General features: G+C 71.0%; 67 protein-coding genes, 2 pseudogenes and 1 riboswitch (1 of these 70 cut by a window edge). Of the genes and pseudogenes, 48 read left to right on the plus strand and 21 right to left on the minus strand.

The features are described 5' to 3' along the window. The 3 genes in view from ACIGYR_RS35055 to ACIGYR_RS35065 are tightly spaced (at most 46 nt apart) and all read left to right on the plus strand, a layout consistent with a single transcriptional unit that may run on beyond the window. Positions 1-329, plus strand: partial view of an ABC transporter ATP-binding protein gene (locus tag ACIGYR_RS35055; RefSeq protein ID WP_399607757.1) — the end only. The gene continues 487 nt to the left of window position 1, outside the view; the window shows 329 of its 816 coding nt (coding positions 488-816); the start codon falls outside the window, past its left edge; its stop codon occupies positions 327-329. Further along, positions 319-1,182, plus strand: a complete 864-nt coding sequence (locus ACIGYR_RS35060; RefSeq protein WP_399607760.1) for an ABC transporter permease — start codon at positions 319-321, stop codon at positions 1,180-1,182. Before ACIGYR_RS35055 ends, ACIGYR_RS35060 begins: the two co-directional genes overlap by 11 nt. 46 nt (positions 1,183-1,228) lie before the next feature. After that, on the plus strand, positions 1,229-2,281 hold the full coding sequence (locus tag ACIGYR_RS35065) for an ABC transporter substrate-binding protein (RefSeq protein ID WP_399607763.1): 1,053 nt from the start codon (positions 1,229-1,231) through the stop codon (positions 2,279-2,281). 28 nt (positions 2,282-2,309) lie between these two features. On the opposite strand, the pseudogene ACIGYR_RS35070 reads toward ACIGYR_RS35065, so the two are convergent. From ACIGYR_RS35070 to ACIGYR_RS35085, 4 genes and pseudogenes are all read right to left on the minus strand, one after another. Beyond that, positions 2,310-2,989, minus strand: a pseudogene (locus ACIGYR_RS35070) (response regulator). Next, positions 2,989-4,683, minus strand: coding sequence for an ATP-binding protein (locus tag ACIGYR_RS35075; RefSeq protein WP_399607765.1), 1,695 nt, complete (start codon positions 4,681-4,683; stop codon positions 2,989-2,991). Before ACIGYR_RS35075 ends, ACIGYR_RS35070 begins: the two are co-directional and overlap by 1 nt. A gap of 199 nt (positions 4,684-4,882) precedes the next feature. After that, positions 4,883-5,824 carry a sucrase ferredoxin gene (locus tag ACIGYR_RS35080; protein ID WP_399607768.1) on the minus strand — a complete coding sequence of 314 codons (942 nt, stop codon included), beginning with the start codon at positions 5,822-5,824 and terminating at the stop codon, positions 4,883-4,885. 53 nt (positions 5,825-5,877) lie between these two features. Continuing rightward, the gene (locus ACIGYR_RS35085) at positions 5,878-7,134 is read right to left on the minus strand and encodes a citrate synthase (RefSeq protein ID WP_399607771.1); all 1,257 of its coding nucleotides are present in this window, start codon (positions 7,132-7,134) and stop codon (positions 5,878-5,880) included. 111 nt (positions 7,135-7,245) lie between these two features. On the opposite strand from ACIGYR_RS35085, the gene ACIGYR_RS35090 reads away from it, so the two are divergent. Both ACIGYR_RS35090 and ACIGYR_RS35095 read left to right on the plus strand, forming a co-directional pair. After that, complete coding sequence (locus ACIGYR_RS35090; protein ID WP_399607773.1) at positions 7,246-8,412, plus strand: citrate synthase/methylcitrate synthase; 1,167 nt, start codon at positions 7,246-7,248, stop codon at positions 8,410-8,412. A 78-nt stretch (positions 8,413-8,490) separates the two neighbouring features. After that, positions 8,491-9,570, plus strand: coding sequence for a CobW family GTP-binding protein (locus ACIGYR_RS35095; protein WP_399607775.1), 1,080 nt, complete (start codon positions 8,491-8,493; stop codon positions 9,568-9,570). Here the strand turns inward: ACIGYR_RS35095 and ACIGYR_RS35100 are convergent. Next, positions 9,567-12,026 carry a DNA topoisomerase (ATP-hydrolyzing) subunit A gene (locus ACIGYR_RS35100; protein WP_391847494.1) on the minus strand — a complete coding sequence of 820 codons (2,460 nt, stop codon included), beginning with the start codon at positions 12,024-12,026 and terminating at the stop codon, positions 9,567-9,569. The genes ACIGYR_RS35095 and ACIGYR_RS35100 overlap by 4 nt on opposite strands. Before the next feature lie 316 nt (positions 12,027-12,342). Here ACIGYR_RS35100 and ACIGYR_RS35105 point away from each other — a divergent pair, with 316 nt between their 5' ends. The 4 genes from ACIGYR_RS35105 to ACIGYR_RS35120 all read left to right on the plus strand — a co-directional run bounded on the left by ACIGYR_RS35105 (position 12,343) and on the right by ACIGYR_RS35120 (position 17,151). Further along, a complete protein-coding gene (locus ACIGYR_RS35105) occupies positions 12,343-13,740 on the plus strand; it encodes a M16 family metallopeptidase (RefSeq protein WP_399607778.1) in 1,398 nt (465 codons plus the stop codon). Then, a complete protein-coding gene (locus ACIGYR_RS35110) occupies positions 13,737-15,125 on the plus strand; it encodes a M16 family metallopeptidase (RefSeq protein ID WP_399607780.1) in 1,389 nt (462 codons plus the stop codon). Before ACIGYR_RS35105 ends, ACIGYR_RS35110 begins: the two co-directional genes overlap by 4 nt. 212 nt (positions 15,126-15,337) lie before the next feature. Continuing rightward, positions 15,338-15,498: riboswitch (cyclic di-AMP (ydaO/yuaA leader) on the plus strand. Between the two features lie 12 nt (positions 15,499-15,510). Continuing rightward, positions 15,511-16,266: a M23 family metallopeptidase gene (locus ACIGYR_RS35115; protein WP_391847497.1), complete on the plus strand. Its 756-nt coding sequence runs from the start codon at positions 15,511-15,513 to the stop codon at positions 16,264-16,266. Positions 16,267-16,464: 198 nt separating this feature from the next. Next, positions 16,465-17,151 (plus strand): GntR family transcriptional regulator, encoded by a 687-nt coding sequence (locus tag ACIGYR_RS35120; RefSeq protein WP_391847498.1) that lies wholly within the window; start codon positions 16,465-16,467, stop codon positions 17,149-17,151. Positions 17,152-17,330: 179 nt separating this feature from the next. Here ACIGYR_RS35120 and ACIGYR_RS35125 read toward each other — a convergent pair whose 3' ends face one another. Further along, positions 17,331-17,612, minus strand: coding sequence for an HPr family phosphocarrier protein (locus tag ACIGYR_RS35125; RefSeq protein WP_391847499.1), 282 nt, complete (start codon positions 17,610-17,612; stop codon positions 17,331-17,333). Positions 17,613-17,790: 178 nt separating this feature from the next. On the opposite strand from ACIGYR_RS35125, the gene ACIGYR_RS35130 reads away from it, so the two are divergent. The 4 genes from ACIGYR_RS35130 to ACIGYR_RS35145 all read left to right on the plus strand — a co-directional run bounded on the left by ACIGYR_RS35130 (position 17,791) and on the right by ACIGYR_RS35145 (position 23,544). Further along, entirely contained in the window at positions 17,791-20,607 is a 2,817-nt protein-coding gene (locus ACIGYR_RS35130; RefSeq protein WP_391847500.1) for a GNAT family N-acetyltransferase, read from the plus strand. 431 nt (positions 20,608-21,038) lie between these two features. Continuing rightward, on the plus strand, positions 21,039-21,635 hold the full coding sequence (locus ACIGYR_RS35135) for a DUF5998 family protein (RefSeq protein ID WP_391847593.1): 597 nt from the start codon (positions 21,039-21,041) through the stop codon (positions 21,633-21,635). Further along, positions 21,635-22,825, plus strand: coding sequence for an alkaline phosphatase family protein (locus tag ACIGYR_RS35140; RefSeq protein WP_399607785.1), 1,191 nt, complete (start codon positions 21,635-21,637; stop codon positions 22,823-22,825). The genes ACIGYR_RS35135 and ACIGYR_RS35140 overlap by 1 nt, the downstream gene beginning before the upstream one ends. Before the next feature lie 68 nt (positions 22,826-22,893). Continuing rightward, positions 22,894-23,544, plus strand: coding sequence for a thymidine kinase (locus ACIGYR_RS35145; RefSeq protein ID WP_391847502.1), 651 nt, complete (start codon positions 22,894-22,896; stop codon positions 23,542-23,544). 4 nt (positions 23,545-23,548) lie between these two features. Here the strand turns inward: ACIGYR_RS35145 and ACIGYR_RS35150 are convergent, their stop codons facing one another. After that, positions 23,549-24,340: a VOC family protein gene (locus tag ACIGYR_RS35150; RefSeq protein WP_399607788.1), complete on the minus strand. Its 792-nt coding sequence runs from the start codon at positions 24,338-24,340 to the stop codon at positions 23,549-23,551. Positions 24,341-24,659: 319 nt separating this feature from the next. Here ACIGYR_RS35150 and ACIGYR_RS35155 point away from each other — a divergent pair, with 319 nt between their 5' ends. After that, positions 24,660-25,511 (plus strand): sulfurtransferase, encoded by an 852-nt coding sequence (locus ACIGYR_RS35155; protein WP_391847504.1) that lies wholly within the window; start codon positions 24,660-24,662, stop codon positions 25,509-25,511. A 56-nt stretch (positions 25,512-25,567) separates the two neighbouring features. Here the strand turns inward: ACIGYR_RS35155 and sepH are convergent, their stop codons facing one another. Continuing rightward, on the minus strand, positions 25,568-26,608 hold the full coding sequence (gene sepH / locus ACIGYR_RS35160) for a septation protein SepH (RefSeq protein ID WP_399607790.1): 1,041 nt from the start codon (positions 26,606-26,608) through the stop codon (positions 25,568-25,570). A 480-nt stretch (positions 26,609-27,088) separates the two neighbouring features. Between sepH and ACIGYR_RS35165 the strand changes: the two genes are divergently transcribed. Continuing rightward, complete coding sequence (locus ACIGYR_RS35165; RefSeq protein WP_399607793.1) at positions 27,089-27,841, plus strand: hypothetical protein; 753 nt, start codon at positions 27,089-27,091, stop codon at positions 27,839-27,841. Here the strand turns inward: ACIGYR_RS35165 and ACIGYR_RS35170 are convergent. Both ACIGYR_RS35170 and ACIGYR_RS35175 read right to left on the minus strand, forming a co-directional pair. Beyond that, positions 27,765-29,084 (minus strand): D-arabinono-1,4-lactone oxidase, encoded by a 1,320-nt coding sequence (locus ACIGYR_RS35170; protein WP_399607795.1) that lies wholly within the window; start codon positions 29,082-29,084, stop codon positions 27,765-27,767. The genes ACIGYR_RS35165 and ACIGYR_RS35170 overlap by 77 nt on opposite strands. Next, positions 29,044-30,282: an MFS transporter gene (locus tag ACIGYR_RS35175; RefSeq protein ID WP_399607798.1), complete on the minus strand. Its 1,239-nt coding sequence runs from the start codon at positions 30,280-30,282 to the stop codon at positions 29,044-29,046. The genes ACIGYR_RS35170 and ACIGYR_RS35175 overlap by 41 nt, the downstream gene beginning before the upstream one ends. A gap of 182 nt (positions 30,283-30,464) precedes the next feature. On the opposite strand from ACIGYR_RS35175, the gene ACIGYR_RS35180 reads away from it, so the two are divergent. Both ACIGYR_RS35180 and ACIGYR_RS35185 read left to right on the plus strand, forming a co-directional pair. Continuing rightward, positions 30,465-31,592, plus strand: a complete 1,128-nt coding sequence (locus ACIGYR_RS35180; RefSeq protein WP_399607801.1) for a ferrochelatase — start codon at positions 30,465-30,467, stop codon at positions 31,590-31,592. An 8-nt stretch (positions 31,593-31,600) separates the two neighbouring features. Further along, a complete protein-coding gene (locus ACIGYR_RS35185) occupies positions 31,601-32,416 on the plus strand; it encodes an inositol monophosphatase family protein (protein WP_391847510.1) in 816 nt (271 codons plus the stop codon). A gap of 79 nt (positions 32,417-32,495) precedes the next feature. On the opposite strand, the gene ACIGYR_RS35190 is transcribed toward ACIGYR_RS35185, so the two are convergent. After that, complete coding sequence (locus ACIGYR_RS35190; protein ID WP_391847511.1) at positions 32,496-32,669, minus strand: hypothetical protein; 174 nt, start codon at positions 32,667-32,669, stop codon at positions 32,496-32,498. A 415-nt stretch (positions 32,670-33,084) separates the two neighbouring features. On the opposite strand from ACIGYR_RS35190, the gene ACIGYR_RS35195 reads away from it, so the two are divergent. The 4 genes from ACIGYR_RS35195 to ACIGYR_RS35210 all read left to right on the plus strand — a co-directional run bounded on the left by ACIGYR_RS35195 (position 33,085) and on the right by ACIGYR_RS35210 (position 36,619). After that, complete coding sequence (locus tag ACIGYR_RS35195; RefSeq protein WP_003993508.1) at positions 33,085-33,738, plus strand: response regulator transcription factor; 654 nt, start codon at positions 33,085-33,087, stop codon at positions 33,736-33,738. A gap of 5 nt (positions 33,739-33,743) precedes the next feature. Beyond that, a complete protein-coding gene (locus ACIGYR_RS35200) occupies positions 33,744-35,000 on the plus strand; it encodes a sensor histidine kinase (protein WP_391847512.1) in 1,257 nt (418 codons plus the stop codon). 394 nt (positions 35,001-35,394) lie between these two features. Next, positions 35,395-35,691: a DUF4193 domain-containing protein gene (locus ACIGYR_RS35205; RefSeq protein ID WP_005481602.1), complete on the plus strand. Its 297-nt coding sequence runs from the start codon at positions 35,395-35,397 to the stop codon at positions 35,689-35,691. A 13-nt stretch (positions 35,692-35,704) separates the two neighbouring features. Next, positions 35,705-36,619: a hypothetical protein gene (locus ACIGYR_RS35210; protein WP_399607808.1), complete on the plus strand. Its 915-nt coding sequence runs from the start codon at positions 35,705-35,707 to the stop codon at positions 36,617-36,619. A 51-nt stretch (positions 36,620-36,670) separates the two neighbouring features. On the opposite strand, the gene ACIGYR_RS35215 is transcribed toward ACIGYR_RS35210, so the two are convergent. Next, positions 36,671-37,135, minus strand: a complete 465-nt coding sequence (locus tag ACIGYR_RS35215; RefSeq protein WP_391847514.1) for a DUF3093 domain-containing protein — start codon at positions 37,133-37,135, stop codon at positions 36,671-36,673. Between the two features lie 112 nt (positions 37,136-37,247). Here ACIGYR_RS35215 and ACIGYR_RS35220 point away from each other — a divergent pair, with 112 nt between their 5' ends. The 7 genes from ACIGYR_RS35220 (at position 37,248) to ACIGYR_RS35250 (ending at position 44,204) form a co-directional block, all read left to right on the plus strand. Then, positions 37,248-37,832, plus strand: a complete 585-nt coding sequence (locus ACIGYR_RS35220; RefSeq protein WP_399607812.1) for a PaaI family thioesterase — start codon at positions 37,248-37,250, stop codon at positions 37,830-37,832. Further along, a complete protein-coding gene (gene dut, locus ACIGYR_RS35225; protein ID WP_391847516.1) occupies positions 37,829-38,398 on the plus strand; it encodes a dUTP diphosphatase in 570 nt (189 codons plus the stop codon). Before ACIGYR_RS35220 ends, dut begins: the two co-directional genes overlap by 4 nt. Before the next feature lies 1 nt (position 38,399). Then, positions 38,400-39,170, plus strand: coding sequence for a DUF3710 domain-containing protein (locus ACIGYR_RS35230; RefSeq protein ID WP_391847517.1), 771 nt, complete (start codon positions 38,400-38,402; stop codon positions 39,168-39,170). 393 nt (positions 39,171-39,563) lie between these two features. Continuing rightward, the gene (locus ACIGYR_RS35235) at positions 39,564-42,149 is read left to right on the plus strand and encodes an ATP-binding protein (protein WP_399607816.1); all 2,586 of its coding nucleotides are present in this window, start codon (positions 39,564-39,566) and stop codon (positions 42,147-42,149) included. Continuing rightward, a complete protein-coding gene (locus ACIGYR_RS35240; RefSeq protein ID WP_399607819.1) occupies positions 42,143-42,862 on the plus strand; it encodes a response regulator in 720 nt (239 codons plus the stop codon). The genes ACIGYR_RS35235 and ACIGYR_RS35240 overlap by 7 nt, the downstream gene beginning before the upstream one ends. Positions 42,863-43,022: 160 nt before the next feature. Then, entirely contained in the window at positions 43,023-43,421 is a 399-nt protein-coding gene (locus ACIGYR_RS35245) for an OB-fold nucleic acid binding domain-containing protein (RefSeq protein ID WP_391847520.1), read from the plus strand. Between the two features lie 3 nt (positions 43,422-43,424). After that, positions 43,425-44,204, plus strand: a complete 780-nt coding sequence (locus tag ACIGYR_RS35250; RefSeq protein ID WP_391847521.1) for a DUF3159 domain-containing protein — start codon at positions 43,425-43,427, stop codon at positions 44,202-44,204. Between the two features lie 205 nt (positions 44,205-44,409). Here ACIGYR_RS35250 and ACIGYR_RS35255 read toward each other — a convergent pair whose 3' ends face one another. Continuing rightward, entirely contained in the window at positions 44,410-45,081 is a 672-nt protein-coding gene (locus ACIGYR_RS35255; protein WP_391847522.1) for a potassium channel family protein, read from the minus strand. After that, the gene (locus ACIGYR_RS35260) at positions 45,081-45,752 is read right to left on the minus strand and encodes an NAD-binding protein (RefSeq protein ID WP_399607824.1); all 672 of its coding nucleotides are present in this window, start codon (positions 45,750-45,752) and stop codon (positions 45,081-45,083) included. The genes ACIGYR_RS35255 and ACIGYR_RS35260 overlap by 1 nt, the downstream gene beginning before the upstream one ends. A gap of 374 nt (positions 45,753-46,126) precedes the next feature. On the opposite strand from ACIGYR_RS35260, the gene ACIGYR_RS35265 reads away from it, so the two are divergent. From ACIGYR_RS35265 to ACIGYR_RS35290, 6 genes are all read left to right on the plus strand, one after another. Then, the gene (locus ACIGYR_RS35265) at positions 46,127-48,175 is read left to right on the plus strand and encodes an APC family permease (RefSeq protein WP_399607826.1); all 2,049 of its coding nucleotides are present in this window, start codon (positions 46,127-46,129) and stop codon (positions 48,173-48,175) included. A gap of 227 nt (positions 48,176-48,402) precedes the next feature. Next, on the plus strand, positions 48,403-49,731 hold the full coding sequence (locus tag ACIGYR_RS35270; RefSeq protein WP_399607829.1) for a class I SAM-dependent RNA methyltransferase: 1,329 nt from the start codon (positions 48,403-48,405) through the stop codon (positions 49,729-49,731). A gap of 474 nt (positions 49,732-50,205) precedes the next feature. Further along, positions 50,206-50,814, plus strand: coding sequence for an ABC transporter ATP-binding protein (locus tag ACIGYR_RS35275; RefSeq protein WP_399607833.1), 609 nt, complete (start codon positions 50,206-50,208; stop codon positions 50,812-50,814). Beyond that, positions 50,811-51,677 (plus strand): ABC transporter permease, encoded by an 867-nt coding sequence (locus ACIGYR_RS35280; RefSeq protein WP_399607835.1) that lies wholly within the window; start codon positions 50,811-50,813, stop codon positions 51,675-51,677. The genes ACIGYR_RS35275 and ACIGYR_RS35280 overlap by 4 nt, the downstream gene beginning before the upstream one ends. 16 nt (positions 51,678-51,693) lie before the next feature. Further along, positions 51,694-53,496: a polyprenyl diphosphate synthase gene (gene uppS, locus ACIGYR_RS35285; protein ID WP_399607838.1), complete on the plus strand. Its 1,803-nt coding sequence runs from the start codon at positions 51,694-51,696 to the stop codon at positions 53,494-53,496. 408 nt (positions 53,497-53,904) lie between these two features. Next, positions 53,905-54,183, plus strand: coding sequence for a hypothetical protein (locus ACIGYR_RS35290; RefSeq protein WP_399607841.1), 279 nt, complete (start codon positions 53,905-53,907; stop codon positions 54,181-54,183). Positions 54,184-54,452: 269 nt separating this feature from the next. On the opposite strand, the gene ACIGYR_RS35295 is transcribed toward ACIGYR_RS35290, so the two are convergent. Together ACIGYR_RS35295 and ACIGYR_RS35300 are read right to left on the minus strand one after the other, a co-directional pair. Next, positions 54,453-55,121 carry a nucleotidyl transferase AbiEii/AbiGii toxin family protein gene (locus ACIGYR_RS35295; RefSeq protein WP_399607897.1) on the minus strand — a complete coding sequence of 223 codons (669 nt, stop codon included), beginning with the start codon at positions 55,119-55,121 and terminating at the stop codon, positions 54,453-54,455. Positions 55,122-55,126: 5 nt separating this feature from the next. After that, complete coding sequence (locus tag ACIGYR_RS35300) at positions 55,127-55,519, minus strand: hypothetical protein (protein WP_399607843.1); 393 nt, start codon at positions 55,517-55,519, stop codon at positions 55,127-55,129. A gap of 292 nt (positions 55,520-55,811) precedes the next feature. Here ACIGYR_RS35300 and ACIGYR_RS35305 point away from each other — a divergent pair. The 4 genes and pseudogenes from ACIGYR_RS35305 to ACIGYR_RS35320 form a co-directional block, all read left to right on the plus strand. Next, positions 55,812-55,975, plus strand: a pseudogene (locus ACIGYR_RS35305) (IS5/IS1182 family transposase); the annotation flags it as partial. A gap of 383 nt (positions 55,976-56,358) precedes the next feature. Then, entirely contained in the window at positions 56,359-56,784 is a 426-nt protein-coding gene (locus ACIGYR_RS35310) for a hypothetical protein (protein ID WP_399607845.1), read from the plus strand. Positions 56,785-56,804: 20 nt separating this feature from the next. Continuing rightward, on the plus strand, positions 56,805-59,147 hold the full coding sequence (locus tag ACIGYR_RS35315) for a hypothetical protein (RefSeq protein WP_399607848.1): 2,343 nt from the start codon (positions 56,805-56,807) through the stop codon (positions 59,145-59,147). A 197-nt stretch (positions 59,148-59,344) separates the two neighbouring features. Further along, complete coding sequence (locus ACIGYR_RS35320; protein WP_399607851.1) at positions 59,345-59,866, plus strand: hypothetical protein; 522 nt, start codon at positions 59,345-59,347, stop codon at positions 59,864-59,866. A gap of 546 nt (positions 59,867-60,412) precedes the next feature. Here the strand turns inward: ACIGYR_RS35320 and ACIGYR_RS35325 are convergent. After that, on the minus strand, positions 60,413-61,996 hold the full coding sequence (locus ACIGYR_RS35325; RefSeq protein WP_399607853.1) for a SpoIIE family protein phosphatase: 1,584 nt from the start codon (positions 61,994-61,996) through the stop codon (positions 60,413-60,415). Continuing rightward, positions 61,993-62,523 (minus strand): methanogen output domain 1-containing protein, encoded by a 531-nt coding sequence (locus ACIGYR_RS35330; RefSeq protein WP_399607855.1) that lies wholly within the window; start codon positions 62,521-62,523, stop codon positions 61,993-61,995. The genes ACIGYR_RS35325 and ACIGYR_RS35330 overlap by 4 nt, the downstream gene beginning before the upstream one ends. Positions 62,524-62,792: 269 nt before the next feature. Between ACIGYR_RS35330 and ACIGYR_RS35335 the strand changes: the two genes are divergently transcribed. The 4 genes from ACIGYR_RS35335 to ACIGYR_RS35350 all read left to right on the plus strand — a co-directional run bounded on the left by ACIGYR_RS35335 (position 62,793) and on the right by ACIGYR_RS35350 (position 65,667). Beyond that, positions 62,793-63,197: an ATP-binding protein gene (locus ACIGYR_RS35335; RefSeq protein WP_391847533.1), complete on the plus strand. Its 405-nt coding sequence runs from the start codon at positions 62,793-62,795 to the stop codon at positions 63,195-63,197. Between the two features lie 148 nt (positions 63,198-63,345). Further along, positions 63,346-63,684 carry an STAS domain-containing protein gene (locus tag ACIGYR_RS35340; protein WP_391847534.1) on the plus strand — a complete coding sequence of 113 codons (339 nt, stop codon included), beginning with the start codon at positions 63,346-63,348 and terminating at the stop codon, positions 63,682-63,684. Continuing rightward, positions 63,684-64,616 (plus strand): anti-sigma factor RsbA family regulatory protein, encoded by a 933-nt coding sequence (locus tag ACIGYR_RS35345; protein WP_399607859.1) that lies wholly within the window; start codon positions 63,684-63,686, stop codon positions 64,614-64,616. Before ACIGYR_RS35340 ends, ACIGYR_RS35345 begins: the two co-directional genes overlap by 1 nt. 211 nt (positions 64,617-64,827) lie before the next feature. Further along, a complete protein-coding gene (locus ACIGYR_RS35350) occupies positions 64,828-65,667 on the plus strand; it encodes an RNA polymerase sigma factor SigF (protein ID WP_400014394.1) in 840 nt (279 codons plus the stop codon). A 56-nt stretch (positions 65,668-65,723) separates the two neighbouring features. Here the strand turns inward: ACIGYR_RS35350 and ACIGYR_RS35355 are convergent, their stop codons facing one another. Next, a complete protein-coding gene (locus ACIGYR_RS35355) occupies positions 65,724-66,371 on the minus strand; it encodes a 4'-phosphopantetheinyl transferase (protein ID WP_399607863.1) in 648 nt (215 codons plus the stop codon). Continuing rightward, positions 66,368-67,246, minus strand: coding sequence for a metallophosphoesterase family protein (locus tag ACIGYR_RS35360; RefSeq protein ID WP_399607864.1), 879 nt, complete (start codon positions 67,244-67,246; stop codon positions 66,368-66,370). The genes ACIGYR_RS35355 and ACIGYR_RS35360 overlap by 4 nt, the downstream gene beginning before the upstream one ends. 313 nt (positions 67,247-67,559) lie before the next feature. Here ACIGYR_RS35360 and ACIGYR_RS35365 point away from each other — a divergent pair, with 313 nt between their 5' ends. The 3 genes from ACIGYR_RS35365 (at position 67,560) to ACIGYR_RS35375 (ending at position 71,120) form a co-directional block, all read left to right on the plus strand. Continuing rightward, positions 67,560-68,543, plus strand: coding sequence for a HEAT repeat domain-containing protein (locus tag ACIGYR_RS35365; RefSeq protein ID WP_399607866.1), 984 nt, complete (start codon positions 67,560-67,562; stop codon positions 68,541-68,543). Beyond that, positions 68,537-69,574, plus strand: a complete 1,038-nt coding sequence (locus ACIGYR_RS35370) for a MerR family transcriptional regulator (RefSeq protein WP_399607869.1) — start codon at positions 68,537-68,539, stop codon at positions 69,572-69,574. The genes ACIGYR_RS35365 and ACIGYR_RS35370 overlap by 7 nt, the downstream gene beginning before the upstream one ends. A 466-nt stretch (positions 69,575-70,040) precedes the next feature. After that, positions 70,041-71,120, plus strand: a complete 1,080-nt coding sequence (locus ACIGYR_RS35375; protein WP_399607872.1) for a polyprenyl synthetase family protein — start codon at positions 70,041-70,043, stop codon at positions 71,118-71,120. Positions 71,121-71,453: 333 nt separating this feature from the next. On the opposite strand, the gene lpdA is transcribed toward ACIGYR_RS35375, so the two are convergent. Continuing rightward, entirely contained in the window at positions 71,454-72,854 is a 1,401-nt protein-coding gene (gene lpdA, locus ACIGYR_RS35380) for a dihydrolipoyl dehydrogenase (RefSeq protein WP_399607875.1), read from the minus strand. Between the two features lie 252 nt (positions 72,855-73,106). On the opposite strand from lpdA, the gene ACIGYR_RS35385 reads away from it, so the two are divergent. From ACIGYR_RS35385 to ACIGYR_RS35395, 3 genes are all read left to right on the plus strand, one after another. Further along, a complete protein-coding gene (locus tag ACIGYR_RS35385; protein WP_399607878.1) occupies positions 73,107-73,406 on the plus strand; it encodes a hypothetical protein in 300 nt (99 codons plus the stop codon). A 242-nt stretch (positions 73,407-73,648) separates the two neighbouring features. After that, positions 73,649-75,466: an acyl-CoA dehydrogenase gene (locus ACIGYR_RS35390; RefSeq protein ID WP_399607880.1), complete on the plus strand. Its 1,818-nt coding sequence runs from the start codon at positions 73,649-73,651 to the stop codon at positions 75,464-75,466. A gap of 60 nt (positions 75,467-75,526) precedes the next feature. Next, positions 75,527-85,598, plus strand: a 10,072-nt coding sequence (locus tag ACIGYR_RS35395) for a type I polyketide synthase (protein ID WP_399607883.1), incomplete at its 3' end; no start/stop codon positions are given.

Here is an 85,598-nt window from a genome sequence, read left to right on the forward strand (position 1 = left end):
TGATGGACGAGCCGTTCTCGGCGCTCGACGTGCAGACCCGGGCGCTGATGTCGGACGAGTTGCTGGAACTGTGGGAGGGCACCGGCGCCTCCGTCGTCTTCGTCACCCACGACCTGGAGGAGTCCATCGCGCTGGCCGACAGAGTCGTCGTGATGACCGCCGGACCCGCGACCGTGAAACAGGTCTTCGACATCGACCTGCCCCGCCCGCGGAAGGTCGAGTCGGTGCGCCTGCAGTCCCGGTTCATCGAGATCTACCGCGAGATCTGGGAGTCCCTCGGCGAAGAGGTCCGCATCACCCGCGAGCGAGGTGCCGCCCATGTCGCCTGAGGTTCTCAGCACCCCGGTCGTCGGCACCGCCAAGACGCCCGGTCGCGCGCAGACCCGCGCCCGGGCCGCGCGCCGGCGCAGGCTCCTCGTCAATGCCGCGCGCGTGGTGCTCCTGGGTGCCGTCCTCGGACTGTGGGAGGCGCTGTCCCGCGCCGAGATCATCGATCCGTTCAACTTCTCGATGCCCTCTAAGGTCTGGGACCAGATCTACACCTGGGTGGCCCACGGGACAGCGCTCGGCTCCCTGGGGGAGCAGATCTGGTACACGTTGTACGAGGCGCTGCTCGGCTGGGGGCTGGGGGTGGTTGCCGGTGTACTCCTCGGCATTGCGTTCGGGCGGATCAGATTGCTCGCCGAGGTCCTTGGTCCGTACATCAAGGTGCTCAACTCGATCCCCAGGATCGTCCTGGCGCCCATCTTCCTGATCTGGTTCGGCCTCGGACCGTCGTCCAAAGTGGCCTCCGCCGTGGTGCTCGTCTTCTTCCCGGTGTTCTTCAACGCCTTCCAGGGTGCCCGTGAAGTGGACCGCAACCTCGTGGCCAACGCCCGCATCCTGGGCGCGAGCGACCGCCGGGTGACCCTCCAGGTGGTCATCCCGTCGGCCACCTCCTGGATCTTCACCAGCCTTCACGTCAGCTTCGGCTTCGCGCTCATCGGCGCCATCGTCGGCGAGTACATCGGCGCGACCAAGGGCATCGGACTGCTCGTCGCGCAGTCGCAGAACACCTTCAACGCGGCCGGCGTGTACGCCGCGATGGTCATCCTCGCCGTCGTCGCCCTCGTCGCGGAGGGCCTGCTGACCTTCGCCGAGCGCCGCATCTTCCGCTGGAAGCCGGCCGGCTCGGACAGCTGAACCGGTCCCCCTCTTCGCACCGCCTTCCCACAAGGACGTGAACCGCATGCGCAAGTCCGCCAGATACGTCTCCCTGGCCGCCGCCGGACTGCTCGCCCTCTCCTCGCTCACCGCCTGCGCCAACGACGCGGCGAGCTCCACCGCCGATACCGGTGGAGGCGGCGGCAAGGGCGAGACCGTCAAGATCATGGTCGGTGGCCTGGACAAGGTCATCTACCTGCCCGCGATGCTCACCCAGCGCCTCGGTCACTTCTCGGCCGAGGGCCTGAACGTCCAGCTCCTCAGCGAACCCGCCGGCGTCCAGGCCGAGACCGCGCTCGTCTCCGGCCAGGTGCAGGGAGCGGTCGGGTTCTACGACCACACGCTCGACCTTCAGGTGAAGGGCAAGGCGGTGGAGTCGGTCGTGCAGTTCTCGCACGCGCCCGGCGAGGTGGAGATCGTGTCGGACAAGGCGGCCGGCGACCTCACCTCGCCCAAGGACTTCAAGGGCCGCAAACTGGGCGTGACCGGGCTCGGCTCCTCGACCGACTTCCTCACCAAGTACCTCGCGGTCAAGAACGGCGTGCGGGTCAGCGACTTCACGCCGGTCGCGGTGGGGGCCGGCCCGACGTTCATCGCGGCGCTCCAGAAGGGCGCGATCGACGGCGGCATGACCACCGACCCGACCGTCGCGACACTCCTGGACAAGAAGGCCGGGAAGATCCTCATCGACATGCGCACCCCCGAGGGCTCGCAGGAAGCGCTCGGCGGGCCGTACCCGTCGTCAAGTCTGTACATGCAGACGGACTGGGTGAACGGACACAAGGACACCGTCCAGAAGTTGGTCAACGCATTCGTCAAGACGCTCAAGTGGATGTCCACGCATAGTGCCGACGAGATCGCCGCCAAGATGCCCGCCGACTTCTCCCAGGGGAACAAGACCCTGTACGCCCAGGCCATCAAGAACACCCTTCCGATGTTCACCGACGACGGTGTGATGCCACAGCGCGGCCCCGAGACCGTGGAGAAGGTGCTCAAGGCGTTCAACCCCAACATCAAGAACGCGAAGGTCGACTTGAGCAGGACCTACACGACGGAGTTCGTCATGGCGGTCAAGTGACCGCCGGCTGACCACCGCATGAACCCGCTCAGGCGCGGGTCGCCCACACGTAGCGGTGTTCCGGGCGGCCCGCGTCGCCGTACTTGAGGGTCAGCCGGGCCCGGCCGGTGCGCTCCAGGAGCTTCAGGTACCGCTGCGCGGTCTGCCGGCTCACCCCCGTCCGCTCGGCGATCTCCTGGGCGGACAACGGGCGTTCGGCGTTCAGCAGCGCCTGGCGCACCAGCTCGGCCGTCGTGGGGGAGTGCCCCTTGGGCAGCCCGGGCTCCGAAGGAGCGGACAGGGCGCCGAAGATACGGTCCACCTGCGCCTGCTCGGCCTCGCCCCGCCGTCCAGGGTGCGCCGCAGCTCGGCGTACGCCTCCAGCTTGGCCCGCAGACCGGCGAAGGCGAACGGCTTCACCAGGTACTGCAACGCCCCCTGCCGCATGGCGGCCTGCACCGTCGACACGTCCCGCGCCGCCGTCACCATGATCACGTCGGTCTGGTGGCCGCGGCGGCGCATCTCCTGGACGACCGCGAGACCGGTGTCGTCGGGCAGGTAGTGGTCCAGCAGGACGAGATCGAGCTGTGGCAGGGTCTCCACCTGGCGCAGCGCGTCAGCGGCGTTGTGCGCCTCGCCGGCCACATGGAAGCCCGGCACCTTCTCCACGTAGGCGGCGTTCACCCGGGCCACCCGGGTGTCGTCGTCCACGACCAGCACCTCGATCATCACGCCTCCTCCTCGGCGGTGACGGAGACGTTCGCCGTCCGCGCGCCGGGCTCCGCGGACCCGGTGAGCGCCGGCTCCGGTGCCGGCTCGGTCAGCGCCTCGGGCAGGACCACGGTGAACTCCGCACCACCGCCGGCCGCCGTGCCCACGGCCGCGCTCCCACCCTGCCGTTCGGCGAGCCGGCGCACCAGGGAGAGCCCGATGCCCCGCTTGCCGTGCGCGGGAGGCTTCTTGGTGGACCAGCCCTCCGTGAAGATCAACGCGCGTTGACCCTCCGGGACACCGGGACCTGTGTCGCGCACCCGGAGGACGACGGTACGGCCCTCGGCGCGCAACTCGGTCTCCACACGCGCGTGCGGCGTGCCCGCGACCGCGTCGAGGGCGTTGTCCACGAGGTTGCCCACGATGGTGACCAGCCCACGCGGATCGATCAGCCGGTCCGGGAGCCGGGTGCGTTCCGACACCCACAGGGCGACCCCGCGCTCGGCCGCCACGGTCGCCTTGCCGACCAGCAGCGCGGCCAGCAGCGGGTCCTGGATCTTCTCCGTGACCTGCTCGGCGGTGGCCCGGTGGTCCCCGACCACCTCACCGACGAACTCCACGGCGTCGTCGTACATCTCCAGCTCCAGCAACCCCAACAGGGTGTGCATGCGGTTGGCGTGCTCGTGGTCCTGGGCGCGCAGGGCGTCGATCAGCCCGCGGGTGGAGTCGAGCTCGCGCCCCAGCTGTTCCAGTTCGGTGCGGTCGCGCAGGGTGGCCACGGCGCCGCCGTCGTCGGTGGGCATGCGGTTGGCGACCAGGACGCGCTGGCCGCGCACGGTGAGCAGATCGGTGCCGGTGACCCGGCCGGCCAGCACGTCCGTCGTACGGCTGGCGCCGAGCGCCTCGTCCGGGGTCCGCCCGACGGCCTCGTCCCCGATGCCCAGCAGCCGCCGTGCCTCGTCGTTGAGCAGGCGGACGCGCCCGCTCCGGTCCAGCGCGACCACGCCCTCCCGGATGCCGTGCAGCATCGCCTCGCGCTCCGCGAGCAGCGCCGAGATGTCCGAGAAGGCCAGGTCCCTGGTCTGCCGCTGAACCCGGCGCGAGATCAGCCAGGCGGCCAGCGCGCCCACCGCGAGGGCACCGCCGGCGTATGCGAACAGCCCCGGGATCGCGCTGATCAGCCGCGCCCGCACACTGTCGTAGGCGATGCCGACCGAGACCGCGCCGACGATGCGGTGGCCGGCGTCGTACAGCGGCACCTTGCCGCGGGCCGAGCGCCCCAGGGTGCCCTTGTCGATCTCCATGACCTCCTCACCGCCCAGGGCGTCGGAGGGGTTGGTGGAGACGATCCGGCCGATCTGCGAGGGCGTGGGGTGCGACCAGCGCACCCAGTGCCGGTCGAGCACCACGATGTACTCGGCGTGCGTGGCCTTCCGGATTCGCTCGGCCTCCTGCTGGACGGGGCCGTCGCTGGTCGGCGCCGTGTTCAGGACGCCCTCGGAGATCTGCGGGTCCTGTGCCGTGGTCTCGGCGATGGCCAGTGCGCGGCGCATCGCCTCCTGGTCCAGCTGCTTGCTCAGCGGTGCCAGGAAGAGCCCGGTCGCGAGCACCGCCACGCCCGCGGCGATCGCCACCTGCATCAGCAGCACCTGGGAGAACATCCGCCGGGGCAGACCGAGGCGCAGACGAGGTGCGGGTGGAGTGGGGCTCATACCCACGACGGTACGGGGGGTGGCCGTGGGCACCCCACAGGATGTGGCGTGGATCGCTTGATCCATCGCGTGACTCGGCGATCAACCATTGACGAATGCCGTCGGGACGGACAAGGAGAGCGTCGACCGCTGACCTGTTGACCGGTCACGTTGACCGGTCACGGCAGCGATCATGGGCGGCGGTCACACCGGCCGCCGCCTAGCTCGCCAGCGCCGTCGGCCTCAGTTCACGCACCTCGATCACGTCCATCCGCGCGGGCGCACCCAGCACGGCCGCGCCACAGCTCTCCGGGCGGGGCGGCAGCGACGCCGCCTGCGCCACGGTGACCCGCCACCGGCGGCCGTCGGTGTGGGTGACGGTGACATGCCGGCGCGCGGCCGTGCCCTCGGTCCGTACGACGCTCAGCACGCCCGCCCGGTACTCGCCCGCGGCCGACCGCACGGCCAGCTCCGCCGCCTGGCCCGGCCGTTCCCACGCGGAACACCCCCGGCACCCCTCGACCACCACACGCCCCTCCTGGACGCCGTGCAGGGCCTCCTTGACGGTGTGTGCCTCGGCGCGGCCGTAGGCGTAGCCGTACGGCAGGACGAGCACCGTGGGCGCGAACCGATGTCCACCCAGATGGGTGACCTCCCAGACACCACGCACCCCCGACGCGACCAGCTCCGTGGCGAGGGGGCGGCCCAGGAGGGCGCAGCAGCGGTCGCGCTTGCCGTTGGTGCACACGAGCGCCAGCGGGTCACCCCGGTGGGGCCGTCCGCCGAGCGCCGCGCCGAAGGAACGGTGGTCACCTGCCCCGAGGGCGGCGAAGTCGAGGCCGAGCAGCCGCTGCGGATCCCTGGTGGTGGCGCTGTGCAGCCACACGCGCCCGGGAACGGTGTGCGCGGCGTACACCTGCCGGACCGGGGGCGTGCCGGGGTCGGCATGGCGTCCGGGGCGCCGGATGAGCGCGATGCGGACGCCGGTCCCCTCGGCCGCGGCTTCCAGCGCCCGGCCCAGCGTGGGGTCCAGGTGGCTGGAGGCGAGCGCCTTGGCACCCCACGGGCCGGGCTGTTCCAGCAGCAGCCACGTCGTCGCCGTGGCAGCCGTACCGGACACCGGCTCGTCGAGGCTCCGGGAGACGGTCGCACACCTACTCACAGAGGTGAGCCTAACCTGACTCTCCGCGCGGGGACTTCCGGCCCGGGTGTGTCCTACTCCGGGAGGGGCTGCGGCGGGCGCGGACCGACATAGTGGCCGCTGGGCCGCATGCGCAGCGGACGCTCGCCGTACTCCTCCAGGGCGTGGGCGATCCAGCCCGCCGTCCGAGCGACGGCGAAGATCGTCTCGCCTGCCGTGGACGGCATGCCGCAGGACGCGGTGAACACCGCAAGCGCCAGGTCCACGTTGGCGTACAGCGGGGTGTGCCGGGCGGTCGTGGCGACGACGTCCCGGGCCGCGAGCAGCGCGGACTCCGCGCGCGGGACCTGCTCCAGCAGGCCGAACAGCGCACGCGCGCGGGGGTCCTCGCCCGTGTACAGCCGGTGGCCGAGGCCGGGTACACGGCGGCCGGCGCGCAGTTCCTCGGCGATCACCGGAACCGCCGTGCCCTGGTCGAGCACGTCCAGGAGCATCCGGTGGGCCAGGCCGCTGGCCGCGCCGTGCAGCGGGCCCTCCAGTACGCCGAGGCCGGCCGAGACGGCCGCGTAGGCGTGCGCCCGGGCCGATGCGGCGACCCGGACCGCGAGCGTGGACGCCGCCAGGTCGTGGTCGGCGAGCAGGGCCAGTGCGGTGTCCAGCACGCGCAGGGACGCCTCGTCGGCCGGGCGGCCGGTCAGCCGGCCCCACAGGCGGTGGGCGAGCGGCCCGTCGTCCTTGTGGTCGTGCCGGGCCGGCGGCAGCGCGGCGACGAGGGTGGGGATGAGGATGCGCGCGGTGTTCAGCACGGCCTCCTCGGACAGGTCGAAGCGCAGCGGATCCTCGGCCGCCGCGGCGACCGCCGCCACCCGCAGCCGGTCGACGGGTGAGGCGTGTTCGGACAGGGCGTCCACCGCCCGGCGGGCGACCTTGACGGTGTCGTCGGGCGCCGTGAACGTCACCCCCGGCGTCAGCAGGCCGGTCCACAGCCACTCCGCGACCTCCTCGTAGGAGCGCCGGGTGGCCAGTTCGACCGCGTCCACGCCCCGGAAGAAGTACCGGTCCCGCTCGATGAGCGTGATCCGGGTGCGGACGGACAGGTCACCGCCGGAGCCCGGACTCCCGGCCGCCTCACGCCGGTTGCGGCGGGCGAGGGCCTCCACCTCCTTGGCCTCGAAGGTGCTGGCCCGGCCGCCGGGTTCGCGTCTGCTGCTGAGCAGGCCGCGGCTCACGTACGCGTAGACCGTCTCGGACTTCACGCCGAGCAGTTCGGCGGTCTCCTTGGTGGTCAGCCGGCGCCCGGGATGGTGGGGAGCGGTGTCGTGATCGCGCATGGGGGTCACCGTAGTCGCCTCTGCACACCTTGATTGCGATGCATTGATTCAATCAATATTGACAGAATCGGAGTCAAGCATGGACAGTCGGATCAAGTTCAGGGAGGAACCATGACCATCAACAGCGTCACCACCCCGCTCATCGACGCCCCACGCGGTCTCGCGGGCGTCGTCGTCGCCGAGACCGAGGTCGGTGACGTCCGGGGCGGGGAGGGCTTCTACCACTACCGGCAGTACTCGGCCGTCGACCTCGCGCGCAGCCGGAGCTTCGAGGACGTCTGGCATCTCCTGGTCCACGGCACGCTCCCCGAAGCGCGGCGCGGCGCGGCCTTCACCGCCGAGACGGCCGCCCTGCGGCGTCTGCCCGAGGACGTCCGCGCGGCCCTGCCCGCGATCGCCGCCGCCGGCCGTCTGTCCGGACCGCTGTCCGGACTGCGCACGGCACTGTCCCTGCTGGGCGCCGCCCGGGGACTCCGGCCCGTGTACGACATCGACGCCGACCGGCGGCGCGCCGACACCGTCGCCGTCTGCGCGGCCGTACCCACCCTGCTCACCGCGCTGTACCGGCTCGGCCGGGGGCTCGACCCGGTCGAGCCGCGTGCGGATCTGTCGTACGCGGCCAACTACCTGTACATGCTGACGGGTTCGGAACCGGATCCGCGCCGGGCCCGCGCGGTCGAGCAATACCTGATCTCAACCATTGACCACGGATTCAACGCGTCAACCTTCACCGCACGCGTCATCGCCTCCACGGGTGCCGATATCGCGGCCTGTCTGACGGGTGCCGTCGGCGCCCTGTCCGGGCCGCTGCACGGAGGCGCGCCCAGCCGCGCCCTGGACACGCTGGACGCGATCGGCACGCCCGACCGGATCGACCCCTGGATCCGTGAGCGGGTCCTCGCCGGCGACCGGATCATGGGCTTCGGGCATGCCGTCTACCGCACGCAGGACCCTCGCTCACGGATGCTGCGGGAGACCGCCCTCGGCTTCGGCGGCCCGCGGGTGGACTTCGCGGTGGAGGTCGAGCGCCGGGTGGAGGCGATCCTCGCCGAGCTGAAGCCCGGCCGCGAGCTCCACACGAACGTCGAGTTCTACGCCGGTGTGGTCATGGAACTGTGCGGACTGCCCCGGGAGATGTTCACCCCCACCTTCGCGGCGGCACGGGTGGTGGGCTGGAGTGCCAATGTCCTGGAGCAGGCGGCCGACTCCAAGATCATCCGTCCGGTGGCGCGCTATGTGGGACCCCGGCCGCCGGTCGCGGTGCCCGTCGCCGGCTGACGCATCCGCGTCGAGGACCCTTTTATCCTGGTCCGCAGCCGGTGCACAGGAGAGAGAGGTCACCCCTTGGGGAACAGCGTGGCGAACAGCCAGGACAGCAGCCGTGGTCCGCAGCAGATCCCGGTCGTCGTGCTCGCCGGTTTCCTGGGCTCCGGCAAGACCACGCTCCTCAACCATCTGCTGCACCGCAGCGGGGGCAGTCGGATCGGGGCCGTCGTCAACGACTTCGGTGCCATCGAGATCGACGCGATGGCCGTCGCGGGCGCCCTCGGCGACTCGACCGTCTCGCTCGGCAACGGCTGCCTGTGCTGTGCCGTCGACGCCGGCGAACTGGACCTCTACCTGGACCGGCTCGCGGCGCCCGCCACCGGCATCGATGTGATCGTCATCGAGGCCAGCGGGCTGGCCGAGCCACAGGAACTCGTACGCATGGTGCTGGCCAGCGAGCATCCGGGGATCGTCTACGGCGGCCTCGTCGAGGTCGTCGACGCCGCCGAGCTCGACGACACGCGCGCGAAGCACCCCGAGATCGACCGGCACCTCGCCCTCGCCGACCTGGTCGTCGTCAACAAGCTCGACCGTGCCGCCGACGCCGACCGGATCCTGGGGCTCGTCCGTTCGCTCACCGACCGCGCGGCGGTCGTCCCCGCCACCTACGGGCGTATCGACCCCGAGTTCCTCTTCGACTGCCGGCCGAGCGAGGAGCGCATCGGGCAGCTGTCCTTCGACGACCTGCACGCGCACACCGAGGACGACGAGGAACACGCCGGACACCTGCACAGCGGCTACGACAGCCTGTCCTTCACCTCCGATGTCGCCCTGGAGCCCCGCCGGCTCATGGAGTTCCTGGACAGCCGGCCCGAGGGGCTGTACCGGATCAAGGGGTACGTCGACTTCGGGCCGTACGACCCCGTCAACCGCTACGCCGTGCACGCCGTCGGCCGGTTCCTGCGCTTCTACCCGGAGCCCTGGGCGGCCGGCGAGGCCCGTCTCACCCAGCTCGTGCTGATCGGCTCCGGCATCGACACGGACGCCCTCGGCAAGGAACTGGAGGCGTGCAAGAACGACGCCCCACACGCCGACGAGCACGGCATGTGGGGCGTCCTGCGCTACGTGCAGGGGCCGGCCGAGGCCGGCCTGGAGGATCCGCCCGCCTAGAGCACCGGCCCCGCCACCACCGCGACCGTCTTCGGCAGCGACGTGCCCGAGCCGTCCCGGCGCGGGTCCGGTTCCGGCAGCTCCACCGGAGTGCCGTTCTTCTGGGCCGCGCGCGCGGGAACCTGGCCCGCCCAGGCCAGCGACAGGCAGTCCTCGCCCTTCAGGAACCGCTGGCAGCGCACGCCGCCGGTGGCCCGGCCCTTGCGCGGGTACTGGTCGAACGGCGTCAGCTTGGCCGTCGTCTGCACCGAGTCGTCCAGCGTGCCGCGCGAACCCGCCACCGTGAACACCACCGCGTCGGCGGCCGGGTCGACCGCCGTGAAGCAGATCACCTTCGCGCCGTCGGTCACCTTGATGCCCGCCATGCCGCCCGCCGGGCGGCCCTGCGGGCGGACGATGGAGGACTGGAAGCGCAGCAGTTGCGCGTCGTCCGTGATGAACACCAGGTCCTCCTCGCCGGTGCGCAGCTCCACCGCGCCGACGATCCGGTCGCCCTCCTTGAGCGTGATGACCTCCAACTCGTCCTTGTTGGACGGATAGTCGGGCACCACACGCTTGACGACGCCCTGCTCGGTGCCGATCGCCAGACCCGGGGACGACTCGTCCAGCGTGGTCAGGCAGACCACCGTCTCGTCGTCCTCCAGGGAGAGGAACTCCGCCAGCGGGGCCCCTCCGGAGAGGTTCGGCGCACCCGTCGGCTCGGGCAGCTGTGGCAGGTCGACCACGTTGATGCGCAGCAGGCGGCCGGCCGAGGTGACTGCGCCGATCACGCCGCGCGCGGTCGCCGGCACCGCCGAGAGGATCACGTCGTGCTTGACGCGCTTGGCGCCCGCCGCCGCCGGGAACGGCTCGTCGGTCGCCGTACGGGCCAGCAGCCCCGTCGAGGACAGCAGCACCCGGCACGGGTCGTCGGCCACCTGGAGCGGCACGGCGGCCACCGGGGTACCCGCGGACTCCAGCAGGACCGTGCGACGGTCGGTGCCGAACTTCTTCGACACGGCGGCCAGTTCGGCCGAGACCAGCTTGCGCAGCTCCGCGTCCGACTCCAGGATCCGGGTCAGCTCCTGGATCTCCGCGGTGAGCTTGTCCTTCTCCGTCTCCAGCTCGATCCGGTCGTACTTGGTGAGCCGGCGCAGCGGTGTGTCGAGGATGTACTGGGTCTGCACCTCGCTCAGCGAGAAGCGCTCCATCAGGCGTTCCTTGGCCTGGGCGGAGTTCTCGCTGGAGCGGATGATCCGGATGACCTCGTCGATGTCGACCAGCGCGGTCAGCAGGCCCTCGACCAGGTGCAGCCGGTCGCGCTTCTTGCCGCGGCGGAACTCGCTGCGGCGCCGGACCACGTCGAAGCGGTGGTCCAGGTAGACCTCCAGCAGCTCCTTCAGGCCCAGGGTGAGCGGCTGGCCGTCGACCAGGGCGACGTTGTTGATGCCGAAGGACTCCTCCATCGGGGTCAGCTTGTACAGCTGCTCCAGGACCGCCTCCGGCACGAAGCCGTTCTTGATCTCGATGACCAGGCGCAGGCCGTGCTCGCGGTCGGTGAGGTCCTTGACGTCGGCGATGCCCTGGATCTTCTTGGCGTTGACCAGGTCCTTGATCTTCGCGATGACCTTCTCGGGGCCGACCGCGAACGGCAGTTCCGTGACCACCAGGCCCTTGCGGCGGGCGGTGACGGTCTCGACCGTGACCGTCGCGCGCATCTTGAAGGTGCCGCGGCCGGTCGCGTACGCGTCCCGGATGCCGTCCAGGCCGACGACCCGGCCGCCGGTGGGCAGGTCCGGGCCCGGGACGTGCTTCATCAGCGCGTCCAGGTCGGCGTTCGGGTTCCGGATCAGGTGGCGGGCCGCGGCGATGACCTCGCGCAGGTTGTGCGGCGGCATGTTCGTCGCCATACCGACCGCGATGCCGGAGGAGCCGTTGACCAGCAGGTTCGGGAAGGCGGCGGGCAGCGCGACCGGCTCCTGCTCCTGGCCGTCGTAGTTCGGCGCGAAGTCGACCGTGTCCTCGTCGATCGACTCGGTCATCAGGCTCGCCGCCTCGGCCATCCGGCACTCGGTGTACCGCATGGCGGCCGGCGGGTCGTCGTTGCCGAGCGAGCCGAAGTTGCCGTGCCCGTCGACCAGCGGCACGCGCATGGAGAACGGCTGCGCCATGCGAACCAGGGCGTCGTAGATCGACGCGTCGCCGTGCGGGTGCAGCTTGCCCATCACCTCGCCGACCACACGCGCGCACTTCACGTACGAGCGTTCGGGGCGCAGGCCCATCTCGCTCATCTGGTACACGATCCGGCGGTGCACGGGCTTGAGGCCGTCACGGGCGTCCGGCAGGGCGCGCGAGTAGATGACCGAGTACGCGTACTCGAGGTAGGAGCCACGCATCTCGTCCACGACGTCGATGTCGAGGATCCTCTCCTCGAACGAATCGTCGGGCGGCGGGGTCTTCGTGCTGCGGCGGGCCATCGCTGCCGGCTCCTCCTGATCTGGTCGCGCGCCGAGGGGGCGCGCACCCCCCGGCTCGCTCTTGCTGAAGCGAATGACGGATCTGTCGCGGACCATTGTGGACCGCGGCACTGACAACCCGGGCCACGACCCGGTCTCCACGGGCCCGCCCCGCGCCCGGGGGCGTCCGCGGAGGGCCGGACGCAGGCTACGCGATCCGCTCTGGGCGTACGTCCTGCGGGAACTTCGCCGAGGCCCCGCACGCTTTGAATACAGTGGCAGGAACGGCAGGACAACCGCGGTTTCCACAACCGCCTCCGCTCGCGAAGGGACGTACATGCCCATGGGTCACACGACCACAGCCGAGGCAGGCTCCGGGGGCCTGACAGCGACCGAGCACCGCCTGGCCAACGGTCTGCGCGTGGTGCTCTCCGAGGACCACCTGACCCCGGTGGCGGCGGTCTGCCTCTGGTACGACGTCGGCTCCCGCCACGAGGTCAAGGGGCGTACCGGCCTGGCTCACCTTTTCGAGCACTTGATGTTCCAGGGCTCCGCGCAGGTCAAGGGCAACGGCCACTTCGAGCTGGTGCAGGGCGCCGGCGGCTCGCTGAACGGCACCACCAGCTTCGAGCGCACCAACTACTTCGAGACCATGCCCGCCCACCAGCTGGAGCTCGCCCTCTGGCTGGAGGCCGACCGCATGGGCTCCCTGCTGGCCGCGCTGGACGACGAGTCCATGGAGAACCAGCGGGACGTCGTCAAGAACGAGCGCCGCCAGCGCTACGACAACGTGCCGTACGGCACCGCCTTCGAGAAGCTGACCGCCCTGTCCTACCCGGAGGGCCACCCGTACCACCACACGCCGATCGGCTCGATGGCGGACCTGGACGCGGCCACCCTGGAGGACGCCCGCGAGTTCTTCCGCACCTACTACGCGCCGAACAACGCGGTGCTCTCCGTGGTCGGTGACATCGACCCCGCGCAGACCCTCGCCTGGATCGAGAAGTACTTCGGTTCGATCGCGTCCCACGACGGCAAGCCCGCCCCGCGCGACGGCTCCCTGCCGGAGGTCATCGGTGAGCAGAAGCGCGAGGTCGTCGTCGAGGAGGTCCCGGCGCGCGCCCTGATGGCCGCCTACCGGCTTCCGGAGGACGGCACGCGTGCGTGCGACGCGGCCGACCTCGCCCTGACCGTCCTGGGCGGCGGCGAGTCCTCCCGCCTGTACAACCGGCTGGTGCGCCGCGACCGTACGGCCGTCGCCGCCGGCTTCGGCCTGCTCCGGCTGGCCGGCGCGCCCTCCATGGGCTGGCTGGACGTGAAGACCTCCGGTGACGTCGAGGTGCCGGTCATCGAGACCGCCATCGACGAGGAGCTGGCCCGGTTCGCCGAGGAGGGCCCCACGCCCGAGGAGATGGAGCGCGCCCAGGCCCAGCTGGAGCGCGAGTGGCTGGACCGGCTGGGCACGGTGGCCGGCCGCGCCGACGAACTGTGCCGCTACGCCGTCCTGTTCGGCGACCCGCAGCTCGCCCTGACCGCCGTCAAGCGCGTCCTGGAGGTGACCCCGCAGGAGGTCCAGGAGGTCGCCAAGGCCCGCCTGCGGCCCGACAACCGCGCGGTCCTCGTCTACGAGCCGAAGTCCCCGGAGTCCGTCCCGGACGCCAAGGTCCCCGAGGACCCGGAGCGGGAAGCGACCGTAGAGGCCGGCAACGAGAACGACGAGGAGACGGCCAAGTGACCGAGCTCGCCACCATGGAGTTCCACCCCCAGCCGCAGCCCGGCGACGCCAAGCCCTGGGCGTTCCCGGCCCCCGAGCGCGCCACCCTCGACAACGGCCTGACCGTGCTGCGCTGCCACCGCCCCGGCCAGCAGGTCGTCGCGGTGGAGGTCCTGACGGACGCGCCCCTGGACGCCGAGCCGGCCGGTCTGGACGGCGTCGCCACGATCATGGCGCGGGCCTTCTCCGAGGGCACCGACAAGCACTCCGCCGAGGAGTTCGCCGCCGAACTGGAGCGCGCCGGCGCAACCCTGGACGCGCACGCCGACCACCCCGGAGTCCGGCTCAGCCTGGAGGTCCCGGCCTCCCGTCTGTCCAAGGGCCTCGGCCTGCTCGCCGACGCCCTGCGCGCGCCCGCCTTCGCCGAGAGCGAGGTCGAGCGGCTGGTGCGCAACCGGCTGGACGAGATTCCGCACGAGCTGGCCAACCCCTCCCGCCGGGCCGCCAAGGAGCTGTCCAGGGAACTGTTCCCGGCGGCCTCGCGCATGTCCCGCCCGCGCCAGGGCAGCGAGGAGACGGTCGAGAAGATCGACGCGGCGGCCGTGCGCGCCTTCTACGACCGCCATGTGCGGCCCGCCACCGCCACCGCGGTGGTCGTCGGTGACCTGACCGGCATCGACCTGGACGAGCTGCTCGGCGAGACCCTGGGCGCCTGGACCGGCACGCCGGGCGAGCCCCGGCCGGTGCCGCCGGTGACCGCCGACGACACCGGGCGCGTGGTCATCGTGGACCGGCCCGGTGCCGTCCAGACGCAGCTGCTCATCGGCCGCGTCGGCCCCGACCGGCACGACCGCGTGTGGCCCGCCCAGGTGCTCGGCACCTACTGCCTCGGCGGCACCCTCACCTCCCGCCTGGACCGCGTCCTGCGCGAGGAGAAGGGCTACACCTACGGCGTGCGGTCCTTCGGGCAGGTCCTGCGGTCCGCGCCGGACGGGACGGGCGCGGCGATGCTCGCCATCAGCGGCTCCGTCGACACGCCGAACACGGGCCCGGCGCTGGACGACCTGTGGAAGGTGCTGCGCACCCTCGCGGCGGACGGCCTGACCGACGCCGAGCGGGATGTCGCCGTGCAGAACCTCGTGGGTGTGGCGCCGCTGAAGTACGAGACCGCGGCGGCCGTCGCGAGCACGCTGGCCGACCAGGTCGAGCAGCACCTGCCCGACGACTTCCAGGCGACGCTGTACCGGCAGCTGGCCGCCACGGGCACGGTGGAGGCCACCGCGGCCGTCGTGAACGCCTTCCCGGTGGACCGTCTGGTGACCGTCCTCGTCGGCGACGCCGCCCAGATCAAGGCGCCGGTCGAGGCCCTCGGCATCGGCGAAGTGACCGTGGTGGCGGCCGAGTAACGGCCCGCGCGCGGAAGGGGCCCTGCCGACCTACGGGTCGTCAGGGCCCCTGCTGTTCCACTCTTTCTCCCAGATGCCCGTTTTAGGGCGGAGGTTGCCTGTCTGACCTGTGGGATGCGCTACAAAAACCGGTATCCGTTTGAGGATTGAAAGCACGCCCCCGTAGCTTCGTCCAGGCTGTTCGTCAGGCAGTGCGCCGCGCCCGCGGCACCGGACAGTCATCGCCGAGTCCCCGTACGGCGCGAGCCAGGGGAGCCGGGGACCCACCGTCCCTGGGGTGAATCGGGCGCCCGCGCGGCAGCGAGGGGGCCCGTAGGAGACCTTCCTGCTCCGAACCCGTCAGCTAACCCGGTAGGCGAGAGGGAAGGAAAGGACCAGCCACTTCATGGCGTTCATGTGCGCCACCGGGAAGCACCGCAAGCCCGGCCGGGTCAAGCGGACCACCGCTCAGGCGGCCGGTATCGCGGCCCTCACCACCACCGGTGTGATCGGCACCCTCGCCGCCTCCCCGGCGCTCGCCGCCGAGAACCCCGGCGAGCAGACCGGCCTCATTCCCGTCCTCGCCGCGACCGATGACGTCGCCGAGCAGATCGACGCGCAGGCCGCCGCGCAGCAGCAGGCCGCCGACCAGAAGGCGGCCGAGAAGGCCGCGGCGAAGGCGGCCGCCAAGCGGGCCGAGGAGATACGCGCGGCCAAGGCCCGCGCCGCCCGAGAGGCGGAGCGCAAGCGGCTGAACGCCTTCGTCGCCCCCATCGCGCACTCCTACGTCTCCACGGGCTACCAGGCCAGCAGCTCCCTGTGGTCCTCCGGCTCGCACACCGGCATCGACTTCCACGCGGCCAGCGGCACGACCGTCCACGCGGTGGGCTCCGGCACGGTCGTCTCCACGGGCTGGGGCGGCGCGTACGGCAACCAGATCGTGATCCGGATGGCCGACGGCATGTACACCCAGTACGGCCATCTGTCCTCCATCGGGGTCACGGTGGGCCAGAAGGTCGTCCCGGGCCAGCAGATCGGCCTGTCCGGCGCCACCGGCAACGTCACCGGCCCGCACCTCCACTTCGAGGCGCGCACCGGTACCGAGTACGGCTCCGACGTCGACCCCGTCGCCTACCTCCGCCAGCACGGCGTGAACGTCTGACGCGTACCGCACGGTCATCGATAGCCCCGGCTCACCGAGCCGGGGCTATCGCCGTTTTTCGCGGTGTCCGCCGTACTCCCTGTCCAAAATATATCCATGGATTAGGGCCTGCCATCGGAAATTCCGGCTCATTGGAATAGAGTCGCGGAACAGGCGTCCATCGTGGCGTTTCACGGGGATTTAAGGCGGAGGTCGGTCATGCGTATTCCGGCGCACACGGTGTGCACCGCGGTCCGGGACGACATCGTCGCCGGCGTGTACAAGCGCGGCAGCCGCCTCACCGAGGAAGTCCTGGCCCGCCGCTACGGCGTCTCGCGCGTCCCCGTGCGGGAGGCGCTGCGCACGCTGGAGGCCGAGGGCTTCGTGGTGACGCGCCGGCACGCGGGCGCGTGCGTGGCCGAGCCGACGGAGCAGGAGGCCGCCGACGTGCTGGAGATGCGGACGCTCCTGGAGCCGCTGGGCGCCGCGCGGGCCGCCCAGCGGCGCACCGAGGCCCATCTGAAGGTGCTGCGCGGCCTGGTCCGGCTGGGGCAGGAGCGGGCCAGGAGGGGCAACAGCGACGATCTGCGCTCGCTGGACGGCTGGTTCCACGAGACGCTCGTCCAGGCGTCCGGCAGCCCGTCGTTGACCGCGATGCTGACTCAGTTGCGCCACAAGATCGCCTGGATGTACGCGGTGGAGCCGCCGCTGAGCCCGGCGGATTCCTGGGCGGAGCACGGCGCGATCGTGGATGCCGTGGCGCGCGGGGACGGCGAACGCGCGCGGGCGCTCACGGCGCTGCACGCGGAGCGCGCGGCGGGTGCGCACCGGCTGCGCCTTTCCGGTGCCGTGGAGCGTGTGAGGACCTCGCAACACGCCGTAAACATGTCGGGCCCGCGGCTTTAACACGGGCGCCGTATACAAAGATGAGTTAATCGGTGAGGGCGTGTTTTTCGCTGTCCTTTTTCCGCGCCCTGAATTCCGGGTCGCGGTCTTCTGGATGCCCGCGGTGAATTCGGGTGCCCCCCTCGAAAACGCGGAAGCCGCGCCGCCCGGTACGGAACGGCGCGGCTTCCCGGTCCTGCTCAGACGGTCTCGGGCAGCTCTTCCAGGCCCTCGGAGACCAGCTTGGCCAGACGGTCGAGGGCGGCGTCCGCGCCCTCGGTGTCGGAGGCGAGGACGATCTCCTCGCCGCCCTGGGCGCCCAGGCCCAGGACGGCCAGCATGGAGGCCGCGTTGACGGGGTTGCCCCCGGCCTTGGCGATCGTCACCGGGACGCCTGCGGCCGTGGCGGCTCGGACGAAGATGGAGGCGGGGCGGGCGTGGAGGCCCTCGGCCCAGCCGACGTTGACGCGGCGCTCAGCCATGTGTTGCTGCCCTTCGGTGTTCAGGGTTGTCTAGACCAGTTTCCCACACCGTGAAGCGTGCCCGGACAGGGCATTCTTCCCGCTCCGGTGTGGCGTCGGACCGCGGCCTCGGTCCGGCTCCCCGTCCTCCACAGACTGCCTCGCCCCGCCTGCCTGCGCGAGCCGTACTCTGGGGCCCATGCAGACCTCGGCGGACCGGCAGGACCGGCACCAGTACCCCGCCCACTGGGAGGCGGACGTGGTGCTGCGCGACGGTGGCACCGCACGCATCAGGCCCATCACCGTTGATGACGCCGACCGCCTGGTCAGTTTCTACGAGCAGGTCTCCGACGAGTCGAAGTACTACCGCTTCTTCGCGCCGTACCCACGGCTCTCCGCAAAGGACGTCCACCGCTTCACGCACCACGACTTCGTGGACCGGGTGGGGCTCGCCGCCACCATCGGCGGCGAGTTCATCGCCACCGTACGCTACGACCGCATCGGCACCGACGGCATGCCCGCCTCCGCGCCCGCCGACGAGGCCGAGGTCGCCTTCCTGGTGCAGGACGCCCACCAGGGCCGTGGAGTCGCCTCCGCCCTGCTGGAGCACATCGCCGCCGTCGCCCGCGAGCGCGGCATCCGCCGCTTCGCCGCCGAGGTGCTGCCCGCCAACACCAAGATGATCAAGGTGTTCACGGACGCCGGTTACACCCAGCAGCGCAGTTTCGAGGACGGCGTCGTCCGCCTGGAGTTCGACCTCGAACCCACCGACCGGTCCGTCGCCGTGCAGCGCGCCCGGGAGCAGCGCGCCGAGGCCCACTCGGTACGGCGGCTGCTCGCGCCCGGCTCCGTCGCGGTCGTCGGTGTCGGCCGCGCCCCCGGCGGGGTGGGCCGCAGCATCCTCGGCAACATCCGCGAGGCGGGCTACCCGGGCCGGCTGCACGCCGTGAACAGCGCCTTCCCGGAGGACCTCAAGGAGGTCGACGGGGTACCCGCGTACCGCTCGGTGCGGGACATCGACGGGCACGTCGACCTCGCCGTCGTCGCCGTACCGGCCGAACACGTGCCCTCCGTGGTCGCCCAGTGCGGCGAACACGGCGTGCAGGGGCTGGTCGTGCTCTCCGCCGGATACGCCGAAAGCGGACCCGAGGGCCGCGAACGGCAGCGCGCCCTCGTACGGGCCGCGCGCGCCCACGGCATGCGGACCATCGGCCCCAACGCCTTCGGGATCATCAACACCGCCTCCGACGTCCGGCTGAACGCCTCCCTCGCCCCCGAGATGCCCCGCCCCGGCCGCATCGGGCTGTTCGCCCAGTCCGGAGCCATCGGCATCGCCCTGCTGTCCCGGCTGCACCGGCGCGGCGGAGGGGTGACCGGTGTCACCGGCGTGTCCACCTTCGTCTCCGCCGGCAACCGCGCCGACGTCTCGGGCAACGACGTCCTGCAGTACTGGTACGACGACCCCGAGACCGATGTCGTCCTCATGTACCTGGAGTCCATCGGCAACCCCCGCAAGTTCACCCGTCTCGCCCGCCGAACGGCGGCGGCGAAGCCGCTGGTGGTCGTGCAAGGGACCGGAACGGCGCCGCAGGGGCACGCGGTACGGGCCACCCGGCTGCCGTACGCGACCGTCTCCGCGCTGCTCCGTCAGGCCGGCGTGATCCGGGTCGACACGATCACCGAACTGGTCGACGCCGGGCTGCTGCTGGCCCGCCAGCCACTGCCCGGCGGACCGCGCGTCGCCATCCTCGGCAACTCCGAGTCGCTGGGCGTGCTGACGTACGACCGGTGCGTCGCCGAGGGACTGCGGCCGGCGCGGCCGGTGGACCTGACGACCGGGGCGACGGCGGCGGACTTCCACCGGGCGCTCGCCGCCGCGCTGGCCGACGGGACGAACGACGCCGTCGTCGTCACGGCGATCCCCGCGATCGGGGAGGGGTCGCCCGGGGACGCGGAGCTGGCGGAGGCGCTGCGGTCGGCCGCGGCCTCGGTGCCGGGGAAGCCGGTACTCGTGGTCCATGTGGAACTCGGGGGGCTCGCGCAGGCGTTGTCGGCCGCGGCCAGCACGGCACCGTGGGCCGCCGACAAGGGCCACCCCGCGCAAAGCCCGCCCCCCGCGGTACGGGCACCGGACGACTCCCCTCCGGAAGGCACCCATCTCATCCCCGCCTATCCCGCCGCCGAGCGGGCCGTCCGCGCCCTCTCCGAAGTCGTGCGGTACGCGCAGTGGCGCCGGGAGGCCGCCGAACCGGGGAAGGTGCCGGAGTACGACGACATCGACGAGAAGGGCACCGCCCGGCTGATCCACGGGCTGCTGGAGCGCGGAGAGGGACTCACCGTCTCCGCCGCCGAAACCTGTGAGCTGCTCGGGAAGTACGGCATCCCCGTGCGCCGGGCGTTGCCCGCGCCCACCCCGGGCGCCGCCGCCGAGGCCGCCCGCGCGCTCGGCTACCCGGTGGCCCTCAAAGCCACCGCCCCGCACCTCAGGCACCGCGCCGACCTGGGCGGCGTACGGCTGGACCTCGCGGACGAGGAGCAGTTGCTGCGGGCGTACACCGAGCTGACCGAGCTGTTCGGGCGGCCGGAGGAGCTACGGCCGGTGGTGCAGGCGATGGCTCCCAGGGGCGTCGACACCGTCGTCCGCGCGGTGATCGATCCGGCGGCCGGGGCCGTGCTGTCCTTCGGCCTCGCCGGGGCCGCCTCCCAGCTGCTCGAGGACACGGCCCACCGGCTGGTCCCCGTCACCGACCGGGAGGCGGCCTCGCTCGTGCGGTCGATCCGCACCGCACCGCTGCTCTTCGGCTGGCGCGGCTCCACGCCCGTCGACACACCCGCGCTGGAGGAGCTGCTGCTGCGGGTGTCCCGGCTGGTCGACGACCACCCCGAGGTGGTCGCGGTCACCCTGGAGCCGGTCGTCGTCGCCCCGCACGGCGTGAGCGTCCTCGGCGCCACCGTGCGGATCGCGCCCCCGCCCGCCCGAGACGACCTCGGCCCGCGCACGATGCCGGCCTACTGAGCGGGAGGGGGAGCGCGTGGAGATCGCCGGACACCCGGCTGCCCGGGGGCAGCCGGTGGGACGGGGAGGTGATCGCCTGGAACGCCGGACGACTGCGGCCGGCCGCCGGGTACGACCTCACCCACCACCACGGCCTGGAGATGGTCTTCGCCGAACCCGCCCTCGTGTCCTGTCCGCCCGGCTTCCAGGACCCCGTCTTCCGCGCCCCGACGGCCGAGCAGAGGGCACGTCTCGCGTGGGAACCGGACGGGCCACACCCCTCGTGGCCGCGTTCGAAGCCGACGCCGGCGGCCGGGAACCGGTCTTCCGCCTGGTCGCGGCCGAGCGGCTGGAGATCCTGCCGGGACTCGTCCCTCGGCGGGCGCGCCCGGGGGCCGGGGCCGCCCCCAGTGCCCGCGACTGGCCCGGACCGCCCTTGCCCACGGATTAGGATGGACGCCATGGCCAAGACCAGTACGACGACCCAGGGGCTGCGCGCGGCGATCGAGCGCAGCGGCTACTACCCGGCCCTCGTGGCCGAGGCGGTGGAGGCCGCTGTGGGCGGCGAGCCCGTCCGGTCGTACCTGGTCCACCAGGAGACGACGTTCGACCAGAACGAGGTGCGCCGGCACGTCACCGTGCTGGTCCTCACCGGCAACCGCTTCATCGTCAGCCACACCGACGAGCAGGCCGCCGACAGCACCTCCCCGACGCCGTACGCCACCACCTCCACCGAGTCCGTGAAGCTCGACCGGATCTCCTCGGTCGTGGTCAGCCGGGTGGTCGCGAACCCGGAGCAGTACAAGCCGGGCACGCTGCCCCGCGAGGTCGTGCTGACCATCGGCTGGGGCGCGGTCAGCCGCATCGACCTGGAGCCCGCCGCCTGCGGCGACCCCAACTGCGACGCCGACCACGGCTACACGGGCAGCTCCACGGCGGACGACCTCAGCCTGCGCGTCAGCGAGGCCGGGGACGGCCCGGAGACGGTGCGCCAGGCCCTCGCCTTCGCGCAGGCCATCTCGGAGGCGACCGCGGACCTCACCCGCTGATGTCCCAGCTCTCCGCCTGGGACCACCCGGAACCCCTCGCCCTCGACACCGCGCCGCTGCCCGAGTACGGCAGCGGCTCCCTCGCCGACCTGTTGCCCACCCTCGCCGCCGGCATGGGCGTGCCCGGCCTGACCCCCACGATCGGGGAACTGACCGCCACCGACCGGGCCTGTGTCTTCCTGATCGACGGCCTGGGCTGGGAGCAGCTCAGGAGCCATCCGGACGAGGCGCCGTTCCTGACCTCCCTGCTCGGCAGCTCACGCGGTGGCACCGGACGCCCGCTCACCGCCGGCTACCCGGCCACCACGGCCACCTCGCTCGCCTCCGTCGGAACGGGCCTGCCGCCCGGCGCCCACGGTCTGCCCGGGTACGCGGTGCGCAACCCGGCCACCGGCGAGCTGATGAACCAGCTCCGCTGGCACCCGTGGACCTCGCCGCGCCCCTGGCAGCCGTACCCCACCGTCTTCCAGCTCGCCCATGACGCGGGGGTGCACGCCGCCCAGGTGTCCTCGCCCGCCTTCGCCCAGACCCCGCTCACCAAGGTCGCGCTCAGCGGCGGCACCTTCCACGGCCGGCTGACCGGCGAGGAGCGCATGGACCTCGCGGCCGAGCAGCTGGCCGCCGGCGACCGCTCGCTGGTGTACACGTACTACGCCGAGCTGGACGGCTCCGGACACCGCTACGGCGTCGCCTCGGACACCTGGCGCGGCCAGCTCATGTACGTCGACCGGCTCGTCCAGCGGCTGGCCGAGCAGCTGCCGCCGCGCAGTGCCCTCTACGTCACCGCCGACCACGGGATGGTCGACGTACCGTTCGACGAGCAGCACCGCATCGACTTCGACGAGGACTGGGAGCTGCGCGCCGGCGTCGCCCTGCTGGGCGGCGAGGGCCGGGCCCGGCACGTGTACGCGGTGCCGGGCGCCGAGAACGACGTGCTGACGTGCTGGCGTGAGGTGCTGGGGGAGCAGTTCTGGGTGGCCTCGCGGGACGAGGCGATCGCGGCCGGCTGGTTCGGGCCGAGCGTGGACGAGCGCGTGTACCCGCGGATCGGTGACGTGGTCGCCGCCGCGCACGACGACGTCCTGCTGATCGCCTCCGAGCGCGAACCGAAGGAGTCCGTGCTGGTCGGCAACCACGGTTCGATGACCCCGGCGGAACAGCTCGTGCCCCTCCTCGAAGTACGCTCCTGACGCGCCCCCGACCCCCGCGCGCCCCCGCACATGATCCCCACGACGTGCCGAAAGGTGTTCAACTCCTCATGCCCGAGCTGGTGTTCTTCTCCGGAACGATGGACTGCGGGAAGTCGACGCTGGCTCTGCAGATCGAGCACAACCGTTCCGCGCGCGGCCTGGCCGGCATGATCTTCACCCGCGACGACCGCGCGGGCGAGGGCAAGCTGTCCTCCCGGCTCGGACTCGTCACCGACGCGGTGGAGGTCGAGGACGGCCAGGACGTGTACGCGTACCTCGTGGACCATCTCTCGCAGGGCGGCCGGGCCGACTATGTGATCGCGGACGAGGCACAGTTCCTCGCGCCCGAGCAGATCGACCAGCTCGCGCGCGTGGTGGACGATCTCGGCCTGGACGTGTTCGCCTTCGGCATCACCACCGACTTCCGCTCCAAGCTCTTCCCCGGATCCCAGCGGCTGGTGGAACTGGCCGACCGGATAGAGGTGCTCCAGGTGGAGGCGCTGTGCTGGTGCGGCGCCCGCGCCACGCACAACGCCCGCACGGTGGACGGCGAGATGGTGGTCGAGGGCGCCCAGGTGGTCGTCGGCGACGTCAACCAGTCCGCGGGCGAGGTCGGCTACGAGGTGCTGTGCCGCCGTCACCACCGCCGCCGGATGACCGCCGCGTCCGCCCGCGCGGCGGCTCTGTCCCCGGACGTGCTGCCCGTCCCGTCCTCCTGAGGGCTCAGCGCGGGTCCTGCACCACCGAGAACTCGGCGCCCTCCGGATCCTCGACCGTGGCCACCTGCCCGTGCGGGCTGTCGTGGGCCGGTCTGAGGACCCGCCCGCCCAGACCGGTGACCTGACGCAGCGTCTCACCGAGGTCGGCGACCTCGAAGTACGTCTGCCAGTGCGACCCCCGGTCCCGGGGCAGACCGTGGCCCATGCCGTGCAGCCCGGCCACCGGACGGCCGCCCAGGCGCAGGGTCAGATAGTCGAAGTCGGCGGAGACCACCGGCTCCTCGACGTAACCGAACACGCTTTTGTAGAACTTGGCGACACTCTCCGTCTCGAAGGTCCGCAGCTCGTTCCAGACGGGTGTGCCGGGCACACCGGTGACGGCCGTGCCGAGATGTGCGGAGGCCTGCCAGATACCGAACACCGCCCCGGAGGGGTCGGAGGCGATCGCCATCCGCCCGGCCTCGGCGGCGTCCAGCGGGCCGACGGCCACCGTGCCGCCGCACAGCCGTACCGTGTCGGCGGTCTGGTCCACGTCGTCCGAGGCGAGATACGGCGTCCAGGCGACCGGCAGCCGGCGGTCCGGCGGCAGCTGGCCCATGCCCGCCACCTCCCGCCCGTCCAGCAGCGCCCGCACGTACGGGCCGAGCTGCTGCGGGCCCGGCAGGAACTCCCAGCCGAACAGCTCACCGTAGAACGCCTCGGTGGTGTCCAGCCCGTGCACCATCAGGCTCACCCAGCAGGGTGTGCCGGGCACGCGCCGCGCGTGCGGACCGGCCGACTCTGGTGCCTCGGTCATCGATCACTCTCTCCCCGGCCCCTCGTGGTGGCCGTGTCGCTTCCGCTCCCCGGCAGGGGTGTTCACGCCGCTGGCGCGTACGCCCGTGCCGGTGCCCGCATCCTCCGCGGTGCCGGAGGCCGTACCGCGCCGCTCGGCGATACCTTCCGAGAGGATGCCCGATCTGCCATCTTTCGCCGCTTCCTGACGGTGGCCGACGGGTGTCCGACGCCTGTACAGCCCGTGCTCGATCCCGTACGCCTCGTGATCGAGACTGTCCGGCCGAGCAGAGTAGCCGGACCTGGACGCCGCGGCCACCCCTGGCGTATGGATGGACGCCATGACAGCCATCATCACCGCATCCGAACTCGCACCTGAGCTGACCGGGGGCAACCCGCCCGCGCTGCTGGACGTGCGCTGGCAGCTGAGTCTGGCCAAGGCGGCGGGCGCGCCGGCCTTCGACGGCCGGGCCGAGTACGCGGCCGGGCACATCCCCGGCGCGGTCTTCGTCGATCTGGACCGGGAACTGGCCTCCGCGCCCGGGGCGGGGGGCCGGCATCCGCTGCCCGACCTAGCGGAGTTCGGTGCCGCGATGCGCCGCGCGGGTGTGTCGGCGGGCCGGCCGGTCGTCGTGTACGACGGCGGGCAGGGCTGGGCGGCCGCGCGCGCGTGGTGGCTGCTGCGCTGGACGGGTCACCCGGACGTGCGGGTGCTCGACGGCGGGTTGCCGTCCTGGCGGGGCGGGCTGTCCACGGACACGCCCGCGGTGCCGGAGGGTGACTTCGTGCCGGCGCCGGAGGCCGTGGGACTGCTGGACGCGGACGAGGCCGCGGCGCTGGCCCGCACGGGTGTGCTGCTGGACGCGCGCGCGGGGGAGCGGTACCGCGGTGAGGTGGAGCCGGTCGACCGGGTCGGCGGGCACATCCCGGGCGCGGTGTCCGCGCCGACGACGGAGAACGTGGGCCCCGACGGCCGCTTCCTGCCCGCGGCGGAGCTGAGGGACCGTTTCAAGGCCCTGGGGGTGTCCGGGGACACCGAGGTGGGCGTGTACTGCGGTTCGGGCGTCTCCGGCGCCCACGAGGTCCTCGCGCTGGCGGTGGCCGGCATTCCGGCGGCCCTGTACGTCGGTTCCTGGTCCGAGTGGTCCGCGGACCCGTCCCGGCCGGTGGTGGTGGGGGCGGATCCGCAGTAGCGGGGCAGCCGGAGGAGGGGGCACGCGCGCGTGCCCCCTCCAGCGGTCACGGAGACTTACTCCTGTTTCTTGCGGCGGGTGCCGAACACGATCTCGTCCCAGCTCGGGACGGCCGCGCGGCGACCGGGGCGGACGCCGTCGGCCTCGGCCTGGCGGTCGGTGGCGCCGATGAGCCGGTCGCGGTGGCTGCCGACGGAGCGCGGCATGAGCACGTCCGCGTAGGCGGAGCCGGCCGACGCGGCGGGCGCCGGTGGCTCCTCGGTGGCGGCCTCGTCCTCGGCCTCCTCCGCGGGCTCCTCCGGGCGCTCCGGTACCACCAGGTCGCCCCGGAAGCTCGGCACGGCCTCCAGCAGGCTGGTCAGCGAGTCGCGCTCGCCCGTGCTCTCCTCGACGGACTCCGGCGACTGCGCGGGCAGGCCGGGCCGTTCGCGGTCACTGCGGTCGAGGGCGCGGTCCATCCCACGCTCGCGCGGCAGCCGGGCGATCCGCGGGACGAACGGGAAGCTCGGCTCCGGCACGGCGAGGTCGTCGGACTCGCCGATCAGCGAGCGCGCCTCGTCGTCGACGGCCTGGACGAGCCGCCGGGGCGGGTCGTACGTCCAGCTCGCCGAGTGCGGTTCGCCCACCACCCGGTAGACGAGGAGTACTTCCCAGGTGCCGTCGTCGCGGCGCCAGGAGTCCCACTGCACGGTGTCCTTCTCGGCACCGCGCAGCAGCAGCCGCTCCTGCACCGTCTCGCCGAGCAGCGGGCCGGAGTTCTCGCCGGGACGGCGGACGGGCGTCTTGCGGGCTCGCTCGGCCATGAAGGCACGCTCGGCCAACACGGGGCCCTCGAAGCGCCGTACCCGGTCGACCGGGATGCCGGCGAGCTGCGCGACCTCTTCCGCGGTGGCACCGGCCCGTATCCGGGCCTGGATGTCACGGGGGCGCAGATGGCTCTCGACCTCGATCTCGATCTGGCCGAGGCGGGGCCGGTCGCCGCGCACGGCGGCGCGCAGCCGTTCGTCGATCGGAAGTGTGTACTCCGTGGAGTCGGCAGCCTTCAGCACCAGCCGTGTGCCGTCATTCGAGACGGCCACGACACGCAGTTCGGGCATGGGGACCTCCCGGGTGGTGCCTGCCGACGTCACGTGCGTCGCTGCTTCCGCTAGTCGAGTGTGGCCTGCCCGGGTGCAGCCTGCCACAACCTTGCCGAGTTGCCCGGCGTGTCGGGCACGGGCCCGGGACCGCCGTTATGGCACGGTTACCTGTTCGCAACGCTAAGTGACCAATTTCGTCACCCTGTGCAACTAGCCCCCTCCCGGCGGTCCTGCAAAGCCGCGGGCACCCTGGTGGGAGACCGGACCCAGGGCTCGCAACAGTACTCCATTCGGGCCATGTGCGTGGATCGGCGCGCTGCTCAACTTCTGGCAAGGGATGCGACTTCGCCGTCCGCAACCGGTTTTGTCGATCACCGACGTGGCGAACTTCACGCAATCGCCAGAAACGGAACTAATGGTTTCGTTCGTACGTCCCCTTCTCGTGCGGTAGGTCGAGCAATGTCGGTCAAGTACGGGAAAGGCAGGCAAGTTCCGGGTATGCGTGAGACGCCCGACACGGGTCGGAAGCGGATCGATCTGAACGTCCCCCAAGTCGCGGGCAGTGCCCTGGCGGCCGTCGTGGCGGCCAAACTGGCCTCGTACTTCGGGGTGTACGGCACGATCATCGGCGCCGGAGTGGTCAGTGTCGTCGCCACCTGCGGAGGCACGCTGTTCCAGCACTTCTTCAAGCGGACGGGGGAGCAGTTCCGGGAGAAGACCGCGGTGACGGCCCGGCCGAGGGGACAAGCCCCACGGTCTCCCGGCGAGTTCACCGACGGCACCGTCTACCGCGCGCGGATGAAGAGCCGGCGCCGCCCGCTGGTCGCCGCCGCCCTGGTCTTCGGGGTCACCCTCGCCGGCATCACCACCTACGAGCTGGTGTCCGGCAACAGCTTCAGCGGCGGCGGGGGCACGACCGTCAGCGACGCGGTCACCGGCCGCGGCTCGTCAGGCCACACGTCCGACCACCCGCCCGCCCCTTCGGGCACACCGTCCCCGGAGCGCACGCCGCCCACCGGCGATGACACGACCCGCAGCACGCCACGCAGCACGTCCCCGGTGCCCGGCGGCTCCCCGAGCGGGGAGCCGGGTGAGGAGGCGAGCGAGGAGCCGGGCGGCGACCCGGCCACCCCGGCACCCACGCCCAGCGCGCCCGAGTCGTCGGCCACGACGCCTACGCCCCCAGAACCCTCCGCAAGTAGTCGTTCTGGAACAGACGTTCCGGGTCAAGGCGGTCCCGCAGCGCGGTGAACTCGCCGAAGCGCGGGTACACCCGGGCGAAGTACTCCGCGTCCCGCGTGTGCACCTTGCCCCAGTGCGGACGCCCCTCGTGCGCGGTGAGGATGCGCTCGGCGGCCGTGAAGTACGCGTGGTACGGCGTCCCCCGGAACATGTGCACGGCGATGTAGGCGCTGTCCCGGCCGGAGGCGGTGGACAGCGTGATGTCGTCGGCCGGGGCGGTGCGCACCTCCACCGGGAAGCTGACCCGCAGCCCCGAACGGTCGACCATGGCCCGCAGTTCGCGCAGCGTCTCCACCAGGGCCGCGCGCGGGACGGCGTACTCCATCTCCACGAACCGCACCCGGCGCGGTGAGGTGAAGACCTTGTAGGGGATGTCCGTGTACGTCCGCGCGGACAGGGCCTTGCTGGAGATCCGCGCGATCCCCGGGATGGTGGCCGGGGCGGCGCGGCCGACCCACTGGACCGCCTGGAACACCCCGTTGGAGAGGAACTCGTCCTCGAACCAGCCGGCCGGCTGCCCCACCGGCTGCTCGGGACCGGCACTGCGGTTGTTGCGCTTGGTGTTGGTGCTGCCGGTGTGCGGGAACCAGTAGAACTCGAAGTGTTCGTTCTCGGCCCACAGCTGATCGAACTCGGCGAGGACCCGCTCCAGGGGCATCGGTTCCTCGCGCGCGGTGAGCAGGAAGAGGGGCTCCACGGCGAACGTGATCGCGGTGACGACACCCAGGGCGCCGAGACCTATGCGGGCGGCGGCGAAGACGTCGGGATTCTCCTTCTCGGAGCAGCTGAGCACCGAGCCGTCCGCCGTGACGAGTTCGAGCCCCTTGATCTGCGCGGCGATGGAGCCGGACTCGCGGCCCGTGCCGTGCGTGCCGGTGCTGACGGCTCCGGAGACGGTCTGCTCCATGATGTCGCCCATGTTGGTGAGCGAGAGGCCCTCGCGCGCGAGAGCGGCGTTGAGCCTCTTGAGCGGGGTGCCCGCCTCCACCGTGACCGTCATGGATCCACGGTCGATGGTGCGTATGCCGGTCAACAGTTGAGGGCGTATCAAGACGCCGTCGGTGGCGGCGATCGAGGTGAAGGAGTGCCCGGTCCCGACCGCCTTCACGGTCAGGCCGTCCTCGCGGGCCCGGCGCACCGCCGCGGCCAGTTCCTCCACGGAGGCCGGTGCGACCTGCCGGACAGGCCGGGCGGAGACGTTGCCGCCCCAGTTACGCCAGGTGCCGTTCTTCCCGCTCGCTGTGCTGCTCAACGGTGCCTCCCCGACCCGTGGCCGGCCTGCGCAGCCGGCGGTACCCGAGGAAACCGACCGCGGCCGCGACGGCCCCGGACACAGCCGGAACCCCGTACCCGGCCCGCGCCCCGGCCGCGTCGATCGCCCAGCCGGCCGCGGAGGAGCCGAGCGCGACGCCGACCGCGAGGCCGGTGCTCACCCAGGTCATGCCTTCGGTGAGCTGCGCGCGAGGTACGTGCTCTTCGATGAGGGACATCGTCGTGATCATCGTCGGTGCGATGGACAGCCCCGCAACGAACAGCGCCACGGCCAGAAGCGGCAGGTTTCCGACCAGTAGGAGGGGGATCATACTCACGGCCATCGCCGTCACGCCCAGCAGCCAGCGGCGTTCCGGCGCACCGCTGAAGCGCAGCAGCCCGAAGACCACGCCCGCGGCACAGGAACCGGCCGCGTACAGCGCCAGGACCAGGCTCGCGGCGCCCTTGTGGCCGCGCTCGTCGGCGAAGGCGACGGTGACCACGTCCACGGACCCGAAGATCGCGCCGGTCGCCACGAAGGTGGCCACCAGCACCTGGAGCCCCACCGCGCGCAGGGCGCTGCCGCCGCCGTGCCGCTCGCGCGGGTGCGGCTCCGGCTCGGTGGCGCGCTGGGCGGTCAGCCAGAAGACGCCGACCGCCAGGAAGCAGGCCGCCAGCAGCGGGCCCGCCTCCGGGAACCAGACCGTGGACAGGCCGATGGAGATGATCGGCCCGAAGATGAAGCAGACCTCGTCCACGACCGACTCGAAGGAGTAGGCGGTGTGCAGCTTGGGCGTCCCCCGGTACAGCGCCGCCCAGCGGGCCCGGATCATCGCGCCCAGGCTGGGCACCGACCCGATCCCGGCCGCGCACACGAACAGCACCCAGTCCGGCCGGCCCGAGTGCGCGGCGAGCAGCAGTCCGGCCGCCGCGACCAGGGCCACCAGGGTCGCGGGGCGCAGCACCCGGCGCTGCCCGTGCTGATCCACCAGGCGGGATATCTGCGGTCCGATCGCGGCGGCGGACAGCGCGATGGTGGCCGACAGGGCACCCGCGAGGCCATAGCGCCCGGTCAGCTGGGAGACCATCGTGACCACGCCGATGCCCATCATCGACAACGGCATCCGGCCGAGGAATCCCGCGGCGGAGAAGGCCGTGGCGCCGGGCGCGGCGAACAGGGCTCTGTAGGGGCTGGGCACGGGGACTCCGAAGCGGGTCGGTAAGGCACGAATGCTGGTGCTACAGCTTACGGTTAGGTGACCCTAATGGCACGGGTGCGCGACCGGAGAAATCGCCCGGTGAAATCCACCTAAACCGCCTGCAACGCGACTCTTCACTCCGCTGTTTCCCCGCTGTCGGTACCGAGTGGCAGGATCGACTCATGCCAGACGCGCTCGATGCCACCCCGTACGACGCCCTGCTCCTGCTCTCCTTCGGCGGCCCCGAAGGCCCGGACGACGTGGTCCCGTTCCTGGAGAACGTCACGCGTGGGCGCGGCATCCCGAAGGAACGCCTCAAGGAAGTCGGGCAGCACTACTTCCTGTTCGGCGGGGTCAGCCCCATCAACGACCAGAACCGCGCCCTGCTGGACGCCCTGCGCAAGGACTTCGCCGAACACGGCCTGGACCTGCCGGTCTACTGGGGCAACCGCAACTGGGCGCCGTATCTGACGGACACCCTGCGCGAGATGGTCGCCGACGGCCGCCGCCGCATCCTGGTCCTGGCCACCAGCGCCTACGCCTCCTACTCGGGCTGCCGCCAGTACCGCGAGAACCTCGCCGACGCGCTGGCCGCCCTGGCGGACGAGGGCCTGGAGCTGCCGACGATCGACAAGCTGCGGCACTACTTCAACCACCCCGGCTTCGTCGAGCCCATGATCGACGGCGTGCTGCGCTCCCTCGCGGACCTGCCCGAGGCCGTCCGCGCGGGGGCCCACATCGCCTTCACCACCCACTCCATTCCGACCTCCGCCGCCGACACCTCCGGCCCGGTGCAGGCCCACGGAGAGGGCGGTGCCTACGTCGAACAGCACCTGGACGTGGCCCAGCTGATCGCCGACGCCGTCCGCGAGCGGACCGGCATCGACCATCCCTGGCGCCTCGTCTACCAGTCCCGCTCCGGCGCCCCGCACATCCCGTGGCTGGAGCCCGACATCTGCGACCACCTGGAGGAGCGGCACGCCGCCGGTGTCCCGGCCGTGGTCATGGCCCCCATCGGTTTCGTCTCCGACCACATGGAGGTCCTCTACGACCTCGACACCGAGGCGAAGGCCAAGGCCGAGGAGCTGGGCCTGCCGGTGCGCCGCTCGGCCACCGTGGGCGCGGACCCGCGGTTCGCCGCGGCCGTCCGCGAGCTGATCCTGGAGCGGGCCGCCGTGGAGCGCGGCCAGGAGGTCACGCCCTGCGCCCTGGGCGCGCTCGGCCCGAGCCATCAGCTCTGCCCGGTCGGCTGCTGCCCGGCCCGTGCCCCCCGCCCGGCCGCCGCGGGCGCCGACAGCCCCTACGCGTGAGGAGACCCGTGACCGACACCCAGCACCGGGACCTGCTCGCCCTGGCCCAGGAGGCCGCCCGCCGCGCCGGTGAGCTGCTGCGGGACGGCCGCCCCGCCGACCTGGCCGTGGCGAGGACCAAGTCCAGCCCCATCGACGTCGTCACCGAGATGGACATCGCCGCCGAGAAGCTGATCACCGATCTGATCTCCGGCCGGCGCCCCGACGACGGCTTCCTCGGCGAGGAAGGGGCCTTGGTCGAGGGCACCAGCGGCATCCGCTGGGTGATCGACCCGCTGGACGGCACCGTCAACTACCTCTACGGGCTGCCGAGCTGGGCGGTGTCCATCGCGGCCGAGCGGGACGGCGAGACCGTCGTCGGGGTCGTCGCGGCTCCGATGCGCGGCGAGACGTACCACGCCGTCCGCGGCGGCGGCGCCTGGGCCACGGGCGCGTGGGAGGGCGAACGGGCGCTCGCCTGCCGTCCCGCGCCCCCGCTGGAGCAGGCGCTGGTCTCCACCGGTTTCAACTACGTCACCGAGGTCCGCGCCCATCAGGCCGAGATCGCCGGCCGGCTCATCCCCATGCTGCGGGACATCCGGCGCAGCGGCTCGGCGGCGGTCGACCTGTGCGACGTGGCCTGCGGCCGGCTCGACGGGTACTACGAGCGAGGTCTCAACCCGTGGGACTACGCCGCCGGCGACCTGATCGCCCGGGAGGCGGGCGCGCTGACCGGCGGGCGGCCCGCGAAGCGGCCCTCACGGGAGCTGACGGTCGCGGGGGCGCCGGGGGTGTTCGAGCCCCTCCAGCGGCTGCTGGAGGACTTCGGCGCCTGGCACGACTGACGGGCGCGGACCCGCGGACGCACGCAAAGGGACCCCGGCGCTGGATTCGCCGGGGTCCCCTCTTGCGCTCTCGGGCCGATCAGACGCGTGACGCGCCGACCTCCACACCGTGTTCGGCGGCGAGGCGTCGCAGGTCGTCGAGCTCTCCCTGCTCCACCTCGACGAGGAAGTCGTCGCCCTCGTCAAGAGCCCGCGACAGATCGGACTCGGTCGCCTTTATGCGCTGCAGAAGTCCTGCGGTGAAAGCGTCCATGCTGCGCCCCCTCGTCCTGGGTCGTGGGTCGGTGGCACGGGGGTGTGCCGTATGGAAGGGGCGATCACGGCTCTTCGCAGGTGCCCAGCGCTGCCCGGCTGGGCGGCTGCGGTGCCGGACACCCGCGTCCGCTCTGCCAAGCGGATGGCGGGGTACCGCATGGTGCTGCGGCACATGCAGAGCGTGATCGCGGGGTGTAAAGCCGTCCTCCCCCAGCTCCCCTCCGGAGAAACCTCAACCGGAAGGGAAATTCTCGTATTCCCGCCCCGTTACCCCCGTCCCTGCGGCCCCGACCCCGCCTTACAGCCGACTTATGGCCGAAAAGGGCAGGATGGGGGGTCACACCCTACGGAGACCCCCTGCCCGCGCGCGCCCACGGCGCGCTGCGCGGGTGGACACAGGAAGGACAAGCGACGTGCGCGTACTCGTCGTCGAGGACGAGCAACTGCTCGCCGATGCGGTGGCCACCGGACTGCGCCGGGAGGCCATGGCCGTCGACGTCGTGTACGACGGTGCGGCCGCCCTGGAGCGCATCGGCGTCAACGACTACGACGTGGTCGTCCTCGACCGCGACCTCCCGCTCGTGCACGGCGACGACGTCTGCCGCAAGATCGTCGAGCTGGGCATGCCCACCCGCGTGCTGATGCTCACCGCGTCCGGCGACGTCAGCGACCGTGTCGAGGGCCTGGAGATCGGCGCCGACGACTACCTGCCCAAGCCGTTCGCGTTCAGCGAGCTGATCGCGCGCGTGCGTGCCCTCGGCCGCCGCACCAGCGTGCCCCTCCCGCCGGTCCTGGAGCGCGCCGGCATCAAGCTCGACCCCAATCGCCGCGAGGTCTTCCGCGACGGCAAGGAGGTCCAGCTCGCGCCCAAGGAGTTCGCGGTGCTGGAGGTGCTGATGCGCAGCGAGGGCGCGGTCGTCTCCGCCGAGCAGCTGCTGGAGAAGGCGTGGGACGAGAACACCGACCCGTTCACCAACGTCGTGCGCGTCACCGTGATGACCCTGCGCCGCAAGCTGGGCGAGCCTCCGGTGATCGTCACCGTGCCCGGCTCCGGTTACCGGATCTGATCGCCGTGGCCGCGACACCCGCGCCGGCACAGGCGCCCCCTAAGCCCACCTGGGACCCCAGGCGGCCGCAGCCCCCCTTCCCATGGCTGCGCCCGACCATCCGCATACGGCTGACCCTGCTGTACGGCGGCATGTTCCTGATCGCCGGCATCCTGTTGCTGTCGATCATCTACCTGCTGGCCGCACAGGCGATCAGCACCGGCAACCAGCCGCTGTTCAAGATCGTCAGCTTCTCGCAGGGCTCGCAGCTGAAGATCTCCAGCGCCAACTGCCCCGCGATCAACGGCAATGACCTGTCCCTGCAGGACTTCAACGACGCGATCGCCCACTGCGTGGACCAGCAGCGCCAGACGGCCCTGGACAACCTGCTCAGCCGCTCCCTGCTGGCCCTGCTGGGCCTCGCCGTGATCGCCTTCGCGTTCGGGTACGCGATGGCGGGCCGCGTACTGTCCCCGCTCGGCCGGATCACCCGCACCGCCCGCCAGGTGGCCGGATCCGACCTGTCCCGCCGGATCGAGCTGGACGGACCGGACGACGAGCTGAAGGAGCTGGCGGACACCTTCGACGACATGCTGGAGCGGCTTCAGCGGGCCTTCACGGCCCAGCAGCGCTTCGTCGGGAACGCCTCGCACGAGCTGCGCACCCCGCTCGCGATCAACCGCACACTGCTCGAGGTGCACCTGTCGGATCCGGACGCGCCGGTGGAACTGCAACAGCTCGGCAAGACGCTGCTGGCCACCAACGAGCGCAGCGAACAACTGGTCGAGGGGTTGCTGCTGCTCGCCCGCAGCGACAACCAGATCGTCGAGCGCAAGCCCGTCGACCTGGCCGAGGTAGCCGCGCAGGCCGTCGACCAGGTGCACGCCGAGGCCGAGGCCAAGGGCGTGAAGATCCGAGGCGAGCGCAAGCCGGCCGTGGTCCAGGGCAACGGCGTGCTGCTGGAGCGGATCGCGCTGAACCTCGTCCAGAACGCGGTGCGCTACAACGTGACCGAGAATGGCTGGGTCGAGGTGAACACGGAGGTCGAACACGGGCAGGCTGTGCTGACCGTGTCCAACACCGGGCCGGTGGTTCCGGCGTACGAGATCGACAACCTCTTCGAGCCCTTCCGCAGGCTTCGCACCGAGCGGACGGGCAGCGACAAGGGCGTCGGCCTCGGCCTGTCCATCGTCCGGTCCGTGGCCCGGGCGCACGGCGGGCACATCCTGGCCCAGCCCCGGGAGGGCGGTGGACTGGAGATGCGCGTCACGCTGCCGCTGTGATCCGACGGACACACGCGGTGGTTGTTCGCTTCACGCGGAATTTTTCGACCGCTGGACCGGGTTCTTTCTGTGTGATCGATCACATGGGCGGAATTCCGGCCATGTACGCATGGTGATCATGACAGAAGGTGGAAAGCCGGGAAAGTCCGGGTTTTCAGGGCTCTTGATCACGGGAAGTACACGGTGAGGCGCCTTTGAGGTGCGGCATTCGAACCGTGTACGGTCCTCACCGCCATCCAAGCCGATCACTCTTGAGGGGTCGGGCTGGGTGTCGATTGAGTAACAGACCTTGATGTGAGGCAAAATCTCCGCCTCAGGTCGGGCACAAGTCCGGCCTCTCACGCGTTACGTGCGCTGGAGACACCGCAGACACCACCCAGAGGGGGAGAGCGATATGGCAACCGATTACGACACTCCACGCAAGACCGACGACGACGTCGACTCGGACAGCCTTGAAGAGCTGAAGGCCCGGCGGAACGACAAGTCCACTTCGGCGGTGGACGTCGACGAGTTCGAGGCCGCCGAGGGCCTCGAACTGCCCGGCGCGGACCTCTCGAACGAGGAACTGGCCGTCCGGGTACTGCCCAAGCAGCAGGACGAGTTCACGTGCATGAGCTGCTTCCTGGTGCACCACCGCAGCCAGCTGGCCAGGGAGAAGAACGGCCAGCCGATCTGCCGCGACTGCGACTGAGGACGGGTCGGCCGTGTCTGGCTCGACCCCTCCCCGGAAGCGCCGCTTCTCCCTGGGAAAAGCGGACCAAGGGCCGTCCGAAGGCCCGCACGGCACGCGTGACGACGGGCGGGGCTCACCCGAAACGGGAGCCTCGCTCGTACCGGCGGCCGGCCGGGAGGACCTGTCGGCACCGGAGCAGCGGCCCGCGCCCATCGCGCGGCGCCGGGCGGCGGTGGTGCGCGGGAAGGCCCGGGACCTGGCCCGGGAAGGCGCCCGCAGGGGCGGCAGCCGGGCCCGCGCGGGGCTGGCGTACCTCGCGGACCGGATCATCGAGATCGCCCCGCGTGTCCCCGTACGCGACCTCGCGAGCCTGCGCAGGCAGTTCCCCGGTCTCGGACCCGAGGAACTCGCCGACAAGCTGGTGGCGGGCGCGGCGGCCGGCACCTCGACGGTCGGAGCCGGGATCGGCGCGGCGGCCATGCTGCCGGTGCCGCCGGCCATGCCGACCGAGCTGGCCGCGGAGATCACCGGGGTCGCCGCGATCGAGCTGAAGCTGATCGCCGAACTGCACGAGGTCTACGGCGTACGTCCGCCGGGCACCCTCAAGACGCGCTCCACCGCGTATCTGTCCTCCTGGTCGGGGGAGCGCGGGATCGACGTGATGAAGCCGTCGACGTACGACACGGCCCTGGGCGGCCGGATGAAGCGCCAGCTGCGCCAGCAGATCATGAAGCGGATGGTCCGCGACCTGCCCAACCTGATGCCGTTCATGGTCGGCGCCGCGGTCGGGGCGGTCATGAACCGCCGGGACACCAAGAAGCTCGCGGCACGCATCCGCGCCGATCTGCGCAAGATCCAGGTGTCGTGGGACGAGCTGCCGGAACTGCCTCCGCTGGAGAGACCCGCGGAACCACTGCGGATGCGCGATCTCCCGAAGGAGCTCTGAGCGCTCTCCCCCGAAGGGGTCCGGGGTTCTGCTGAGGAAACTGCGCGCGCTCTAGGCGTGCGCCGTCCGCGCCGCCTCGATCGCCGCCGCCAGCTTCTCCGGCTCCCGCGTCGACAGGTACAGGTACGGCGTCGGGTCCTGCGGGTCCGTGACCACCACGCGCAGCGCCCTCGGGATGTAGGCGCGCAGCAGCAGGAAGGCGCGGGTGTCGGCCTTGTACGTCCGCCAGGCGCGGGCCTCCTCCGCGTCCAGCACCTCCGCCGCACCGAGCGCCGACACGGGGATCTTCGCCTCGCCCGCGATCAGCGAGTCGCCCACGACCCGGATACGCGGGGAGCCGTAGGAACTGGCCACCACCGCCGCCGCGGCCGTACCGCCGACCAGGCCGCCCAGCAGCGGCAGGGTGCCGAACGGGAGCAGGATCAGGGCGAACGAGACGCCGACGAGGAAGCTGATCAGCCACCACGAGCGGGGGGCGGTGAGGCGTTCTTCGTAGGGGGTGGCGGAGAGCTGCATGCAGCCAAGCTTGGCACGGGATCCGTATCGGGCCGCGAGGAGGGGTGTCCGTGCGAAGCGCTGCCAGGCAGGGCGGTGGTGGGTGACGGGCGGGCGGGTAAGGTCTGCGGCTGTGAGTGGTAGTTCCGCAGCTCTTCAGCCTCCCGCCGACGCGGGGAAACCGGTACGGCACCCCGACGCGCCCGCGCCCGGGGAGCTTCTCGGCGCCCACTACGAACACTGTTTCGGGTGCGGCCCGGGGCAGTCGCACGGCCTGCACCTGGAGGCCCGCGCCGGTGAGGGCGTCACGCTGACCGCCGAGTTCACCGTGCAGGCCGCCCACCAGGGCGCCCCCGGCCTCGCGCACGGCGGAGTGCTCGCCACGGCCCTGGACGAGACCCTCGGCTCGCTGAACTGGCTGCTGCGGACCATCGCCGTCACCGGACGGCTGGAGACGGACTTCGTGCGGCCCGTGCCGGTCGGCACCACGCTGTACCTGGAGGCCGAGGTCACCGCCGTCGCCGGACGGAAGATCTACTCCACCGCCACCGGGCGCATAGGCGGACCCGACGGGCCGGTCGCCGTACGCGCCGACGCCCTCTTCGTCGAGGTCAAGGTGGACCACTTCATCGACCACGGCCGCAGGGAAGAGATCCAGGCCGCCATGAGCGACCCGGACCAGATCCGGCGCGCCCGTGCCTTCGAGGTGAACCCGTGATCGCAGCAAGCCCCGCCGCCCGCGGCCCCCTGGACGTGCTCATCCGGCGCGTCGATCCGGACGTACCGCTCCCGGCTTACGAGCACCCCGGGGACGCCGGAGCCGATCTGCGCACCACCGAGGCGTGCGAACTGGGCCCTGGTGAACGGGCCGTTCTGCCCACGGGAGTGTCGATCGCCCTGCCCGAGGGGTACGCGGCCTTCGTGCATCCGCGTTCCGGCCTCGCCGCCCGCTGCGGTGTCGCCCTGGTGAATGCCCCGGGGACGGTTGATGCCGGGTACCGTGGGGAGATCAAGGTGATCGTGGTGAATCTCGACCCGCGCGAGGGCGTGCGGTTCGAGCGCTTCGACCGGATTGCCCAACTGGTCGTCCAGCAGGTCGAGAGGGTCCGCTTCCAGGAGGTGGCGGAGCTTCCCGACTCGGCGCGGGCCGAAGGGGGCTTCGGGTCCACCGGTGGCCATGCCGCGGTGGGTGACGAGAGCGGCACAAGCGGTCGGGCCGCCGATAGCGGTCCGACGGGTGGGAATCGATACGCTTCGGTCGTATCCGACCGGGAAGGACAGTGACGTGTTCGGACGTCGCAACAAGAAGGGTGCCGCCGAGGACGCGGCCGGCGAGACCGAGCAGGTCGTCGACAGCGTCGGCACCGAGGCGGACGAGGAAGTGGAGGCCGAGCGCGAGCGCGTTCGGCTGGAGCCCGGGCCCCGGCCCGACGGGCCGTGGGACAGCAGTGAGGTGCGCGACCCGGCCGAGGGCCGCGTGGACCTCGGCGGGCTGTTCATCCCGGGTGTCGACGGCATGGAGCTGCGGGTCGAGGTCGCCGGTGACGCGATCGTCGCCGCGACCGTCGTGCTGCGCGACAGCGCCATCCAGCTCCAGGGATTCGCGGCGCCCAAGCGCGAGGGCATCTGGGGCGAGGTCCGCGAGGAGATCGGGGCCGGCATCACCCAGCAGGGTGGCATCGTCGACGAGGTCGAGGGCCCGCTCGGCTGGGAGCTGCGCGCCCAGGTGCCGGTGCAGCTGCCGGACGGCACCGGCGGCTTCCAGGTCGTCCGGTTCGTCGGTGTGGACGGACCGCGCTGGTTCCTGCGGGGTGTGATCTCCGGCCAGGGCGCGGTGCAGCCGCAGGCCGCCGGGCTGCTGGAGCAGATCTTCCGTGACACGGTCGTGGTCCGCGGCGAGGGCCCGATGGCCCCGCGTGACCCGATCGTCCTCAAGCTGCCGAACGACGCCCAGATGGTTCCCGAGGGTGTCCAGCAGGACGAGGAGGAGGGCTCGCGCTTCTCCGGCGGGATGGGGCAGTTGCAGCGCGGTCCGGAGATCACCGAGGTCCGGTAGGCGCTCCGCTGTGTTCAGCCGCTGATTCGAGCGGGCCGTGCCTCCAGGAGGTGCGGCCCGTTTTTGAGCGGGGTCGCGCCGTCGGGGGAGCCCCCTGCCATGTGCGGGTGCGGAGATGCGGGTGCGGGTGCGTCGTGGCCGAGCGCGCAGGGCCCCGCGCCGCCTTCGGGGCGCAGGTCCCCGCGCCGCCTTCGGGGCGCAGGTCCCCGCGCCGCCTTCGGGGCGCAGTTCCCGCGCCCCTGCCGGGCGCCGGCGCCGAGTACTGAGGGTGTCCGATCCCGTCAGAGTTGCGTCAAGGACCCCTGTCGACCGGGGCCCTCGTCCCATTTGTCCACATCGTTGGCCGTAAGGTCGACGCTGCGTAGGCAACGGGTACGGGAAGACAATGGGGCCATGGCACGCGGCAAGCTTCGGATCTATCTCGGTGCGGCGCCGGGCGTGGGCAAGACCTACGCCATGCTGGCCGAGGCGCACCGCCGGATCGAGCGGGGCACCGACTGCGTGGTCGCGTTCGTGGAGCACCACGGCCGCACGCGCACCGAGGTGATGCTGCACGGCCTGGAGCAGGTACCGCGCCGGCGACTGGACCACCGGGGCGCCCCCTTCGACGAGATGGACATCGACGCCGTCCTGCGCCGGGCGCCCGCCGTCGCCCTCGTGGACGAGCTGGCCCACACCAACATCACGGGCTCCCGCAACGCCAAGCGCTGGCAGGACGTGGAGGAGCTGCTCGCCGCCGGCACCGACGTCGTCTCCACCGTCAACATCCAGCACCTGGAGTCACTCGGTGACGTGGTGGAGTCGATCACCGGGGTGCGCCAGCGCGAGACCGTCCCCGACGAGGTGGTGCGCCGGGCCGACCAGATCGAGCTGGTCGACATGTCCCCGCAGGCGCTGCGCCGCCGCATGGCGCACGGCAACATCTACCAGCCGGACAAGGTCGACGCGGCCCTGTCCAACTACTTCCGGCCCGGCAACCTCACCGCTCTGCGCGAGCTGGCCCTGCTGTGGGTGGCCGACCGGGTCGACGAGTACCTGAACGAGTACCGCAGCGAACACCGCGTATCGAAGATATGGGGCTCGCGGGAGCGGATCGTCGTGGGCCTGACCGGCGGCCCCGAGGGGCGCACGCTGATCCGCCGGGCCGCCCGGCTCGCCGAGAAGGGCGCCGGCGGCGAGGTCATGGCCGTCTACATCGCCCGCAGCGACGGACTGACCTCGGCCTCCCCGAAGGAGCTGGCCGTCCAGCGCACCCTGGTGGAGGACCTCGGCGGCACCTTCCACCACGTGGTCGGCGACGACATCCCCGCGGCCCTGCTCGACTTCGCCCGCGGCGTCAACGCCACCCAGATCGTGCTGGGCTCCTCGCGCCGCAAGACCTGGCAGTACGTCTTCGGGCCCGGCGTCGGCGCCACCGTCGCCCGGGACTCCGGCCCCGACCTGGACGTGCACATCGTCACCCACGAGGAGGTCGCCAAGGGCCGGGGACTGCCGGTGGCCCGCGGCGGCCGGCTCGGGCGGGCCCGGATCATCTGGGGCTGGGCGGTCGGTCTGGCCGGCCCCGCGGTCCTCGCCGTGCTGCTGAACACCGTCGACCTCGGCCTGGCCAACGACATGCTGCTGTTCCTGGCCGTGACCGTCGCCGCGGCCCTGCTCGGCGGCCTGCTGCCCGCGCTGGCCTCGGCGGCTTTCGGCTCGCTGCTGCTGAACTACTTCTACACCCCGCCGCTGCACCGGCTGACCGTCGCCGACCCGAAGAACATCGTCGCCATCGTGATCTTCTTCGGGGTCGGCATGTCGGTCGCCTCGGTCGTCGACCTGGCCGCCCGCCGCACCCAGCAGGCCGCCCGGCTGCGCGCCGAGTCCGAGATCCTCTCCTTCCTCGCCGGCAATGTGCTGCGCGGCGAGACCGGCCTGGAGGAACTCCTGGAACGGGTCCGCGAGACCTTCGCCATGGAGTCGGCCGCCCTGCTGGAGCGTGCGAGCGACATCGCGCCCTGGTCCTGCGCGGGCCGCGCGGGCTTGGGCCCGGCGCTGGAGCGCCCCGAGGACGCGGACGTCGACATGCCGGTCGGCGACCACATGGCGCTCGCGCTCACCGGCCGGGTGCTGCCCGCCGCGGACCGCCGGGTGCTCGCCGCGTTCGCCGCCCAGGCGGCCGTCGTGCTCGACCGCAGGCGCCTGCGGGAGGAGGCCGACCGGGCCCGCACGCTCGCCGAGGGCAACCGCATCCGAACCGCCCTGCTGGCCGCCGTCAGCCATGATCTGCGCACTCCGCTGGCCGGCATCAAGGCCGCCGTGTCCTCCCTGCGCTCCGACGACGTGGCCTGGTCGCAGGAGGACCAGGCGGAGCTGCTGGAGGGCATCGAGGAGGGCGCGGACCGGCTCGACCACCTCGTGGGCAACCTGCTGGACATGTCCCGGCTCCAGACCGGTACGGTCACGCCGCTGATCCGCGAGATCGACGTGGACGAGGTCGTCCCGATGGCCCTCGGCGGCGTGCCCGAGGACAGCGTCGACCTGGACGTGCCCGAGACGCTGCCGATGGTCGCCGTCGATCCCGGGCTGCTGGAGCGGTCGGTGGCCAACCTGGTGGAGAACGCCGTCAAGTACAGCCCGGGCGGGCGGCGCGTCCTGGTCTCCGCGAGCGCCATCGCCGACCGGGTGGAGGTGCGCGTGGTGGACCGCGGTCCGGGCGTGCCGGACGAGGCGAAGGACCGGATCTTCGAGCCCTTCCAGCGGTACGGTGACGCCCCGCGCGGCGCCGGCGTCGGGCTGGGCCTCGCGGTCGCCCGGGGCTTCGCCGAGGCCATGGGCGGCGCCCTGAACGCCGAGGACACGCCCGGCGGCGGGCTCACCATGGTGCTCAGCCTCCGTGCGGCGGGAGCGCGGGCCGGGGCCGCGCCCTCCGGGGCGGGCGTCACGGGAGCCCCCGGCGGGACAGGCAGCGCAGAACCAGAAAGGCAAGTCCTATGCTGAGCCCGACCGGGGGGAGCCCCCAGACCCCCACCAGGGTGCTCGTGGTCGACGACGAGCCGCAGATCGTGCGGGCCCTCGTGATCAACCTCAAGGCGCGCAAGTACGAGGTCGACGCGGCTGCCGACGGCAGGGCCGCACTCGAGCTCGCCGCCTCCCGCCATCCCGACGTGGTCGTCCTCGACCTGGGGCTGCCCGACATGGACGGCGTCGAGGTGATCAAGGGCCTGCGTGGCTGGACCCGGGTACCGATCCTGGTCCTCTCCGCCCGCCACTCCTCCGACGAGAAGGTCGAGGCGCTGGACGCGGGCGCCGACGACTACGTGACCAAGCCGTTCGGCATGGACGAGCTGCTGGCCCGGCTACGGGCGGCCGTCCGTCGGGCCGAGCCGGTCGGGCCGGGCGATGAGGACCTGACGACCGTGGAGACCGAGGACTTCACCGTCGACCTCGCCGCCAAGAAGGTCAACCGCGGCGGCAAGGATGTCCGGCTCACCCCGACCGAGTGGCACCTGCTGGAGGTGCTGGTCCGCAACACCGGCCGCCTGGTCGGCCAGAGGCAGCTGCTCCAGGAGGTGTGGGGGCCGTCGTACGGGACCGAGACGAACTACCTGCGGGTGTACATGGCCCAGCTGCGCCGGAAACTGGAGTCGGACCCGTCGCACCCCAGGCACTTCATGACGGAGCCGGGGATGGGGTACCGGTTCGAGAGGTGAGGGACGGGTGGCCGGGGGCGGCCGGCCGGGGGATGCGATAGCAGGGAGCCGGGGATGGGGCATCGGTTCGAGAAGTGAGGCGGCTGTCGTGGAAACCAGCGGGCTTCCGGGGAGTGAGCGGGCTTACAGCTCTCTCGGCGCTCCCCGGTACGCTTCACATATGACTGCTGTTCCTCGTTCCGAAAAGCCGGCCGGCCGGTTCCGGCGCATGCTCGACCGGCTCTCCTCGTCGCAGGAGGACCTGGAGTCCGAGGAGCTGCGCGAGGACGCCGAGACGGTGGGCTGTACGAAGATCGGCGACTGCCATGACCGCCAGATCGTCACCGTAACTGGTACCTTGCGCACGGTCACCCTGCGCCCGCGCGCCGGAGTCCCGGCCCTGGAGGCCGAGCTGTTCGACGGTTCGGCCGCGCTGGACGTCGTGTGGCTCGGCAGGCGCTCCATCGTGGGCATAGAACCGGGGCGCAAGCTGCTCGCCTCGGGCCGGATCTCGATGAGCCGGGGCCGCCGCGTGCTGTTCAACCCGAAATACGAACTGCGACCCCTCGGACGGGAGTAGCCGGTGACGTCACTCGACAAGCCGACCGAAGACACCGACCAGACTCAGCCAGGCGATGCCCGCGCCGTGACGGAGGCGGCGTTGTTCGAGGCGTTCGGCGGGGTTCGCGGCATGGTCGAGACGGTCGTGCCGGGCCTGCTCTTCGTCACGATCTTCACGATCAACAAGGACCTGCACCTCTCCGCGATCGCCGCGCTGGCGGTGTCGCTGATCCTGGTGGTGGTCCGGCTGGCCATGAAGGACACCGTCAAGCACGCCTTCAGCGGTGTCTTCGGCGTGGCCTTCGGTGTCGTCTTCGCGATGTTCACCGGCAACGCCAAGGACTTCTACCTCCCCGGCATGCTCTACACGCTGGGCCTGGCGCTGGCGTACATCATCACGACCCTCGCCGGGGTGCCTCTGATCGGCGTCATCCTGGGCCCGGTCTTCAAGGAGAACCTCTCCTGGCGCACCCGTAACCCCGGCCGCAAGAAGGCGTACGCCAAGGCCAGTTGGGCCTGGGGCCTGATCCTGCTCGCCAAGTGCGCGATCCTCTTCCCGCTGTACTGGTGGGCCGACACCGCCCAGCTCGGCTGGGTCCTGGTCGCCCTGAAGATCCCGCCGTTCCTGCTCGCGGTCTGGCTCACCTGGGTCTTCCTGGCCAAGGCTCCGGCGCCCATCGACGTCTTCGCCGAGATGGAGGCGCAGGAGAAGGCCGAGGAGAAGGCTGAGGAGGAGCGCAAGGCGGCGCTGGCCGCGGAGGGCGGCGAGACGCCGGGCGCCCGCCACCGTCGGCAGACGTGAGCCGGTCCCAGGACCACCCAGGTCCCCGTCCGGGCAGGTCCTGGGACGAGACCCGTCCGCCGACCAGGGACAGGTCCTCCGGCGTGACCGGGCCTGTGACGTGACACGTCCTCCGGGAGGACAGCTCGTACGACGTGAAGGGCGCCCTTGGCAGCAAGGGCGCCCTTCTTCGTCGTAGCGCCGAAAGTGTCTGACGCCGAAAGCGTCAGGTCCCGTCGCGGCGGACCGACAGCAGTTCCTCCAGCTGTTCCTCGCGGGCCTGCGCGGCCACGAACAGCAGCTCGTCGCCCGCCTCCAGGGAGTCGTCCTTGGAAGGGGTCAGTACGCGGGTACCGCGGATGATCGTGACCAGGGAGGTGTCCTGCGGCCACTCCACGTCCCCGACCTGGGTGCCGGCCAGGGCCGACTCCTCGGGCAGGGTCAGCTCGACGAGGTTGGCGTCGCCGTGGCTGAAGCGCAGCAGCCGGACCAGGTCGCCGACGCTCACCGCCTCCTCGACCAGGGCGGACATCAGGCGCGGCGTGGAGACGGCGACGTCGACACCCCATGCCTCGTTGAACAGCCACTCGTTCTTGGGATTGTTGACGCGGGCGACGACGCGCGGAACGCCGTACTCCGTCTTGGCGAGCAGCGAGACGACCAGGTTCACCTTGTCGTCGCCGGTCGCGGCGATCACGACGTTGCAGCGCTGCAACGCCGCCTCGTCCAGGGAGGTGATCTCGCAGGCGTCGGCGAGCAGCCACTCCGCCTGCGGGACGCGCTCGACCGAGATGGCGGTCGGCGCCTTGTCGATCAGCAGGACCTCGTGGCCGTTCTCCAACAGCTCGCCCGCGATCGAGCGGCCGACGGCGCCGGCTCCGGCAATGGCGACCCTCATCAGTGACCGCCCTCCTCTTCCGGGCCACCGGCGAACGCCGCCTCGACCTTGTCCACGTCGTCCGTCCGCATCATCACGTGCACGAGGTCGCCCTCCTGCAGCACCGTCTGGGAGGTGGGCAGGATCGCCTCGCCCAGCCGGGTCAGGAACGCCACCCGGACGCCCGTCTCATCCTGGAGCTTGCTGATCTTGTGACCGACCCACTTCGCGGAGGCGTGCACCTCGGCGAGCTGCACCCCGCCGGTGGGATCGCGCCACAGCGGCTCGGCCCCGGACGGCAGCAGGCGGCGCAGCATCTGGTCGGCGGTCCAGCGGACCGTGGCCACGGTGGGGATGCCCAGGCGCTGGTAGACCTCGGCGCGCCGGGGGTCGTAGATACGGGCCGCCACGTTCTCCACGCCGAACATCTCGCGGGCCACGCGCGCGGAGATGATGTTGGAGTTGTCACCGCTGGAGACGGCGGCGAAGGCGCCCGCCTCCTCGATGCCCGCCTCGCGCAGGGTGTCCTGGTCGAAGCCGACCCCGGTGACCCGGCGGCCCCCGAATCCCGGGCCGAGCCGGCGGAAGGCGGTGGGGTCCTGGTCGATCACGGCGACCGTGTGGCCCTGTTGCTCCAGGGTCTGGGCAAGAGCGGAACCCACTCTTCCGCAGCCCATGATGACGATGTGCACGACCGTCCTTCCGGTGTCCAAAAGTTACTGCTCAGCATCAGGGTCTCAGACCGACGCCCAAAGCTACACACGGGCGCCGCGCGGGGGGCACCCCTGTGCCTGGGGCGCCGGCGGGAGCCGTCGGCGAGTGATGCTGCGCACGCTGCACAGGGTCAGGATTCCGAGGCCGGCCAGGGCGACAATCGCCCCGATCAGCTCCGCGGTCGCGGGCATGGAACCTCCGAAGTGCGATGACAGGCGGGGTTTGCCATCTAGGCACGGGGGGCACACCATCCACGGATTCCGCAGTTCAGCGCGCTCCCGATTTCACTCGTGAGGCAGATCGAGCACACCGGGTGGGCGGGTGCCAGTTCGAAGGCTTACGATCCTCTCTCGTGTCCAAACTGACCGACGTGCCCAAACGGATCCTGATCGGGCGCGCACTGCGCAGTGACCGGCTGGGCGAAACGCTCCTGCCCAAGCGCATCGCACTCCCCGTCTTCGCCTCCGACCCGCTGTCCTCCGTCGCCTACGCGCCGGGGGAGGTTCTGCTGGTCCTCTCCATCGCGGGCGTGTCGGCGTACCACTTCAGCCCCTGGATCGCCGTCGCGGTCGTCGTGCTGATGTTCACCGTGGTCGCCTCCTACCGGCAGAACGTGCACGCGTACCCGAGCGGCGGCGGCGACTACGAGGTCGCCACCACCAACCTGGGCCCCAAGGCCGGCCTCACCGTCGCCAGCGCCCTGCTCGTGGACTACGTCCTCACCGTCGCCGTGTCCATCGCCTCCGGCATCGAGAACCTCGGCTCGGCGGTCCCCTTCGTGGTCGAGCACAAGGTGCTCTGCGCGACCGCGGTGATCGTGCTGCTGACGCTGATGAACCTGCGCGGCGTGAGGGAGTCGGGCAAGCTCTTCGCGATCCCGACGTACGTGTTCGTCGGCGGCGTCTTCATCATGATCCTGTGGGGGGCGTTCCGGGGCCTGGTCCTCGGCGACACCATGCGCGCCCCGACCGCCGACTACCACATCGAGGCCGAGCACCAGGGGCTCGCGGGCTTCGCGCTCGTCTTCCTGCTGCTGCGCGCCTTCTCCTCCGGCTGTGCCGCCCTCACCGGCGTCGAGGCCATCTCCAACGGCGTGCCGGCGTTCCGCAAGCCCAAGTCGAAGAACGCGGCGACCACGCTCGCGATGATGGGTCTGCTCGCCGTCACCATGTTCTGCGGCATCATCGCCCTCGCGATGGTGACGAAGGTCCGCATGGCCGAGCACCCGGCCACCGACCTGCTCCACAACGGCACCCCGCTCGGCTCCGGCTACGTCCAGAACCCGGTGATCTCCCAGGTCGCCGAGGCGGTCTTCGGCAAGGGCAGCCTCCTGTTCGTCGTCCTGGCCGGCGCGACCGCGCTGGTGCTGTTCCTGGCCGCCAACACGGCGTACAACGGCTTCCCGCTGCTCGGCTCGATCCTCGCCCAGGACCGCTACCTGCCGCGCCAGCTGCACACCCGCGGCGACCGGCTCGCCTTCTCCAACGGCATCGTGCTGCTCGCCGGCGCGGCGACGCTGCTGGTGTTCATCTACGGCGCGGACTCCACCCGCCTGATCCAGCTCTACATCGTCGGCGTGTTCGTGTCCTTCACGCTCAGCCAGACCGGCATGGTCCGGCACTGGAACCGCCACCTCGGCGTCGAAAAGGACCCGGCCAAGCGCCGCCACATGGTCCGCTCCCGTGCGATCAACGCGTTCGGTGCCTTCTTCACCGGCCTGGTGCTCGTCGTCGTCCTGGTCACCAAGTTCACGCACGGCGCCTGGGTGGCCCTGCTGGGCATGTGCATCTTCTACGCGACGATGACCGCGATCCGGAAGCACTATGACCGGGTCGCCGAGGAGATCGCCGCGCCCGAGGGCCCGAGCGACGACATGGTCCGCCCGTCCCGCGTGCACTCGGTGGTCCTGATCTCCAAGATCCACCGTCCCACGCTGCGCGCCCTGGCCTACGCCAAGCTGATGCGCTCCGACACCCTGGAGGCGCTGACCGTCAACGTCGACCCGGCCGAGACGAAGGCGCTGCGCGAGGAGTGGGAGCGGCGCGGCATCGACGTACCGCTGAAGGTCCTCGACTCCCCGTACCGGGAGGTCACCCGGCCGGTGATCGAGTACGTCAAGAGCCTGCGCAAGGAGTCCCCGCGCGACGCGGTCTCCGTGATCATCCCCGAGTACGTGGTCGGCCACTGGTACGAGCACCTGCTGCACAACCAGAGCGCCCTGCGCCTCAAGGGCCGCCTGCTCTTCACCCCGGGTGTCATGGTGACCTCGGTGCCGTACCAGTTGCAGTCCTCCGAGGCCGCCAAGCTGCGGGCCCGCAAGCGGCAGGAGTGGAACGCGCCGGGCGCGGTCCGACGCGGCCCCGCGGTGGAACGCCCCAAGGAGCCGTCCGCCAAGGACTGAGGCGGGGCGGCGGCCCAGGGAGGCGTTCGCCTAGGACTGAGGCGGGGTGGCGGCCCAGGGAGGCGTTCGCCTAGGACTGAGGCGGGGTAGCGGCCCAGGGGGGCGTTCGTCAAGGATCGACGCGGGGCGGGGAGGCCGTAGACTGGTCGGCTGTTGTCCGGTCCACCGGTGTGCGGCCGTCCCCGTCGCTCTTCCCCGGCACCTCTTCGATCTGGAGTCATCCCACCATGCAGACAGAACCGACCCAGTCTCTGGTGGGCGAGGAGTACGAGGTCGAGATCGGCCCCGTCGCCCACGGCGGCCACTGCATCGCCCGTACGTCCGAGGGGCAGGTGCTCTTCGTCCGGCACGCGCTGCCCGGCGAACGGGTGGTGGCCCGGGTGACCGAGGGCGAGGAGGGCGCCCGCTTCCTGCGCGCCGACGCCGTGGAGATCCTCCAGGCGTCCAAGGACCGCATCGAGGCGCCCTGCCCCTTCGCCGGCCCCGGCCGCTGCGGCGGCTGCGACTGGCAGCACGCCAAGCCGGGAGCCCAGCGCCGGCTGAAGGCCGATGTCATCGCCGAACAGCTCCAGCGGCTCGCCGGGCTCACCCCCGAGGAGGTCGGCTGGGACGGCACCGTGGTACCGGCCGAGGGCGACAAGCTGCCGGCCGGCCAGGTTCCGCAGTGGCGCACCCGCGTCCAGTACGCCGTCGACGCCGACGGCAACGCCGGCCTGCGCCGCCACCGCTCGCACGAGGTCGAACCGATCGACCACTGCATGATCGCCGCGCCCGGGGTCAGCGAACTCGGCATCGAGGACCGTGACTGGTCCGGCATGGCGTCCGTCGACGCGATCGCCGCGACGGGTTCCCAGGACCGCATGGTGATCCTGGAGCCGCGGCCCGGCGCCCGGCTGCCGCTCGTCGAGCTCGACAGGCCCGTCTCCGTCATGCGGGTCGACGAGCGGGACGGCGGTGTCCACCGCGTCCACGGCCGCGCGTTCGTGCGCGAGCGCGCGGACGACCACACCTACCGCGTCGGCAGCGGCGGCTTCTGGCAGGTCCACCCGAAGGCGGCCGACACCCTGGTGAAGGCCGTCATGCAGGGCCTGCTGCCCCGCAAGGGCGACATGGCCCTGGACCTCTACTGCGGCGTCGGTCTCTTCGCCGGCGCGCTCGCCGACCGCCTCGGCGAGAAGGGCGCGGTCCTCGGCATCGAGTCCGGCAAGCGTGCGGTGGAGGACGCCCGGCACAACCTGGCCGACTTCCCGCGGGTCCGCATCGAGCAGGGCAAGGTCGAGTCGGTCCTGCCGCGCACCGGCATCACCGAGGTCGACCTGATCGTCCTCGACCCGCCGCGCGCCGGCGCCGGCCGCAAGACGGTCGCCCACCTCTCCTCCCTCGGCGCCCGCCGCATCGCCTACGTCGCCTGCGACCCCGCCGCCCTGGCCCGCGACCTGGGGTACTTCCAGGAGGGCGGATACCGGGTGCGGACACTCCGGGCGTTCGATCTGTTTCCGATGACGCACCACGTGGAGTGCGTGGCGATTTTGGAGCCTGCCGCCAAGGGCGTCTGACCTGCCGTTTTGTTGCCCTGTCGGGGCGCTCGACCTGTTTCCCTTCCTGGAGCGGGTCGAGCGGACGGATTGACTCTCGAAAGCCCGCTGACCTGCGAATCCATGCAGAGGATGATGACGTCGGCGATGCGTTGGGGGCGTCATTCGGAGATTCTTGACGCTCGGATGACGCTCCGTCTACCTGGTCGAGGCCGACGAGCAGCTGCTCCTCGACCTCGACCACCCCTCCTGTCAAAGCGCGCCGGTTCGCGGAATCCTGGCGAGCACAGGCAACCAACCTGCGCGCCGGTCGCCGGTTGAGCAAGCGGCGTGGACGGGTTCGCCCAGGAGCGAGCCGTGGGCTTGGCTGTCCGAAGTGCTTCGTATGCCTCTGGCGCCGACGCCGGCGGCATGGGCCCCGTGTCTGTGACGCGTCGCGAGCGTTAGGCCATTCGGTCACGGTCGGTCCAGCATGACGAGGGGGAAGACACTGGCGTGGAGATCAGGGATGTGCATCATGCCTACCGTCGGCGTGTGGTCTTACGGGGCGTTGACCTGCGGCTTCGGGCCGGAACTCTGTGCGGGATCGTCGGGGAGAACGGCGCCGGCAAGTCCACGCTGCTGAAAATTCTGTCCGGCGAACTGCGGCCCACGCAGGGAACGGTCCGTCATAACGGCCGGTTCGGCTACTGCCCACAGCACGTGGTCCTCAATGACGCGCTGACCGTCCGGCAGCATCTGACGTTCTTCCAGACGGCCTACCGCCTCACCGATGTGCGCTACGCCGAAGAGATCATGGACGTGCTGGGCTTCACCGGATACGCCGATGAGCGGGCCGGGGTTCTCAGCGGCGGCACGCGGCAGAAGTTGAACGTGACGCTGGCGCTCATGCACGATCCGCAGGTCCTGTTGCTGGACGAGCCGTATCAGGGCTTCGACTGGGACACCTACCAGCGGTTCTGGGATCTGGCGGCGCGGCTGCGGGACGCGGGACGCTCGGTCCTGGTCGTCTCCCACCTCGCGTACGACACCGAGCGCCTGGACGCGCTGTGGCGCCTGGACAACGGAATGCTGCGCGCGGACAAGGCGGGGGCCGCCGCGTGAGGTTTCACCTGACCCGCTTCGCTGTCGCCACCCGGTTCACGCTCATCGAACACGGCCGCAACCGGTTCGCCATGATTCTGGTGATCCTGTTCGTCCCGGTGTGGACCTCCCTGGCGTACCTCGCGATGCCCGACACCCCGGCCCGGATGCGGCTTCGCGCCACCGGGGAAGCATTGGCACCGCATGGCAATGAACTGACCGCAATCAGCGGAGCGCTCAACGCCGTCACCCTGATCACCGGTTTCATGATGTTCGCCGCCACCTTCTCCGGCAGCGGCTTCGACCGCCGCCTGGCGATGGCCGGCTACCCCCGCGCCCACCTCGTCCTGGCGAAAGTCATCGCTCTGGCTCTGGTCTCGGCGGCGGTGGCCGCTTACGCCACCACGGTCATCTGCCTGGCCTGGACCCCCCGCCAGCCTCTCCTGCTCGCCGCCTCCCTGTTCTGCGCCGGACTCACTTACGGCGCTCTGGGAGTCGTCTTCGGGTCCCTGCTGCGCCGGGAAGTCGAGGGGATGTTCGCCATCGTGATGACCAGCATCATCGATCTCGCGCTGCAGAACCCCATCACGAGTTCCGGGGCTGACAACCCGGTCATGCGCTACCTGCCCTCGTATGGGGCCATGCAGGCCAGTACAGCGGCCGGATTCTCCACCAACCCGGTCCCCGGACATCTGGCCATGCAGCTCACCTGGTTCGGGCTGGCCGCCCTCGTCGCCCTGCTGGGCTTCCGTCACAGCACCCGCAACTGCCTGCCGACCGCCTCCACTGCGCCGACCGGGCCGGGAAGCAGCAAGGCCGGCATTCCCGCACTGCGGCAAACTGCCAGCCCATCGGCCACAGCGTCCGACACGGAAGCACACTGAGGTCCCGGCTCCCGACATGCGCATCACCACGCACTCCACTACGGCAGACTTCAACGCCGCTCTGCCAGCACAGCGACGGCGACCCACCCGCCGGCCGCCCACCGGCGAAGACCCTCTTCTGCGGGCCGCGTACCGGCTATGCCTGCGCACCACACAGGTGCACGATCCCGGGATCTTCGCTCTCATCCAGCTGATGCCGGCCGTGCTGCGCCCGCCCTGCTGGGCTTTGTGGGCGGCAGCGAGCGTCCTGGACGATCTCGCCGACCAGCGAGACGCTCAACAGACCGAACGGGAGGCTCGCGTTCAAGCGTGGACCCAAGCCCTGCAATGTGACCTGGCGGCCGGCACCAGCACGGATCCGGTCCGCCGCGCTCTGGTGGACACCGCCCTGCGATGGCACCTGGACCTGTCCAGCCTGCAAGGCGCCGTGACCAGCACTCTCGACGACGTCAACGACCGTCGCTTCGCAGACTGGGCCGAGTGGCGTGCATGGTGCGAGGCACTGGTGCCCTGGGTCGACCAGGTACGTCACCTGTTCGAACAGGCCGGAGCGCCGATGACGCTCCGGCTGGACCGGCAGCAGGACTACAAGCGGTTCATCGACGGCGCCCAGCTCACCGACATCCTCACCGACCTGAGCGCCGATGTCACCCACGGGCTCCTGCTCCTGCCGCAGGAGGCCCTGGACGCCTTCCCCGGCGCTGAGGACGACCTGCGACAAGGGAGCTGGAGCCCGGCCACAGCGGCTTTGGTCCGGGAGCTGACGGCTCTGGCCCGTCAATGGGTGACCAGGCCCGCGCTGACCACAGGTATGCACCCGGGCGCTGCCATCGTGCTCGACACGGCCGCCTGCCTGATGCGCGCCCAGCTCGATGCCGTCGACATGGCCGGCCAGGCCCTGCTGAAGCGCGCCCCACGCCCATCTCTCGCGGCCCGCACTCGCATCCTCGCCCCCGCCCGCATCCGCTCGAAACTGGCCTGGAGCCTGACGCCCTTGACCGTGCCCGGCCCCCGACGACCCGCGGTGACGGTGAGCGGTCCGAGTCCTGAAGCCGAAAGCACCACCCTTCGGCCCCCGCCACCGCACCCCGACGGCGCCCGGCCCCCGCAGGTCGCGGCCGACCGGATGCCCGCCCATGTGGCGGTCATCATGGACGGCAACGGCCGCTGGGCCGAGCAGCGCGGCCTGCCCCGCTCGGAAGGCCACCGCGCCGGCAACGCCGCCGCCCACGAGGTGGTCTATGGCGCCCTGGAGATCGGCCTGCGCCACCTGACTCTCTACGCGTTCTCCACCGAGAACTGGAAACGCGACACCGAGGAGATCACCACGATCCTGGAAGCGATCCGACGCGACCTCGACGAGGGACCCGTCCGTAACCTCGACGTACGCCAGCGCTGGTTGGGCCACCCCGACAAACTGCCCGCCGAACTCGTCCAGGCCCTCCTGCGTGAAGAGCGCCGCACCCGCAACCGCACCGGCCTGACCCTCACCGTCTGCATCAACTACGGCGGCCGCGACGAGATCACACGGACAGCCGCAGCCCTCGCCCAGGCAACCCGTGCAGGCGCCATCGACCCCCACCTCATCGGTGAAGACGACTTCGCCCGCCACCTACCCCACCCCGACATGCCGGACGTCGACCTGCTGTGGCGCACCGGCAACGAACAACGCACCTCCAACTTCCTTCCCTGGCACACCACCTATGCCGAGTTGTACTTCACCCCCAACCACTGGCCCGACGTCGACCGGCGTGACCTGTGGCAGGCCATCACCGAATACAGCCGACGCCAACGACGCCACGGCGGCGCCACGCAGTAAGGCGCGCGGGTCCAGGATTCCTGGACGTCAGGCCGTAGGACCTCGTACGCGACTACTGGATCACAGGCCCCCTGTGTACGGGGCGATGGCTGCCGCTCGCCTCATCGGGCTAGCTTCGCGGTGCGTTCGGGGTGGGTTGCGGTGATGTACCTCATTGCGGTGTGAGAGGAGATGCCAAACAGGCGCATCAGGTGAAGCGGGTCGTCGGGCTCGAATGCCTCGTCGCGGATCCGGTCCTGCCGCAGCGTCGGCGTCGCATGGGCGGCACTGAGCGGGGACACCGCAACTATCAGTGGCCCATGCGGGGGAATGATGACTTCGGGGCGACGCTCGACCGGTTCTCCGCTTGGGTCATCTTCTTGTCGCTCAAGGCAATTGGCTCCGACCCCGCCCTGTGGAATCGGCTACATGAGCCCAGCGGTGAGTTTCTGCTGCTCACTGAGGACGCCCCGTCGCTCGGAGCGGGCACAGTCACGGGCCGTCCTCGCAGAACTGACGAATGAACTGGCCCAGCTCGATGCCCCGGTCAAGGCCGCCGAGAAGCTGCGCAAGGACCGGGCGAAGTTCGACGCGGCGGAGGCGAAGCGGGCCGCTGCCTACCCGCGAGCCCAGGGCAAGCTCACAGCCCGGTACCACGCCGAGCTCAAGGAGGCCGACAGCGCAGGATCCGCAAGCAGCGCGACATAGACAAGAAGATCGACGGACTCTCGGAAGAGCTCAGTAGAGGCCTGGCCAAGGCACTCACTCCGGCAGTGCGGACTGTCTTTCGCGCGCTACGTGCGGTTTCTCTACATCGGTCGCCGACGTCGGGTTCGGCTGCCGCGGACAGCAGTGTGACCGGACTCGCCCCGAAGCCTCCGCAACCCCAGCCGCTGAAGATCTCTAGAGGCCAAGCAGGGGACGCACAAGTGTCGGCTCCAATGATCGTTCGCAGCTGTGATCTCCCCGGGGCTTGATCAGTCGTTGTCCGGAGTACCGCCCTCTTCGAGGAGACGAGCAGCGAGGTCGTCGGCCCATTCCACAGCCCAGGCGCGGAGAGCGGTGATCGTTGTGTCATCGAGCCCGTAGGCGGCGAACGCTTCGTCGTCGGTCCACTCCGCGCCCGTGAGGTTCGCCTGGAGGTCTTCGCGCTCGAAGCGGCCACGCGCGTGGCGGCGGCCGAACTCCTCGAGCTCGGTGTTGGTCCATCGCCGCGAGGCTGCGAACACGTCGATCAGGTCGCGGGGCGCTCCGCGATCGGCGAGGGCGCGGACCTTGGTCCCGATCACGTCCTCCTCCGCGAGGACGGGCCCGTACGGGCTCTGGGTGACCGGCCGCCAGAAGATCTCCTTGAGGATGTCGACTTCGCATTCCTCCCCGGTGGCCGGGTCGGACACGGTGAAGCGGGCGGACAGCGGGGCGGTCTCCAGTGCGTGCACCTTCCAGCCGCGGGCTTCCAGGCCGGCGAGGAGGGTGGCGGCGATGTCGGCCATGGGGGCCGGGTTCTCGGTGGCGACGTCGAGGTCCTGGCTAGGGCGGTTCACGAGGTGGTGCGCCCGCACGGCGTACCCGCCGGTGAGAACCAGGGGGTACGGGGAGCCGAGGGCGATCACGTCTGCCAGGAGCCGGGTGTGCAGCTCCGGCATGTCCGTCACGCGGCTGCCCGGGTGCGGGAGGCCAGCTGTGGGAAGGCGTCTTCCCAGACGGTGCGCACAGTGCGGCCGACAAGGGTGCGCAGTACCGGCCACAGCTGGAGGAGCAGGTCCTGGTTGAGGTACCGGGGCAGGTCGTCGTGCAGGCCCTCGTGCAGGACGGTGCGGTACAGGCCCATGCGCTGGCGAGGCTTGCTCAGGTCGTACGAGGTCATTCCGGACCAGGCCATGTGCAGCGGCAGATCCACCACGCCGTGGGTCGGCCCGCGCAGCTCGTCCAGCGACTCCGGCAGGCGGCGGCGGAACTTCTCCCGGTACAGCGCGAGGTCCTCGGCGTCCGCGCCCGAGACGTCCCTGGGGGTGGGTGCGGGGTGCTTTGGGCTGGAGGGCATGACTCCATTATGGCGGCCGAAGACGTTGCGAGGGTCATGATGTGCGAGCCGGTGTCCGGAGCGAGCGAGGGCGGATCCCCCGGATGAGCTGGTCGTATTGACGCTCATATGACGCTCGGACCGCCGGTGGGCAGAGGGCTGGCGGCTCTGCGCGGTAGCTGTTGCCCACCAGGAACGGTGCTCCTGGGGGGAGCTGTCCGTGCCGTACCGAAAGCCGCAACGGCCTGAGCCTGCGCACGAGGCAGCCGATGTCCCGAAGCCGCCACCCGCGCGGCCGGTCGAAACGGTCGCGGTGAACAACTTCGGCAAGCTCCGGCGCTGCACCGAACGCCGGAGAACGGCCATCGAGTCGTTCCTCGTCCTGATCACCACCATCATCACGGTCCGCTGCCTGATCCGCCGCGCCTGGACCCTCTACGCTGGAACACCCGTCCTCGAAGCGCGCGCATCCGATGACCTACTGGCGGACCCTAGGTCCTGACCGGCGCGCAGGCGCGAATGTATGCCGACTACTCCCGGGTCTGGTTGATCAGAGAGACGTAGGAGGGTGACTACGGCTGCGCCTGTGATCCCACCGGGCTGGGCGCCATCCGGCGGATCATGTGAGGGGTCCGACGAATCGCGAGTGGTCGTTTCCGGGGTCGCATCTGCCGGCTTCGGACAGGCGGGGAGTCCGGTCCCACGGGACATAACCCTGCGGGGATTCGAGCGTTGTAGTCCGGGCTTCGGGGAATCAACGGCCGCCCGTGGGCGGGTGGTGATACAAGAGACAGGTGATCGGGGCGGTGGCCGCGCGATTACGGTGAAATGACCTGCGCGGATGGACTTGGGGTGAATTCATGTCGTTCGAGCAAGAATGGGCCGACTTACGCGCGGCGGCGGCCAAGCGGACTGCCATGCAGATCAACAGCATTCCGGCCGACGGCGGTGGTGGTGGCGGGAACGACCTGGTGGTCAACCGTGACGACCTCGGTGCTGTCGGCAATGAAGCGTACGGCCTGCTGGGCCGACTGGCGAAGGAGGGCGACATCGCCCGTTCCTCCACGTTCGACGCGGCGACGGCGCTGACCAATGGAAACTTCGTGAGCGGTTCGGCCGTGCTGAAGGTGCACGACTTCTGGCAGACCCACCTGAAGACGCTGCTGGACGCCTGCGCGCAGATTTCGAATCACCTCGATTACAGCAAGGCCCAGCACGCCAAGGACGAGGCGAAGGTCGAGGGAGATCTGAAGCGGACATCCGTGCTCTCGGATTACATGAAGTAGGGCTCGGGGGAGCGCGCAACATGCTGAAGTACGAGGACCTGATCGACGCCCCGGTGGCGAAGCTGAAGGCCGCCGCCGACGACTGGTCGGAGATGGCGGACAAGCTCGCCACAGACGCCGCCGACGGGATGAAGGCAAAGGCGGACAGAGCGGCCTGGGAGGGCGTCAACGCAGGGGTCACCAAGGCGTTCATCGGTAAGACGGCCAAGGAGTTCGCCGATGCCGCGGCTGAGGCCAAGGGTGTGCAGCTGATCCTGGAAGAGGGTTACGCGGCTATCAAGAAGGCCAAGGACGACCTGGTCAACATCCGGGACCACGAGGGGCCCGCGGCCGGTATCCGGGTGGACGGCAACGGCAAGGTCACGGCGCGGCACCCGTTGTCCGAGATCCCCGCGGCGCGGCACGACCCCGACTACAGCGACCTTCTGCAGCAGGAGAGGCGAAACATCGAGTCGTGGCAGAAGAGGATCGACCTCATCGTCGACAACTGCAACGACACCGACCTCGCCCTCAAGAACACCCTCGAGGCCAACGTCACCGACCGCAAGGACTTCAACGCTCCGACGTACACGAAGCTGGACCAGGAGGAAGCCGCCCGCGCCGCCGCTCTGGCAGCCAAGGGCCGGGACATCACACACGCCGAACTGCAGCAGCTCAACGAGCTGCTGATGGACAACAGTTCGTCGGCGGAGTTCTCCAAGGGCTTCTACGAGAAGCTTGGCCCCGAGAAGTCGCTCGCGTTCTTCGGCCAGCTCTCCACGGACACGTACGAGTACGGCAAGGTCGACCCGGTGCGCCTCAAGGACGTCCAGGAGCTCCAGAAGAACCTCGGCCTCAACCTGGCCACCGCCTCCCATGACGAGGAATTCACCGGCAAGTGGGGTCCGGAGCTCCGCAAGTTGGGTACGGAGCGCATTCCGCTGGCCAAGCACGACTACGGCGGGCCGTTCGGATACCAGCTGCTCGGCGGGATCATGCGGTACGGGAACTACGACGCAAAGTTCCTCAACCCGATCGCCGAACACGTGGCCCAGCTGCACGCGAAGGACCCGTACATGTTCGCCGAGAACAAGGTGGTGAACAGTCCGTTCAAGAACCCGTTCAACCCCTCCGGTGTGAACGGGGCCGGCTACGACCCGGCTACCGCCATGCTGGAAGCGCTCGGCAACAGTCCGGAAGCGGCGAAGAAGTTCTTCGCCGACCCCCCGACCGCGTACAACGAGGACGGCACGGTCAACCACGGCGCCACGGCCGACCTCGGAAAGAACAAGGACGGCGAGGCGATCGACAACTACCTCGACTTCTTCGGCAACGAGAAGTGGGAGTCCTTCCCCGACGTCAACTCGCTCGACGGGAAGGAGCTCAAGGCGTCCCTCGATCAGATGCCCGACGCCCTCGGCCACGCCCTGGAGGCAGCGACCCTCGGCTACCCAGCCGGGCACCCGGACGCCGGCGTGGTGCGGGATGCGGACAACGCCGCGGTCATGCAGAAGGTCATGGAGAAATACGGTGCGGACCCGGGGCTGCTCAAGGAGCACCACGAGGCGATGGCCGACAGCCTGGGCGTCATGGGCGCCGGCTACATCGACGACATTAACTGGGCGCTGGACAAGAACGATCCAGACAGCATGTTCGCGCCGGGCAAGAACCCGGACGGGCACCTCGACTTCGCGGACACTGTGGACGGGAACGGGCGGAGCGTCGTCCGGGGTTTCCTCAGCACCCTGGGTCAGCACCCGGACGCCTACGCGACGGTCTCGACCGCGGAGCAGGTCTACACCCGCAGCGCCCTGGAAGAGACAGTGGGCCCGGACGGAAAGATCCACGACGAGGGTGCTGCCAGGGCGACTGTGCGCGTGGGCGCCGAGGTGCAGGGCATGCTCGACCAGTCCCGGGCCGACCAGGTGGAGGCGACGAACCTCAAGACCCACGAGGACTACGAGAAGGCGGTCGCCAAGCGCGCGGGCTGGGTCGAGTTCGGGGCCACGGCGGGCGTCGCGGCGGGTGTCGCCTTCCTGCCCGCGACCGCGGCCGTGGGCACGGCTGCGGTGCTCATCCCGCTGGCGACCGATACCGCCAGTGGCGCTGTCGAACAGGTCATCAGCCAGATGGTCGGCGACATCTCCGACAACTCGGTGGATGAGCACAAGGAGAAGGTGGAGGAGCTCACCAGGGAGGAGAAGACCAAGATCTACACCGCCGGTGAAAGCATGGCCGAGGCCCCGATGGAGGAGTTCCTGCGGCACAACGGCGTCGACGCCAACAGCGAGTTCGGACAGGACCTGCGTGAATCGATGCTGATCGGCTACGGGGTCGGCAACGACCGGGAGAACCAGCAGGGCAACGACCCGGAGACCGGCTGAGGCCGGTGGACGGCCGAGGACACGTGAGGATGCGGACAGTGACCAGTCGTAGGTCAGTACGCGGGGGACTCCTCTCCGCGGCCATGGCCGGCTCGTTGTTTCTCGGGGCCACCGGTTGTGCAGGGGACGGAGATGAGGACGAACCTCCGAAGGACTACAAGGTCGTTACGGGGACAGAACTCTGCGGTGGCGATGCCGTGTCCGCAGAGGCGTCCCGGGCACTGAAGGTGATCACGGGGTCGTCGCGGTTCGAGGCGTCAGCGGCGAGGTACACCGTCGCGCAGGCCGCGGCGGACCTTGTCGAGGCGTTCTGGGACCCCAAGGTGTATCGCGGGGACGCCTGCCGTGTCTACACGCCCATCGACACGCCGGATTTCGAGCTCAGAATCACCTGGAGGCGGGTCGACGGCGCCCCGACGGGCACCCCCGCCCCGAAGTTCACCGCTCTGAAGATGGGGGAGCGGGCCCTGACGGCGGAGGACAGTGCGAACGTCCAGTTCGCCTGCAGGAGCGTCAAGTTGGCCGGCTCGTCGCGAGTGGCCCACATCGTGATCGGCGTGGAGCGCTGGGGTATGCCGAAGGAGCCCGAGGGCGACATCGAGGCGTTGAAGGACGCCTACGCGACCGTGGCCCACTCCTTCTCACTGGCCATGGCCAAGGAACTGCGCTGCGAGAAGACCGGCGGGCTCCCCGCGAGACCCGTGCTGGATCCCGCGTAGCCGCCGGCGTATGTGGAAACGACCGTGATCACGGGGTCCTTCCTGGCCGGAGGAGGGGCCGTCTGCTGTATAGGGTCCGCCACGGGCGGGCGGTGTACGGACCTCGTCTCCAGGGGGCGCCGACCTCGCGCTCGCCCCCGATTCCGACCCGGCCCGGCTCCCCGTACGGAGGGTGCGGAGAAGCCCTTCTCGGCGAAGATCCGGTCGAGATCTGGGTATCGGTCACCCCTTCGCCTGCGGGCCGTGCTGACCCGCCAGGACCTGACCGGTGAACGCTGCGGCAGGGGAAGACGCTGATTCTCGAGTTGCTGGCACGCCAAGCGGGCGGATTCCTGTTCGCGGCGACCCAGCAGAGCGAGGCGCAGTATCTGGCGGACCACGGCGCGCGTACGCGGCATTCTGCGGGTTGCGCGGCTGGTGATGTTCCCTGCCGGTTTCGGACGGGTCGTGCCGACCTTTTTTCACGAATGCACCACGTGGAACGTGTCCAGTAACGAGAGTGGGCCTGCCGCCTGCCGCCTGCCGCCGTGCCGGGTGGAGGGCCGGTCAGGCCGGTGGTGGGGGGAAACGGACGGCCAGCAGGGCCCGGTCGTCGGGGAACGCCGCCTCGGGCTGGTGGTGCAGGAACCGGTCGCACAGCTCGACGATGTCCAGGCCGCTGGTGGTGCGGGCGAACTCGGTCAGCCGTTCCATTCCGATGGCGAGGTCCTCGCGACGGCGCTCGATCAGCCCGTCGGTGTACAGCAGCAGGGTGTCGTTCTCGGTCACAGTGGTGTCGGCCTGTCGGTAGCAGACGTTCCGGACGGGTCCGAGTGGCGGTGAGGTGGCGCGGTCGAGGTAGGCGCTGGTGCCGTCGGCGTGGATGAGCAGCGGCGGCGGATGGCCGGCGCCGGCGTAGGTCAGGGCGCCCGTCCGGCGATCGAAGACCAGGTAGCAGGCGGTGGCCATGTGGTTCGGATGGTAGCGGCCCAGGAAGGTGTTGAGTTCGTCCAGGACAGCGGCGGGGTCGGTGCCGCAGCGCGGCACGATGTTGCGCAGGGCGGCGGTGATCTGTGCCATCACGGTCGCTTCGTGCAGTCCGTGGCCCGCGACGTCGCCGATGCTCAGACCGATGTGATCGGCGTCCACGTCGTAGACGTCGTACCAGTCGCCGCCGACCGAGAGCAGGTCACTGCCCGGGGCGTAGCAGGTGGCCGTCTCCAGACCGGGCAGGTGTGGCAGCTGGGGCAGCAGGCTGAGCTGCAGGCGTTCGGCGACCCGGTGCTCGTGCTCGTGCAGCCCCGCCCGGCGCAGGGCCTGGGCGATCTGCTGCGCCACAGCCGTCACATGCTCGGGAGCGGTATCGCTGCCTGAGCCGTGCACGAGCAGCATGCCCAGCTGGACACTGTCCGCCTCCAGCGACAGGGCCAGGGGAATCGCATCCGGGGCTTCACCGGGAAGCGAGCCGACCGAGGAAGACGGCCGGTCCAGGTCGGTCCAGCCGCCCGCGTCAGCCGGAAGACCGTTGTCCTCCGGCTGCAGGGGCGGCACCAGCCGCGCCGAGTGCAGATAGAGCTCCGCCGCGGTGGCCCCCAGGGCTGCCGGCGCCACCTCGCCGACGACGCGGGAGACCTCCGCGAGGGTGATCGCACCGGTCAGGGCGGCGGTCAGGTCGTACAGGTGCTGCAACTGGGCGCGGGCGGCCTGTTCAGCGGCCAGCAACCGCGCCCGGTCCACTTCGGTGGCCCGGCGGAAGGCAACCTCCCGGTTCAGCGCCTCCACCTGCTGGCTGAGCACGACGAACTGGTCGGACGTCCCGGCCCCGACGAGCTGCAGCTGCACGGCCGGCTGCGGGCCGTCCCACCACGTGGCCCGCGCCCCGTGACAGCGAAACCGCCGCATGCGGCCGTCAGCGTCCTTGATGACCAGTGCGCCGGGCACGGGGCTGCCGCTGCGCAGCCACACAGCCAACTGCTGACGCAGCCACGGTGTGTCGTCGGGCCCTAGATCGAACAGGCTGGCATCCGGACGCAGCCGGTCGTCACAGCGGCTCGCCGCCGGGTTGGCGGCCAGCACGCGACCGTCGGCCCCGCAGAGCAGCACCGGGTGGGGCAGCGGTTTGGTGATGGCCCGGAAGAGGCCAAGGGTCACGGAGCCACAGCCGGGTCGCCGAAGTACTCACGGCCGCTGACCGTCTCGATGTCCACGTCGGGGACCAGGTGCACCACCACGCGGCAGCCCGCGTCGCCGCGCGCGATGGTCTCCGCCAGCTCCACCCGCGCATAGCCCAGATTGCGGGCGGCGACGGTGCCGAAGACATTGGACGTCATCATGCACATCGACTCCCGGCCCACCACCTTCTCGGCGAACGGGCACACCCGGTTGCCGAGCACGATCTTCTCCTCGTCGTGCTCGATGACGTAGAAGTCACCGTTGATGCGGCGCTTGAGATCCACGAGTGCCTCGGCGACCTGCTCACCTGTGAGCCGGTCGGCTCCCAGCGCCTTGAGGTACATCTCGTCGATCTGCGTGCCGACGGCCTGCCCCACCAGGCTGACGTAGCCGGACGCCTCCTCCAGACCGATCACCGACTCCAGCGACGTCGCCAGCTCACGCACCAAAGTCCGCAGGAACACATCACGGTCCAGTGGAATCTCCACCTCCGAAACCTGTTCCATGCCGGCTCCCTCGCCCTCGGGCCACGGCGGCAGCGCGACCGGCGTGGCCTCATTTCCGGTGACGGGCTCCGATTCTGCCAGCACCCTCCAGCCGGCCACCACCAGACCTGTTCGGCCTCTCCGCGGATGACCCTGCACAGGTTCTGCCGGTCATCCGGCAGAAACAGATGGTTCACCAGGCAGGCAGTGGTAACCCGACACATGGCTGCCACCGGTTGCGTACAGCGCCGGTCGGCGGGGCGCAGGGCCACCCACGCTGGAGGAACCTCGTGAACGGCGAACCGGCCATCCCATCCTGCGAGTCGCGTTTCCCCGCGGTCACGGCGAGCATCGCGGCCGCCCGGCACTGGGTCCGCGACTGCGTGGAAGGCTTCGGTGGCCCGCTGCGCCAGCAGCGGGTGATCCAGACAGCCGAACTGCTCGTCTCGGAACTGATCACCAACGCCATCCGCCACGGCGCCGGCCCACCCCTGATCCGACTCACCTGGAACGGGCGGCTGCTGCGCATCGCGGTCAGCGATCAGGGCGACCGCTGGCCGCGCATGCGTGCCGGCAAGAACACCGAGCCCGGCGGCTTCGGCATGCAGCTCCTCGAACGACTCGCCCAGCGCTGGGGCGTCACCCCACGCCACCCCGGGAAAACGGTCTGGGCCGAACTCAGCCTGGTCCCCTGAGATCGCCGTGCCTTCCGGGCGTGGGCCTCCGCTTGACCGGATCGGGCGTCCGCGGTGCCTGACCGGGTATCGTGCAAGCTGATGGGTAGGGGCCGCTGTGTGGCCGAGTCCAGGGAGCTGGGGGAAGCGCGTGGATGTCCCACCTGGCGTGGGCGGGTCCCCCGTCGCGCCGCCACACGGCGCGGTACTGCAGATCAATCCGTTGCCTGACAGTTCGGGGCTGAGGGCGAGCGGGGAGATCAGCATGAGCACACGGACCGTATGGCAGCAGGCGCTGAGGCAGCTGGTGGAGCGTCGCACGGATGTGCTGCATGTGGATCTGTCCAGGGTGAGGTTCGTGGATGTGGCCGGTGTGACGGACCTGGCGGTCACCGCCCAGCGGCTCCCCGAGGGGCAGCGGATCGTGCTGCACCGGCCTCCGGCACAGCTGCCGCGCATCCTTGAACTTTTCTGGCCCGGGCTTGCCGCGATCGAGGTGACTGCGTGATGAGCACAGCCACCTCGCACGAGCCGTTCGTTCACCCGGCGCTCTTCTACCGCGGCACGGACCAGTACATCGCGGGAACGGTTCCCTTCCTGCGGGAAGGGCTGGACGCCGGTGAGCCCGCGGCCGTCGCCGCTCCGCCGGATCGCCTGGAGCTGATCCGCGAGGGCCTGGGTGAGCGAGCGGCGGAGGTCCGCTTCATCGACATGACCCAGGTCGGCCGCAACCCCGGCCGCATCATTCCCGGCGTGCTGCGCAAGTTCGCCGACGCCCAGCCGAGCGCCCGCCGGATCCGCATCATCGGCGAGCCGATCTGGCAGGGTCGTTCCGCCGTCGAGTACCCGGCGTGCGTCCAGCACGAGGCGCTGATCAACGCCGCTTTCACCGGGCGCGCGGTAACCATCCTGTGCCCCTACGACGCCGGGAAGCTGGACAAGCAGGCCCTCAGTGACGCCCTGGCCACCCACCCGGTCGTCATCGACGCCGATGGCGAGACGAAATCCACCGCCTACGGCCCCGAGCAGATCATCGCCCGCTACAACGAGCCCCTGCTCGCCCCACTCGGCGCCGCGGCCTGCCCTTTCGTCGCCCAGACCCTGCCCGACACCCGCGACTTCGCCGTGTCCCAGGCACGGTCCCTGGGTGTGTCCGGTGTGAGCCTGGGAGATCTGGAACTCGCGGTGGCGGAGCTGACCACCAACAGCGTCATCCACGGCGCCGGCTCGGGCACACTGCGGATCTGGGCCGAGAACGACCGGATCGTCTGCGAGGTCCACGACGGCGGACAGTTGACCGATCCCCTGGCCGGCCGCCGCCCGCCGAATCCCACCCGGCCCGGTGGCCGCGGACTCCTGCTCGTCCACCAGCTCGCCGACCTGGTCCGCGTCCACACCGGCCCCGACGGCACCACCATTCGCTGCTACCTCCCCCGCTGACCACGACGACGTGGCGGGCCCGCTCGCTCTCATGGCGCCCCCCATGCGCGTCCCCGGACAGTGGGGCGCCTGCCTCTCACACGAACGCACCGGTGCCGATTCGAAACAGCACAGGTATGGGTGTGGGAAGAAGGGGTATGCGCTGCGACGTCGGCCGTTTCAGCAGGCGGTAGCGGTTGGCTCGACTTTGGGAGGGCACAGTATGGCGATCATGAGCATGTCGGCGGCAGTGGACACGCAGACGAGCGAGCTGCCGGAGGTCGCCGATCCCTCCCGGGTGGCGCCCAAGGACGCCCGCGAGCTCTCCAGGTTGTTCTTCGGCCAGCTGGCGGTCCTGGAAGAGGGCACGCCCGAGTACAGCTACGCCCGCAACACGCTGATCGAGATGAATATGTCCCTGGTCCGCTACGCGGCCGGCCGGTTCCGCAGCCGCGGTGCCGAGGAGATGGAGGACATCGTCCAGGTCGGCATGATCGGCCTGATCAAGGCGATCGACCGGTTCGAGCTGACGCGCGAGGTGGAGTTCACCTCCTTCGCTATCCCCTACATCGTGGGAGAGATCAAGCGGTTCTTCCGCGACACCACCTGGGCGGTGCACGTGCCGCGCCGGCTGCAGGAAGCCCGCGTCCAGCTCGCCCGTGCCACCGAGGAGCTGCGCAGTCGCCTCGACCGTACGCCTACGGTCAAGGAACTGTCGGAACTGATGAGCCTGCCCGAGGAAGAGGTGCGCGAGGCCCGCCTGGCCGCCAACGGCTACAACTCCTCCTCCCTGGACGCCGCGATCGGTGGCAGCGAGGACGGCGAGAGCGCCCTGCAGGACTTCATCGGTGCCGAAGACCAGGCGCTGGAACTGGTGGAGGACTTCCACACCCTTGCCCCGCTGATCGCCGAACTCGACGAGCGGGACCGGCAGATCATCCACATGCGGTTCGTGGAAGAACTCACCCAGGCCCAGATCGGCGAACGCCTGGGCGTCTCCCAGATGCACGTCTCCCGACTCCTGTCACGGACCCTGGCCCGCCTGCGTGAGGGAATGCTCACCCACCACTGACCGGCTACGCGCAGGACGTGGCGCTGCCGCACGCAGCGCCCCAACAGGTCCACCGGTTACGGCTCCACGGCGATCGCCGTCAGCAGCAGCCCGTTCCCGGCGGCCCAGCGCCCGGAGAAATCGGTCAGCGGCCTGCCCCGCAGGTTCGGCGCAGGCACCAGTACGCGGGCCGTGAAGGTGCCGTCCGGCAGGATGACGACGCGGGCCTCCTGGAAGTCCAGTAGCCGCCGGCCCACCGGGAACCACGCCTTGTACACGGACTCCTTGGCGCTGAACAGCAGCCGGTCCCAGGCCGGTCCCCCGGCAGGGAGAGCGGCCAGCGCGGTGAGGTCCTCGGGGCGGGCGATGCTCTGCAGCACACCCTCCGGAAGGGAATCGTCCGGCTCCGCGTCGATGCCGAGCGCGGCCACCTCGTCGGCCCGGGCCACCACGGCGGCGCGGTAGCCCTGGCAGTGCGTCATGCTGCCCACGATGCCCTCCGGCCAGCCGGGCGCACCCCGCTCCCCGGGCAGGAGCGGCGCCGGGGGGTGTCCGAGCTTGGCCAGCGCCTCCCGCGCACACGCACGGACCGTGGTGAACTCGGCCCGCCGCTTGGCGACGGCCCGGGCGATCACGGCCTCCTCCTCCGGGAACAGCGGGGTGTCGAGCCGATCGGTGAAGCTGTCGACGCACACCACGCTCGACGGCAGCAGACTCTCGATCACGCGCCCACCTTCCCCGCGACCTCCGTCGGGACGTCCCGGGCCGGCACGATCTGCCGCGCGAGGTCGTCCCGCAGCCCGAACCGGCGCCACTCGCGCGGATAGCCGAGCGACACCTCCTCGAACCGCACCCCGTCGTACACGGTGCGCCGGGGGATGTGCAGATGGCCGTAGACCACGGCCTCCACATCGAAGCGGGTGTGCCAGTCGGCGGTCCGTACCGTCCCGCACCACTGGGCGAACTCCTGGTACGTCATGATCCTGGTCGGCTCGCGCAGCAGAGGCCAGTGGTTCACCAGCACCAGGGGCAGGTCACCCGCCACCTCCGTCAGCCGCCGCTCGCTCTCCTCGACCCGGGCGGCGCACCAGGCCGCCCGCGACGGGTACGGGTCGGGGTGCAGGTAGTACTCGTCGGTGCAGACGATCCCGTTCTCGCGTGCCAGGGCCAGCGACTCCTCGGGCGTCGAGGTGCCGGGCGCCAGGAACGAGTAGTCGTACAGCAGGAACAGGGGCGCGATCCGCACCGGGCCGCCCGCACCCGTCCACACCGGGTACGGGTCCTCCGGCGTCAGCACCCCAAGCCCCCGGCACATCGCCACCAGCGCCTCGTACCGTGCCACGCCGCGCGGCGCGGCCGGGGCGTCCTTCTCCATGGTCCACAGCTCATGGTTCCCGGGCGCCCAGATCACCCGCTCGAACCTGTCCCGCAGCAGCCGGAGCGCCCACTCGATGTCCTCGAACCGCTCCCCGACGTCCCCCGCCACGATCAGCCAGTCGCCCGGCGATCCGGGCTCCAGCCTCTCGACGATCTCCCGGTTGTCCGCGTACGACACGTGCAGGTCACTGACCGCTCGCAACACGCTTTTGGTCCCCCTCATCCGGCCAGCATAATCCGGAGGCGTCCGGCCGCCGGTGCCGGTCCGGGCCCCCACGTCTGACCTGCCGCGCCACGGCCGGTGGAGGACCGGGGCGGACCAGGCCGTTCCGCTCCGTTCGCCGGAACGTGGTCCGGCGCGTCGTCGACCGATCCTCAGCCGGTGTCGGTCGCGTCGTTGACTGATCATCAACTGACGTTCGACGACGCGCTGTTGCCGGGCCGGACGCGTGCGCGGGCGGCGTCCGTGGACGGCGGATTTCCCGATCCGCCGGTCCCGGCCTTGACCTTGACACGTTGATAAGGTTTCCACTTGGGTGCAGGAGGTGGTCCCGATCAACACGATCAACGTGACCCCGCAGAACGCCCGCGTGGTCAAGGCGCTGAGCGCCGAGGACTCGTCGATCCGGCTGCAGGCGGCCCTGGCGGTCGGCTCGAGCGCCGACCCCATGTTCCTGGAGACGCTCGTCGAGCGGTGCGCGGTCGAGCCGGACTTCTTCGTTCGAGACATGCTGTCCTGGGCGCTGACCCGCCTCTCGCCGGAGATCACCCTGCCCCGGATCCGCCAGGAACTCGGCTCCGAGCGCGGCCAGGCCCGCGGCCAGGCGCTGCACACGCTCTCCAAGATCGGCGACAGGAGCACGTGGGCTTGGATCACCCGCGACTTGCTGCGTGACGCCGACGACGAGGTCGCGCGGACCGCGTGGCGCGTCGCCGTCGTCCTCGTACCCGAGGACGAGGAGCAGGATCTGGCCGACGAACTGGTTTTGCACCTCGGCCGTGGCGACCGCAACGTGCGGCTGAGCCTGAGCCGGGCCTTGGTCGATCTCGGCGAGGTGATCAAGCCCGCCCTTCAGAGGGCCGCGGAGAATCCCGACCCGGCGGTGGCCGCGCACGCCCGTGCCACCGAGCTGCTCCGGCAGAATCCGGAGACCGGTTTCGACGCGGCCATCGAGGAGGCGAAGCGCGTGGTCACCCTCGGGGCGGAACGAGCCGCTGCCGCGGCGGTTGCGTCGGCAGACACCGAGCCCTCGGAGACCGGCGTGACTGCCGAGCGGCTGGAGACCGGCGGTGTCGAGCGGCTGGAGACCGGCGATTTTGCCGAGACAGCCGGGACTGTGGAGACCGGCGAGACCTCCGAGACCGGCGTGACTGACGGGACTGTGGAGACCGGCGAGACCTCGGTGACCGCCGAGGTGAGGGGGATGGACGAGTTGGCGGGGACGACGGAGACGATGGTGCCGACCGAGTCGACGGAGGCTGCCGACGCCGTGGAGACTTGGGAGGCCGCGGATTGCTGATCGGCGATGTGGCCCGCCACTCCGGGGTGAGTACCCGGATGCTCCGGCACTACGACGCCCTGGGGCTGGTGCGGCCGACGGGCCGCACCTCCGGCGGCTACCGCGAGTACTCCGCCGAGGACGTCCGCAGGATCTTCCACGTGGAGAGCCTGCGGTCCCTCGGGCTCTCGCTCAAGCAGATCGGGCGCGCTCTGGAGGACCCGGCCTTCACGCCGTCCACCTTGGTCAGCGACCTCATCCGGTGGACGGAGGACCGCCTGGCGCGGGAACAGGAGTTGCTCGAGCGGCTCCGTGCGGTCGACGCGTCCGCGCCCACCGGCTGGCAGGGCGTCCTGCGCATCGTCGAACTCATGCGGGAACTCGACTCGACCAGCGCCGCGCGCAGGCAGCAAGCCGTCCTGGCCCGGTCGGAAGGCGTGTCGGTGCCCGCCGAGCTGCTGGCCCGGGCGATCCTGGCCGAATCCGACCCCAACGTCGCGGGCGCCTTGCACTGGGCGCTCGCCCGATCGGGCGGCGACGGCGTGGCGGTGCTGGGCGCCGGCGCGCACGCGGACGACGTCGACATCCGGCGGCGCGCGGTGCTGGCCCTCGCCAAGATGCCCGACGCCCCGGGGGCGACCGCGGTGCTCGCGGACGCCCTCGGGGACCCGGACACGGCGGTGCGCGGGCACGCCGCTCTCGCTCTGGGCAGGCATGGCGTGGCCGCGGCCGTGCCCACACTCGTCGGCATGGTGGTCGCCGGCTCCAACGACGTGGACGCGGCCGAGGCACTGGCGACGCTGTCCCAGGACCCCGCCTGCGCGGACCGGATCACCACCGCCCTGGTCGACGCACTCGCCGCGCCCACAGCGGACTCGGCGACGCGGATCCGCCTCACCCAGGCGGTGGTCGAGCTCGCGGGAACCACCGCGCAGGAGATTCTGCGCCAACTGGCCCACGACGACGACCGCGCCGTCGCCCTCGTCGCCTCGGCCCTCGTCAAAGTCCTCGAAGAGCGCTCCCCCGAAGACCGAGCCGACGAGAATTCCTGAAAGCACGCCACCGAGTGCGCGAAAGCTCGTCCCCTCCAGGCGCGTGAGTCGCGGCGAAGTCACGGGCGACCGCCTCGGACCGGCGGCGGTTGCCGTCGAGAATGACGGCGAGGTGACCGGCACCGGAGGCCCGGCACCGGGGAACGGCACCGGCGACCGGGCACCGCGAACGGCACCGGTGATCCGGCACCGCGAACGGCACCGACGACCCGGCACCGCGAAACGGCAACGGCGACTCGGCACCGGTGATCCGGCACCGCGAACGGCACCGACGACCCGGCACCGCGAAACGGCAACGGCGACCCGGCACCGGTGATCCGGCACCGCGAACGGCACGGCGACCCGGCACCGGGGGACGCCTGCCATCGGTTCGCCCACCGCGTCACCCGCCGCACACGGGGGCGGCTGCGGCAACGCTGGCATGCTGGCCGGTGACCACCCCTGAGAAAGGCCGGCCCGAACGCCTATGAACAGCAGTGCTCTGACCGCCCTGGAGCGTGCCGCTGGGCACCAGCGGCGATTCGAGGTGTCCTTCGCGAAGTACTTCGCCGGGCTGGCGGACAGCCTCGGCGGCCCGCCGCTGAGCCGCTTCGGCCCCCGCTGCCTGGAACTGCTGGAGCAGTTGTCGCTGCGCGGCGGTAAACGGATCCGGGTGGTCCTGCTCCACGAGGCGGCCCGGCTGGTCACCGAGGACGAGCCGCCCGGCCTGACCGAGGCCGCGCTGAGCCTGGAGCTGCTGCACACCCACGCGTTGATCCTGGACGACATCATCGACGACTCGCCCGTACGCCGCGGCGGCCCTTCGACCTACTACGCCTTCCGCGAGGATCTCCCCGAACGCCCGCAGACCGCGCTGGGGATGGCCATGATGGCGGGCGATCTCGCCGGATTCCTCGCCCTGCGCGTGCTGCTCCAGGCCGACATCCCCGCCGACCGCAGGCAGGCCATGCTCGACGTCCAGATCGGTGTGACCACGGACACGGTCATGGGGCAGGTCCTGGACCTGGAACGCGACCTCACTCCCGCACCGGGCGACGAGCTGCTCGACGACGTGTGCGAGTACAAGACCACCCGATACTCCCTGCTCGCCCCCCTTCGGCTTGGGCTCCTGGCCGCCGGTGCGGACCTGACCCGGCATGAGCCGAGCCTGCGCCGGTACGCCACGCTCGCCGGCATCAGCGGGCAGATGCGCGACGACTACCTCGACCTCTTCGGAGACCCGGAGACCACCGGCAAACCCCGCGGCGCAGACCTACGGGCCGGCCGCCACACCTACGTCACACGGGCGCTCCTGGCCGCGACCAGCGGCAGTGACCACGCCGCCGTGCGAGCCGCGCTCCGGGCCCCGGACTGCACGGCGCAGACCATCGACCGCGTCCGCGGCATCGCCCTGGACCACGCGGTGCACAGCCACCTGCAGCAGACCATCGAGAAGTACGCCGAGGCAGCCTCCGAGGAAGCCTCGTCCTGGCGCCCGCACTGGCGTGCGGAAGCCGTCACCGTCTTCGAGCAACTGCCGTGGTGGAACGCCCGGCGTTCCAGCTAGCGCGGAACCGGTTCGCACGGGAGCCGCACGGGAACGGGCAGAGCGGCAGCGATCGGCCCGCCGACGCGCTGCCGGCGCCGGCCGCCCGGTCCTCCGCCCGGTCCTGCGTCCAGGTGACACCGCAACCGTCTGTCTCGCATCAGCGCCGGCGCTGTCCGGCGCCGAACGCATTCGCGAGACCCACGGCACCACGCAAGCCGCCACCGTCGCGGCGTTCTCCACCCCGCCCACCGCCCCGCGCCCCACGGGTGAGCGGACGAACGCGCCGGGCTGATCGCCACCGAGCACCGCGGCGATCAGCTCGTGCGCGAACCGTCCACCGACGTGAGGTGGCTACATGTTGATCATGTGACCGGCCAGGCCGTGGATGGCCTCCTTGACCGCCTCGCCGAGCGTGGGGTGCGCGTGGACGTTGCGGGCGACCTCGTGCACCGTCAGGTCCCACTGCTGGGCCAGCGTCAGTTCCGGGAGGAGTTCGGTGACCTCGGGGCCGATCAGGTGGGCACCGAGCAGTTCGCCGTGCTTCCCGTCGCTGATGACCTTGACGAGGCCCACGGGGTGCCCCAGACCGTGGGCCTTGCCGTTGGCGGTGAAGGGGAACTTGACCACCTGGACGTCGAATCCGCGCTCGCGCGCCTGGGCCTCCGTCCAGCCGAAGCTGGCCACCTGCGGCTGGCAGTAGGTGGCCCGCGGGATCATGGTGTAGTCCAACTCCATGGTCTCCGCGTCGGCAATGGTCTCGGCGGCCACGATGCCCATGGACTCGGCGGCGTGCGCCAGCATCAGCTTGGCGGTGACGTCCCCGATCGCGAAGATGTGCGGCACATTGGTGCGGCAACGTCCGTCGACGTCGATGGCGCCGCGCTCGGTGAGACGGACACCGGTGTTCTCCAGGCCGTAGCCCTGGACGTTCGGGGCGAAGCCGATGGCCTGGAGCACCTTGTCGGTCTCCAGGACCCGGCGCTCACCGTTCTTGGCGACGGTGACGCGGACGCGCGGGCCCGAGTCGTCGATGGTCTCGACGGCGGTGCCCGTAAGGACCTCGATGCCGAGCTTGCGGTAGTGCTTCGCGAGCTCCTTGGAGATCTCCTCGTCCTCCAGCGGGACCATGCGGTCCAGGAACTCGACGATGGTGACGTCCACGCCGTAGCTGCGCAGCACATAGGCGAATTCCACACCGATGGCGCCGGCACCGGCGATGACGATGCTCGCCGGCAGCGTCTCGCTGAGGATCTGGCTCTCGTACGTGACCACGCGGTCCGACAGGGCGGTGCCCGGCAGCAGCCGCGGAGTGGCGCCGGCCGCGATGACGCAGTGGCCGAAGGTCACGCTCTCCGTACGACCGTCCGGGTACGTCACCGTCAGGGTGTGGTCGTCGGTGAAGGCACCCCGCCCTTCGAGCTGGGTGATGGCGTTCTTCTTCATCAGGTAGTGGACGCCCTTGACCCGGCCGTCGGCGACCTTGCGGCTGCGCTGGTGGGCGACCCCGTAGTCCGCGGAGACGTCATCGCCCACGGAGATGCCGTACGCCTTGGCTTCGTTCGTGACGAACTGCACCATCTCGGCGTTGCGCAGCAGCGCCTTGGAGGGGATGCAGCCCACGTTGAGGCAGACGCCGCCCCAGTACCGCTCCTCCACCACCGCGGTGGACAGGCCGAGTTGGGCGCTGCGAACCGCGGCCGTGTAGCCGCCCGGGCCCGCTCCTAGAACAAGGACATCGAAATGTTGGCTCACAAAGAGATGATCCTTGTCCGGCTGCGGTGCGACGCGCAACCCGTCCGAACCTGCCCTGGCGGTCACCCAGTTGGTGACCCGACGCTACCAACTCCCCACGGCTGTGCCGGGAGTGATGTTCGACACGCTGGTTCTGGAGGCGGCCCATCCGGTCCCGTGATAGGTATTGATCAGCCGTGGCGGAATGCCTGCGCATCGTGGCTCATAAGTTACGAAAAGTTGCGAAGCGGCTTATTTAAGGGGGACGGGGACGTGCCTGACGGCGCGGAGAAGAGTGATGACCTGATGGTCGCCGGGGGAACGACAGGCGGGGAAACCGCCGCTCTCCTCGCAGCCGGTCAGGGTCTTTCGGCGGCGCCGACCGCCGGTATCGACACGGCGGGGATGACCGCACACGGGGACGGCATGGCCGGCCGGCCGCACCGAGGGCCTCACAGCGCCCTGAAGGCGGGGCCGACCCAGGTCGTGCACGGCGGGGGCAGGCTGTCCTCGGCCCATGAAATCAAGATGCGCCGCGACGTTCTGAGAAAGCGTCACCTGACGCTGACGTAGCAGCCGCCGCACAGGCACGGCTGATCCAGCCCGTGGGACGGGCAGACCGTTCCCCGGTTCCGCCTGCCCACCACCGACACACCGAACACATCTGCCTGCCGGGCAGCCCCGCAGTGCTGCCGCGTGCCTTCACGCGGCCGCCGTGGCGCTGACCGCTGCCTGCCATGCGCGCGACGACGCACGCATGCGCGCTCACCGCCGCTTCACACACCGACGACGAAGACGGAACGGGGAAACTGGTCATGGAATCGAGCAACTTGCGCGACGCCCTGTCCTCGCTCGTGCACGGCGACTCCTACCGGGAGACGCTGCCGCGGCTGAAGGAGATCTTCTCGCCGGAGCTCTTCGCCAGACCCTCCGGCCTGGCGGACCGGGACCGCCACCCGCTCACCTACCAGCGGCTGCGGCACATCAGCGACCAGCTGGAGACCGGCACCCCCCTGCTGAAGCAGCGCGATGTCCTCTTCCCGCTGCTGGAATGGGTCGCCCTCGCCGACCCCTCGCTCTTCTACGCCTTCTTCCTGCACCACTGCACCACGGTCGGCGCCATCCTGGAGTTCGGCGGGGACCGTGACGACCTGGACGACGTCCTGGCCCAGCTGGCGTCCACCGAGACGGTGGGCGCCCTGCTGATGACCGAACTCGGCCACGGCAACAGCAACGCCGCCGTGCGCACCGAGGCCGTCTACGACCCGGCCACCCGCGAGTTCGTCCTCACCACCCCCGGCCCGGAGGCCGTCAAGTACCCGCCGAGCGTGGCCTGTCCCGGCCTTTCCCGGACCGGCATCGTCACCGCCAAGCTCGTCGTCGACGGGCAGGACCGCGGGCTGTTCTGCTTCGTCGTACCGCTCAGCGACACCACCGGCCCCTGCCCGGGCGTGGTGATCGAACCGCAGGACTCGGCCCCGATCCTCCCCCTCGACTGGGCGACCGTCTCCTTCCAGGGCGTACGCGTTCCCTACCGCCACTGGCTGCGGGACTCCGCGCAGATCGCCGAGGACGGCACCTTCACCGACGCCCTCAGCAACCCGGCGATGCGCTCGCGGCAAGCCTCCCGGCTCATCCGGTACGTCTGGGAGGTGGCCGCCGTCGGCCTGGCCGCCGTCACCCGGGCCAGCGCCGCCGTCGCCGTCCGGCACGCACACGCCCGCTACACCAACGGAACCTTCGCCGGATTCGCCGACCCCATGCCGGTCATCCGCTACCGCAACCAGCAGCGCACCCTGTTCGGCGCCCTGTCCGCCGCCTACGTGGCCGGCATGGCCGCGAAGTCCTTCTCCGGCCCGGAACCGGTCGGACGCAGCGCCGGCGAGATCCGCACCCTGTTCACCCTCAAGGCGGCCATCGACGGCCTCGCCGAACGGGTCACCGCGGACACCCGCGCCGCCTCCGGCGTCCTCGGCTTCAGCCCGAGCAACCGCTTCCTGGACTACCAGGGCCTGGCCCACGCCTTCAACGCCGCCGGACTGAGCACCCAGGTCCTCCACCTCAACGCCGCCTGGACCATGGCCCTCGGCTTCGACTACGAGCCGCCCGCCGACGAGTCCACCCCCGCCCAGAACCAGGACCTGCGCGACCCGGCGCGGTGGCGCGCGCTGACCGGCACCCGGGAACGACGCCTGCACGAACTGCTCGTCGCCGAACTCGGCGCCGCCCGAGCCGCCGGACTCGGCGAGTTCGACATCTGGAACGACCGCTTCGAACTGGCCGAGCAGCTGGCCGAGGCGCACGCCCTGCGCCTGCTGGTCGACCTCGTCCGCACCGAGACCGACGCCCTGCCGGACGCCGACGCCCGGCGCCTGGCCCGCGACCTGTGCTCCCTGCACGTGCTGACCGAGATCTCCGCGCACAGCGGCTGGTACCTCGCCGAGGGCCTGCTCACCGCCGACGAGACCGGCGCCCTGCCGGGCCTGCTCAACCAGATCTGCGCCGACCTCGCCCCGCACGCCATGGAGCTGACCGAAGCCCTGGACGTGCCCTACGACCTGGTCGGCGCCCCCATCGCGCACGCCGACTACGCGACCGCCTACACCAAGGCCGCGTTCGCCGACCCCGCGTAGCCGGGACGGAACACCCGTTCACTCCTCCTGGACCGCCCTGCCCCGAAGGTTTGCAGCACTATGCGAAACTCCTCCCAGGCCCGCGCCCGGCTCACGTCCGACACCCCCGCCGAAGCCATCGCCGTCGTCGGCATGGCCTGCCGGCTGCCCCAGGCATCCGGCCCCGACGCGTTCGCCCGGCTCCTGCGCGAGGGCGTCGACGCGATCCGGGAAGTCCCGGCTGACCGCTGGGACGCGGCGGAACACACCGGTGGCCAGGGGACGGACACACCCGGCGCGAGCACCCGGTGGGGCGGCTTCCTCGACGGAGCCGACCGGTTCGACCCGGCCTTCTTCGGCATCTCCCCGCGCGAGGCCACCGTGATGGACCCGCAGCAGCGGATCGCCCTGGAACTCGGCTGGGAGGCGCTGGAGGACGCCGGCATCCTCCCGAAGACGCTGCACGGCACCGACGCGGGCGTTTTCGTCGGCGCGATCTGGGACGACTACGCCACGCTGGCCCACCGCCAGGGCACCACGGGCATCACGCCGCACACCCTCACCGGCCTCCAGCGCGGCATCATCGCCAACCGCCTCTCCTACGTCCTGGGCCTGCGCGGACCCAGCCTCACCGTGGACAGCGGGCAGTCCTCCTCCCTCACCGCCGTCCACCTGGCCTGCGAGAGCCTGCGCAGCGGTGCGTCCAGCCTCGCCCTGGCAGGCGGCATCAACCTCGATCTCGTTGCCGAAAGCGCCCTGACCGTCGCGGAGTTCGGCGCCCTGTCCCCGGACGGCCGCTGCTTCACCTTCGACAGCCGGGCCAACGGCATCGTGCGCGGCGAGGGCGGCGGCCTCGTCGTCCTCAAGCGCCTGTCCGACGCGATCGCCGACGGCGACCGGATCCACTGCCTGATCCGCGGCAGCGCCGTCAACAACGACGGCGGCGGTGACAGCCTGGCCAGCCCCAACCGCGACGCCCAGGCCGAGCTCCTGCGCCGCGCCTACCACGATGCCGGCGTGCACCCCGGGGACGTGCAGTACGTCGAGCTGCACGGCACCGGCACCCGGGTCGGCGACCCGATCGAGGCCGCCGCCCTCGGGGAGGTCCTCGGCGCCGCCCGCCCCGACGGCGACCCGCTGCTCGTCGGCTCGGTCAAGACCAACATCGGCCACCTGGAGGGCGCCTCCGGCATCGCCGGCCTCATCAAGACCGCACTCGCGATCAAGCACCGGGAACTCCCCCCGAGCCTGCACTTCCACACCCCCAACCCGGCGATCCCGCTGACGGAACTGCGGCTGAGGGTCCGTACGGAGAACGGCCCCTGGCCCAAGGACGACGGCCCGCTGATCGCCGGCGTCAGCTCCTTCGGGGTCGGCGGCACCAACTGCCATGTCGTCCTGGAGGACTGGCGCGAAGGCGCCGGCACCGAACCGGACGAGCCGGACCCGGTCCCGTCCGGCACCGTTCCGTGGCTGATCTCCGCCAAGACCGAGGGGGCCCTGCGCGGCCAGGCACAGGCGCTGCTCGACCGGCTGGACGACGCGGTGAACCCGGCCGACATCGGACACTCCCTGGCCACCACCCGCACCGCCTTCCCGCACCGGGCCGTCCTGCTGGGCGCCACCACGGAGGACTTCCGCACCCGCCTGGCCGAACTGGCCGCCGGCCGTCCCGCCACCGGAGTGGTCGAGGGCGTCGCCTCCCGCACCGCGGGCCGCCCCGTCTTCGTCTTCCCCGGCCAGGGTTCCCAGTGGGCCGGCATGGCCGTCGACCTCATGGACGGCTCGCCGGTCTTCGCGGAGCACATCCGCCGCTGCGAGCAGGCACTCGCCCCGCATGTGCCCTGGTCGCTCACGCACGTACTGCGCGGCGGCAGCGAGTCCGATCCCGAGTTGTCCCTCGATCGCCTCGACGTGGTCCACCCCGTCCTGTTCGCGGTGATGGTCTCCCTCGCCGCACTGTGGCGGTCGTACGGCGTCGAACCCGGCGCCGTGGTCGGCCACTCGCAGGGCGAGATCGCCGCCGCCCACATAGCCGGCGCGCTCTCCCTGGAGGAGGCCGCCCGTGTGGTCGCCCTGCGCAGCCGGGCCTTCGCCCTGCTGGCCGGAACCGGCGGCATGGCCTCGGTCGCCCTGCCGGCCGCCGAGGTGGAGCGACTTCTCACCCCATGGGCGGACCAGCTGTCCATCGCGGCCGTCAACGGCCCCCGCGCCGTCACCGTCTCCGGTGACGTACCCGCCCTGCACGAGCTGATCGCGTGGTGCGAGAACCAGGACATCCGCGTCCGCCTGCTGCCCATCGACTGCGCCGGCCACTCGGCGCACGTGGAGCGGATCCGCGAGCCGCTGCTGGACCTGCTCGGCAGCGTGACTCCCACGTCCGCACAGGTGCCGTTCTACTCGACCGTCGAGGGCCGGTGGCTGGACGCCAGCGAACTCGACGCCCAGTACTGGTACCGCAACTCCCGGCGCACCGTCGGTTTCGAACCCGCGATACGGGCGCTCGCGGAGGCCGGGCACGAGACGTTCCTCGAAGTCAGCCCGCACCCCATCCTCGCCGCCGGCATCCAGGAGACCACGGAGGACGTCCACGGCAAGGGCCTCGTCGTCGGCTCCCTGCGGCGCGGGGAGGGCGGACTCGACCGTATGCTCACCGCCCTGGCCGAGGCCAACGTGCACGGCGTCACGGTCGACTGGTCGGCCGCCTTCGCCGGCTCCGGCGCCCGGCGGGTCGACCTGCCCACCTACGCCTTCCAGCGCCGCCGGTTCTGGCTGGACGCGCCTGCCGCCCGCACCGGCCCCGGACAGACGTCCCCCGCCGTCGAGGCCGCCCATGCCGTCGAGGGGGACCAGGATCCCGCCACCGAAGAGACCCCGCTGCGCGAGCAGTGGGCCGCACTGGGCCGGAGCGCGAGCAGGGACGCGGCGCTGGACCTGGTCCGCACCCACCTCGGCATCGTGCTCGGCACGGCCGCGACCGACGACATCAACGTCGAGGCGTCCTTCCGTGAGCTGGGCTTCGACTCGATGATGGCCGTGGAACTGCGGAACCGGCTGAACTCCGCGACGGGCCTGCGGCTGCCGAGCACGGTCGTCTTCGACCATCCGTCGGCCGCCGCGCTCGCGGCGTTCGTACGCGCCGAGCTGCTCGGACTCTCCGGCGACGGGACGGGCGAACCGGAGCCCGCGCAGGTGCCGGCCGCGGGCGGGGCGGATGCCGACCCGGTGGCGATCGTGGGTATCGGGTGCCGGTTCCCGGGTGGGGTGAGTTCGCCGGAGGACCTGTGGCGGCTGGTCGTCGCGGGCACGGACGCGGTGTCCGGGTTCCCGACGGACCGCGGCTGGGATGTGGAAGGGCTGTACGACGCCGATCCGAATGCGGTGGGGAAGTCCTACTCGCGGTCGGGCGGGTTCCTGTATGGGGCGGCGGAGTTCGACGCGGGGTTCTTCGGTATCTCGCCGCGTGAGGCGCTGTCGATGGATCCGCAGCAGCGGTTGCTGCTGGAGACGTCGTGGGAGGCGTTCGAGCGGGCGGGCATCGACCCCACCTCGCTGCGGGGCAGCCGCACCGGCGTCTACGTCGGCGCCATGGTCCAGGAGTACGGCCCCCGTCTCGCCGACGCGACCCCCGAGAGCGAGGGCTACCTGCTGACCGGCACGCACGGCAGTGTCACCGCCGGCCGGTTGTCGTACACGTTCGGCCTTGAGGGGCCGGCGGTCACGGTGGACACGGCGTGTTCGTCGTCGTTGGTGGCGTTGCATCTGGCGGTGCAGGCGCTGCGGCGCGGTGAGTGCGCGATGGCGCTGGCCGGTGGTGTGACGGTGATGTCGTCGCCCGGTCTGTTCGTGGAGTTCAGCCGGCAGCGGGGTCTGGCGGCGGACGGGCGGTGCAAGGCGTTCGCGGAGGGTGCGGACGGTACCGGCTGGGCCGAGGGCGCGGGTGTGCTGGTGGTGGAGCGTCTGTCGGACGCGGTGCGGCTGGGACATCCGGTGCTCGCCGTGGTCCGGGGCAGCGCGGTCAACCAGGACGGCGCGAGCAACGGTCTGACCGCGCCGAACGGGCTGTCGCAGCAGCGGGTGATCCGGCAGGCGTTGGCCGATGCGCGGTTGCGCCCGGCGGACGTCGACGCGGTCGAGGCGCACGGCACCGGTACGCGGTTGGGTGACCCGATCGAGGCGCAGGCGCTCATCGCGACCTACGGCCAGGAGCGGGACGGCGAACTTCCGCTGTTCCTCGGGTCGTTGAAGTCGAACATCGGGCATGCGCAGGCTGCCGCCGGTGTGGGCGGTGTCATCAAGATGGTGATGGCGCTCAGGCACGGTGTGCTGCCCAAGACGTTGCACGTGGACGCGCCGTCCTCGCATGTGGACTGGTCGGCGGGGTCGGTGGAGCTGCTGACCGAGCAGCGGGACTGGCCCGAGCTGGACCGGCCGCGCCGGGCAGCCGTCTCCTCCTTCGGCATGAGTGGCACCAACGCGCACGTCGTCCTCGAACAGGTCACCACCGCACCGGAGCCGGATGACATCTCGGCCGAGCCCCAGGGACTGCTTCCCTGGGTGGTTTCCGGTAGGTCGGAGGGGGCGTTGCGGGCGCAGGCGGGGGCTGTGCGCGCGTTCGTGGCCGGGTCCTCGGATGTGGATCTGGCGGGTGTGGCGGCTGGGTTGGTGTCGTCGCGGTCGGTGTTCGAGTACCGGGCTGTGGTGGTGGCCGGGGATCGTGCCGAGGCGTTGGCGGGTCTGGGTGTGGTGGCGTCGGGTGGTGTGGCGCCGGGTGTGGTGTCCGGTGTGGGTGTCGCCGGTCGTCGTGTGGTGTTCGTCTTCCCTGGTCAGGGTTCGCAGTGGTTGGGGATGGCTGCGGGTTTGTGGGAGTCCTCGCCGGTGTTCGCGCAGGCGATGGAGGGGTGTGAGGCGGCGCTGTCCGCGTTCGTGGACTGGTCGTTGTCGGCGGTGGTGCGGGGGGAGCGGGGTGCTCCTGGGTTGGACCGGGTGGATGTGGTCCAGCCGGTGTTGTTCGCGGTGATGGTGTCGTTGGCCGAGTTGTGGCGCTCGCATGGTGTGGAGCCGGCGGCTGTGGTGGGGCATTCGCAGGGGGAGATCGCTGCGGCGTGTGTGTCCGGGGCGTTGTCGTTGGAGGATGCCGCGCGGGTGGTGGCGCTGCGCAGCAGGGCGTTGGGTGTTCTGGCGGGGCGTGGCGGGATGGTGTCGGTGGCGCTGCCGGCCGAGCAGGTCCGTGGTCTGCTGGGTGAGGGTGTGTCGGTGGCCGCGGTCAACGGGCCTGCCACGACGGTCGTCTCGGGCGATGTCGATGCCCTGGATGCTCTGCTGCTCCGGTGTGAGGCCGACGGTATCCGGGCGCGCCGCATCCCGGTGGACTATGCCTCGCATTCGGCTCATGTGGAGCTGATCCAGCAGGAGTTGTCGCAACTGTTGGAGCCGGTGCGGCCTCGCGCGGCTGTGGTGCCGTTCTATTCGTCGGTGACGGGTCGGGTGGTCGATGGCTCGGAGTTGGATGCCGGGTACTGGTACACGAATCTGCGGCAGACGGTGGACTTCCACGGTGCGACTCGGGCGCTGCTCGCCGACGGTTTCGATGTGTTCGTGGAGTCGAGTGCGCATCCGGTGCTGACGGCTTCGGTGGAGGAGAGCGTCGAGGAGGCGGACGCGGACGCGGTGGTGCTGGGCACGCTTCGCCGCAACGAGGACGAGGAGCGGCGTTTCACTCTTGCTCTGGGTGAGGCGTTCGTAGCCGGGGTGGATGTTCAGTGGCCGGTTGCCGGGCGGCGGATGCCGGACTTCCTGACGTTGCCGACGTATGCCTTCCAGCGTGAGCGGTACTGGCTCGACGTATCGGCCGGCGTGACAGCTGCGGACGTCGCCGACCCCGAAGAGAGCCGGTTCTGGGATGCCGTCGACAGGGCGGACCGGGCGGAACTCGCCGAACTGCTCGCCGTGGACGACGCCTCCCGGCTGGAGGACGTCATCGGGCTGCTCGGCGCCTGGCGCCGGGACAACCGTGAGCGTGCCGAGACGGATGCCTGGCACTACCGCGTCGACTGGCGGCCGGTGTCCGAATCGCAGTCGATGTCGCTCAGCGGTGCCTGGCTGCTCGCCGTTCCGGACAGCGTCTCGGCCCACCCGTGGGCCGAGGCGGTCGAGGGCGCCCTGTCGTCCGCGGGCGCTCGGGTCGTACGGATGACCGTGGCCGCGGACTGCGACCGGGAGCGGTTGGCCCGGTGCGTCGCCGAGGCGGTCGCCGGGCTCGGCGGTGCCGAACCGGCGGGCGTACTGTCCCTGCTGGCCCTGGACGAGACGCCGCGCCCGGACCACCGGATGCTGACGGCCGGACCGGCCGGGACGCTCCTGCTGATCCAGGCGCTCGGTGACGCCGCCGCGCACGCTCCCCTGTGGTGCGTCACGCGCGGAGCCGTACAGGTCCCCGGCGCCGAGACGGCGATGCGACCGGTGCAGGCGCAGGTGTGGGGGCTCGGTATGGTCGCCGCGCTGGAGCACTCCGACCGATGGGGCGGCCTGGTCGACCTGCCGGAGGCCCCCGATCCGCAGGTGCTGCGCAGACTGTGTGGTGTGCTCGCCGGGAAGCGGAGCGAGGACCAGCTCGCCCTTCGTCCCTCCGGCGTCTTCGCCCGGCGTCTGGCGCGGGTCGCCCGCAAGGCCCTGCACGACCGCCCCGCATGGCAGCCCCACGGTACTGTCCTGATCACCGGCGGCACCGGCGGTGTCGGCCGCCGGTTCGCCCGATGGCTCGCGGTCAACGGTGCCGAGCACCTGGTACTCACCAGCCGTCGGGGTCGCGCCGCGGCCGGGGCCGAGGAGCTGGAGTCCGAGCTGACGGCTCTCGGCGTACGGGTCACCGTCGCCGCGTGCGATGTCGCGGACCGGGACGCGCTCGCCGAACTCGTCGCCCGGACAGCCGCCGACGGCGACCCCGTGCGTACCGTCATCCACGCGGCCGGTACGACCGACACCGCGCCGCTGGCCGGAACGGACCTGGACCTGCTGGCCCGGCTCACCTCCGCCAAGGTGCTCGGCGCGCACCATCTGGACGATGTCTTCCAGGACACGGATCTGGACGCCTTCGTCCTCTTCTCCTCCGGCGCCGGCATCTGGGGCGGCGGAGGACAGGGCGCGTACGCCGCGGCCAACGCGTACCTCGACGCGCTCGCCCAGCAGCGCCGTGGGCGAGGACAGGCCGCGCTGTCCGTCGCGTGGGGACTGTGGGGCGGCGGCGGAATGGCGGACGGCGAGGTCGGGGACCGGATCCTCAGCCGAGGCGTGCGGGTGATGGACCCGGACCAGGCGGTCGCCGCGCTCGCGCACGCCACGGCGGCCACCGAGGCGACCAGGGTCGTCGCCGACATCGACTGGGAGGTCTTCGCTCCCCAGTTCACCGCGGTACGGCGGTCCCCGCTGTTCTCGGACCTCCCCGAGGTGCGGGCGGTGTTGGCGGACACGGACGGCACGGCGCGGGGGCCGGCCGCCGGCACCGCCTCCTCGACGCTGCTCGACGGACTTACCGAGGCAGAGCAGTATGCGGCCGTGCTGGACCTGGTCCGCACACAGGCCGCCGTGGCACTCGGTCACAGCACACCGGACCCGGTCGCCCCCGACCGTGCCTTCCGTGAGCTGGGCTTCGACTCGATGATGGCCGTGGAACTGCGGAACCGGCTGAACTCCGCGACGGGCCTGCGGCTGCCGAGCACGGTCGTCTTCGACCATCCGTCGGCCGCCGCGCTCGCGGCGTTCGTACGTGCCCGCTTGCTGGGTCTGTCCGGCGACCCTGCCGGGGACGTGGAGCCCTCGCCGCTGGTGGTCACGGGTGAGGCGGATGCCGAGCCGGTGGCGATCGTGGGTATCGGGTGCCGGTTCCCGGGTGGGGTGAGTTCGCCGGAGGACCTGTGGCGGCTGGTCGTCGCGGGCACGGACGCGGTGTCCGGGTTCCCGACGGACCGCGGCTGGGACCTGGAGGGCCTGTACGACGCCGACCCGGACGCTGTGGGGAAGTCGTACACACGGTCGGGCGGGTTCCTGTATGAAGCCGCGGAGTTCGACGCGGGGTTCTTCGGTATCTCGCCGCGTGAGGCGCTGTCGATGGATCCGCAGCAGCGGTTGCTGCTGGAGACGTCGTGGGAGGCGTTCGAGCGGGCGGGCATCGACCCCACCTCGCTGCGGGGCAGCCGCACCGGCGTCTACGTCGGCGCAATGGTCCAGGACTACGGCCACCGCCTGCACCAGGGCACGGCCGAGACGGAGGGCCACATCCTCACCGGCACCACGGGAAGCGTGGTCTCGGGCCGGTTGTCGTACACGTTCGGCCTTGAGGGGCCGGCCGTCACCGTCGACACCGGATGCTCCTCCTCGCTGGTGACCCTGCACCTCGCGGTGCGGGCGCTGCGGAGCGGTGAGTGCTCCCTCGCTCTGGCCGGCGGCGTGACGGTCATGCCGACCCCCGGACCCTTCATCGAGTTCAGCCGACAGCGGGGTCTGGCGGCGGACGGTCGGTGCAAGGCGTTCGCGGAGGGTGCGGACGGTACCGGTTGGTCCGAGGGTGTGGGTGTGCTGGTGGTGGAGCGTCTGTCGGACGCGGTGCGGCTGGGGCATCCGGTGCTGGCCGTGGTGCGGGGCAGTGCGGTCAACCAGGACGGCGCGAGCAACGGTCTGACCGCGCCGAACGGGCTGTCGCAGCAGCGGGTGATCCGGCAGGCGTTGGCCGATGCGCGGTTGCACCCGGCGGACGTCGACGCGGTCGAGGCGCACGGCACCGGTACCCGGTTGGGTGACCCGATCGAGGCGCAGGCGCTCATCGCGACCTACGGTCAGGAGCGCACCGACGAACAGCCGCTGTTCCTCGGGTCGTTGAAGTCGAACATCGGGCATGCGCAGGCTGCCGCCGGTGTGGGCGGCGTCATCAAGATGGTGATGGCGCTCAGGCACGGTGTGCTGCCCAAGACGTTGCATGTGGATGCCCCGTCGTCGCATGTGGACTGGTCGGCGGGGTCGGTGGAGCTGCTGACCGAGCAGCGGGACTGGCCGGAGGTCGACCGGCCGCGCCGGGCCGGCGTATCCGCGTTCGGCGTAGGCGGAACCAACGCACATGTCGTGATCGAGCAGCCGCCCATGGTCGAACACGAGGACACGGCATCCGAGCTGCCCGGTGTGGTGCCGTGGGTGGTTTCCGGTAGGTCGGAGGGGGCGTTGCGGGCGCAGGCGGGGGCTGTGCGCGCGTTCGTGGCCGGGTCCTCGGATGTGGATTGGTCGGGTGTGGCGGCTGGGTTGGTGTCGTCGCGGTCGGTGTTCGAGTACCGGGCTGTGGTGGTGGCCGGGGATCGTGCCGAGGCGTTGGCGGGGCTGGGTGTGGTGGCGTCGGGTGGTGTGGCGCCGGGTGTGGTGTCCGGTGTGGGTGTCGCCGGTCGTCGTGTGGTGTTCGTCTTCCCGGGTCAGGGTTCGCAGTGGTTGGGGATGGCGGCTGGGTTGTGGGAGTCGTCGCCGGTGTTCGCGCAGGCGATGGAGGGGTGTGAGGCGGCGCTGTCCGCGTTCGTGGACTGGTCGTTGTCGGCGGTGGTGCGGCGGGAGCGGGATGCTCCTGGGTTCGACCGGGTGGATGTGGTCCAGCCGGTGTTGTTCGCGGTGATGGTGTCGCTGGCCGAGTTGTGGCGCTCGCATGGTGTGGAGCCGGCGGCTGTGGTGGGGCATTCGCAGGGGGAGATCGCTGCGGCGTGTGTGTCCGGGGCGTTGTCGTTGGAGGATGCCGCGCGGGTGGTGGCGCTGCGCAGCAGGGCGTTGGGTGTTCTGGCGGGGCGTGGCGGGATGGTGTCGGTGGCGCTGCCGGCCGAGCAGGTCCGTGGTCTGCTGGGTGAGGGTGTGTCGGTGGCCGCGGTCAACGGGCCTGCCACGACGGTCGTCTCCGGTGATGTCGATGCCCTGGATGCTCTGCTGCTCCGGTGTGAGGCCGACGGTATCCGGGCGCGCCGGATCCCGGTGGACTATGCCTCGCATTCGGCTCATGTGGAGCTGATCGAGCAGGAGTTGTCGCAACTGTTGGAGCCGGTGCGGCCGAGGTCGGGTGTGGTGCCGTTCTATTCGTCGGTGACGGGTCGGGTGGTCGATGGCTCGGAGTTGGATGCCGGGTACTGGTACA

Source organism: Streptomyces sp. NPDC053076, assembly GCF_044546845.1.
Taxonomy (GTDB): domain Bacteria; phylum Actinomycetota; class Actinomycetes; order Streptomycetales; family Streptomycetaceae; genus Streptomyces.

What these genes read in the sequence shown, in the direction of transcription:
- ACIGYR_RS35100 (WP_391847494.1), bottom strand. Translation starts at nt 12,026, where the DNA reads ATGGCCCGCCGCAGCACGAAGACCCCGCCGCCCGACGATTCGTTCGAG.
- ACIGYR_RS35130 (WP_391847500.1), top strand. Translation starts at nt 17,791, where the DNA reads ATGCAGACCTCGGCGGACCGGCAGGACCGGCACCAGTACCCCGCCCAC.
- ACIGYR_RS35205 (WP_005481602.1), top strand. Translation starts at nt 35,395, where the DNA reads ATGGCAACCGATTACGACACTCCACGCAAGACCGACGACGACGTCGAC.
- ACIGYR_RS35140 (WP_399607785.1), top strand. Translation starts at nt 21,635, where the DNA reads ATGTCCCAGCTCTCCGCCTGGGACCACCCGGAACCCCTCGCCCTCGAC.
- ACIGYR_RS35065 (WP_399607763.1), top strand. Translation starts at nt 1,229, where the DNA reads ATGCGCAAGTCCGCCAGATACGTCTCCCTGGCCGCCGCCGGACTGCTC.
- ACIGYR_RS35315 (WP_399607848.1), top strand. Translation starts at nt 56,805, where the DNA reads ATGCTGAAGTACGAGGACCTGATCGACGCCCCGGTGGCGAAGCTGAAG.
- ACIGYR_RS35310 (WP_399607845.1), top strand. Translation starts at nt 56,359, where the DNA reads ATGTCGTTCGAGCAAGAATGGGCCGACTTACGCGCGGCGGCGGCCAAG.
- ACIGYR_RS35075 (WP_399607765.1), bottom strand. Translation starts at nt 4,683, where the DNA reads ATGAGCCCCACTCCACCCGCACCTCGTCTGCGCCTCGGTCTGCCCCGG.
- ACIGYR_RS35060 (WP_399607760.1), top strand. Translation starts at nt 319, where the DNA reads ATGTCGCCTGAGGTTCTCAGCACCCCGGTCGTCGGCACCGCCAAGACG.
- ACIGYR_RS35150 (WP_399607788.1), bottom strand. Translation starts at nt 24,340, where the DNA reads ATGACCGAGGCACCAGAGTCGGCCGGTCCGCACGCGCGGCGCGTGCCC.
- ACIGYR_RS35105 (WP_399607778.1), top strand. Translation starts at nt 12,343, where the DNA reads ATGCCCATGGGTCACACGACCACAGCCGAGGCAGGCTCCGGGGGCCTG.
- ACIGYR_RS35360 (WP_399607864.1), bottom strand. Translation starts at nt 67,246, where the DNA reads ATGAGGGGGACCAAAAGCGTGTTGCGAGCGGTCAGTGACCTGCACGTG.
- ACIGYR_RS35115 (WP_391847497.1), top strand. Translation starts at nt 15,511, where the DNA reads ATGGCGTTCATGTGCGCCACCGGGAAGCACCGCAAGCCCGGCCGGGTC.
- ACIGYR_RS35375 (WP_399607872.1), top strand. Translation starts at nt 70,041, where the DNA reads ATGAACAGCAGTGCTCTGACCGCCCTGGAGCGTGCCGCTGGGCACCAG.
- ACIGYR_RS35240 (WP_399607819.1), top strand. Translation starts at nt 42,143, where the DNA reads ATGCTGAGCCCGACCGGGGGGAGCCCCCAGACCCCCACCAGGGTGCTC.
- ACIGYR_RS35190 (WP_391847511.1), bottom strand. Translation starts at nt 32,669, where the DNA reads ATGGACGCTTTCACCGCAGGACTTCTGCAGCGCATAAAGGCGACCGAG.
- ACIGYR_RS35125 (WP_391847499.1), bottom strand. Translation starts at nt 17,612, where the DNA reads ATGGCTGAGCGCCGCGTCAACGTCGGCTGGGCCGAGGGCCTCCACGCC.
- ACIGYR_RS35255 (WP_391847522.1), bottom strand. Translation starts at nt 45,081, where the DNA reads ATGAGGGTCGCCATTGCCGGAGCCGGCGCCGTCGGCCGCTCGATCGCG.
- ACIGYR_RS35330 (WP_399607855.1), bottom strand. Translation starts at nt 62,523, where the DNA reads ATGGAACAGGTTTCGGAGGTGGAGATTCCACTGGACCGTGATGTGTTC.
- uppS (WP_399607838.1), top strand. Translation starts at nt 51,694, where the DNA reads ATGCGCATCACCACGCACTCCACTACGGCAGACTTCAACGCCGCTCTG.
- ACIGYR_RS35120 (WP_391847498.1), top strand. Translation starts at nt 16,465, where the DNA reads ATGCGTATTCCGGCGCACACGGTGTGCACCGCGGTCCGGGACGACATC.
- ACIGYR_RS35270 (WP_399607829.1), top strand. Translation starts at nt 48,403, where the DNA reads ATGCAGACAGAACCGACCCAGTCTCTGGTGGGCGAGGAGTACGAGGTC.
- ACIGYR_RS35145 (WP_391847502.1), top strand. Translation starts at nt 22,894, where the DNA reads ATGCCCGAGCTGGTGTTCTTCTCCGGAACGATGGACTGCGGGAAGTCG.
- ACIGYR_RS35155 (WP_391847504.1), top strand. Translation starts at nt 24,660, where the DNA reads ATGACAGCCATCATCACCGCATCCGAACTCGCACCTGAGCTGACCGGG.
- ACIGYR_RS35350 (WP_400014394.1), top strand. Translation starts at nt 64,828, where the DNA reads ATGAGCATGTCGGCGGCAGTGGACACGCAGACGAGCGAGCTGCCGGAG.
- ACIGYR_RS35290 (WP_399607841.1), top strand. Translation starts at nt 53,905, where the DNA reads ATGAGCCCAGCGGTGAGTTTCTGCTGCTCACTGAGGACGCCCCGTCGC.
- ACIGYR_RS35180 (WP_399607801.1), top strand. Translation starts at nt 30,465, where the DNA reads ATGCCAGACGCGCTCGATGCCACCCCGTACGACGCCCTGCTCCTGCTC.
- ACIGYR_RS35245 (WP_391847520.1), top strand. Translation starts at nt 43,023, where the DNA reads ATGACTGCTGTTCCTCGTTCCGAAAAGCCGGCCGGCCGGTTCCGGCGC.
- ACIGYR_RS35165 (WP_399607793.1), top strand. Translation starts at nt 27,089, where the DNA reads ATGCGTGAGACGCCCGACACGGGTCGGAAGCGGATCGATCTGAACGTC.
- ACIGYR_RS35135 (WP_391847593.1), top strand. Translation starts at nt 21,039, where the DNA reads ATGGACGCCATGGCCAAGACCAGTACGACGACCCAGGGGCTGCGCGCG.
- ACIGYR_RS35235 (WP_399607816.1), top strand. Translation starts at nt 39,564, where the DNA reads ATGGCACGCGGCAAGCTTCGGATCTATCTCGGTGCGGCGCCGGGCGTG.
- ACIGYR_RS35085 (WP_399607771.1), bottom strand. Translation starts at nt 7,134, where the DNA reads ATGCGCGATCACGACACCGCTCCCCACCATCCCGGGCGCCGGCTGACC.
- ACIGYR_RS35090 (WP_399607773.1), top strand. Translation starts at nt 7,246, where the DNA reads ATGACCATCAACAGCGTCACCACCCCGCTCATCGACGCCCCACGCGGT.
- ACIGYR_RS35390 (WP_399607880.1), top strand. Translation starts at nt 73,649, where the DNA reads ATGGAATCGAGCAACTTGCGCGACGCCCTGTCCTCGCTCGTGCACGGC.
- ACIGYR_RS35295 (WP_399607897.1), bottom strand. Translation starts at nt 55,121, where the DNA reads ATGCCGGAGCTGCACACCCGGCTCCTGGCAGACGTGATCGCCCTCGGC.
- ACIGYR_RS35300 (WP_399607843.1), bottom strand. Translation starts at nt 55,519, where the DNA reads ATGCCCTCCAGCCCAAAGCACCCCGCACCCACCCCCAGGGACGTCTCG.
- sepH (WP_399607790.1), bottom strand. Translation starts at nt 26,608, where the DNA reads ATGCCCGAACTGCGTGTCGTGGCCGTCTCGAATGACGGCACACGGCTG.
- ACIGYR_RS35345 (WP_399607859.1), top strand. Translation starts at nt 63,684, where the DNA reads ATGAGCACAGCCACCTCGCACGAGCCGTTCGTTCACCCGGCGCTCTTC.
- ACIGYR_RS35215 (WP_391847514.1), bottom strand. Translation starts at nt 37,135, where the DNA reads ATGCAGCTCTCCGCCACCCCCTACGAAGAACGCCTCACCGCCCCCCGC.